The sequence below is a fragment of the Clostridium oryzae genome (assembly GCF_002029235.1).
GTDB lineage: Bacteria > Bacillota > Clostridia > Clostridiales > Clostridiaceae > Clostridium_AE > Clostridium_AE oryzae.
Genome location: NZ_MZGV01000001.1, coordinates 1 through 115,343 on the forward strand (window position 1 = coordinate 1; position 115,343 = coordinate 115,343).

The window sequence follows — 115,343 nt, forward strand, 5'->3', positions numbered from 1 at the left end:
AAGATACAACTTCATCAAATAACGTCTGTAAAATTAACGTGTAGAAATTTTAGAGATGGTACTTTAAAACTAGCAATCTATATAATTTACAGAGCCCGCAGGGAGCGTTGACCGAGCGGTCAACGCTCCTATTGCTGGTTCGCAATATATTTAATTTCTTAAGAAATCTTAAGAAATATGTAATGGTTTTATTCGAAGATTGTAGTAATTTTGTAACAATTTATTTAAGTTTCAAGGTTAAAATATTACTTGTAGCGAAAAGGGGATTGAGAATTTATTTTTATCAAATGTTGGGGAGGAACAGAAAGTGCAGTTATTGGAAGATAAAGAATTATTATTTGAGAAATTATACAACAAATACAATAGAAGTATTTATAATTATATTTATATGTCTATAAAGGACCAATGGCAAGTTGAAGACTTAACTTCTGAAGTCTTCATAAAGGTCTATAAGCATAGAGACAAGATAAATGATATAGATAAGAGTGGTATGTGGCTTAAGACTATAGCTAAAAATACGCTGATTGACTATTACAGAAAAGGGAATAGGGAGGAGCCATCAGATTTTATTGATATAGAAGGTTGTTTTGACTGGGAGTATGATAACATTCTGATAAGAGATGAGTTAAAATACATTAGGGTTATGGTTGAAGAGCTTCCTAAAGATGTGAAAAGAATGGTACTTATGAGATATTATTATGGAATGAAGTTTAAAGACATAGCGAAACAGATGAATTTGACTGAAAATGCAGTAAAATGTAAGGTATGCAGGACGTTAAAGAAGCTTAGAAACTCTATAAAATTAAAACAAGTATCCTAAAAGTGAGACTGCCGCATTAAGAAATTTGCACACAACATATTGTTTTACAATTTAATTGCTATTACAATATGTTGTGAAAATTATTCTTAGTGCGGCAGTTTGTTTTTTACTCTTTAGGAATTTATGTATTGTGCAAAAATTCTTTGTTTATATTCTTAATTAATTAACAAAAAAATATTAGTGCAATATGATAAAATGAAGTATAGTATTATTAGATATAATAATGTTTATTATCTAATGATAAGTCTTTATACTGCTACAAAGGAGAATTATAATGATTGAATTTAAAAACATCGAGCTTAACGATAGAGAACTATTTGAAAGATATTTGGGACAGTATTCATACAATACATATGAATATAGTTTTACTACACTTTATATGTGGAAGGAAATGTGCAATGTGTCCTATACATTTATAGATAACAGTCTTGTAATAAGAAAAAAGGAAGCGCATAAGGGAGAGTATTTTATGCCTCCTGTAGGAATCCACAACAGCAGCATAGAAAGTATAGTAGATAATTTGAATATGTATAAAAAACAAACCACCGATATGAACTATTTATTTGGAGACGTAGAGGAAGCTTTTCTTGAAAAGCTGAAATCCATTTATGGCAGCAGGCTTAAATATACAGAGGATATAAATAATTTCGATTATATATATTCTGTAGATGAGCTTATTAATCTATCAGGAAAGAAATATCATGGAAAAAAGAATCACTACAATAAATTTGTTAAGACATACGATTATGAAATTAAGGATATTTATCTTGATGAAGGAGCGGCATGTGATGCTATAGACTTTGATAAAAAGTGGAACTTTAATCAAGAGGATCTTACTCCAGAACTCAGATATGAACTAAAAGCTATTAAAGATCTTCTGATAAATAGAGAAAAATTGAATATAGAAGGTATGGCAGTGTACGTAAATGGCAATATGGTAGGATTCTCCATAGGGGAAAAAGTAAATAATAAAATGGGAATAATTCACGTGGAGAAAGGTGATGCCAATTATGATGGTATATATGCCTTTATAAATAGAGAGTTTTTAAAAAGATATTTTAGCAGTGTAACCTATGTAAATAGAGAAGAGGATTTAGGAATTGAAGGCTTGAGAAAAGCAAAAAGTTCATATAATCCAGTTAAATTAGAAAGAAAATATCTTGTAAACATAGAATAAACCATAAAATGGAGAGTTGAATAGTATGAGGGATATATTAGACGGGAAAGAACTTAAAATTTCACCTATAGATGAAACGGATGAAATAGTATTAAAGCAATGGTTTAATGATGGGGAATTTTTAAGATACTATGATTTTTTGCCGGCGATTGTAAGCAATAATTCAGCAGTTAAGGATGTATTAAACTATTATGAAAATACTAATGAAAGATATATTTTTGGAATAAGAGATAAGAAAGAAGATCAGCTTCTTGGGGTTATCGGCTTTGATAACATCGTATGGACTAGCGGGACTGCATTCATGTTTATCGGTATAGGAAATAAACATAATCAGGGAAAAGGCCTTGGAACGCAGGCAATAAATATGCTTCTTGATTACGGATTTAACGAATTCAACTTTCACAAGATACAGCTAAATGTCCTTCAATATAATGAAAGAGCAATAAAACTCTATGAGAAGGTAGGGTTTGTGAAAGAGGGAACCTATAGGGAATATGTTTATAGGGATGGAATAAGATATGATATGTACCTATATGGTATGCTTAAAAGTGAGTGGAAAAACCACATTAATTAATATTTGTATCAAATCTGAAAATCGGCATTAGCCGATTTTTTTTGATAAATACGGTTTGATATATATATAACACTTATATATATACATAAATATGCATAAATAAAATGAAAGCGTGAAAGATTTTATAAAAAAATTGCAAAATGGTGGGCACATGTCTAATTATTAGCGGCAATTTTTAAAATATGTGCAATATACTGAAGAAGGAAATTCAAAAACAAAAAAATTATTATTGAATTATACGCTTGATATGATAAAATAGACTATATATTATTTAGAAAGCTTTGATTGTTTATAAAATAATATATAAGCTATTGGGGTGATGAATATATTATTTATTTGGGGGGTAATTTTATGGCAGACTATAACTCAGGAAAGTTTGAAGAGCTGGCAGAGTTAGTTGAGAAAAACAGTTATATAGAACCAGAATATTACGAAGCGTATGATGTAAAAAGAGGACTCAGAAATAGAAATGGTACAGGTGTTTTAGTAGGATTAACCAAAATAGGAGAAGTTCATGGTTACCTGGTAGACGAAGGAGAAAGAATTCCTATTGAAGGAAGACTTCTTTATCGAGGAGTAGAAGTAAAGGATATAGTAAGAGGATTTCAAAATGAAAAAAGATTTGGATTTGAAGAAGTTTGCTATTTGCTCCTTTTAGGAAATTTACCTACTGCTGAACAATTGGAAAGATTTAAAACAGTCCTTGGAGAGAACAGAGAACTTCCATATGGCTTTGTGGAGGATATGATTTTAAAAGCACCCAGCAATGATATAATGAACAAACTTATGAGAAGTGTTCTTGTAAGTTACTCATATGATATAAATCCTGATGATACAAGCGTTAAAAATGTACTTAGACAAAGCATTCAGTTAATAAGTCAATTTCCAAGTATGATTGCTTATGGCTATCAAGCTAAATCACATTATTATGATCATAGAAGTCTGTTTATTCATTCTCCTCAGCCGCAATTATCAACAGCTGAGAATATTCTATATATGATAAGACCGGATAATAAGTACACTAAGACAGAGGCTGAAATACTGGACCTTGCTATGGTTATACATGCTGAACATGGTGGAGGAAACAATTCAGCGTTTGCTACACACGTAGTTTCTTCTACAGGAACGGACACCTACGCAGCTATAGCTGCTGCAGTAGGAGCTCTTAAAGGACCTAAGCACGGTGGGGCTAATATAAAGGTCATGAAAATGATGGACCATATAAAAGAAAATGTTAAAGATTGGAATGACGAAGAAGAAATAGAACAATTTCTATTAAAGATACTAAATAAGCAGGCTTTTGACAAGTCTGGTTTGATATATGGAATTGGTCATGCAGTATATACAATATCAGATCCTAGAGCACAGCTTTTAAAAGAGAAGGCTAAGGAACTAGCCATGGAGAAAAATAGAATAGATGAGTATAACCTTTATAGAAATATAGAAGATATATCAATAAAAATATTTAAAGAAAAATTCAATAAAATAATAACAGCAAACGTAGATTTTTATTCTGGCTTTGTTTATGACATGCTGAACATACCTAGAGAACTTTATACTCCGCTGTTTGCTGCAGCTAGAGTTCCAGGATGGTGTGCTCATAGGATAGAGCAATTAGTAAGTGAAACCAAAATAATAAGACCTGCTTATAAAGGTGTAAGTAAAAAAATAGAATATATACCTCTGGAGGATAGATAGTATAGCAGAGACGATATTGACAAAAGATAAATTTAAAATTGAAATTCAGCAGCATCAGAACAAGAATAAGAGGTGTTATCATTGAAAAAAATAATATCATTAATATTATGTTTAATTACTGTGCCTATGCTAATAGTTGGCTGCAGTAAGGGGGAAACAGGTTCTAAAAGCGCATTAGATAAGATAAAGGCAAGCAAGGTTATGACAATAGGTATGGAAGATACTTATGCTCCGATGGAATTTAAGGATAGTTCAAATAAGCTGGTTGGGTTTGATATCGATATGGCAAATGCGATTGCGAAAAAAATGGGAGTTAAAGTTAAATGGGTTTCTATATCCTGGGACGGTATCTTCGCTGCACTTGCTTCGAAAAGATTTGATGTAATACAGTCTACTGTAAGCATTACAGACGAGAGAAAAAAGACTATGATATTTTCGGATCCTTATATAACCGGAGGAAATGCTATATTCGTAAAAAAAGGGAGCACGGGAATACAGTCATCAGATGATTTAAAAGGAAAAGTTATAGGAGTTCAAGCTGGAACAACAGCTGAAGAAGTTATGACTAAACTTGGAACAGCGAAATCAATAAAGAAATATACAGGTATGACTGAAGCATTTTTAGATTTATATAATGGAAGGGTCAATGCAGTTGTAGCAGATCCTATGGTGGGAAGATATTATGCGGCTAAGCAGCCTAATAAATTTGAAGCAGTAAAATCTAATTTAAATGAAGAACCTATAGGAGTTGCATTTAGAAAGAGTGATAAGTCATTAAGAGATGCTTACAATAATGCTATAAAGGAACTTAAGAAGGATGGCACTCTTTCAAAAATATCAGAGAAATGGTTTGGAGAAGATATATATAAGTAATCATTATTTATATATAGTAAAAACAGGGGGAAAGTAAATGTTTAGTTCTGCTTCATTTGGAGCACTTGCGCCAATATTATTAAAAGGAAGCTTAGTAACACTGGAGCTTACCATATGTTCAGTGCTAATTGGTATGGTGATAGGAATATTCATAACACTAATGAGAATATCTCATTTTAAGACATTATCAACAATAGCCTATGTGTACACATGGATTTTTAGAGGTACGCCGCTGCTTTTACAAATATATATAATTTATTTTGGACTTCCATCTGTTGGAATAGTGCTTCCAAGCTTTTTATCAGCCTTAATTGGCTTAAGCTTGAATTCGGCAGCATATATGGCAGAAATTATACGAGGAGGAATACTAGCAGTAGATAAAGGCCAATTTGAAGCAGCTAAGGCCTTAGGCTTTTCATATGCAGTAACAATGAGAAAAATAATTCTTCCACAGACTATAAGAATAATAATCCCTTCAATAGGTAATGAACTTATAGCGATGCTAAAAGACACGTCTTTGGTATCTGTAATAGCAATGAGCGATCTTATGAGAAATGCCACACTTCAGGCATCTTCAACAGGAAACCCGTGGATGCCGCTTTTAGGTGCAGGTGTAATGTATCTTATAATGACTACAGTATTTACAGTTGTATTTGATAATTTAGAAAAGAAATTATCAGTATATTGATGGAGGAAAAATTTTATGCATATGATAGAAACTAGGAACCTGTGTAAAAGGTTTGGACAACTCACTGTATTTGAAAATCTTGATGTAAATGTGTCAAAAGGTGAAGTGTTGGTTGTCATAGGACCATCAGGTTCAGGAAAAAGTACATTTTTGAGATGCCTAAATCATCTTGAAGAACCTGATGATGGTGAGGTAATTGTTGAAGGAGAAAAGATGAATCCTAAAGATAAAAAGAAGATGAGGAGTATCATAGAGAAGATGGGTATGGTATTTCAGAATTTTAATCTTTTCCCTCATATGACAGTGCTTGAAAATGTAATGATTGCTCCTATTACGGTAAAAAAGCAGGATAGAGCAAAAGTTATGGAAAGAGCGAAGAGACTTATTGATAAGGTGGGGCTAAGCGATAAGTATGATGCTTATCCTTCGAAGCTATCGGGAGGTCAGAGGCAGAGAGTTGCTATAGCTAGAGCACTGGCTATGGAACCAGATATAATGTTGTTTGATGAACCTACTTCAGCTTTAGATCCTGAGCTTGTAGGGGAAGTTTTAAATGTTATGAAAGAACTTGCAAACGAAGGAATGACAATGGTAGTAGTAACTCATGAAATGGGATTTGCAAGAGATGTTGCAGATAGAGTTATCTTTATGGATGGTGGAAGGATAGTCGAGGAGAGTATTCCAGAAGAGATGTTTACCAACCCAAAAGAAGAGAGAACAAAGGCATTTCTGCAAAAAGTACTATAGAAACATATATTTTTATTAATTGTAAATATAGGTATGCGCATAAAAGAGTAAAGTGATTGAGAAGACATTTTTAGCAGATGGAGATCGCTGTACTCTTTTTTTAGTCTCTAGGAATTTATGCTTTTGTCAATTATTTATGCTTTTAATTAATATCATTATTACATCAAATATCATAAATAAAATTATAAATTGATAATTATATGTATTGTTTTTTACCAAAATACTAAAAATATTAACAGCTGACCTAATTTAATTTGAGGATTAGATTTCGCATGTAAAATTAATAATATATATAAGTTGCAATAAAGTTCTTACATTATGGCTTCTAAAATATCACTGCTGAATCGGTTCGACCATAAGATCTTTTAGAAGTCAGAATGTATTGAAACTTTCACAACTTATATAGTTTAAAAAGCATAAAAAGGGGTGTTAATATTGAAAAAAATAATGTCGGTAATATTATGTATAGTTTTGGGGGCTATCTTAATGGTAGGATGTACAAAAAAAGCATCAGGCAGTAGTAGTACATTAGATAAAATCAAATCTAAGAAAGTGATAACTATAGGTGTAGATGATACTTATCCGCCAATGGAATTTAAAGACAGTTCAAACAAATTAGTTGGCTACGATGTTGATATGGCGGAAGCTGTAGCTAAAAAAATGGGAGTTAAAATAAAGTGGGTTCCGACTGCATGGGATGGCATATTTGGAGCTTTGTCTTCAAAAAGATTTGACCTTATACATTCTAGTGTAAGTATCACAGATGAAAGAAAGAAGACAATGATATTTTCAGATCCATATATAACGGGAGGAAATTCTATATTTGTAAAGAAAGGAGATACTTCCATACAATCTTCAGATGATCTAAAAGGAAAGATCATAGGAGTTCAAGCTGGTACAACTGGAGAAGAGGTTGTAAGTAAAATGGGAACTGCCAAATCAGTAAAGAAATATCAAGGTATGACTGAAGCATTTATGGATTTATTAAATGGAAGAACAAGTGCAGTGGTATCTGACCCAATGGTCGGAAAATATTATGCAGCAAAACAACCTAATAAGTTTGAAACTGTAAAGTCAACTTTGAATGAGGAACCCATAGGGGTTGCGTTTAGAAAGAGCGATAAATCTCTAAGAGATGCTTACAACAAAGCTATAAACGATCTTAAAAAGGATGGAACTCTTTCAAAGATATCTGAAAAATGGTTTGGAGAAGATATATATAAATAGAAATATAGCTGTTAGTGTATAACCAGTATATAAGTAATTTGAATTTAATTATTATTTTTACAAAATGCTAATGGCGGTAGGGGGAAAATAAATGGATTCGATTGGGGTACTTATACCAATATTATTAAAAGGAAGTCTAGTAACGCTGGAACTTACGATATGTTCTGTATTAATCGGAATGATATTAGGAATATTCATAACGTTAATGAGAATATCTCATTTTAAGTCGTTATCAACAATAGCTTATGTGTATACATGGATTTTTAGAGGCACGCCACTACTTTTACAAATATATATAATCTATTTTGGACTTCCGTCCGTTGGAATAGTGCTTCCAAGTTTCCTATCAGCATTGATTGGATTAAGCTTAAATTCGGCAGCATATATGGCAGAAATCATACGAGGAGGAATACTAGCAGTAGATAAAGGCCAATTTGAAGCAGCTAAGGCCTTAAGCTTTTCTTATGCGGTAACAATGAGAAAAATAATTCTTCCACAGACTATAAGAATAATAATCCCTTCAATAGGTAATGAACTTATAGCGATGCTAAAGGATACGTCTTTGGTATCTGTAATAGCAATGAGCGATCTTATGAGAAACGCTACACTTCAGGCGTCTTCTACAGGAAACCCGTGGATGCCGCTTTTGGGTGCAGGTGTGATGTATCTTATAATGACTACAGTATTTACAGTAGTTTTTGATAACTTAGAAAAGAAATTATCTGTTTATTAAAGGATGTGAAGGATTATGTATATGATAGAAGCTAAAAATTTATGCAAAAAATTTGGACAACTTACGGTATTTGAAAACCTTGATGTAAATGTATCGAAAGGTGAGGTCCTAGTTGTTATAGGGCCATCTGGCTCAGGGAAAAGTACATTTTTAAGATGCCTTAATCATCTTGAAGAACCTGATGACGGTGAGGTAATTGTTGAAGGAGAAAAGATGGATTCTAAAAACAAGAAAAAAATGAGAAGTACTATAGAAAAGATGGGTATGGTATTCCAAAATTTTAATCTTTTCCCGCATATGACAGTGCTTGAAAATGTAATGATTGCCCCTATTACAGTAAAAAAGCAAAGTAGGGAAGAGGTTTTGGAGAGAGCAAAACGCCTTATTGATAAAGTCGGATTAAGTGATAAGTATGATGCATATCCTTCAAAGTTGTCAGGAGGTCAGAGGCAGAGGGTTGCTATAGCTAGAGCACTGGCTATGGAACCAGACATAATGCTGTTTGATGAACCTACTTCAGCATTGGATCCAGAGCTTGTAGGGGAAGTTTTAAATGTTATGAAGGATTTAGCTAATGAAGGAATGACTATGGTGGTAGTAACCCACGAAATGGGATTTGCAAGAGATGTTGCAGATAGAGTAATCTTTATGGATGGCGGTAGAATTGTTGAGGAAAGCATTCCACAAGATATGTTTAGCAATCCAAGAGAAGAAAGAACCAGAGCATTTTTGAAAAAAGTAATATAAATAGATTATGAAATGAAAACAGAGATTAAACGTATCTCTGTTTTTTTATGTTTTAAAAACCCAAAAAAAACACACCTTTTTGAAAAACATGCAATATTAAGACAAAACAACTCAGCGTATAATGAACTCGTAAAGCGGGGAACTGAGTAATGATGAAAACGTTAAAGTTCTGCTGCGCAAAGGATAAAGGCTAAATTATGGCCTGAATAATATTTTTTATGAATGGAGAGTTGAATATGGCTGAAGCTTCTATTACCCCTAAGATCGAAAAGATCAATAAGAAAACTAGAAGATGGAAAAAGTTTAAAAACCAAAAATACCTACAGATTATGGCTATAGTTGGCGTTGTATGGATGCTTATATTTCAATACATACCAATGGCAGGTATAATAATAGCCTTTAAGAGGTATAACATAGCGAGCACTATATTTAATGCTCAGTGGGTAGGATTAAAGTACTTTAAGCAATTCTTTGTAGATGACCAAATTCCTTTAGTAATCAAAAACACCTTGGGAATAAGTTTCTATAAGCTTATAATCGGTTTCCCGCTGCCTATATTATTTGCGCTTTTATTAAATGAATTAAAGAACGTAAAATACAAAAAGGTTGTACAAACAGTTACCTATCTTCCGCATTTTCTTTCTTGGGTTGTCCTCGGAGGAATAATGATGAATTGGATGGATATGACAGGGCTTTTAACAAAGTTATGTGTTGGAATGCACATAATTCCCAAAGCTACCAATATGATAGGAATACCTTCATATTTCTGGGCTATAGTTGTTAGTTCAGACATTTGGAAAGAGCTGGGGTGGAATGCCATCATATATTTGGCTGCTATAACGAGTATAGATCAAGAAATGTATGAGGCAGCTACTATAGATGGTGCTGGTAGATTTCAGAAGATGTTTAAAATCACGCTGCCGTGTATAAAACCGACAATAGCAATATTACTTATACTAGCTGTAAGTGGACTTCTTAACTCAAATTTTGACCAAATATTTGTGCTCAGAAATAATTTGAATATTGATGCCAGCAATGTTTTGGATATATATGTTTATAAAACAGGTATAGCAAATCTCCAATATTCTTATGCTACAGCTGTTGGTCTTTTAAAGTCTGTTGTAGCTCTTATTCTACTGTTATCTGCAAATTTTGTAACTAAGAAATTGAACGATAACACATCAGTACTATAGGGGGTAATAATGATGAAGATACTTAGTAGAGAAACCAAGGGTGAAGCAACCTTTGATATAATAAATGTTATTATTATGGCTATTTTATGTTTTATAACACTTTATCCAATATGGTTTGTAGTGGTGAATTCTTTTAATGATGGAATGGATGCTGCAAGGGGCGGGATATATTGGTGGCCAAGGATTTTTAGTTTAGCTGCCTATAAGACAGTTTTTGCAAACAACGATATAATAACTTCTTTTGCTGTAACAGTACTAAAGACCGTTATAGGCACAGTAATTCATGTATTTTTTACAGCTATGGTGGCTTATCCGTTGTCTAAAAGAGATCTTATTGGAAGAAAGTTTTACATGACGGTTGGTATCATAACTATGTTTTTCTCAGGAGGTCTGATACCAACCTACTTATGGTATAAGCAATTACATTTAATAGATAATTTTGCAGTGTATATACTGCCTGCTATGTTTAGTTTTTATGATTTAGTAATATTCATGGCTTTCTTCAGAGAGATCCCAGATTCTCTTGAGGAAGCTGCAAAAATAGACGGATCGGATGATTTTAAGATATTTTATTCTATTATTTTAAGATTATCATTACCAGTAATAGCTACTATAGCTTTATTCCATGGTGTGTATCAATGGAATGATTATTTTACAGGAGTAATATATATCATTAAAAAGAGCTATCTGCTTCCAATACAGACGTACCTTTACAAGGTTGTTTCAGAGAACTCTGCAAATCAGGCAATAAGTCTTCAGCCGGGAGTTGCAGTAAATAGGAGAGTAACATCTCAGACAGTAAAGTTTGCGACTATGGTAGTTACTACCTTCCCCATAGTCTGTGTATATCCATTTTTACAGAAATATTTTGTAAAGGGAATGATGGTAGGTGCAGTAAAAGGTTAATAAATAAGAGGGGCATAAAAGGGGGTGTGATTGTTTATGGCGACAATGAAGGATGTAGCGAAGGCTGCAAATGTTTCTATAATAACTGTTTCAAGAGTTATTAACAAACCAGATATGGTTAAATCAGCGACAAGACTTTTGGTTGAAGAGACTATGAAGAAGATGAATTTTTTACCTAATCATGCAGCAAAAGCTCTAGCTGAAAAAGCAACTAGAGCAATACACCTCTATGTACCTGAATATATGCCGATTTCGGATCCATTCATAATAAATTTAATTGCAGGTATCAGTGAGGAGTTGAGTAAAGCTTACTATTTATTTCTTATAATAAGAGAATTAAATTATAACCAGTTGTGCGATGGAATTATAGTTACAGGCCTAAGACTTAGAGAAGAGAGTAAAATACAAAAGCAAATCCATGTCCCATTCGTATTATTTGGAAAGTCTGAAATGGATATAGATTGTATTGATATCGATAATGTAGCTGGGGCTGAAATGCTTATGGATTATATAATATCAAAGGGTCATAACAAAATAGGATTTATAATGATAAATTCAGATCAGAGATTTGCACACGAGAGGTTTATAGGGTATAAGGCTGCACTTGCTAAACACAATATAAAATTAGATGAAGCACTTATAAGATATGCTGAACATTCAGAAAAAGATGGTTATGAAAAAACTATGGACTTGCTGTCAAAGGAAGAACCTTCTGCCATATTTTGCTGCAACGATTTAATTGCTCTTGGAAGTTTCAGGGCAGCGGCAGAGCTTGGACTTAGTATTCCTGAGGATATATCGATAGCAGGCTTCGACAGCCTCAGTTTTGATTTACTTACAAAGGTGCCACTTACCACTGTAAAACAACCAGTTTATGAGGCAGGCAGAAAATTGGCTGTGAGACTTCTAAACAGAATACAAAATAAAAATTTAAAACTTGAAAAGAGTCTCATAGCACCAGAGCTTATAATAAGGGAATCCATCAGCACAAAATAGTTTTTTGATATAAATGATAGCGGTAACATATTATGAATATTTTAAGGTGGTGTAATATGACTGTAAAATATAATTTTAATGAAAAAAAACAATTTATTGTAGAGGATTATGATGAAGCAAAGACCTTCGCAAGCTTCCTGCCAGGCATAGCAGGTATGGATGGAATACCTATGTGGTGTTTTTATGTTAATAGAGGACAATGCATGGGAAGCTTTGGGGTTAAAGATAAGGATAATTCTATTATGGAGTTTTTTCCTGCAAATACAATGTATAAAAATATAGAGATACAAGGGTTTAGAACTTTTATAAAGCATGAAGGCAGTGTACATGAGATATTTTCATCAGTGTCTAAGGATTCATATACAAGAAAGATGATTATAGAGAAGAATATTTTGACTATTGAAGAAATTAATAAAACATTGAAGATTAAAGTAACAGTGAAATACTTTATTATGCCTAGAGAAAATTATGCTGCTATGGTTAGAAGAGTTATTATAGATAATCTGGAAAACGTTCAAAAAGACATTGAAATTTTGGATGGAATGACCCAGCTATTACCTTTTGGCGTAAGTAATAGTGATTATCAAGCTATGTCCAATCTTAATAGGGCTTGGTTTGATGTATATAATATTGAAAACGATATTCCATATTACAAACTCAGATCTACAACACAGGATTCTGCAAAGGTAGGAAGTATAAATGGGGGCAATTTTTTTGCTGCTTTTTCCTCAGATTCTGATGATTTATTAAAACCCATATATGATATGAATGTGATATTTGGAGATAATACGTCCTTGTTATACCCAAAGGCTTGGAATTCTAGTGTGTCAGAGCTTCTAAACAGAAAGCAGACAGCTCAAAACAAGACTTCAGGTGGATTTGCAGCTGCTTCAACAAAGCTAAATAAAAGTTTTCAGCTTTGTGAGATAATAGGATATGCAGAAAGTCAGGACAGTGTAAATGTGCTAAAGAAAGAATTCAATATTTCTTACATTGAATCGAAAGAGAAAGAGGCCAGAGATCTTACTGAGAAGCTTGTAAAAAAGATAGAAACAAAAACTTCGAAGGAAATCTTTGATGAATATGCAGGTCAGTGTTTTTTGGATAATGTTCTTAGAGGAGGCTTTCCAATTTTACTTGGAGAAGGGGATAACAAGAAAGCGTATCATGTTTATTCGAGAAAACATGGTGATTTGGAAAGAGAATACAATTTCTTTTCAGTAGAACCAGCTTATTATTCACAGGGAAATGGAAATTTTAGAGACGTAAATCAGAATAGAAGAAACGATGTGTTTTTCGAACCCCAAATAAAAGATTTTAATGTTAAACAGTTTATGAGCCTTATACAAATGGACGGGTATAATCCACTATCTGTGAAAGGATGTACATTCATTTACAAAGGTGGAGAAGATGTATTTAAATTTGTTTTGAAGGGAAAAGAGAAAATACAAGAATTATTAAAGTATGGCTTCACGCCGGGAGGTATCATGATGGCATTAGAAAGAAATAAATGCCAGCTTAGTATCTCAAAACACGAGTTTTTAAATAAGATAATAGCAGCAAGTAAGCAGAATTATGAAGCAGAGTTTGGTGAAGGTTACTGGTGTGATCACTGGACTTATAATATGGATTTAATAGAAAGCTATTTAGATATATATCCCGAAAGATTATATGATTTCGCATTTGATGATTTTAGTTATAAAACCTTTGATAGTGTAATAAGGGTATTGCCGAGACAAAAGAGATATGTATTAGAGGAGGGCAAAGTAAGACAATATTGTGCTATAGAGCTGGACAAAGAAAAGAGTGATAAATTTAGTATTGATATAAAGACAACTAACTGGTTAAGAATAGATTATGGCAGCGGAGAAATATATAAAACTAATTTGTATTCAAAATTGATAATACTTGCATTAAACAAATTTGCCACTCTTGATCCATACGGTATGGGTATTGAAATGGAGGGCGGAAAGCCTGGCTGGAATGATGCTATGAACGGACTGCCAGCATTGTTTGGATCAAGCTTAGGTGAAACTGCTGAACTTAAGAGAGTAGTTAAATTTATACTTGAACTTTCTGAAAAGTTTGATGAGGCAGTATTTTTACCAGAGGAAGTATCAGAATTTCTCATTAGTGTTGACGAAATACTGAAGACTGAAAGCAGCATTACTGATTTTAAATACTGGGATTCAGCTAATGATGCAAAGGAAGCTTATAGAGACAAAATCCGTTTTGGCATAAGCGGGAAGGAAAATAAATTTACTACCCAAGACATATACGCTATATTCATAAAAATATTAAAAAGGATAGACAGAGGACTTAGCAAGGCATTGAAGTACGGTAATGGAATCTATCCGACATATTTCACATATGAAGCAGTAAAATATGAGCAGCTGCGGGTGAAAGAGGAAAATGGTGAAACTCAAGAAAGGGTGAAAGTACTGGAATTTGAATGTTCAAGTGTACCTTACTTTCTGGAGTCACCAGCTAGAATACTCAAGACCACGGAAGATAAAGAACAAGCAAGAAAATTATATAAGGCCGTAAAAAATAGTGATATATATGACAGAAAACTTAAAATGTATAAGACTTCTGTTTCCTTAGAAAACCTGCCTAATGAAATCGGAAGATTAAGAGCTTTTACGCCGGGGTGGCTTGAAAGAGAATCTATATTTCTTCACATGGAATATAAATACCTCTTAGCTATGCTTAAAGCAGGGCTGTATGATGAATTTTATAAGGACATAGAAACTGCTTTAGTACCATTTATGTCACCAGCTGTATATGGAAGAAGTATTTTAGAGAACAGTTCATTTATTGCGAGTTCTGTAAACCCTGACGAAGATGTGCATGGAAGAGGTTTCGTAGCTAGACTCAGTGGTTCTACAGCTGAATTTATAAGTATGTGGTACATGATATTTGCAGGAGAAAGGGTATTTTATTGTGAAAATGGAGAGCTAAAACTTCAGTTTAAGCCTAAAATAAAAGCTGATTTTTTTGATGAAAAAGATGAAGTGAGCTTTACCTTTCTTGGCCATACAGAAATTATATATCATAATCCGAAAAGACTTGATACCTTTGGAAGTAATGCAGCTAAAATAAAAAATATAAAAATTATAAATGATAAAGGTGAGGTAGTTCAGATTGATGACAGAGTTATAGGGGAACCTTATTCTCAAAATATAAGAAATGGAAAAGTAAAAAGTATAGAGATTTTAATTTCATAACATAAACTGCAAAAAAAGCACACCTTTTTAAAAAATAGAGTATTTTTACAGACTAAGATAGATGATACTATTTGTGTAAAGGTTTTAATAAGCGTTTTCACATAAATGACAGCGCTAACATATTGGACAAACAATTTGAAATTTTGCATTGATGCAGCAAAATAAACGAAATGATAGATCTTTTGAAGCATCTTTGCAGAAAGTAAAGTAGGTTATCTAAAGTAAAAAACCTTATAGTTTACAGTTATGCTAACTGCAGAGCTAAATAAAATTTTAGGGGGAAAATTATGAAAAAAAATTTATTCGCAAAATTGCTCAGTTTGGGTATGGCTGCCTTAGTTTCTAGCTCGGTACTGTACGGATGTAAAAAAGCGGATAACAGTACAAACACTTCAACTAAAACACGAACAAGCAACAAACCAGGATGGAAGAAAGATGCTAAGAAAAAGGTGACCTTAGATTGGTATGTTAACTTTTCATGGTTTGCTACAAAATGGGGAAAAGATGTTACCTCAAAATATGTAAGCGATAAGACTGGAGTTAACCTCAATATAATCGCTCCTTCTGGAAATGAATCAGAAAAGCTAAATACAATGATTGCATCAGATAGTCTTCCTGATATCATTACGCTGAATTGGAATGATGATGGTGTGAAGAAAATGATTGAGGCAGGACAAATAGAACCTTTGGATGAGCTGGCAAATAAATATGATCCATATTTTAACACTGTAGCCGATAAATCAAAACTTAACTGGTATAAGCAAGATGATGGACATGTATATGGGTATCCGAATTCGTCCACATCTCCGGCGGATTTTAAAAAGTATGGAAATAAGATAACATCTAACCAGACCTTTATGGTAAGAAAGGATATTTATGAAGCTATAGGAAAACCAGATATGTCTACTCCGGAAGGATTTTTAAATGCGCTAAAAGCTGCAAAAGAGAAATTCCCTACAGTAAATGGACAACCATTGATTCCTATAGGACTGCATGAGTTCGGAGATACAGGAAACTATTCTCTCCAGGATTACCTGGCTAATTTTCTTGCTGTGCCTAGAGAAAAGAATGGAAAACTATATGATAGAATTGATGATCCAGACTATATAAATTGGTTAAGAACCTTTAGAAAAGCAAATCAGATGGGACTTTTGTCACAGGATGTATTTGTTGATAAGAGAGCACAGATGGAAGAAAAAATGGGTCAAGGCAGATATTTTGCACTGCTGTATCAGAGATCTGATATGACTACTCAAGAGGGAAATCTATATAAAAAGGATCCAAAGTCAATATATATTGCTATAAATGGACCTGCAAATAGTGCTAAAGATGCACCAAAGCTTGCTGGAGTAGGTATTTCAGGATGGACACTGCAAATGATAACTAAAAACTGTAAGGATAAAAAGAGAGCTGTTGAATTCTTTTCATATTTAATAAGTGAAGAAGGACAGAAGGATCTTTATCTTGGTAAAAAGGGAGTTACCTATGATACTATCAATGGTAAAGATCAATTCAAACCGGATGTTTTAAAGCTTAGAGATAGTGATAGAACAGCATTTGATAAGAAATATGGTGCATCATTAACTTTCTGGATGATGCAGGACACTAATATGATCTTAAAATGGCAGCCTGAAACAGCGGAACCATTTAAGCAGCTTGAAGATTGGACCAAGGGTAAGGTTGTAGATTATTCAAAATATGATAATATAACACCGCCGGTTGATAGTGATGAAGGAGAAATTAATACAGCCATAAATGAAGAATGGGGAAAAACTCTTACGAAACTTTTGCTTGCAAAGTCAGATTCTCAGTTTGACTCTATATTAAAAGCATTTAATACTAAGAAAAAGGCTTTAGGGTATGATAAACTCATGAAATATGAAAATAAGGAAATGAGTGAAAACGGTAAGAAGTTAGGATACAAATAATAGTCTAATAGTTGCCAGGTATATGATAGCTGTATAGCAAATATAAAAGCTTAATTAGCTGAAGTTTGCTATATGCAAAAGAAGGATACTTAAGAGATTAATAGTCTTTTAGGTATTCTTCTGTTACAGAGGAACATTTTGAATATCTCATTTATCTAGTGTAGAATAATAACATCTAATGAGTTTTGTACATGAATACACAAATCGCTGAAGCTGTTTCTCTACAGTTCAGCAAAGGGGATGGCAGCCATTTTATTATTTGAAAAGGGAAAAAACACATTTAATAACATGTCTTTAAATAGAAAATTGATATTTTCATATATCCTTATAATAATGATACCTGTTTTAGGAGTTTCCTTTTTTGTTTTTAATAGTTTAAGACATAAATATATTGAGGATGCTATTAAAAAAAATGATTATATTCTGGGACTTGAAGAAACCAAGGTAGTTAATAATGTGAATACTATGCAGACAATGGTCCAGAAAATATTAGCTAGCAAGCAATTAGTAGACTATATACAGCGGAAAGGCAGAACACCAAGTCAGGAATTAATTGATATAAATATTAATGTGGTTCAGGATATCGAAAATCTGCAATATAGTAATCCTATTATTGAGGACATAAAAATCTACACAAGTAATCCTTACCCTAAGGAGATAAGTCCGCTTATTTTTAGGGAAGATAGAATAGACAAATTTCAGTGGTACAAAAATGTTAAAAATAGTAAAGGAAATGAATATTGGGATATCAATTTCAGAGTTAAACGAGATTTTAATAATCTTGTTACTAAATTTAAAAGTGGTGAGGATATAGTATCAATAAACAAAAAAATATATTCTTATTCAAAAAAGGACGTAGGTTTTCTTGAGATAGATATGCTCTCTAAGAATTTTTTCCCTACAATGTACAGCAGAACAGATGTACAGGGCTCTCAGATTGTTGCTGTAGATAAAGATTATAAGGTACACATTAATAGGAAAAGTACGCTTATTAATAAACTGCAGGTTACCCAAAAGATAATTAAAAACAAAATTAAAAATATAAACAATAAGAAGGATGGATATTTATACTTAGGGAATGATCGACATATTGTTATGATATATAAATATGTTCCAGGAATCGATTGCTATATTTTAAATATTGTATCTTTAGATTCAGTATATAAAAATATAGAAAGTACAAGGAATATAGTTGTTATGATAACATTGATCACTATACTAGCACTTATTGTTGTAACAAATTTTATAAATTCATTGATATTAAAAAAACTCCACATAATGATCGATACTGTTAGCAGTATTGAAAAAGGAAATTTTGATGTAAAACTTAATCTGTACAGTGACGATGAATTAGGACAGCTTGCTCATCAGTTCCGAAAACTTATACGCAAAATAAAGGAGCTTATTGAAGATGAGGTAAACAAAAAAGAATCAACAAAAGAAGTTGAACTTAGAGCTCTGCAGACTCAGATAGATTCACATTTTTTATATAACACACTGGAAAATATAAAAATGATAGCCGAAATAGAGGAGCAGTATCTGATATCTGATTCAATAACGGCTCTTGGTAATATGATGAAATATAATATGAAATGGAATAGTGAATATGTAGCGCTGAAAGAAGAAATAGCTCACATAAAAAATTATATTGAACTTATGAATTTAAGATATGAGAATAAAATAAAGCTCAGATTTGATATAAATGAAGATATTAATAATTGTGCAATATTAAAACTAAGTTTACAGCCAATAATAGAAAATTCGGTGAAGTACGCTATTAGCTATAGAATAGAGAATGGTATAGATATATTGATAAAAGCGAGGGAAAATGAAAAGAACATATATATAGATATACTTGATAACGGGATAGGTATCGATCAAATAAATCTGTTTGAAATAAATAATGAACTTCGTAATGGAAAAGGCGGAGAGGAACTTAAAACTAAAGAACCCACATATTCTAAAAAGGGTAATGGGTTAGGATTAAAGAATGTGAACGAAAGAATGAAACTTTTTTATGGACAGGCTTATGGAATATATATAGAGAGTGAACAGAACAATTTTACTAAAGTCACATTGAATCTTCCAAAAATATATGTCACAGGGGGGAGCAAAAATGTATAAAGCATTGGTAGTAGATGATGAGCATTTTATTAGACTTGGTATAAAGGCTATGCTAGAACGATATAAGGAAAGCTTTTACACCGTATATACTGCCAGAAATGGTGTGGAAGCACTAAAGCTAATGGAAAAAGAGCAGATTGATTTAGTAATAACTGATATTCGTATGCCTGATATGGATGGCATGGAGCTAATAAAAAACATCTATTCTTTCACAAACAAACCTGAAATGCTTATTCTAAGTGGGTACGATGAATTTGAATATGCGGCTAATGCACTTAGATACGGAGTAAGGGATTATATATTAAAGCCAATTGAGAGAACTAAGTTCTATGATGTATTGGGAAACGTAGAAAAAATATTAGAAAATAAACAAAACAGTAAGTCTAAAAACCTTAAATTAGAAGAATGCATAAAAGTATTTAAAAAATTTCAATTGGGCTATTTGCTTTTAAATAACAGGCTTACAGATGAAGAACGAGACATTATATTAAAATTTGTAGATATATCTTTGTTAAAAAGTAAATTTTATATTTCGCTTATTGTAAGAAGGGATGGAAAAGCTTCGGAGGACACGATATTTGTAGTTAATAGTATATTAGAAGGAAAGCAGTCAATAACCCCAGGAGACTACATAATATTTGAGGATACCTGCTCTAATGTAGTGCTGCTATCTAAAAGCGGAAATGCGATTATGGAATTGGATAGTTATTTTAGAAGTCATAATACATGTAAATATTTCACTGTAATATATGATTCTCTTATCGAAACAAGTAATGTAGAATGCACATATAAAATATTGCGGAAAATGATTTACTATAAACTCGTAATGCAGGATATAAATACACTAAAATATTCAGACATACAAAACAAGAGAAAAGAGGAATATAAAGTCCCTACAGAAAAGATAAATCATATATACACACTTTTAGGCAGCAATAGAAATGAGGAAATGCAGCGAATAGTTGATGAAGTTCTTGATTATAATGCGATTTGTAATAGTGATATAGGTTATCTGATTGATGTATTTAAGGAATTAAAGCATGTACTAATAGATAAGATAAAAGAAAAGTATTTTTATGAATCGGAACCTAAATTCAGTAAGTACGATAAAATAGGAAAACTCCAAAATTACTCTGATTTGTATGAATACTATCATGATATGAAAGAATATATAAATTATATGAATGCGTATATAGAGGCTATAAAGGGAGATTATAACGATAAAATATGTATATATAAGGCATTAGACTATATTAATCAAAATTATGAAAAACCTATTAATCTGACAATAGTATCAAATTATGTATCGATGAATTATTCTTACTTCAGCAAACTATTTAAAGAACATACTGGAGAAAGTTTTATAAACTATATAAGAAGAATAAGAATGGATAAAGCTAAAGAACTGCTTAGCCAATCTTCATATAAGATATATGAAGTAGGAGAAAGAGTCGGCTATGAGGATACAAAACAATTTACTAAAGCCTTCAGAAAGTTTACAAGCATATCACCAAGAGAATATAGGCAAAAATATATAAACGAATAGATTTTTGCCGCAAAAATGAATTAACAGCATATGAAAATTTTCAATAGTATGAAAAGCTGAATAATAGAAAGGGTATAACAGTTGGCAGCATTTTATTTGCAGCTGAACGTTATGCCCTTTTTAAAATTATAATTTTAAAAGAAAAATGTAGAAATAGTGAGCTATTTATTTAATAAATAGAGAAAAATAGAGAAAGCTTATCATAAGCTGCCTAAAGTACCATACAATTTTAGTCAAAATAATGTATAATATATAATGAAACGCTGCGATAGCTTATTTTATTTATGACAAAAAATTAAAGAAAGCGTTTTTTTACTCGAATAAATTGTTAATTTAGCTGCTTTATCTCAGTTTAGCGATTTTGCTAATGACTTAAGCGTGCCGAAAATTACTTAAGTAATGTGACTCTCGGTAGGCTTAAATCAGGTCGTGTAAAGTTGAAATATAGATTTACTTACAGGGTAGAAAAGGAGGTGGAATTTTGGAACTGGATAAATTACAGAAAAGAGTGGTTATGGGCAAACCATTTGGCTGTAGCGTAATAAAAGGTAGCGAGAAGACCGGAAAAACTACTATTGCAGCCCATAGGGCTTTATATCTTCAAAGCAGTTACTGTTTATATGAACATGAAAAAGTTATAGTTGTTTCGAAGAACACAGAGAGTAAAGAGACAATCAAAAACATTTATTATACAGAAAAAGCAAAAGGTTTATATGAATACATAACTTTATTTTCAATAAGTAATAGCTATGCGCCTGACTTTGTTACTGTAGATGAAATTACAGAAAAACTGTATCGTAAAAATACATATGATTATATTGAAGCAAGTGAGAGGCAGCGTCTTGAGATTATTAAAGAATGCATAAATGAATTAGATGCAGCTTATAGCAAGTTGAAATTTGTTAGGAATGGTGACGTGGACTTTATAAAAGACGAAATAGACTGGATGAAGGCTTGCAATATAAATGACACTGAAACATATCAGAATGTAAAACGTATTGGAAGAAAAACAAATAGAAATATGATTTGCAGAAAGAGACTAAATAGAAACTCTGCTGGAAGAGAAGCTATGTTCCAAATATTCACAGCTTATAATCAGAAAATGAGACAAGCTGGACTTATAGATAGAGAGGATAAAGAAGATTTGGCATTGGAAAGCTTAAAAATGCTAGATTTAGATAGATATACGCATATTATAGTAGATGATGCACAGGTTCTTTCTAAAAAAGAGTTGGATATGATTGTTGCACTTGGGAGTGAAAGGACATACTCTAGTATAATGCTATTGATCAATAATAATATTAAATGCTGTGTTAATGGATCATGGCTGGTAAAAACAAGGAAACAAAGAGAAATCAGTTTGAAATTTGATTTTAAAAATAGCTATCTAAAGAAATCATATAAAGAAATAAATAAAATTAAATACAATATAAATCAGAAAAAAAGTGATAGATATATTGAGAAGTATGCTTATTATGATTTGAATAAAAAAATAAAATTTGATTTTGAAATAGATGCATCGAATAGGAAAGAATTTATACTGAAACAAGATGATCAAGATATGATATGCCAGGAGGAAGAACTTAGAAATCTTCCTGTATATAGCTACATAGCTGCTGGAAATCCTATTATGATGAATGACGAACTACAGGGAACCTTTAGAATGCCTAATATTTGGCTTAAGGGTAAAAGGGATTGTTTCATACTTAAGGTTCGTGGAGATAGTATGATGGGTGCTGATATAGAAGATGGTGATAGTGTAGTAATAAAACAGCAAAACACAGCCGTCAGCGGTGATATCGTTGCTGTTGATATATCAGGCAGTACAACATTAAAGAGGCTTTATATTGGCAAGAAGGGAGTATTTCTTATGCCGGAAAATGAGAAATATTCACCGATACCTGTAAAGGATGATAACACAAGAATATTAGGAGTAGTTGCAGGCATTTTGAAGTCTGTGAATTAAGAGAATAAGACAACAGAAGCAATAAAATAAAAGCATTATATAAAGTTTAAGGATCAGGGCATAAAAAAGATTACATCTAAGTAGGCATTTGGAGTGAATTTAGCAATTACCCATGTCTTTTAGGCAAATTTCCGTTAAGATGGCGAATTGTTTGAGGCGTAGCCGAGTTTTGAGCCATTAGGAAATTTGCCTAAAGGATGTGGTATAATTGCTTAATGAGCGGAACTGGCCTACGTAGGATGTAATCTTTTTTAGTGACAATATCATTCCTTCAGTCATAGTATGAATCATACAAGTAACTGGAGGGATGAATTTTGCTTTATGCATTGGTCCTTGCAGGAGGTAAAGGAACCCGTCTCTATCCGCTGTCAAGGGCAGATAAACCTAAACAATTTTTAAAGTTCATAAACGACAAGAGTTTTTTAAGGAATACTGTGGATAGAATAAGGCCTCTTGTGGAAAAAGAAAAAATATGTATCGTAACTAACGAAGAATATTATGAAAAGGTAAAAGAAGAGCTGCCAGAAATTGATGAGGAAAATATATTCGTAGAACCAAAAAACAAAGAAACTGCTACCTGTATTGGTCTCTCTGCTATTAAGCTTCTTAAAAAAGATAAGGATGCAGTAATGATGGTTTTTCCATCAGATCACCATATAAGTGGAGAAAAGTCGTTTCTGGATACATTAAAACAAGCTGTTGATATAGCAGACAAGAGAAGAGGCATAGTTACTATAGGTATAGAACCAACTAGACCTGAAACTGGATACGGATATATACAGATGGGGCCTAGAGTAACTGCTGGTATAAGCACATATAGAATAGAGCGTTTCACTGAAAAACCTAACTTGGAGGTAGCTAAAGACTTTTTGACAGATGGGACATACTTATGGAACAGCGGAGTCTTTGTGTGGAGAGCTGATGTATTCTTACGGGAAATGGAAAAATACCTTCCTAAAATGTATAAAAACCTTATGGATATATATCAACATATAGATATGGACGATGAAAAAGAAATAATTAAGGAAAAGTACTCTTTAATTGATGGTATATCAGTGGACTTTGGAATAATGCAGAGAACAAGAAAAGCTTATGTGATAAAAGGTGAGTTTCAATGGGATGATATTGGTACCTTTGAGGCCTTGGGAAGATTTTTGAAAAAGGAAAATACTAATAATATATTTGGAAATACTTACTTAGAAGAAAGCGAAAATTGTACAGTATTCTCGGAAGATAGGTTAGTAATAGGTTTTGGTATAAAGGATTTAGTAATAGTAGAGTCCGAGGGAATCATCCTGATAATGGATAAACAAAAAGATCAGGAGATGAAACAGCTAATAAACAATATGAAAAATGAAGCTAGTCTTAATGAATACGTCTAGCATATCTTTTCTTTATTAAAAGATCATAAATTCAATTCTCTTCAGGGACAGATCACATCCCTAAAATTCTATTTTGCAGAGATCTGTCCCGTTTAAATTTTCTAAGATTATATCCTTTAATAAAATTCGTGTTACAAGTGTTTAATGAACGGATCAATCTTCGTAGTGGCACAACATTTTTTTTATGGGCAATTGACATTATCGAAAACTAGGAGTATCATGAACATATGAACAATAATTCATATGTTCATATAAGGAGGAGAATATGAGTAATTTGAAAAACGAAATAGAAAGCTGTGAAATAACCAAAACTCACAAGGATATTATTGATAAGGTGAAAGATTTATTACCTGAAGAAGAGAAATTATACGATCTTGCAGAATTATTTAAAGTGTTTGGGGATAGTACAAGAATAAAAATTATATGTGTACTTTTTGAATCAGAAATGTGTGTCTGTGATATATCTGCAATATTAGGTATGAGCCAGTCAGCTGTTTCACATCAGTTAAGAGTACTAAAACAGGCGAAGCTCGTTAAGTATAGAAAAGATGGAAAAGTAGTTTATTATTCATTAGATGATGAGCATATAAAGGCTATTTTTAATATGGGGCTTGAACATATTGAAGAAATGTAAAATTAGTATAAATTACAAATAGGGAATGAGGAATTATAGAAGAAATTCTGGTATGCAGAATTCTTATCGCCTTGTTAATTCCTAATTCTTAATTACTTTATTACATAAGGGGGGTATAGATATGAATGAAGCAAATTTGGGAAAAAGTATAAAAAGAAGAGAGTATTTGCTTGAAGGGTTATGCTGTGCAAATTGCGCAGCTAAGATTGAAAAAAATGTATCTAATATAAAAGATGTGACTACAACATCACTTAATTTTATGACGAAAAAATTAATCGTAGGGGCAGATAGTGATGCTGCACTAGAAGAAATTTTCCCCAAACTTGTTAAGATAGTGAATTCAATAGAGCCTGATGTAAAAGTAATCCCTAAATCTGAAAAGATAATTAAATCAAAGTATAAATCAAGTATAAAGTATGATGCTACAGAAACAAAAAAATCAAATTCAGAGTTATTAGAGGATATTAATGAACATCAGTATGAAGAGTGTGAACAATGTGAGGTGAAGATTTCAAGTAATAAATCTTCCAATGATGAAAATCAGGAAAATAGAAAAAAAATTATCAGATTGGCTATAGGCGTTATACCTTGTGTAATTGCAGCCATATTCAAATTTAATTGGTATATAGAATTTATACTATTTGCAATAAGCTTCCTTATTATTGGAGGACAGGTGCTTATAAAGGCTGGAAAGAATATATATAACGGGCAGATATTCGACGAGAATTTTCTTATGAGTATTGCTAGTATAGGTGCTTTTGGTGTAGGACAGTTCTCAGAGGCTGTCGCAGTTATGCTGTTCTATGAAGTGGGAGAATTTATGCAGGACTTAGCAGTGGATAAGTCCAGAAAATCTATTTCTTCTATGATGAATATAAGACCTGATTATGCCAATATTAAATCGGGAGATAAGTTAATTAAAGTTAATCCCGAGACCGTAGAAGTGGGAAGTATTATAGTAGTAAAACCAGGCGAAAAAGTACCTCTTGACGGTATAGTGAAAGAAGGAATTTCAACAGCAGACACTTCTGCATTGACTGGTGAAACACTTCCCAAAAATGTAGAGCCAGGGGATACTGTACTTGCTGGATATGTAAATACGAATGGTGTTATTGAAGTAGAGGTAACAAAAACTTTCGGAGAGTCAACGGTATCTAAAATACTTGACCTTGTAGAAAATGCCAGTGCAAAGAAAGCAGTGACAGAGAATTTTATTACTAAATTTGCAAGATATTATACACCTTTTGTAGTATTTTCAGCTATAGCGCTTACTGTTATACCGACTATATTCACAGGTGATTTTACTAAATGGATTTATAGAGCGTTAGTATTTCTTGTAATATCATGTCCATGTGCACTTGTCATTTCAGTTCCTCTAGGCTTTTTCGGAGGTATTGGCGGCGCATCCAAACTTGGAATACTAATAAAAGGCGGCAATTATCTTGAAGCATTAAATGATGTTAAAATGGTAGTGTTTGATAAGACTGGAACTCTTACAAAAGGAATTTTTAAAGTTACAAGCATAAAAAATGAAGCTGGTTTCAGTAAAGAAGAGGTATTGGAAGTTGCTGCTTTAGCTGAAGGTCTATCAAACCATCCAATAGCCGTTTCAATTAGAAATGCTTACAAGAAGGAAATTGATAATAAAAGAATTACAAACTACAGTGAAATTACTGGAAAAGGTATTAGCACTATCATAGATGGAAGAAAGGTGCTAACTGGAAATAGTAAGCTGATGGAATATAATAATATAAAATATAATAAAGCTGCTGAGACGGGTACTGTAGTATATGTAGCTATAGATGGTGCGTATGCTGGCTGTATAATAATATCGGATGAGGTAAAGAGTGATTCGAAAGTTGCTGTAGCTAATATGAAGAAAGCAGGAATTAGAAAAACAGTTATGCTTACAGGGGATATGAAAGCAGTAGCAGATGAAGTAGGCAGAGAAATTGGAGTAGATGAAGTTTATGCTGGGCTCTTACCACAGGATAAGGTTGAAAAAATAGAGGAACTTAGAAGAAATCTTTCACCAAAAGAAAAGTTGATTTTTGTAGGTGATGGAATAAATGATGCACCTGTTTTAGCCAGAGCAGATATAGGGATTGCTATGGGAGGGATAGGTTCTGATGCAGCAATAGAAGCAGCAGATATAGTTATAATGACTGATGAGCCATCAAGGATAGTGTCAGCAATAAACGCAGCTAAAAGAACAAGAAGAATTGTAATGCAAAATATAATTTTCGCATTAGGAGTAAAAGTGATTCTATTGATACTCGGTGCCTTTGGAATAGCTAACATGTGGGAAGCAGTTTTTGGAGATGTAGGAGTAGCGCTTTTAGCTATACTTAATTCAATGAGAGCGTTAAAAGTAGAGAAAAGAGTAGAGAGTAAAGAGTAAAGTGAAGGTAGGAATTCAGCTGTGCTGAATTCCTACTAATATATTTTGTTCCTTTTTATGAAATTTGCATTACAAGTGCTTAATGAATGGATCAATCTCCGTAGTGTCACAACATTTATTAAGGCGAGTCTTAATAAAATATAATGTTGAAAATGTATTAAAGTATGGTACAATATTAGTGGTAGAATGTATTTATAAACAGAATACATCATTCTACGATAAAACAGCTTAGTATCAAAAGTATAATAAGCTATGTTGGGGAGGTATTTATGAATAAGTTAGATAATTTAGCGGTTAATTCTATCAGAGTAATATCAGCCGAAGCAATACAAAGAGCAAATTCTGGTCATCCAGGATTACCTTTAGGGTGTGCACCTATGGCATATACACTTTGGAGTAAACATATGAAGCATAATCCTAAAAATTCTAAGTGGTTAGATAGAGATAGATTTGTACTTTCAGCAGGTCATGGTTCAATGCTTCTATATTCTCTTTTAAACCTTTTCGGTTATGGATTAGATATGGAAGAAATTAAGAATTTTAGACAGGTTGGTAGTAAAGCACCAGGCCATCCTGAATATGGTCATACTGTTGGAATAGAGACAACTACAGGACCACTTGGTCAAGGAGTATGTAATGCAGTTGGTATGGCTATTGCTGAAGCACATTTAGCAGAAAAATTTAATAAGCCTGGATATAATGTAATAGATCACTATACTTATTCAATAGTAGGTGATGGATGTCTTATGGAAGGAATTTCATCCGAGGCTTGTTCTTTAGCAGGAACTCTTGGACTTGGAAAACTAGTAGTTCTATATGATTCTAATAATATTTCAATAGAAGGAAATACAGACATAGCTTTCAGAGAAGATATTTCAAAGAGATTTGATGGATTTGGCTGGCAGGTACTTAGAGTAGAAGATGGTACTGATCTAGATAAGATAAGTGCAGCCATTGAAGAAGCAAAAAAAGAAACTAGCAAACCAAGTATTATAATTGTTAGAAATATAATTGGATTTGGGTGTCCTGATAAACAGGGTAAAGCATCAGCTCATGGTGAGCCACTTGGAGAAGAAAATCTTAAAGCACTTAAAGAAAATCTAGGATGGCACTATGCACCTTTTGAAGTACCAGTCGATTTAAGAGAGTATATGGGTAAGTTTGTAAGCGAGGCAGAGAAGAAGGAAAAAGCTTGGAATGAATTGTTTGCAGCTTACAGAAAAGAATATCCTGAACTAGCTGAGCAGTGGGATTATTGGTTTAGCGGAAAAGTAGATGAAGAGAAGCTTAACAGTGAAGACTTCTGGAAATTTGAAAAATCAATGGCTACAAGACAGTCTTCAGGTGACTTAATAAACAGGCTTACTGCTATAGTTCCTAATCTTATTGGAGGTTCCGCAGATCTTGCACCTTCAAACAAGACATATATGAAGGGTAAGGGTGATTTTTCAGCAGAAGATAGATCAGGAGCAAATCTTCATTTTGGTGTAAGAGAGCATGCCATGGCTGCTATTGGTAATGGAATAGTTCTTCATGGAGGCCTAAAGCTATTTGTTGCGACTTTCTTTGTATTCAGTGATTATATGAAGGGAGCAATGAGACTTTCAGCACTTATGAAAATACCAGTAACATATGTGTTAACACATGATTCAATTGGTGTTGGAGAAGACGGACCTACTCATCAGCCTATAGAACAGTTAGCAGCATTAAGAAGCATACCAAATATGACAGTGTTCAGACCAGCAGATTCAAAAGAGACAGCTGCAGCTTGGTATACTGCAATAACAAAACAAGACGGCCCTGTTGCTCTTGTGCTTACAAGACAGAACTTGCCTCTATATAATGAAAGCGGAAAAGAGGCATTAAAGGGAGCGTATATCATAAGAGATAGCAAGAAAGCTACTCCTGATGCTATACTTATGGCATCTGGTTCAGAGGTTGAACTTGTATATAAAGCTGCAGAGCAGTTAGAAAATAAGGGCATAGATGCAAGAGTAATAAGTATGCCTTCCTGGGAAGTATTTGAAAAGCAAAGTGATGAATATAAGGAAAAAATCCTTCCAAAATCAGTTAGAAAGAGGTTTGCAGTTGAAGCAGCAAGCTCTTTTGGCTGGTATAAATATGTTGGTCTCGACGGTGAGATATTGAGCATAGATCATTTTGGTGATTCCGGAAAAGCAGAAGTATTGTTTAAAAATTACGGCTTTACTGTTGATAATGTAGTAGAAAAGGTTGAAAAGATGTTTAAATAAAAAAAGGAGCTTAGGCTCCTTTTTTATTATAATAAGGTGGGTGTTTTTATGAGTAATGAAGAGTATAAAAAGGAATTCTTTTTTAAAGGAAATGACAAGGGATGCCTTTTAGTACATGGTTTTTCTTCTACACCAGCAGAACTTAGAGAACTTGCTGAGCGATTAAGCAGCGAAGGTTTTACGGTATTAGCAGTAAGATTAGCAGGGCATGGAACTGAAATTGAAGATATGGAGAAATGCACTTATAATGATTGGATAAAGTCTGTTGAGGAAGGATATATGAGGCTAAAAGACATTTGCAAAGAAATATATGTAATTGGACACTCAATGGGCTCACTATTAGCATTATATATAGCCGAGAATCATGTAGTTGATAAAATAGTGACTTTGGCCCCTGCAATTATTACAAAGGATAAAAATGCTAAGTTTGTACCTATAGTAAAACATTTTATAAGATATATTGAATGGAAAGCTAAAAACAGACCAGAGGAAGAAGCAAAATATTTGCTTGGATATAGAAAAATTCCCCTTGCAAGTGTACATGAATTAGGAAAGCTTCAGAGAATTGTAAGAAAACAATTACCACAAATTAATAAACCTATATTAATAATTCAGTCACATAAAGATCAAACAGTGGATGAAAAAGGTGTAGAGGTCATCGAGAAAAATGTGACGTCTCAAAATGTGAAAAAAATATATTTAAATAACTGCGGGCATAATATTACAGTGGAATGTGAAAAAGAAAATGTATTTACTGAAGTTACCAATTTTCTATTAGTCTAATTATCAATTTTAAATAGAATTTCTTTAAGGTTTCTGTTAAAATAATACTGAATAAAGCGTTGAAAAGGAGAGCAGTAGATAATGGATATAAAAACTCTTAAATGCCATGGTTCAGGTAATGACTTTATATTGATAGATGAGATAACAAATGATTATAATTTCAGTGAAGAAGATAGAGTAGAAATTACTAAAAATCTTTGTGATAGAAAAATGTCCGTAGGAGCCGATGGAGTACTATTTGTACTTAATAGCAGCAAAGGTCATGGAAGAATGAGAATTTTTAATGCAGATGGTTCAGAACCAGAGATGTGTGGGAATGGACTTAGATGCGTTGGAAGATATGTTATGGAATTAGTAAATAAAAAAGAAGTGCTTATAGAAACTATGAAGACAGTCTATACTGTAAAAAAAGTAGAGAATATCTTTAAGGGAGTTGCGACAATCGAGATTATTATTGACTCAGTATCGTTTGAAGCAGCTGATCTTCCAATGATATCTCATGAACATGAAGTATCGATGAAAAAAATTGAAAAGCTGTCAGATACACTTTTATTTAGCGCTATAAGTATAACTAATCCCCATTTGGTGGCTATTGTAGATGAAATAAGCGAAGGACAGCTTCAAGAAGTTGGATACAAAGCTAATAATACACCAGAAATTCTGCCTAAGGGTGTAAATGTAAATTTTGTAAAGGTAATTGATAGCCAGAATATATATGTAAAGACATATGAGCGGGGAGTTGGCTTAACTAAGGCTTGTGGTACAGGTATGACAGCTTCTGTTATTTCAGCTGTGATAAATGGTAAATGTGCAATGAATGAGGAAATAAATATATTTAATGACGGTGGAATGATAAAATGTACAGTTTGTAATAATGATAAAGGTTACTTTGTTAAGTTCGTAGGAAACGCTACTTATCAATTTACAGGTAACTTCAAATACACAAAGCCTCTGCCTAAACATCCTATTCATTATGATTATGACAGCTATAAAGCAGAGACTGAATGCTATGAAAAGATGTTCCTATATACTAGAGAAATAATAAAAAAAGTATTGTAAAGAAATTATTTGAGGATTATGAGAACTGCTATTTCTTTGTTGAGGAAAACTATATACTTTGCAGAACGGAATGTATAAAAGCAGCATGGAATGGATATACTCGTGAATTCCATGCTACTAAAACTCATGTATGCTGCGAAAGAGAAGAATAAACAAAATTAAAGCGCATCATCATGAGGTGTAAATGTATTACAATCAGTTTCTTCACTGGAATCAGCATGCTGTGGTGCGATCTCTATAGCTGAAGCACTGCAGCCATTAGCTCCTACATGGTAATAGCAATTAGATACTATGCATTTTACACCATTCAATTTTTCAGAAGATTTTTCAATTCTTGGCTCCATTTCTATTCCTCCTTATTTTTAAAATTACTATATTATTTTAACCACCAGCATTACATTTATGCTGTAAAAATGTGTTATAATAAATTGATTAATATCTTGAGTGAGGTGAAGTTATATTGAGCAGGGCTACTGATTACTATTTACAAAACAAAAAGAAAAATGAAAGTTTATATGAAGAACTAAAAAGGAATATTACATTTATAAGTTATATAAGGCTTATAGATTTTATAGTAGGATTGATAGTATCCGTATATACATATTATGTTAAGAATTATGTATTTTTTTCTATAGTTACTATAGTATGGATAGGCATATTTATTTATCTTGTGATTCAGCATGGTAAAGCTATTACAGAAAGGAAATATGTAGAAGCCCTCATTGAAATAAATCAGCGTGGAATTGATAGGACAGCTGGTGAGTGGAAAAGGTTTAAGGATACTGGCAGTGAATTTATTGATCAGGAACATCCATATAGTGGGGACTTAGATATATTTGGCGAAAGTTCACTTTTTCAGTGTTTTAGTTCTTGTGCTACATATATGGGAAGAAAGAGATTAGCAGAATATTTTCTGAAACCTCTTAAAAGTATGGAAGATATCATAACTAGACAGTCAACAGTTAAAGAACTTTGTGAAAATACAGATTTCAGGCAGAAAATAAATGCAGAAGCTATGCTGATTAAGGAAAAAAGCAGCAATCCAGAAGAACTTATTGAATGGTCTAAGGATAAAAATTTCAAAGAATATGGAAGCGTAGTAAAGCTTATTACATATATATTGCCTGTGCTTACTATAATCACAGTATTGCTTGTTATTTTTACTGAAAGATTTACTTATGGATATATCATTCTCGTAGCCTTTATTGATCTTATTGTTCTTAAAATTGGAGAGAAAGAACGAGTGGATGCATTAAGTACTGTGCAAAAATATAAAAATGAAATCAAAATTTATGAGAAGATTATTACTCATATTGAAAATGAAAACTTTGAATCCGAAAATATAAAAAATCTTAAAGCAAAATTGATAGTAAAAAATGAAAAGGCATCGGATATATTTAATAAACTTAAAAGTTTAGCTAATTTGGTGTCTGACAGATATAACTTATTTTATATAATAATAAATATTTTATTGATGTGGGATTACAGAAGTTATGAAAATCTTATTGCATGGAAAAAGAGATATGGAATGCATATAAGTGAATGGCTTGAAGTTATAGCTGAATTTGAAGCATTGGGAAGTCTTAGTAATATAAGTTTCGAAAATGCTGCATGGTGCTATCCTAAAGTTGGAGCAAATAATTTTAGGCTGAAAGCAGATAAATGCGGACATCCATTATTAGGAGAAAAAAGAGTTGCTAATGATTTTATTATGTCAGCTCCAGGGGAAGTTGTACTTATTACTGGCTCTAATATGTCTGGTAAAAGCACATTTCTTAGAACACTTGGCATTAACATGTTGCTTGCATATTGTGGAGCTCCGGTATGTGCTGAAAATTTTGAGACTGCAATTATGGATATATATACCTGTATGAGGATAAGCGATAATTTATCAAAAAATATATCTTCTTTTTATGCAGAGATATTAAGAATAAAGACTATAGTGAATGCCTCCAAACAGAAGAGAGATGTATTCTTTTTATTAGATGAGATATTTAAAGGAACTAATTCTATAGATAGGCATCAAGGAGCTAAATATCTTATTAAGCAGTTAAGTGCAAATGGAGCAACAGGACTTGTTTCAACTCATGATCTAGAGCTTGGAGAGCTTGAAAATGAAATGACTAAACTTAAAAACTACCATTTCCAAGAGCACTATGAAGATGATAAACTTTGTTTTGACTATAAGCTAAAAAAAGGTATATCTACTACAAGAAATGCTATGCACATAATAAAACTTGCAGGAATTGAAGTGGAGGAATGATATATGAGGAAAGTTTTGATTTATGGAAGCGGTGCAGTAGGCATAGGTATAGGTGCAGCGCTGTATGATGCTGGTTGGCAGGTTGATTTCAGCGGTTCTAAGCGTACTACTGAAGCTATAAGAAAAAACGGAGTAAAGAGAATAGGAATATTTAAAGAAGTAGAGGCTGCTGCAGGAACTGTTGGGGCCTATGAAAAATTAGAAAATATAGAAAGCGCTGCTTATGATTACATACTGGTGTGTAATAAAACTATAGTAAATAAACAAGCAGCAGAGAATTTATATGAAAACAGACATATATTGAAGGAAACAGGTGCTATAGTTATTTTTCAAAACGGCTGGGGAACGGACTCAGAATTTATTAAGCGTTTCGGAAATGCCAAAGTATTTTCAGCTAGAATTATAACGGGTTTTGCTAGACCTGAATTAAATATAAGTGAAGTAACTGTACATTCATCTCCTGTGCTTATAGGAAGTCTCTATGGTTTAGGACATGATAGCGTAAAAGCTTTATCAGAGGCTATAGATAAAGGAGGAATACCTTGTCAGGTGACAGATGAAGTCAATAAAGCTTTGTGGGCTAAGATGCTATATAACTGTACATTAAATCCATTAGGAGCAGTTCTTGGTGTAAGTTATGGAAAACTTACAGAAAGTGAAGATTCAATATTCATAATGGATAGGATAATTGAAGAAATATTTGCAGTAATTAGAGCATCAGGGCATGAGACATATTGGTCAAGTGCAGAGGATTATAAAAAAGAATTTTATGGAAGTCTTGTACCAAACACATATAACCACAGATCATCTACACTTCAGGACATAGAGAAGAAGATAAAGACAGAGATAGATACGCTTACTGGAAGTATTGTGAAATTAGGACAAGAGTTCAATGTTCCAGTTCCTTATAACACGATGATATATCACATGGTAAAAACGAAGGAAAGCTTTTTTTAAGAGAAAAGAGAAGAGAGAAAAGAGTAAAGTGAAGGAAGAAATTCTGCCAAGCAGAATTTCTGAGAATTAAATCTGATAATCAGCAGAAAATCTTTTAAAAACTATGGAAAGCTTTTTTAGAGCAAAGAGAAAAGAGAAGGTAAAAAATCGGCGGAAGCCGATTTTTTTAGGGAAATATTGTGGCACGAAGGAGATATAGAGTGAATTTAGCAATTGTTAGCAAATTTTCGTTAAGATTAGGGCAGTGTTTGAGGCGTAGCCGAGTTTGCGCTAATTAGGAGATTTACATAAAGTGTATGTGTTACTAAAAGAATGTAACTATATTATATATGAAGTAATATGAAAATAGCTCTTAAGAAAATACTAATAAACCAATAAACAAGAAAAATAATTTGGGAGAAGAAATATAGAAAATAATGCTTTGTAAATGCATAGAGCCGGCATAGGGAAGGAAGTGGTTGGAGGAGGCATTTTCCAGCCGACGGAAATCACTTCCTTCCCCTTTTTTACATATTAAACCACCCTTTTTTCTTGAATAGGATAAACATAGATACAATGATAGCAAGCATTATAAAAAGTACAATAAAATATCCATAACGATATGTAAGCTCAGGCATAAATGAAAAATTCATACCGTAAACTCCGGCGATGAAGGTTACTGGAACGAATATAGTAGTTATCGCAGTAAAAAACATCATAATTTTATTCATCTTATCAGAGGTCATAGACATATAGCTGTCTCTCAAATCTGATGTCATTAACAGACTGGATTCAATAATCTCGGATAGTCTAAGCAGATGATCATAAATATCAGCAAAATAAGCATGCCTGTTTTTGTGCTGGGATAGATGTTCAGAAGTTATTATTCTGTAAAGCAAATCCCGCATTTGATTTATTATTCTTCTAAGCTTTAGAAGATCGTTTCTGGTTGAAAAAATCTTATCGATAAAATATTTGCCGTCTCTGCTTACTTCTATCTCTTCAAGATCAGTTATACGGTCTTCAATCTCATAAACAGGTGGAAAATAGTTATCAACAAGCTCATCGAATATTTCATATTCTATGTAAATTATGCCTTCCTTAAGTAAATGAGGACTTTTTGTAATAACATTTTTTATATGTTCAAATTCCTCTAATGAATCCTTATGAAAAGATACTATAAAGTTGTTTCCTGCAAACATATCAACTTCTGTTGAGGTAAGGGTAGCATTATTTAATGCATGTATTACAAAAAAATTATAATTTTCATATTTATCTACTTTTGGACGTTGTAAATAATGAAGACAATCCTCTATGGCTAGTGGATGAAAATTAAAGAAGGTGCTAAGAAGTTCGCTTTCTTCATGAGTAGGACAATCAAAATCAACCCAGTACCATTTAATATTCTTTGAATTAATCTCATTAAGAGATATATTTTCCATTAATTTCATATCTATAGTTAAAGCTAATGTGTAAATCATATAATCTCTCCTCTAAAAGAATTATATCATAAAATAATTAACAAAAAATGATATATTTTTGTTTAAAAATGAATTATAGCCATTCAAATTTGTAAAAAAAATGATATACTATATTTAGGCTTTTATAATATGGGAGACTAAGCTTTGTAAAAGACAGTATGGAAGGGAAGAGGTGTCATCATGGAAAAGAATATGTTAGATAAGCTGGATATACAGGCTGTCAACACAGAGCTAACTGATGATGTATTGAGAGATTTAAAAACACCTATTAAAAATAGAAAAGGGTTTAAATATGATTCTTATGTGGTAACTATACCTAGATATTTTTATAGATTCATTGGAATAAGTTCTACTGAAGATGAGTATTATGATTTTTTATATAAATTAGATAGAGATTTGAAAATTTTCACTAGAAATTATTTGAGATTTGATAAGGGCCTAGACGGTAATATAAGTATAACTATACAAAATAAATTAAATGATATTTGGAATAAAATAAATATAGAGGAAATAAGCAATAGTTCATTAATTATTGAACAATTGGATAAATTGTCCTTATTCCCCAATATGCAAAATAAGTCCTTTGGACTGCAGGTAAAAAATTACTTAAAGTTTATGTTGGATTATTATATAAAGACTGTAGAAAATGTAAATAATGAAAAAGTTAAAATGGTAGTTAGCTATTGTATTTACTGGTTGAATATATATGCTAAAAACCTTTTTGAAGGTTTCAATTATGAGATGATAAATCCCAAAGTCCTGTATTATGGAGATATGACATCTGAAGAGGCATTTTTTGTAACATTACTTTCTTCATTGGGCTGCGATGTACTTTACTATAATCCTGAGAAAGCAGGAGCAATTGAACAGGTAGATAAATTTAAAGTTTTTTCTAAAGAGATAGAATATATATATAAAATGCCTCCAAAAGAATTTCCTAAGGAACTCAAAGGAAGAGTAAAGACTTCAGCCTTTACTGCTAAAGAGGAGTTGGATAAGACGCTTTACGAAGCAGGAGGAAGTTTTTATAGACCTTGGCAGTTTGCTGACTATAGCGTTGCGTCGGTAACTATGAAAACTACTTATGAAGAAATAAATATATGGGCAAAAGAAAAAGCTTATGTAAGAGACGGATGGAAAGCAGAAGCCAATACAGTTTACATTCCTAACTTGTTTGCCAAGGTAAGCGGAACTCATGAGGATGTAGAAAAATATTATAAAGAGCTTACGGATATTTTAAATTTGAAGAAAACCATACTTATCAAGGAGCTTCCATTTACAGACGTTACACCTTTAGAGTATGGAAAGCTTGAGTATGTTTATCCAGAGCGCGGCGGAGAGTTTGATATTAATAAGCTTATAAATGCCTCATGGTGGAAATATAAAGAGCTAAGGAAAGGCCTGCAAATAGCTATGGCTGAGAAGATAAGAGATTTATGTATAAATCCTGTTATCTATAATGTAGAGAATGAAGAAATTAGGGATTTTCAAGTAGACATATTCTCTGTGCTTATAAATTTAAAAACCAATCTGCTTCATCTGTTGCAGGATTTTGATTATCCGGATGATATTCCTAAAATAATCATCTATAATAATGAGCAGAATGGAAATATATCCTATGAGGATAGTATAACACTAGCATTCATGAATTCTATGGGTACCGATATAATAATTTACAATCCTTCGGGATATAATGATATTGAACAATATGTATATGCGGATTCTTATGATAGCCACAGACTTGAAAAAATGAGTTTTAATCTTCCGCTTAAAAAATATGAGGAGAAAAAAGGTTTTTTTAAAAGTTTATTTCACTTTTAGATAAATCAATTATATATAATGTAATGAGGAGTTGTGAGAATGGAAAATAATCAGATAACAGAAGTTAAAGAAGACGATTTTCAACAAAAAGCTGTAAGTATTACTGAACAGTTAAAAACGTCCCCAGAGGTACTGAAGATAGCAGGGTCCATAGATGTAAAAAATCCTAATATGATAATGGAATATGGTAATGGTCCTGCTCAGGAAATATCAAAATTCGCTGATCAAATTTTAAGAACAATAAAAAATAATAGTATGGAAAACTCAAGTATAATGATAAAACAACTTACAACTATAATGAAAAAATTTGATAGACAAGATTTTGAAGATCAGCCACAGGGCTTTTTTGGCAAGTTATTTAATAAACCTGCTAAAGCTATTGAAAAGATAATGGGTAAATATAAGACTATTGGTTCTGAGATAGATACAATATACACTCAGTTAGGTTCTTACAAGAAAGAGATAAGTGATTCTAATGTAATGCTTGATAATATGTATGATCAGAATGTTAAATACTATCAGGAGTTAGAAAAGTATGTTGTGGCAGGAAATATGGCAGCTGAAAAGCTTGAAAAGGAAACTATTCCTGCGCTGGAAGTTAAGGCACAGGAAACAAATGATCAGATGGATCTTATAAATGTTGAGAACGCGAAGACTGCTCTAGAGATGTTTAAGCAGAGACTTTACGATTTGGAAACAGCTAAGATGGTTTCGCTTCAAACTGCTCCGCAGATAAGGATGATACAGAGAGGAAACTATAAGCTTATAGCTAAGATACATTCAGCGTTTATTATTACAATACCAGTATTTAAAGGAGGCATTGTACAAGCAGTTGCACTTAAGAGACAACAGCTTGTAACAGATTCATTAACAGAATTAGATAGAACTACTAACGAGCTGCTGCTTAAAAATGCTGAAAACATTAAAAACCAGAGCATAGATATTGCAAAACTTACTAGCGGACCGAGTGTAAAGATAGAAACTCTTGAAAAAACCTGGAGTACTATTATGGAAGGTATAGAGGAAACTAGAAGAATTGAAGAGGAGAATAAGAGACTTAGAGAAGAAGGCTTACTTAAACTTGAAGATATGACCCAGAAGATAAAAAATAAATCCTTAAACCCTTCATCAAATAGCTAATAAAAAATGGTTACACCCTATGTCGGCTAGTTCCGCTCATTAAGCAATTTTACCGCATCTTTTAGTCAAATTTCCTAATGGCTCATAACTCGGCTGCGCCTCAAACAATTCGCCATCTTAACGGAAATTTGCCTAAAAGACACGGATAATTGCTAAACTCGCTCCAAATGCCTCCGTCGGGTGTAACCATTTTTAATGCCCTAACTCTTAATATTCACAAAATACTCTTATTATACTGTTTCTGTTGCCTTCTTATCTTAATTAACTAATTTCAATCTCTTTACTCTTCTAATTGTTTTCACCTATGTTATCGTAGATAACTCTGATGCTCAACCCCTGATTGTAATTACCAAAATTCTTACCGAATATAGTTAGTCCGCCAATATGTTCAGCATTATCTGGTACGCTGAGTCTGAAGTTCAAATCACTTTTATGATTTAAGTTTAACTCATCTAACGTTATATCTGAAATTTTAAGTCCGTCAATAAAGGTTCCGAACTTATTAATTGATAGAAGTTTTAAAAGTCCATATTGGTTCCAAGCTGGTATCCACCAAGCTGGAGTAAGCAAGCCTCTTGACTCGCCGTAATCGCCAGGACTGGTCCAACTTCCGAGATATGTTCCGTTTAGGCTGAAAAATATATCAGAAGGCCAGATACTGCAATTACCAGGTGCTTCTGAACTTATTTCCATAGAAATTTGTATCTCAGAGAACTCTTGACCAGGTTTTAGATAGTTTGGTATTTTATATTCAACAAAACCTTTTGTAAACCATAGAATATCACAGTCTATTCTTTCAGGAGCTGCAAAGTACGATGGATTATCAACTTCACCTATTAATGCGTCCTTCGTAGCAAGTCCGCAGGTAGGAGATATTTCATAGGATGTATAATGTCCTATGCCAAGTTCAACTTCATATGAATTAGGTATTTCCTGTTCGCCTATGTCGATAATAAATTTATCCTCATGAAGATAGCATATCTTTTGTATTCCATGTTTTGCTGTAAGAGTACTTATTTTTATAAGTCCACAGTCCTCTAATTTTTTAATGTGCATTGTTATAGCACCATTAGTTAATTTTAATTTTTCGGCTATGTCGTTCATATTTAACTGCTTATACTCAGCAAGAAGATTCAGTATTTCAAGCCGTATATCGGAACTAAGAGCTTTGAATAGCGGCAAGCCTTCCTGCAGATTTGAAATGTGTATCATTATTGTCACCTCTATTAAAAAAATGTTGAAAACGATTATAGCGTAAAACTTCCTATTACTACTATAACATAAAAATCGCTAAAATACATTATAATATACTTTATTAAAAAATAAAATATTTAATGGTAAGGTAAATTAATATATATAGTATGAAGTAAACAGTTGAAGTTGAATTGATAACAGATTAAGGAACAGAGATAATAGAGAAGTGAAGGTGAAATTCAGCATTAGTTGGCACAATCTCATCCTCCACTTTCTATTTATAATAATTTTCTGAGTTTACCAGGGTAATTAGTTATTATTCCATCTACATCATATGAAATAAACTTCTTCATAGTGGCTTCATCATTTACAGTAAACACATTTACGAAGAGATTAGCTTTATGACACTCCTTTATAATTTCTTCATTGACTGAATAGTGAGCAGGATGAATTCCATCAGCATGCACTGTTTTGCAGTAATCATATGGATGATATAAATAATCCATATAAAGGAGACCAATTTTAACGTCTCTGTTCATACCATCAAGGATTTGACGGCATTTAAGCATCGAATAGTGGTTAAAGCCTGAAAACATAACTCTGTCTAGTAATCCATATTCATCAATTAAGTTTATTAACTTCTCTTCAATGTTAGGATATGGAATTTTTCCATTCTTTATTTCAAAATTTATACGTACATCTGACGCTTTAGCAAGCATCAGCAGTTCATCTACTCTTGGAATACGTTCTTTTTTAAATTTTTTATCTTTCCACATACCTGCATCTAATTTTTTTAATTCTGAATAGGTATAATCTTTTAAAAATCCAGCAGCACCTGTTGTTCTTTTTAATTTTTCATCGTGCATTATCATAAGAACTCCATCAGCTGACATCTGTACATCAGTTTCTACATAATCTGTGCCTTGTTCAATAGCATTTTTAAAAGATATCATAGTATTTTCCGGGAAATCTCCGCTAGCTCCCCTATGGGCATGAATTTTTACCATATTTTATCTACCTCTTTACTTGTTAAAACTATTTAATTCAAAAGCTTCACTATCGAAATCAACGTAGTCACTGTAACCACTATTATAGCAGCTGTCACATATATCATACTTATAGTTCCATGGAAGAAGCATACCACAGCTTTTGCAGTGCCGTCTGAATTTTTGAATGCTTTCTTTTAAATGTCTATCAATCAAATTTGCAATTCTAGAACGTTCTCCTGTAAGCCAAGATTCATCCATTTCAAGATTAAAGCTTTTAGAAAAAGAATAATATAAATTTATTTTCCTGTAGTAAATTTCAAGTTTTAATAATTCTTCCGATGGGCAATCTGGTTTATAAACGCAGTTATTGCCTTCAGCTAGGAGTTTTAAATAATCTTTCCATAGATATAGAAGTTCTGATTCTGTTTCATCAAAAGGCATATTGATTGCTCTGAAAATATCTGCCTTTTCTAACTTTTTGTAAAGATTCATTTGCTTTATTATGGTGATAAGACTTATATATCTATCTATATTTATTTTTTCGTAGAAATCCTCAGGAGTATCTATTGAAGCCCATACCTTAAGCAGTGTTTCAAGCTCGCCATCGACTTTTAAGATATCTTCTGTAGGTGAAATAAACACTTTATTTATCGGATTCTCATAGCAGATAAGAGAATTTGTTATAAACTTTTTACTCTCAGAATATAAAGAATTAACAAAACCCTCTTCATATATACCTTTCCTTCCAGCTCTGCCGGCTATCTGTTTTATCTCGCTAGTAAGCAGAGGACGAACTTTTTCACCGTCAAATTTGTCCATTTCGAGAAAAACAATTCGTCTTATAGGAAGATTTACCCCCATGCCTATTGCATCAGTAGATACTAAGACACTACTTTCTTTATCAAGAAATTTTTTGAATTGAAGTCTTCGGGTTTCAGGAGGAAGACTACCATATATAAGGCTGCAGCTTATATTTTTCTCTTCAAGTGCAGCAGCAGCAGCTAAAACAGATTTTCTTGAAAAAACTATTAGAGCATCGCCTTCGCGTACGGACGAAGAAAATCTAAAATCATTGCTTTCAACTGTAAGCTCAGTATCTCTTTTATGTGTTACAATCTCAAAACTGTCTTCGCAGTTTTGAACTAACGTTTTTACTATGTCTGTAGCGTGCAGGGCACAGCATATATGAACCTCTTTAGCTCTTACACCGAGGATAGCACGAGTCCATGCAGCACCTCTGTCAGGATCTGAAAGCATTTGAGCCTCATCAATAACTGCAACCTCATAATCTCTGCTTAAATCAACTTTTTCTACAGTAGAAGCAATATGATTAGCACCTTCAACTATGATTTCTTCTTCACCTGTTTTTAAGCTGCAGGGAACATTTACAGAATTAAGCTTATCAAATATTTCAAGTGCCAAAAGTCTTAGTGGGGCAAGATATAATCCATTTTCTGCTTCCATAAGCCTCTTTATAGACAAATAAGTTTTACCAGAATTCGTACCGCCTTCATGAATGAAAAATTGACGCTTTAGAGCTCTAGCTTCAGTAAATTCGTCTTTAGGGTGTTCAGGAAAGGCTTTTCTTATATCTTCACTTAGTACTTTTGGCACAAAACGAAGCTTGTATGTGTCAAGTATTCCGTTTCGATAATAATATTTCAGATTCTTTTCATTATCAAGAATTTCATCAAAGGTATGGGATAACGACAGTCTTTTTGAATATTCCTCCCATATCAGCTTAGAAGACTCTAACATGATGTTCTTTACAAAATTAACATCCTGGTGAAGAAAGTCTAAATCATTTTCTACTAATTTAATTTGTAATTGGAGTGCATTTTTTTCTCTTAGCTCTTTAGCCTTGAGTTTTCTTTTACCGTTAAATTCACTAAAAAGTTTCTTATTGTACGTATACTCCGCTATAATAGAATCTATCCAGTTTAAGTGACGAATAAATATTTTTTCAGATTCAACAAGAAATTGTTTGTCGCCTTGTTCATATTTAATCTTAAATACTTTATTTTCTTCTTTGATGCTATCTATTAGTTTCATATCGTATAGTCACTCCTTTAAAGGAAAATAAATTAATTAGTCATGCCCGATGAAGAATAAGGCACTACTGATGAAATTCTGCTGTGCAGAACTTCCGACATAACTAATTAAGGATTCTTAATTCCTAATTTATTTAGAAAGCTGATATAATATGCTCCCAGTTTATATACTTGTTTAAAACTTCAACTGCTTTCTCAAGATAAATTTTTTCGGAGTTTGAAAATCTTCCTACTTTAAAGCTATCTAGATCCAAAACTCCAATTAAATTATCATCTTTGACTATTGGTACTACTAGCTCAGAATTTGAAGCTGAGTCACACGCAATATGTCCCTCAAAACTATGTACGTCTTCTACAACTATAGTTTCTTTTGTGGAAGCAGCTTTACCGCATACACCAGCTTCTACTTTTATTTTTGTACATGCAGGCATCCCTTGAAATGGGCCAAGCACTAATTCATTATTCGAATAAATATAAAAGCCGCACCAATTTAGATCTGATATAAGTGCATTGATAAGTGCAGCGGCATTGCAAAGCTTTGTAAGATCACTTTCATCGCCGCTTATAAGTCCTTCTAAACTTGTTAGCATCGTGTCATACCTATCGTTAAGGCTCATTTTATCGTATATGCTAATGTCAAACATGCTAAATTCCTCCTTTATTACGCTATAGTAAATAATAATAGCCTTGCAATAATATTATACACTAAATTAGTAGCAAATAATTGACAGGGGAATAAAATATGCTTTAGTATATAAATATATTGTGAAGTAAATGCTCTAGACGGAATAGTTTAGAGAAAGTGCATTAAATGGGTAAGGTATGAGAGTAAAGAGAAAAGAGAAAAGTGAAGGTTAAAATTCAGCCACTTTTATCTTTACTCTTTTCTCTTTCCAATATTTAAAGCATACACTAATTACTAAATATTATCTTAATTTAATTTACTTTTGGTGTACAATATATTTAGTACTAGATTAGTAGGATTTGAAGAGAGGTGTCAGATATGTATATACTAATTACTAACGACGATGGAATAGAAGCTCCAGGTATTTATGCGTTAGCCAGAGAACTGGAAAAATATCATGAGGTTATTGTTGTAGCTCCAGATTCTCAGAGAAGTGCTAGCAGTCATTCCATAACATTAACAAGACCTTTAATTGTAAAAAGTCATAAACTAGATGGAATAAAAGGTGAAGCTTATACGGTAAATGGTACTCCGGCGGATTGTGTAAGAATAGCTGTAAATAAGCTAATTGATAGAAAAGTTGATATGGTGGTTTCAGGTATCAATAACGGATATAACTTAGGTGTAGATATACTATATTCAGGAACTGTTTCTGCAGCTATAGAAGCAGCAGTAAACAATATACCAGCAGTGGCTATGTCACAGGACATGAGTGATAACGTAGAAGATTACGTCACATCATCTCAATATGCGGCACAGGTAGTTAATAAAGCTTTCCAGCAAAAGCTTGAAAGCAATATAGTTATCAATGTCAATGTTCCTTCCTCTTATGAAAAGACTATTAAAGGTATAAAAGTGTGCAGAGTGGGAGCGATGCTTTATACGAATTACTTTGTTGAAAAGGAAATAAATGAAATGGGAACAAGTTATGATGTTCTCGGCGACAAAGTTGAAATCACGGATACGGATACAGATACATTTTATATATCACAGGGTTACGTAACCCTTACGCCGCTGCATTATGATTTTACTAATGTAAGGCTTATGGAAGAGATGAAAAAAATATATAAAAAGAGTAGAGAGTAAAGAGAAAAGAGTAAAGATATGGTGGAAATTCAGCTAAGCTGAATTTCAATGAATTAATTTTTTTCGAAATTTCGTCCATCACTTTTCTTTCTTCTCTTTACTCTTTTCTCTTAATACTTTTCACAAATCCTTCTCTTCACGCATAGTTTTATAGTATAACATTCTGTTGGTGGTGAAGCATATGTCTTTTAATGAAAAAAAGCGAATAATGATATTCACATCTAAGATCAAAGGGGCTAGGTCTGGAGTCAATGAAGGAATTACGCTTAGAGCTGAAGAGATAGAGAAAAGAAGAGATGTAAATGAAGAACTGGCAGAAGATCTGGAGGACGGAGATATAATCCAGAAGGAAAGGATTACAGATGTAACGGGATATAAATCAAGCAGCTTAATTGAAGAACAAGGGGTAAAGATGCAAAACATACAAAATATATCAGAAAGCAATACGATAAACATGAACTGCTCTACAGGAGGATATGCAGAGATGTTTGAAACACTAAACGGAGCGAGTATTGATTGTGGGTATTTTGTAACTCTTGATGGCCGAAGAATAAGAAAGGTAATGACTAGAGATAAATTCATATTAGGTGTTACTACCATAACTCCAGGGGTAACTGGTAATGGTCAGGATATTAGATGGAAAAACAAATATTTAACTGATGAATGGGGAAGAATTAAATATGAAGATGTACTTATTCCGTCAGTAAAGGACCAATATGGCAATGAACTATGCAGTGAGAGAACTGAAAGAAGACCAATGATTAATCCTAAGTGGGATAAAGATAAGCAGTACATTCCTAGAGCATTAAGAAATGAGTGGGTATATGTCAGTCTTTTAGGACAGGTTCCGGTGAGGGATGATGGGAGCTGTAAAGTAAACGGATATTGTGTACCGAACAGTAATGCTGTGGCTACGACTTCAAGCAGGGGCTACAGGGTTATTGAAAGGCTGTCGTCAAATCAGGTAGTAATACTGCTTAGAGCCACAATAGTATCAAATAATAATAGAAATTGATATTAAATTTCTACGGAAAGGAAGATTGCTTTGGAACAGAACTATTATGTCCACGAATCCAGTTATATAGATCCAGGCTGCAGTATTGGTGCTGGGACTCATATCTGGCATTTTTCTCATTTGATGTCAGGTACGGTGATAGGTGAAAAATGTAATATAGGACAAAATGTATTTATAGCATCAGATGTTATTTTAGGAAATGGTGTTAAAGTTCAAAACAATGTTTCAATATATGCTGGTGTAGTCTGTGAGGATGATGTGTTTTTAGGGCCATCCTGTGTGTTTACAAACGTCATAAATCCTAGAAGCTTCATTGAAAAGAAAAATGAATTCAAGAAGACTATAATAAAAAAGGGTGCCTCTATAGGAGCAAACTCTACAATAATATGCGGTGTAACTATAGGAAGCTATGCACTGGTAGGGGCTGGGGCAGTAGTTACTAAGAATGTTCCTGATTACAGCATGGTTATTGGCAATCCAGCACGAGTAAGAGGATATGTATGTGTCTGCGGTGAAAAGTTACTTACTCAAACTGAACAAGATGCAGAATTGAAATGTAGAGTTTGCGGAAAAAAATATGCATTCAAGGATAATGTATTGATTGAAATTTAATTAATGCTCTTCAGGATATATGTCTTCAAAAATAAATTGATGAAGCTGTATTATTGTTTTGTCCATGTCAGGAACTATATATTCTACGCCATGTATCCTCTTTTCAATAAAATTATTATTTACAGGAAAGCGAGTTTGTTTAAAGCATTTTATATTTGAACGTAAAACTTGAGAGCCATATTTTATTATGTCTCTTTTTGTCATGCTTGTTTCGATCATAGGAAAAATCTGTGATACTATATATGCATATTCAGATGGATTCCTGCAAGTCATTTCAGTGAAAAGTTCTGTTAGTATTTTTCTTTGCCTTAATGTTCTTTCATAATCTCCGTTGCCAACATTTCTTATACGTGCATACGCTAGTGCCTGGTTTCCGTCAAGTCTCTGAATTCCTGAGTTCTCTATTCGGTTATAGCTTACTTTTTCAATACGAGCTAACTCGGCCATGTTTTTATTTAGTGAACAGATTTCGGATTCCTTTATATCAATATTGACCCCTCCAACAATATCTATAAGTTCCTTTAAATTAAAAAAATCCACTGAAATATAATCTCGTATATCAAGATTAAAATTTGCATTTATTGTATTAAGAGTCAGCTCAGGACCACCGTAAACATATGCATGAGTCAGTTTGTTAAAACCATGGTTATCAATTTTTACATATGAATCTCTCATAATCGAAGATAGTTTTAAGTCCTTATGTTTGAAATCAAGGGTAGCTATGATTATAGTATCTGAGCGGCCTAATTCGCTTTTTTTACGTCTGTCTGTACCTAACAGTGCTATATTTATTATTGAATTCTGTATTGGATTATTTTGTGTGGATGGTTCAATACCTAAGGCCTTGTCAGACTTACATATTGGTTTTACAGTTATCTTATTAAGCTGATTATATAAATATAAGGTATAAAACATAGGTATAAGCAGGATGATAATTAAAAAAGATACGGAGAATGTTTTTATGAAATTTCTAAATGATCTCTTTTTATTTACATTTTCAGAACATAAACATGTCTTTTCAGATAAGTTCAAAATAAACACTCCCTTAATTTAGTCTCTATAATGATATAGTAAAACTTTTATGCTTTATATTATCTACGTAGTGTTATAGTATTCCCATTTTAAAGTTCGGTATAAGGGTATAAAAAGAAAATAACTATACAAAGATTTAATAAAAATAGAAAAATAGTTAATACTATACGTATTGAAATAAAATAGGAACTAGGAGGCAAATATGGCTAAACACAATGAATTTGTTGTTACCGATATAGTATTAATTATTTTTGCATTGCTTTCATCATTATTATTAAGATTTGATTTTGGCATGGATGGAGCATTTAAGGATTATGCTCAGTTTATTATTATGTCAATGCCGCCTGTGATTATTTTTACACTTTCATTTAACAAGCTATTCAATTTATATAATAACTATTGGAACTATGCTTCTGTTGAAGAGTTATTATCAATAATTTATTCTGTATCCTTATCGAATGTAGCTTTTATTTTTTATAGTTATTTTATTAACTATAAACTTATAAGAATCAATTATTACAGGTTTCCGTTCTCAGTTCATATAATATTCTGGATATTGAGTGTAGTGCTTTTAGGCGGAGCCAGATTCATGCATAGAGTATATAGCAGCAGTGAAAGATGCTATAAAAAAGATCAGGGTAAGAGAAAGCTTTTAATAGTAGGTGCTGGCGAAGCAGGAGTTATGCTTATAAGGGAAATCAAAAGGCATAGAGAACTAAATTACTCAATAGTAGGACTTATCGATGATGATATTAAGAAATTAAATAAAACTATATGCGGAATTGAGGTTTTAGGAACACGCAAAGATATATTGAATATATGTAAAGAATGCGAAATAGAAGATATAATCGTTGCAATACCATCTGCAGGTTTAAGCGATAAACGGGAAATATACAATATATGTAAGCATACAAACTGCAGATTAAAAACGATACCTGGAATTTATGAAATACTTGATGGTAAACATTCATTGAAAAACGTAAGGGACGTGAGCATAGAGGATTTACTTGAGCGTGATGAGATTAAACTTAATGTAGATGGTATAAATGAGTATATTCACAACAAGGTTGTGCTGGTGACAGGCGGCGGAGGTTCCATAGGTTCAGAACTATGCAGGCAGCTAGCAAGGTTTTCTCCTGAGAAGATCATAATATTTGATGTATATGAAAACGGGGCATATGAACTGCAGCTTGAACTTAAACATAATTTTCCTGAAGTAGGGATAGAGGTAATTATAGGCTCCATAAGGGATTATGGAATATTAACTTCCATGTTCTACAGATATAAACCTGAAATAGTTTTTCATGCAGCAGCACATAAACATGTTCCACTGATGGAAGAAAATGCTGCAGAAGCTGTTAAAAATAACATATTAGGAACCTATAACCTGTTAAAGTGCTGCAATAGTTTTGGAGTTAAGAAGTTTGTTCAGATAAGTACTGATAAAGCTGTTAATCCAACGAATGTAATGGGAGCTACAAAACGATTCTGTGAGATAATGGTTCAGGCTTTCAACAAAGGGAGCAATACGGAATATGTGGCCGTTAGATTCGGAAATGTACTTGGAAGCAGTGGGAGTGTAGTACCGCTGTTTAAAGAGCAGATAGCTAGAGGAGGCCCTGTAACTGTTACTCATCCTGAAGTAAATAGATTTTTCATGACTATTCCTGAAGCTGCCCAGTTAGTTTTGGAGGCGGCAGCTATGGCAAAGGGCGGCGAGATATTTGTCCTTGATATGGGTAAACCTGTAAAGATAGTGGACCTTGCAAGGGACCTTATAAGACTTTCTGGTTTTACACCTGATGAGGATATAAAGATAGAATTTATTGGCCTTAGAAAGGGAGAAAAACTTTATGAAGAGCCGCTTATGAATGAGCTAGTACTAGATAACACAAAACATGAAAAGATATTTGTTGAAAAGCCAATGAAATACAGCATGAGTTATGTTAATGCTGCGATTAATGAATTTAAAAAAGTTTCTGAACTTAGCAGCGATGATATTTGTGAACTGCTTGAAAAAGAGGTTCCTACTTATAAAAGAGATAACTGTAAAAAAGAAGCAAAATCTCAGCTATTAATGGTGTGAAAACATAAACCACGTAAATATTTGTATATTTAATTATAAAAAATAAGGAGTGATACTTCGTGGAAGTACTTATGACAAGTGTTAAGGATGAACTTCTATATAAAATTCAAAATAAAACTGCAAAACTTGGGGTTGTTGGCTTAGGCTACGTTGGATTACCTTTGGCAGTGGAGAAGGCAAAAGCAGGTTTTACAGTTATGGGATTTGATATCCAGCCTCAAAAGGTGTCTATGGTGAACGAAGGAAAAAATTATATCGGAGACATTGTAGATGACGATTTAAAAAAACTTGTAAAAGAAAAAAAAATAAGTGCAACCAGTGATTTTAGCTTTGTAACAGATATGGATACGATAGCTATATGTGTGCCCACACCGCTGGATAAATATAAACAGCCAGATCTTTCCTATGTAAGAAATTCAGCCGAGGAAATATCAAAATATCTTCACACCGGTATGCTTGTAGTATTAGAGAGTACTACATACCCAGGCACTACGGAAGAGATAATAAAACCTATATTGGAAAGCAGCGGGCTTAAGTGCGGAGAAGATTTTTTCCTCGCTTTTTCGCCTGAACGAGTTGATCCTGGAAATGCGTACTACAAAACAAATAACACGCCTAAAGTAGTGGGCGGGTGTACGAAAGAATGCACTGAGATAGCTGCAGAACTATATAGAAGTGTACTTAATGGTGACGTTATAGAAGTTTCATCACCATCCGTAGCTGAAATGGAAAAAATACTTGAGAATACCTTCAGAAACGTAAACATAGCACTAGTTAATGAAATGTCGATATTATGCAGCAAAATGGGTATTAATATATGGGAAACTATAGATGCGGCTAAATCCAAGCCTTATGGGTATATGGCTTTTTATCCAGGCCCGGGCATAGGAGGACATTGTATTCCGTTAGACCCAATGTATCTTTCCTGGAAAGCTAAAGAATATGATTTTCATACTAAGCTTATTGAAACATCTTCAGAGATTAATGATTTTATGCCGGAATTTATTGTTGAGCGAATGATGAAGATTTTAAACGATCATAAAAAAACCTTGAATGGTGCAAAAGTGTTAATGCTAGGTGTAGCATATAAAAATGATATTGATGACTACAGAGAATCTCCAGCACTTAAGGTGATGGAAAACCTAATAAACAGCGGAGCAGATCTATTGATAAACGATCCTTATATAAAAAGATTTAGCCACAAGGGTAAAACTTATAACACTGTGAGCTGGGAAGATTATATCGATAAAGCTGATATAGTATTAATAACTACTGGGCATAAAGTCTATCCTATGGAGGAAATAGTAAACAGATCAAAGCTTGTATTTGATACTAGAAATGCAACTAAAGCTGTAAAGACAGGAAGAAAAAAAATATTCGTATTATAGAGAGGTCTATAGAAAAATACATAAATATTTATCTATGGAAAATAGGAAACTATGAAAATATGTATGTTAACAACTACTCATAATGCGTTGGACAGCAGGGTATTTTGTAAAGAGGCAATAACCTTAAAATCAAAGTATGAAGATGTAACTATAATAGCTCCCGATATAAATAATTATTATATGGTAGAAGGTATAAAAATAATTGGCATAACCAGAGCTGATAATTTAATGCAGAGATATAAACTGATAGATGAACTTTTGTTGAAAGCAAAACAAGTTAATGCCGATATTTATCACTTTCATGATTATGAGATACTGCTCAAAATAAAAAAATTAAAGAAAAGTAATCCTAAATGCAAATTAATCTACGATGTTCATGAAGATTTTCCAGACATGATGTGTATGAGTAACAATATTCCCCACTGCGCTGCTTTTATTATGAGCAAATTTGTTGCCGCTACTGAAAAACTTATAGCTTCAAGTATGGATTATGTAATAACTGCAGATGGAGCTGTAGAAAAAAGATTTTTAAAAATCAATAAAAATACCAAGGCTATATATAATTTTCCGTCCATCAAGATGGTAATGCTTTCGCAGCAAGATAAAAAAGACTTTGACATAATATATGAAGGGGCATTAACTCTAGAAAGGGGAATATTTGAACTGGTTAAAAGTATAAAAATAATTAAAGATACATATAAGCCTGATGTAAAACTCCTTCTTTTATATAGTTCTATGGATTCCTACGTACAGAATGTCGTAAAACAATATATAAAAGATAATAATTTGATAGAAAATATAGTGTTTATTGATAGAGTACCTCATGACGAAGTGTTTTCATATATATGCCGCAGTAAAATTGGAGCTGTGCTTTTAAAACCGTATAAAAAATATTTTAAAAATATACCAATAAAACAGTTTGAATATATGAGCTGCGGGATACCGGTAGTAGGAAGTGATCTTCCGCCTATAAGCATGTTTGTAAACAAATATAATTCGGGAATAGTTGTAAATCCTGAAGATATAAGTGAAATAGCTAAAAGTTTTATAAGACTTTTGAAGGATGATAGGATGAGAACCGAAATGGGTCTTAATGGGATATATGCTATAAGACAAGACTTCAATTGGGAGAATATGAGCGATAGTTTACTAAAAATATATAATACATTTCAGTAATTGCAGCTTGATTTGCAAGTTCAAATGGAGGAAGGCGTAATGAATAAAAGCAGGATTGCACGAAACAGTATTTTAATAAGTATCATATTAATACTAAGCAAAGCAGCCGGCTTTTTAAGAGAATTGGTTATTGCAGTTATTTACGGTGCAACAAGAGAGTCTGATATTTTTAAAATATCTACAACAATACCTACAGTGATTTTCAGCTGTATAGCATCCACCATAGTAACTACATTTATTCCAGTCTTTGCGACGATAAAGCAGGATAAGAAAATTGCAAATGAGTTTTTTAGCAATATACTGAATATAGTTTCGATTGCAGCTATACTGCTTTCAGTTATTTCAATTATAATTTCACCTTTGCTGGTGACACTGTTTGCCAGTGGTTTTACCGGTAAAGATTTTACGGTCACCGTTAGACTTACAAGAATAGCGTTACCTTCAATAATATTTTTGGCTATTGCCAGCCTATATACAGCCTATCTGCAATCCTACGAAATATTTCTTCAGCCATCTCTTACAGATATGGCCGCCAGCCTAGTTATCATTTTAGGGATACTTGCGTTCAGGAATGAAGGTGTAACAGCGGCTGTCATATCTGTACTTGCAGGAGCTATGATTCAAATAGTTGTACAACGGCCTTTTATAAAAAATTTTAAATACAAGCCGATTGTTAATTTTAAAGATAAATATATTCTCCAGATAATCACACTGGGTGTTCCTGTTTTTATGAGTAACATAGTGGGACAGTTCAGTGTGATTTTAAATAGGACAATGGTGTCAAGACTTGAAGCTGGAAGCATTTCAGTAATAGACTATGCAGCTAAGATAAGTACAATAATAAATCAAGTGTTTGTTGTATCTGTTGTAACTGTGCTGTATCCGATGCTCACAGAGAAATTTTTAAAAACTGATAAAACGGAGTTTAGCAATACTGTTATTAAACTTATAGATATGGTTTTCATAATATCGCTGCCGCTTATATCAATGCTTATAGTTTTCGGAGGGCCAGCAGTACAAATACTTCTTATGCATGGAAGGTTTGACAGCTCTGCAGCTGCTAAAACAATAAACTGCGTAAAGATCTTAGCTGTAGGCACGGTAGGCTATGGAATTCTAGATACGGTGAGCAAAGTGTTTTTTTCAGCAAGAAAGACAAAAATCCCTATGTACAATTCGTTTATTACTGCAGTAGTAAATATCAGTCTCATATTATATTTAGTTCCCATTTTTGGAGTTTATGGAGCTGCACTTGCTACAGCTGCCACAGGCATAATAATGGCAACTGTTATTCTTTTAGAGTTGAAATACGATATGAATTTCATTAGGTTTAGTCAATGTGCTTTTGTATTTGTAAAATGTGCTTTGGCAAGTGTGATGATTGGGGTAGCTGCAAATTATGTTTATTTTACTGTAATAAAATCACTTAAATATTCAGAAAATAATTATGTGATTGCGTTTGTTATATTAATATGCGTTGGACTCTCTGCAGTGATTTACATTGTTACATTAAGACTTATGAATGTAAAAGAGATTGATATTATTAATGATGTACTGCAAAAACTGGGTAAAATTATTGCATGTAGATAGCATCATATTTAGTGCTTGCATAGGCAGCTTATCTATATGTCTGCAAAAGGGGGGAAAACAGTGATTAAAATATTAAAGCTTATCGTACTATTTAGCCTTGCAGCGATAGAATACAGTTTAGAAATTCACGGTGTCAGTACATATATAACTGAATTTGCAGCGGCAGCATTAGCTTTATGCACGCTTTTCAGTTTGCTGCAAAATGGCTGGAAGCGGCAGCAAATTCCTGTACTTATATGTGCTGCATGGCTGATATATGGCATTGGCATGTTAATTGTACTGACTGTACATAATACAGAAAATCCTGCTGAAATAATAAAGTACATGATCATATTAGCTATAGCAGCAGCAATTTTCTTCAGCTTTTATGTAGATGACAATTTTAGACCAATGTGGAAAACATATTGTAATGTCCTTATTGCGCTGGGAGTAATCGTTGTACTTGTTGGGATTGGTGAAACTTATTTTAACACTGAATTTCCTAAGAGATTCAACTCAATAATTTGGGGGAAATCTAATAGGATGACTTCTAGGTTCCTGCTGCTAATCCCTCTTACTTATTTTAGGGCTAAATCAGAAAATGAATTTTACTATATCCCGTTTTATTTACTGATTACTGGTATTGTAATGACGGTATCAAGAGCAGGTATCATCGTATTATTTGTATTCTTTGCTTTTAACGCTCGAAGCCTGCTTTCAAAAAGAAATATTTTAAAAACGTTTATTGGATTTCTTTTTGTATTTACGGTGAATTATGCTGTTGGGATAATACCTTCAATTATTTACAGATGCCAAGTACTTATAGGTCAGGTTAATTTTCGTATAACTGAAAATTTAAACGGAATTGCCAGTGGAATAGCAGGGGATAACGTTCAAAGTTCTATTTCCAGATTAACTTTGTGGAAGACCGCCTTAAGGGATTTTACTAATAATATAGTATTTGGCATAGGTGTAGATAAATATAGAACCTATTATATGTCTTCAAGAGGAAGGGTACACGAGATTAACGCTCACAATTGGATACTTCAAGTACTTGCAGAAACTGGTGTTATTGGGTTTATAGCTACAGTATTCTTCATAGTATGTATATTTACAGCCTATAGAAAAGTTTATAAAGCATTAGTGAACAATGGAAATAAAGCAGCAGCTTGTGCAGTGCTTGGCGGAGCATGGTCTTTAATATTATTTCTTTTACATAACCTAATGGAGGCATCAGCTAACTCGCTTATGTTTGGTTTTGGCGGAGTTTCGGTATTTATAGTTATAATAATGGCTATAACGCTTGGAATAAAGCAGGACAGTGATTATTGAAAGGAAGAATCTAATGGAGCTATCTATAATAATTGTAAATTGGAATGGAAAAAAGCTTATGGGGCAGTGTATTCAATCAATAAAAAACAGTATTAGCAGCATTAATTATGAAATTATAGTGGTCGATAATGGTTCTTCGGATGGATCTGTAGAATATTTAGAGGTGAATTTTAAAGATGTGCTTATCATTAAGAATGATAAAAACTACGGATTTGCACATGCGAATAATCAGGGCATGGAAAGGGCGGAAGGGGAATATTTGCTGCTGTTAAACAGCGACACCATAGTACAGAAAAATGCAATTGAGAAGTGTATAGGCAGAATAAAAAGGGATAGCAGAATTGGAGTTTTAGGATGCAGACTTTTAAATCAAGATGGATCACTTCAGCCTTCTTGTTATAATTTTAACTCTCTGAAAAATTCGATTTTGTTTAAGACTAGGCTGATAAACTTTATTCCCAAAGAAGAAAGATATAAATATGAAGTAAGAATAAAAAGCTTTGATTATGTTTCTGAGCTGGAAGTGAATTATGTTTGCGGTGCTTTTATGATGATGCCTCGAAGTCTTGTAGAAAAAATAGGAAAGCTTGACGAGAGTTTTTTTATGTATGCTGAAGAAGCTGATTTTTGCAAGAGAGCAAAAAAGTGCGGTTATAAAATATTATTTTATCCTGAAGCAGAAATAATACATCTAGGTGGCGGAAGCAGTAAAACTATAAACGAAATCACAGAAAAGAGAAGGATTGTAAGCAGGCTTAAATTTATAAAGAAACATAATGGAAATACTTACTACAGTATATACAGAGTGATGTCACTGGCAGATGCTATGATGAAAGCAATATTTTCAACAGCTTGCAGGCGCGGAGTATATAAAGCTAAAATTAAAGCTATTTGCAGCATGAAATATGAATGAAGGTGATTAAATGGTTTTTGATAATGTTACTAAGGTGTCAGTCATCATTCCTTGCAGGAATGAAGAAAGGTATATAAAAAATTGCATTGAAGCATTTTTAAATCAGGACTATGAACAAGACTTATATGAAATACTTATTTGTGATGGCATGTCTGAAGACAATACAAGAAGTATAGTAAAAGAATATAGTAAAAAATATAAAAACGTAAGACTTGTAGATAATCCTAAGAAGATTACCTCCTGTGCACTTAATGAAGGAATAACAAGCAGTAATGGGGAACTTATCATAATTTTTGGTGCTCATGGGATACCAGGAGTAGATTTTATAAGTAAGAACGTTCAGAAGATCAACTCTAGTGATGCAGTATGCGTCGGCGGAAAAGCTAATACCATAAGCTTTGGAACTGAGGGTAAGGCTATAGCGGCTGCAATGGGCTCTGTTTTTGGAGTTGGCAATTCTGAATTTAGGTATGGAAATAAGGAGAATAGTGTAGACACAGTAGGTTTTGGCGGTTACAGAAGAGCTATTTTCAATGAAATAGGAGTTTTCGATGAGGAATTTATTAGAAATCAAGATGATGAATTAAATTTTAGAATAAAGGAAGCGGGCTATAAAATACTGTTTTCTCCTGATATAGGCTACATATATTTCAGCAGAAGCAGCTATAAAGCTTTGTGGAGACAATATTATCAATACGGCTTCTGGAAAGTTAGAGTTATGCAAAAACATGGTAAGCTAGCAGCGTTTAGACATGTTATTCCAGCAGCCTTTGTCACTGCGAATGTTATATTCTTTATTTTAAGTCTGCTTTCAAAATTCATAATGTATTTGTGGCTTGCAGAACTGGGTTCATATTTTTTAATTTCACTCTTTATCTCAGTTAAGCTTGGCAAAAAGAATAAAATTCCTTTTTACTATGTACTTTTATCATTTCCTATTTTGCATTTAAGTTATGGCACAGGATTTATAAGCGGTTTAATAAACTTTTATGTAGTTCACATCAGCGGAGCATTAAAGAGAAACGCCCGTACCTCAAGAAATTAGTAGACTTAAATAGTAGAACTTTTGGGTTATATAAAAGTTCTACTATTTTTGCTGCTGAATAAATATATATAAATTAAGAATGAGGAATGAGAAATTTTTGAAAGAATTTATTAAAAGGCATGAATTTTTACCATATTCTTCACCAATGCTTGATAGTGATGAGTTTGATGCAGTGCTCGATGTACTGAAATCTAGATGGCTTGCTAAGGGACCTAGAACAGTAGAATTTGAACAGAAATTTGCTGAATATATAGGGGCTAAGCATGCCGTAGCTGTAAATTCTTGTACTGCAGCACTGCACCTATCACTTTTAGCTGCAGCCATCAAGCAGGGAGATGAAGTTATTACTACTACGATGACTTTTGCGTCCACCGTGAACACTATTGTGCATGTAGGAGCAATTCCTGTATTAGTTGATGTTGATCCTGAAAATTTTCTTATAGATCCAGATAGAATAGAAGAAAAGATAACAGACAGAACCAGAGCCATTGTACCTGTGCATTATGCAGGGAAGGCATGCAATATGGACAAAATAAAAGAACTGGCAGAAAAGTATAAATTGTTTATATCAGAAGACGCGGCTCATGGACTATGTACAAGATATAAAGGACAACTAATAGGTTCTGAAAGTACAGCAGCTTCTTTCAGTTTTTATGCTACAAAGAATATATGTACAGGTGAAGGTGGAATGCTGCTAACTAATAGAGAAGATATATATCAGAAAGCAAAACTGCTCAGCTGTCATGGAATGAGTTCAGAGGCATGGAAAAGATACAATAGGGGTGGAAGCTGGGAGTACGATATAGAAGAACCCGGTTATAAATATAATATGTTTGACATACAAGCAGCCTTGGGAATAAAGCAGCTTGAGAAATTAGAAAGTATGCAGCAAAGAAGAAGACATATAGCTCAAAAATATACAGAAGCATTTAATGACGAAGAGGCAGTAGAGGTTCCTCGTGTACCAGTCAATACAGAGAATTCATGGCATTTATATATAGTGCAGATTAATAGCTCACTATTAAAAATAAAAAGAAATGAAGTAATAGCTGAACTAAACTCGTTAAACATTGGAACCAGCGTTCATTTTATACCTGTCCATCTTATGTCCTATTATAGGAGAACTTATGGCTATGGTATAGGTGATTTTCCTGTAGCTGAAAAATATTATAACAGTATAATATCCTTACCATTATATCCGTCAATGAGTGATGAAGATGTAGACTATGTCATTTCGGCAGTGAAGTATATTATTAAAAAGTACAGAAAATAGGGAGGACTAGTAGAAATTTCAAATAGCAGAATTCAACCACAATTCATCATTCTTAAATCTTCATTCCTAATTAATTTCGTAATAATATGTTCTTTTTTTATGCTTCAGCAGAATTTATGGTACATTAAGTAGCAAAAAGTAAAATGGTTATTGTGGACAACATTTACAAATTATAGTAATATTTATTAGTAAATTTATAACATATTTTACCAATTGGGTACGAAGGGAGAGAATAATATGAAGAACAAACCCTATTATGAAATTAAAGGTTACACACTTAATGAATTTATACACTAGTGTGTATAAGGAGTAACTATGAATAAATCAAAATATATCTGGTATTTAAAAAAGGTTAAGTCGATAAAGTTGGATGAGGTTTGCTGGAAATTTAAATTGTTTATACTTAGGCTTCAGGAAAAAAGAAGGTATGCAAAGAAAAGAAAATTCATTATTTCAAATGATATATATAAGCTGCAGCCTGCAAAGTTCTGGGGATTGTATGTAAGGAATTTTGATGTTAAAGAAACAGAAATATATACATTGGAATTATTTAATCATTATAGGATAAATTTAAACAAAAGAATGCCATGGCATAATGCTTTTAACAGCATGGAAAATACAGAGTGGCCGCAAGAGTTTTGCTATAAATTAAATTATAAACATAGAAACGGATTTGGATGTGCGAGAATTAATTGGGAGGTAAATAGATTTCAATTTATGCTGCCTATGGCAATGTATTATTTGAACACCAAAGACAACGAAGCACTTATTCATATCAAAAGAATTTTTTATGATTGGGTAAAAAAAAATCCGTTTCTTGTTGGAATAAGTTGGACAAGTGCTGCGGAAATAGCTGCTAGAAGCATATCGTGGCTTTTACTGGGCAGCATAATTAAAAATGATGTCAAAATGGAAAAACTTTGCCTAGATATTGCTGCAGCCGTGAGAAATCAGCTTAGATATCTAAGACTGCATTGCACAACGTACTCCACTGGTAACAGTGACTTGATAATCGTAATGACTGCACTGGCTCTTGGAGGTATAGCTTTTAGAGATAGAGATATGCTTAGGTACGCTATGGAAAAGTTAGAAGCTGAACTGAAAAAACTCATAAGCAGTGATGGTATAGATAAGGAGCAGTCAATTCACTGTCACGCGTTAATAGCAGAAGCTATAGCAGTACTTGTGATACAGCTGAAAAGGAATAAAATAAGCTATTCAAATTATATGGATAAGCTGTTAGAAAAGATGGCAGGTTTTCTAGCTAGTATAATGGATCAGAATGAAAATGTACCTGCCTTGGGAGACGATGATCGGGGAAAAATCATAAATCTATATAACAAGGAATTTAATTACTATGAATACGTGCTTCAGCTTATATCGCTGCAGCAGAACAAAAACTATATAAAAGCGGAAAATATAAATCGGAATATAAAGCTGTTCTTTGATAAAGAGCAGCTTGAGCAGCTAAGTGAACCTGAAAGCAATGACAAATCTATATGCTATAAGGAAGGCGGGATCACAGTACTGAAGTACAAAGCTGACAAGACAGAAAGAATTATGACTTTTAACCACAGCTCTTTGCATTACGGTGAAGTAGCTGCTCATCGTCATAATGATGCATTAAGTTTAACTTTAAGTATTGATGGTGAAAAATTTATTGTAGATCCAGGAACCTATGTATATCACAACAGTATTGTCTGGAGAAATTATTTTAGAAGCACAATAAACCATAATACTATAATTGTTGACGAGACGGAGCAATCGGATATGACAGGTACTTTTGCATTAGGTAAAGAGTTTGAAACAAAGCTTAAGGAATTTAGCAGCAGCGATAGCGAAGATTTCGTATCAGCAGAGCATTATGGATATAAACCAATTGTTCATTATAGAGAAATAACCTATAAAAAACCAGATTTGTTTATTATAAAGGATGATATACAAGGGGATTTTGTAAATTGCGTACAAACCTTTGCAGCAGCTCCGTCTGTAAAAGTAATATTGAATCACGATCTGGCAGAGCTTTATGGAGAGGCAAATGTTGTATATATGTATTCCAGCGAAAAAATAAATATGGAGAAGGAATATACGTCTGAAATGTATACAAAAAAGAAAGGTACCAATGTTATAAGATGCAGCGTTAATAATAGAGGTTCACATACAGAAATAACTACGGTTATAAGCATTAATAAGAAAATAAGTGATGAGGTATTAAGACGCTACTACAATAATAACAAGGAGGAGGTTAAATATTGAACGTAAGTGTTTTTGGATTAGGATATGTTGGATGTGTAAATGCTGGTTGCCTTGCTAGTTTAGGAAACAATGTGATAGGAGTGGATGTGGCTTTAGAAAAGGTCAAGCTTATAAATAATGGAAAGCCTACGGTAATTGAAAAATATTTAGATATGTATATAAAAGAGGCTAGAAGGAAAAGGAAGCTTGAAGCTACTATTGACGTGCAATATGCTATTTTAAACTCCGAAATATCTTTAATTGCAGTAGGAACTCCTAGCAATAACAGGAAACAGCTTGATATGAAATATGTCTACAGAGTAGCAGAACAAATTGGAAAGGTAATTTCGCTGAAGAAGGATTTTCATGTCATAGCTATAAAAAGTACTGTGACTCCAGGAACAAGCACTAAAGTAGCAGAGATAATAGAACAGCTTTCAGGTAAAAAATGCGGAGAAGATTTTGCCGTTATTTCAAATCCTGATTTCCTACGGGAGGGCAGTGCTGTGAATGATTTTCTTAACCCTGCTATAACTGTTATCGGCTATGACTGTAATAACGCAAAGAATATGCTTTTGGAATTGTATGATGGGCTTCCAGGAGAAAAAATATGTACAGATATAGATACTGCCGAAATGATTAAATTTGTTAATAACACCTATCATGCATTGAAAGTAGCTTTTGCAAATGAGGTGGGAAATATATGCCAGAAACTAGATATAGACGGTTCTAAGGTTATGGAGATATTCTGCAGAGACACTAATTTAAATATGTCTTCAGCTTATCTTAAACCTGGATTTGCCTATGGAGGTCCATGTCTTGTAAAAGATTCGGCAGCGTTAAAAGCTCTGGCAAAAGATTTTAATGTGGATACTCCTATTATTAACAATATAGGAAGGAGTAACTGGGTACAGCAGCAAAAAGCATTTGATATGATAGTAAGCAAGAAAAAAAGTAAGATAGGAGTCCTAGGCTTAAGCTTTAAACCAGATACGGATGATTTGAGATATAGTCCAGCCGTTACGTTAGTGGAAAGTCTTTTAGCGAAAGGCTTTAATGTTAAGATATACGATAAAAATGTTAAGGTATCAGATTTAATTGGTGAAAATAGAGAGTATATTGAGAAAAGAATACCGCACATTCAAGGACTAATAACAGACAGGCTTCAATATGTTATTGAAAATTCAGAGCTCATAGTGATAGTAAACAAAGAGAAGGAATTTGAGAATGTGCTGGAAAAATGCAAGCATAAAATAGTGATTGATCTTGTAAGAATGTGGGATGAAGTTCAATACGATGGAATATATGAAGGTATAAGCTGGAGTGGTATAAATAGATGCAATTTATCAGATAAAGCTTTGCTTGAGAAAAAAATAAACGAGTACAGCAGTGAGCATGATTTCAGTAATGAGAAAGCTTAAAGTTACAGGAATATTTGTATAATTTCATATCAGCACTTGATTTATACATGTGTCTGAATTTCAATTGACGGAAATATCGGCACATGTATAAATTATTCTGAAATATTTTTAGCAGATATGAAAAATCAATCGTAAAAAAGGTGTGTAAGTTATGGATAGAGTGCTGTTTAGTATTATAGTACCAGTATATAATACAGAAAAATATGTATATAAAACTATTAATAGCATTATAAATCAGAGCTTTAAAGACTTTGAGGCAATACTTATTAATGACGGTTCCTGTGATAATTCTATTGCCATTGCTGAAAGCCTTTTGCTGGATTCAAAGATAAATTACAAAATAGTTAATCAGAAGCATAAGGGAGTTAGTGCGGCTAGAAATGAAGGAATAGCTGTTTCGCAGGGGAAGTATTTGTACTTCCTAGATTCAGATGATTATGTAGATTACAACCTTCTAGAGATGGCAGCAAGTGAAATAGATAACAGGGAACCTGACATAGTATTTTGGAATTTCGATAAAGTGGATGAAAATTATAACGTTGTAAGAAGGTATAATCAAAACTTTATCACTCATCTTGAACAGCTTACAGGCGAGCAGCTTTTTATAAACGTACTAAAGGAAAAGGTAAATTTTCAGATATCTTCTGCTGTTTATAAAAAAAGGATTATTGAAGAAAACAATATAAGGTTTTATGAGAACTGTGGAAGCGGTGAAGATGAGGAATTTTATCTTAAGGTAATATACAAAGCTGAGAGAACCTTGTATATTGACGAAGATTTTTTTCATCATATAATAAGAAAAAATACTGTAAATAGCTGCATAGCTATAAGTAATGCTGCAGCATTTGAAACATTTAACAGGTTAGCTAAATACCTGGAGAACCTTCATGCAGATAAGAATTTTGTATGGATGGTGATATATAACAAATGTCCTAAAGAGATAATATTCAGCTGCAATAGAATTATTAATAGAATGGAAACAAACAGAAAGAACATAGATATACCAGTAGATGAAAATATGAAAAAGTGCCTTAAGCGATTTAAAATGTGGCAGTTCAGCTTAAAAGAATTAAAATGTTATATCGGTATTCGTATATTTCTGTTAAACAAAGATATTTATGTAGCTCTATATAAGCATGTTGGAAAGCTGAGAAGATTTCCGGCATTTTCTATTTTAATTGAAAGGAAGATGATGATATTATGGAGAAGAGAATAGAGGTAAATTCTACAGTAAAGCAGAATAAACATATAAATGTGACAGATTGCGATGGAGAAAAAGCAATGCTAAGTATGAAGAGCGAAAAATATTTCATTATGAATAAAATAGGCAGCAGGATATGGGACATGATTAGTGAGCCCATAACTGTAAATGATGTGATACTAAAGCTTATAAATGAATATCATCTTGACTATAATCATTGTGAAGAAATTGTACTTGAATTCTTAAACCTTTTGGATAAAGAAGACATAGTTGTAAAAGTTGATACAATAAGGCAATAAGTTTTCATTTACCATCAGTATATTTTGTAATATAATATAGTGAATAGCAAAATATACATAAAGAGGTTTTATTATGGTAAAAGCGATAATAGCAATAGCGGTTATATTTACTATTATATTGATGTTATCCTTGGCGAAAGCTGCAGGAAAAGACAAGTATAAGGACTAAAATTGTTGGTAAGTGAAAATTCGCGGCGGTGATAGAAATGGAAATCTACCGAATCGTTGAATTTCTTTTTTGTTCTAGACAATTAAACTGTAATTATGTATAATAAATGTTGTTGTAACTTTAAGGATGATTTAGATTGGCTTGTCTCTTTATTTTGACAGGCTTTTTATATAACTTTGATTAGGTATCATTGTTTTTTCACAACCTGTATTTTTAGTTTGGGAGTCCTTTTAACTATGTCCTCTATATGTTCATGTCCAAATTAGAAAATAAAATTATAAGGTGAGGAATTATGATAAGAAAAAATGAAAAGCTTATAAACAGAACGCAATTTGTGCTTGATATTGTTGTATTAATTTTTGCATTTTTAATAACATGGTATGCCATGTTTGGATTACACTTATTTTCGAATATTTTGGCTGGAAGACTAAGCTTTTATGTTTATTTTAAAGTGATACTTCTAATGTTGCCTATATACATAATAGCATTTAACTTTTTCAATTTATATGCACCCTTCAGATATAGTCAGAAGACAGAACAGATATACCGCATAATAGAGGCAAATTCAATAGCTACATTAATTTTTGTCGTTGTACTATATTTTTCGAAGATGATGCACTATTCTAGAGGTCTGCTTATTATCTTCTATTTAATTTCCAATATTTTATTAATCTCTGAAAGAATTATACTGATTAATGTAATGAAATCCATGAGAAAAAAGGGAATAAATCTTAAGCATATAGTAATTATAGGCTGTAATGATCTTACTCTTGAACTTTTGGAAAGACTTTCCAGGAACAAACAGTGGGGGTATTCTCTTCTTGCAATTTTTAAAGAAAATGGGGATAAACCGTTAAGTTCTGAGCTAAGTTCTAACGAATTAATTAGAAAATATAAAAAATATAATATAGACGAGCTTGAAAATTATCTAAAAAAGAATAAAATAGATGAAGTATTCATAACACTAAGATTAAAAGATTATGAAAAGCTGAACCAAATGATAGATAAGTGTGAAGCACATGGAGTACGAGCATCAATAATTCCTGATTATTTCAGGTATATACCAGCAAAGCCTTATGTAGATGAAATGGATGACCTACCAGTTATTAACATAAGATATATACCGTTAGATGAACCTATAAATAAGTTCTTAAAGAGAATGTTTGATATAGTTATCTCCTTATTATGTATATTAATTTTTTCACCTATTATGATTATCGTAGCTTTAAGCGTAAAGTTAACCTCTCCTGGACCAATTATTTTTAAACAGGAAAGGGTTGGACTTAATAAAAAGAAGTTCAATATGTATAAGTTTAGGTCAATGAAACAGATAGATGAAAAAGTCAACGAGAAGATGTGGACAAAATCAAATGATCCTAGGAAGACAAAGCTAGGTACATTCATAAGAAAAACCAGTATGGATGAACTTCCACAGCTTTTTAACGTATTAAAAGGTGATATGAGTCTTATAGGACCTAGACCAGAAAGACCATTCTTCGTTCAAGAATTTCAAAAGACCATTCCAAAATACATGGTTAAGCATCAGGTCAGGCCGGGTATGACAGGCTGGGCTCAGGTAAATGGCTGGAGGGGCGATACATCTATTGAAAAAAGGATAGAATGTGATATATACTATATTGAAAATTGGTCACTGCTTTTGGATATAAAAATTTTATTTCTAACAGTTGCCAGAGGCTTTGTGAATAAAAATGCATATTAGATATAGTCTTAATAAAATGAGGTGTTTTTTTGGAAGCTAATATTAAAAATTTTCTAAAATACAGAAATTTGCTATGGGAAATGGTAAAGAGAGATATAAAGAAAAAATACAAAAATTCTTTCTTGGGAATACTTTGGAGTGTTATAAACCCTCTGTTAATGATGCTAGTACTTACTTACGTGTTTACAGCAGTATTTCACAAAAATAAGATAACTCACTTTGCAGTCTACATTTTATCTGCAAGATTGTTGTATACATTTTTTGCTGATGCAACTAAATTTGCAATGAAATCAATTGTTCAGAATAGATCATTGATAAAAAAAGTATATATACCTAAATATATTTTCCCATTATCAAAGATATGCTCTACATTTATAATATTTTTGATATCCTTTATTCCGCTTATAGGAGTTATGCTGTATTATAGAGTGGAAATAAATGCAGATACCTTTAAAGGCTTAATTGCACTGGTATTTTTATTCTTTATAAGTACAGGTATAGGACTTATTTTAAGTACTGTAAATGTGTTTTTCAGAGATATGGAGCATCTTTATTCAGTACTGCTTACAATGATAATGTATATGTCAGCAATCTTTTATCCTGTTAAGAATGTGGAAAAACTCCTGAGAGTTTTAAAACTAAATCCGATATTTGATTGTATTTGGATATTCAGATATTATATATTACAGGATCCTAGCGCAGTATCAGTGCCAGATAGTCATGTGTTTTTGAGATGTATAATATATTCTGTAGTTTATGTTGGTTTGGGTGTATATCTATTTAAAAAGAATCAAGATAAATTTATATTCAATATATAATTTAAGGAACGAGGAAATGTTATGAGCAATAAAGTTGTGGTTAAAGTTGAGAATGTTTCAATGAAGTTCAGAATGACTACTGAAAAGATAAACTCACTGAAGCATTATTTTATAAAGAGACTAAAGAATCAGATTAAATATAACGAGTTTTGTGCTCTTCAGGATATAAATTTTGAGATTAAAAAAGGTGAAGTCTTTGGAATAATAGGACTCAATGGAGCAGGAAAAAGTACTTTGCTTAAAATAATAGCAGGAGTTCTGAAGCCTACTACTGGTACTGTTACACGTAAAGGAACGTTAGCTCCTTTGCTGGAGCTTGGTGCAGGCTTTGATGAAGAACTTACTGGAAGAGAGAACATAATATTAAATGGAATGATACTTGGCTTCAGCAAGGAGTTCCTTTTGGAACATACAGATGAAATAATCGATTTTGCTGAGCTTAGAAAGTTTATAGATAGTCCGCTTAAGAATTATTCCTCTGGTATGAAGGCAAGATTAGGTTTTGCTATCGCCACTGCCGTAAATTCAGATATACTTATAGTGGATGAAGCACTTTCTGTAGGAGATTATAAATTCAGAAAGAAAAGCGAGCAAAAGATTAAAGACATAATAGCATCAGGAGCTACAGTAATAGTTGTTTCTCACTCCTCAACTCAGATAAATACTCTTTGTAACAGAGTTTTGTGGCTGGAAGGCGGCAGGATGAAAATGATAGGAGAAACAGAAGAGGTTTCAGATATTTATATGGAGGTTGACAAGGAGGAAAAGGCTAAAATGAAAGCCGTAACTAAAGCAGTTACAGAGGCAATGGCTGAGGCTGAACAAACTCCTCAGAAAGGAAAGACTCCAAAGAAAAAAGGTAATAAAGAGGATAGCAATAAAAAATAGCAAAACCCCTAGTTAGCAATTAATGGGTTTAAATATATTAAAAATTATTAAATGAAAGAAGGAGAATGCATGGGTAAGTATAGCGTTGTTTTACTAGCTGGAGGAAAAGGTACTAGAATGAATATGGATGTTCCTAAGCAGTTTCTATTACTTTATGGAAAGCCAATTATAATGCATACTATTGAAAGGCTGGATACTCTCAAAGAAGTAGAAGATATCGTAATAGTAAGCCCAAAACAGTACTTTGATAAAATAGACAGCATGCTTAAAAAGTTTGGCATAAGCAAGAAGTACACATTAGCTGAAGCTGGAGCAACTAGACAGGAGTCAACTTATAATGGTCTTTTAAAGGTAGAAAACGATATAGTAATTATACATGAAGCTGCAAGACCTTTTGTTACTGCAAAAGAGTTTAAAGCAATTATTGAAGACAAAAGAGAAAATATTACTTATGGCAGTGATATTCCATTTACAGTTCTTAGAGGAACAGAATATATAGAAGGAGTACTTGAGAGAAAAGAACTTGTAAATATACAGCTTCCGCAAAAATTTAATACTGCTAAGATAGTTGAAGCACATAAGAGAGCAAGAGAAGAAGGACAACAATTTACTGAAGATGCTAGTATTTTTTATGAGTATATAGGTGAAAAAGTAGCTGTACTTAAGGGCACAGAATATAATATTAAAATAACTAAACCAATCGATTTAAAAATCGGAGAGATAATTTACAAAAATTATATTTTAGGAGAAGAGTGATTAATATGAGTACTTGTATAATAACTGGTGCCAGCAGAGGCATAGGAAGACAGATAGCTGTAAAACTTAGTGAGAGCAAAAATATAGATAATTTTGTAATTATTTCAAGAGGCAAGAAGGCACTTGAAGAAACTTATGAAATGATGAATAAAGAAAAGAAAATAAAAATCTATGCAGTAGATCTTGAAAATTTGGACGTAGCAAAAGAACTTATTGAAGAGGTAGCAAAGGAATACGGAACTATAGATTATCTTGTAAACTGTGCAGGATATGCAGATCCTCAGCCGCTGCTTGAGACTTCAGTTGAAAATTGGAATAAGACATTTGCAGTAAATGTAACCTCAATGTTTTTCATTATAAGAGAAGTAGTAAAGGTAATGAAAAAGACAGGCGGAAAGATACTTAATATAGCATCAACAGCAGGTTCAAGTGCAAGACCAGGCTGGCTTGCATACGCAGCATCAAAAGCAGCTGTAATAAGCATATCAAAGACACTTTCAGCAGAACTTCAGGAATATGGAATAAAAGTATATTGTATTTCTCCTGGAAGATGCGCAACTGAACTTAGAAAGATACTTGCACCAGATGAAGATCCTACAACAATAATGCAACCTGAAGATGTAGCTGTAGTAGTAAGAAATCTACTGTCAGATATGGGAGATTGCTTGGATGGCCAGGACATTACCATAAGACAGCAGGTTTAATGGCTTTATAGAATGGGGAACGGGTGAAATGAAAAAATCAGCGACTAAAAAATTTATTATAAGAGCCTTTAGAAGGATTAAGAAGACCATAGTTTTAATTATTTATGATCTATCTGCACTCTCTATAAGGGATAAGAATATGATAGTTTTTGGTTCACAGAATGGTACAGATATAGGTGATAATCCTAAGTTTTTATATAATGAAATAAAGAAAAGAGCTATATACAGACTAATTTGGATTTTAAAAGATAAAGAGAACGTAAGAAAAAATCAATCACTAGGCTATGAATGTTACTATCATAAGTCACTTAAAGGCATATACTATCAGCTTAAAGCCAAATATTTTATACATTCTCATTCGATAAACAATGATTTTGCTAATATGTTTTTAGGCGGAGCAACCTCCATATTAACATGGCATGGTGTTGGCCTTAAAAAGGCATGGGGTGCCAATAAAAGAACATATTCTTACAAGGCAGTTCATGAGAAGAATCCTATAAAAAGGTATGTTAAGCTTGGCTTTTGTAAAGTTAATCAGGCTAGACATAATTATGTTATTTCTACTAGCCCTAGGGTATCTTCGTATTACCCTGAAACTTTCCTAACTAAGGAAGAGAATGTTATTGAACTTGGCCAAGCAAGAAATGATATCTTCTTTAAAGAGGATGAAATCAGCAATGCATATTTGGATTTCATGAGAGATAATAGAGTAATCCTATATATGCCTACTCACAGAAATAAAGGCAAGAGTGACAGCGGTGTTGAAGAGGTATTAGATTTCGAAAGGCTTGAGGCTTTTTGTGAAAAATACAATTACAAATTTGTAATAAAAGCTCATATTTATAGTCATATATCGCTGGATGAAAATTATGACAATATAATCGATGCTAGCGAATGGAATATAGATGCACAGCTGCTTCTTAAATATGCAGATGTACTTATAACGGATTATTCCAGCTGCTATACAGACTATTTAATGTTAGATAGGCCGGTTATTTTCTATTGTTATGATTATAATAAGTATATAAGAAAAGACAGAGAAATGTATTTTGAATATGATGATGTAACTCCGGGTGAGAAGGTAAGAAGTTTTGAAAATCTCATGACTGTTCTTAATTTTACAGCAGTTGGCGGTGACTTTTTTAAAGCCGAGCGAAAGAGGGTACTTGATATATTTTATTCTCCTGAAAATCAAGGCAGAGTTACTGAAAAGCAGGTTGATTATATTTTAACTAATATAATAAAAAGATAAAACTTATAATGCAGAACTGTTCTAGGTTTTGCTTAATAAAAAGATTATTTTATTGCTCCATATCCTAAGATAAGGCAGATTATGCATTTGGGATATGGAGCATAAAGACATTTTGAGTGTCTATAGAACGGGGAAAAGTATTAATGGAAAAACACACACTAAAGACTTTCTTTATGAATATATTTAATACAATAAAAAGAATTCTGGTACTGTTAATATATGATATAAGCCAGCTTTCCGTAAGAGATCAAAACCTGATAGTTTTCGGTTCGCAAAACGGAAAAAGTATAGGGGATAATCCGAAATATTTATATGAAGCAATAAAAAAAAGAGGCAGGTACAGACTGATTTGGGTACTTAAGGATAAGGAAAGTGTAGTTAAAAGCAGAGCTTTGGGCTATGACTGCTACTATCACAGATCCTTAAAAGGAGTGTATTATCAGCTTAGAGCTAAATATTTTATACATTCACATTCTATAAACAATGATTTCAGCAGTATGTTCTTAGGCGGTGCTACATCCATAGATACCTGGCATGGAGCCGGCATTAAAAAGCTGTGGGCCGCAAATAGAAATACTTATTCATATAAGGCTTTGCACGAGCCCAATAGATTGAAGAGACATATAATGCTTCAATTTTGTAAATTTACTCAGGCTAAGGAAAACTATATAATGTCTACAGGGCCTGGAACAACATCCTATTATCCTGAGACGTTCATGTTAAAGCCTGAAGAGGTTTTAGAACTTGGTCAGGCGAGAAATGATGTATTTTTTGAAGATGAAAATATCAATAATAATTATATTGATTACATAAAAGGTCATAAGACAATTCTATATATGCCTACTCATAGAAATGATGGTAAGAGCGATATATACATGGATCAAATTATCGATTTTGATGTATTAGAAAAATTTTGTAATGAAAATAAATATAAATTCCTTATAAAGTCTCACATATATGGTAATATAGCAGTAGACAATAACTATGCTGATATTATAGATGTCAGTGAATGGGATATTGATGCCCAGCTTTTACTTAAATATGCAGACATTCTTGTTACTGATTATTCAAGCTGTTATGCAGACTTTTTGATGCTTGACAGACCCATAATATTCTATTGTTATGATTATCATGAATACATAGAAAGTGATAGGGAGATGTATTTTGAATATAATGATGTGACTCCTGGAGATAAGGTGACTACATTTCAGCAATTGATGATTTCACTTAAGTTAACAGTTGATGGGAAAGATGACTATGTGGCTGAGAGAAAAAGAGTGCTTAACATTTTTTATTCACCAGAAAACCAGCAGAAGGTTGCAGAAAAGCAGGTGGACTATATTATCAATAATATCATAAAGTAAGACTGGAGGATTCTGCACAGAGAAATGTGCAGAGCTAATTATTATATGAAGAAATTTTTCTATATACTTTTTTCTATACTGTTTAACATATTCAAAATGTGCCCTTTAAAAAGCGATAAGATAACATTTATAGCAACTCATGATACCAGCAGTCATGGTAACATCGGCATGATTTATAATCAGATAAAAGCTAAGAAATTACCTTACAGAACTTATTTCATAAAACGAGAGGATTACAAATTTAATAGGTCAGAAGGTTTTTCGAGTCTTATGAAACACTTTGTAAGATTTTTTATCATTAAAAACTTTCATCTGGCTACTTCAGGGTATGTTATATTAGACAATGTTTTTTTACCTGCTGCTTATTTTAGATATAAAAGAGAAGCTAAAGTAATACAATTATGGCATTCAGCAGGAGCATTTAAAAAATTCGGAATGGATATACCAGCAAATGGAGAGCTGAGAAAGTTAGAGGAAAGAGCAGACAGCACTTATACTCATTTGATAGTAAACAGTGAGAGCATCAAACCGATATTTGCAAAGGCTTTTAATATGAAGCATAATAGGGTGTACCCAAGCGGGCTCCCTCGTACGGATATATTTTTTAACGAAAAGGAAATTGCTTCGAGAAAGAAATTTTTTTACAGAGCTTTTCCTGAGCTTAAAGATAAGAAGATCATCCTTTATGCACCAACCTTTAGAGATGATGAAACTACCAATGTTAAACTTAAATTTGACTTTGAAAAGTTCTTTAAGCAGTTTGGAAGGGAATATGTAGTTTTACTCAGACTTCATCCTTTTGTTAAAAAGAATTTCATTTTAGAAAACCATTGGCATGGATTATTGTATGACTTTTCAGATTATGAAGAAATAAACGATCTTTTATTAATCAGTGATATGCTGATTACGGATTATTCTTCAATAATATTTGAATATTCCATATTGAAAAAACCAATAATCTTTTATGCCTATGATCTTGAAAAATATGAAAATCAGCTTAGGGGTTTCTACTATCCATATAAGGATTTTGTACCAGGTTCTGTTGTGAGCGATATGGATCAGCTCATAAGAGTAATAGCTGAACATGATTATAATATGGATAAACTTGAGAGCTTCGTAAAAAAGTATAACGATTATTTTGATGGCAGTTCAACAGAAAGATTTATTGAAATGTTTCTTTGAGGTATAGAAGCTCTGAAACAAACTAAAATTATAGGAAATTATTCATATAAGTAAATGGAGAGGTAAACAAATGGCAATTAGCGTATCTGTCGTGATTCCGAACTACAATGGGGAAGTCTATATTGAGGAGTGTCTAAAATCACTTACAAAGCAAAGCTGTAAGGATTTTGAAACTGTAGTTATAGATAATGCTTCTATAGATAAAAGTATGGACATAATAAGAAAATATCAGCAGGAACTATCTATGAATCTTATTATAAATGATAAAAACTTAGGGTTCAGCGGTGCTGTGAATCAGGGAATACAAGCGGCTAAAGGAAAATATATATTTCTTTTAAATAATGACACAATCTGTGAGGATAAGGTTATTGAAGAACTGATAACTACTGCACAAAGGCAGAAAAAGCTGTTTTCTGTGTCAAGCAAGATGATAAGGTACAAGGAACCGGAAAAGATTGATGATGCAGGTGACCTGTACACTATTGTCGGATGGGCGATAAAACGTGGAGACGGAAAGACAGTTAATAGTTTTACAGATGAAAGAAATATATTCAGTGCCTGCGGAGGAGCAAGCCTTTATGTTACAGAGGTGCTTAGAGAGATTGGCGGTTTTGACACTCAGTTCTTTGCATATCTAGAGGATATGGACCTGGGCTATAGGGCAAAAGTGCAGGGGTATAAGAATGTTTATTGCCCTAAGGCACTTGTGTATCATATAGGAAGTGCCACTAGCGGTAGCAGACACAATGCATTTAAGGTGGCCTTAGCAGCAAGAAACAATATCTATGTTATATATAAGAATATGCCGCTGCTCCAGATACTTATAAACCTGCCCTTTATAATTGCAGGAGCCTTAGTAAAAATTATCTATTTTTTACCTAAAGGACTTTCAAAGGAGTATTTGAAAGGATTGTTTCAGGCTTTTACGGGTCTAAGAAAGATTAAAAAGACAAAATTTAAGTTGAAAAATCTTATTAATTATGTAAGGATAGAATTAGAGTTAATAGGGAATACAGTGAAAATGTTTTTTGTATAACGTAGAAAAGGATATATAAATATGAACGAGAAGATATATGAAAAAAAACTTTCCATTATAATATTAAATTATAAGACAGAAAAACTTACAGCTCAAACAATAGATGCTGTATTGAATACTGTAAAAAACGAAGCCTATGAGATATTTTTGGTAGATAACAATTCCGGAGACGGAAGTTTAGAGCATCTAAAGGAAAGATACTCAAACGAAAAAAGAATAAAGTTTATCGCTAATAAAGATAATGTTGGCTTTGCTAAAGGCAATAATGCAGCCATAAAGGTATCCAATAGTGAGTATGTTCTGCTTTTGAATTCAGATACTATAGTATATGAAGGAACTATTGATAAATGTATTGAATATATGGATAAAAATGAACAGGTAGGGGCTATGGGACCTAAAGTGGTTTTAGAGGACGGAAGCTTGGATCATGCCTGCAAAAGAGGGTTTCCAACTCCTTCTGCATCTCTTTATTATATGCTTAAGCTGGATAAAATTTTTAAAAACAAAGAGAAGTATGGCAAGTATGATATGTCTTATCTGCCCATTGACGAAATAAATGAAGTTGATGCACTTACCGGAGCTTTCATGATGGTAAGACGTGAAGTCATAGATACTGTGGGAGCTTTGGATGAACGTTTCTTTATGTATGCTGAGGATATAGACTGGTGCTATAGAATTAAAAAGGCTGGCTGGAAGATTATTTATTATCCTGAGGTTAAGATGCTTCATCTTAAAGGCGAGAGCGGCAAGAAGAGAAAGTATAGAACCATTTATCAGTTTCATAAGACGATGCTGCAGTTCTATGAGAAGAATTACAGACAGCATTACAATATATTTGTAACTGCTGCAGTGTATGCAGGAGTTTGGCTTAAGTGCGGCCTGACTATGCTTGTTAATGTGTTTAAAAGATAAATTAATACGATAGGTAATATATAGAATCGTCAGATTGATGGCGGTTCTTTTTTTACAAAAAATATTTCCTATGAATCCAAAAAATCCAGAACTAACTAAAATTATCATCGTATATATTAATGAATAACGTAACTAAATTTGTTCGTTATATATGTAGTAGATATTGATGAGGGGGAAATGAAAAATGATAAGAAAAAAAGCAGCCTCTATAATTACTGCAGCTTTGGTTATGGCAACCTGCTTAGGTGTAAGCTATCCTAGCAAAGTTTATGCGAAGGGAAACACACCAAGGGTAATAGAAAAATTTAATTCATCTATGAAGGAACAAGCGCAAAAAGCAACTATAAGTGAAGAAAAAGCACTGCAAATTGTTGTAGCAGCCGTTAAGGATTATTTTAATTATACAGTAGACACTGATGAGTTCAGTGTGAGCTTTGACTTTTCAAAGTCTGGATATGATGGCGGCTATGCTTGGAACCTACAGCTTACTAAGAAAGAAAAAGGCAGTAGATTAAATATATCTGCTAATATCGATGCAAATACCGGAGAGGTTTTTGGAATTAGAAAATATGAATTTAAGGATGATGGAAACAATTCAACAGGAACTTATTCTAAAGAAAAGGCACAGCAAAAAGCACAGGATTTTTTAAATAAATTCTTTGCTGATAAGGCAAAAGACTGTCAGCTTTTAAATAACACATTAGATATATATAACTCAGATAATTATTATTATGACTTCCGCAGGGTTGAGAATGGTGTGCTTTGTAATGATAACTATATAAACATTGAAGTGGATGATCATACAGGCGATATTGTAGGCTTTGATATTAGCTGGGATAAGAATTTTAAGCTGCCGGATACATCAAAGGTAATATCCAGTGATGCGGCATTAGCTGCTTTTAAGAAAAATATGAACGCTGAACTTAGATATATGGCTTACAATGATAAATATAATTATAATGGAGATTCGAACGTTCAAGACACAAAACTCGTGTATGATATAGCTGATGTAAACGGGTATAGTGTAGATGCTAAAACAGGGAAGTTTATTAATGTTAATAATGGAACAAACACAATAACAGTGACTAAGGACCTTACAAAAGCTGAAAGAGAGGCTTGGATAAAAAAGGCCTCGACTCCTGTTTATCATGAGAAAGAAATAAGTGACGAAGCAGCTAAGAAGGTTATAAAAAAATATATAAATACACTATACGGTAAAGGATATACAATTTCTAATTTAAGTTACAGTAAGGGTGAAGACAACAGTTATTTTGGGACAGACAGCGGTATATGGAGAGCTGAATTCTATAAGAAGAGCGGCAAAAGTAAAGATTATAATTATTTCAGCATAAGTATAGATGCTAAAACTGAGACTATATTAAATCTATCTCATTATAATAATGAAGATAGTAAGGTCAAAGCTAAAGTAAGCTTAGATAAGGCTTATAAAGAGGCTATTAATCTGCTGGCAAAATATTATCCTGAAAAGATGAAGCTCATTGATACAAAACAGGTATATACCACTATAAAGGGTGACGATACAGGTAATTATTATTCTTTTAGCTTCACAAGACTCATTAATGGAATACCTTATGCTGATAATTCCATAGAAGTAAGTATTGATAAGAAGGATGGAAGTGTATCAGGTTTTAGCCAGAACTGGACTAAAAATTTGAGACATCTGCCTCCAGAAAATATAAAGACAAAGAACGATGCAATTGGTATAGCTTTTACAAAGTACACTCCAGTACTTACCTGCAGTAACGTTAAAGGAAAGTATACACTTAACTATACGCTTATAGATAAACAGAGCGGAAATTATTATCATTATATTGATGCTAATACAGGAAAGTTTTTAGACAACAACGGCTATGAATTACCAGAGATATCTCAGGACTTTTTGAATAAGGTGAAGAATTCTGAGTATGCAGATGCACTTACAGATCTTGCCTATATGGGAATAATCGATACATCTACCTTTGATATGACTAAGAGCATTACAAAGATTGATTTCTTTAAGATGCTTGTAAATGCAAAAGGCTATGATACCTATGCATTAAGCAATGCTGCTCCAACCCTTAAATACAAGGATGTAGAAAGCGGAAGCGCTTCTTATAAATATCTGCAGCTGGCAGTCTACTACGGATTTTTGGATAATTCAGATGGAAACTTTAATGAAAGTGCACCTATATCAAGAGAAGATATGGCAGTAGTATTTATGAAGGTACTCGGCTATACAGATATTTCAAATAACAATAATATATTTAAGCTGAATGCTTCTGATGCAGCCAGCGTAGATTCATCGAAACTAGGTGCTGTTACTATGGCCGATGCATTTGGAATATTAAAGGAAAGCAATAATACTATAAGACCAAAGGACAATGCTACAATGGTAGAGGCTGCAGTAGGGATTTACAGTATATTGAATAAAATACAAGGATAAGGAAGAGAAAAGAGTAAAGAGAAGAGTAAAGAGAAGAGTAGAGAGTTTAGTGGGAAGCGGAATTTCAGGTAGTATCTTTTTAAAGGTAGACATTAAGTTCAACTATTGTGTATAATGGTATTGGAAGTATGTGAAAATATTTCTATATGAACCAAGGGTAAATAAGGGTTTTATTGGTGGTGTTACCTAAATTGCCATCATTAAAACCCTGTTAGTTTTAAGGTAAACGGGTGAGGAAAGTTGAGAAAACATCATTTCATTGTGGTTGTATTTATGCTTATGCTTTTTATAGCGGCTGGAGTTAACACTAAAACCTATGCAGCTGAAAAGCATAAGATTAAAAAAATAAAATATTCGGTGCTAAAGGATATAAATAGGCTTGAGTCTCCTGAAAACGGGGCTGAGGTAACAGACAATGATGGTATAGCCTTGTCAGGCTATTTTCTCAGTAGAAAAAGAATAAAGAGCGCAACCGTTTACGTTGACGGTAAACTTAAAGGAAATGCTAAAACAGGTATTGCTAGATTAGATATAGCAAAAAAATATCATCAATATGGCAGTAAGATAAAGACCGGTTACAGTTATAAAATAGATACTTTAAATATGGACAAGGGTAAACATAGTATAAAGGTAAAGATTACTACTTCAGATAATAAAACAGTGACTACTGTCAGAAACTTTAAATATTCTGGACAAGCATCTAGGTTTGCCATTGAAAAACCTAAGAATCATTATAGTACAAATAGATATAATATGACGATCTCTGGATATGCCTTGAGTGCAGCTGGCACAAAAGAGATAGATGTATATGTGGACGGAATCTTTTGGGACTTTGCTCAGCTAAATATGGAAAGGCAGGATATAGCAGCTAAGTATCCTAAATATTCTAATGCTGCAAACAGCGGGTTTAAATATGTATTAGATATGAGTTCACAGAAAAGAGGCAGACATACAATTACAATAGAAGTTTGGGAAAATAATGGAAAGAAGTATTCTCAGGCTATACATACAGTTTATAATAAACCATCACCTAAGCTTAGGATAACAGGCCCTAAAGCAAGTAAAAGCATAAATACTGCTGAGCTTACTGTAAAAGGATGGTCCGTAGGAGCCAGCGGTATAGATAACGTGGCTGTATATCTTGACGGAAAAGCTAAGGGAAAAGCAGCGATAGGTATAGCAACTTCGGCTGCTAAGGATGTTTTAAAACTTTATAAAGGAGCAGCAAATGCAGGCTACAGGCTGAAGTTTGATATTACTACACTGCCTATAGGAAAGCATACACTGGAGGTACGTTCAACAGATTTGGATGACATAACAATTTCAAAAAAGTTTAAATTTAATATGAATGGTGCAGTGAAATACAAGAAATATTCAAATTCCTTTCATAGCTATGTAAATGGGCAGTATGAGAGAGAAAAAAACTTTGTGGGTAACTCAACAAAGGAGGCTGGCAAAGATGAGCTTTATGATGCTATGAGTCCGTCAAATTATGTTAAAGATCCTCAGGGCAGGTTTATGTTTCTCATGCTTAACTATGCATCGGGCATAAAAGCCGGTGATTTAAACGCAGCACTTAAGCATATGGGAATTTTGGAGGGTCACGGCAGTGCATTTTTAAAGGCTGCAAAAAAATACCATGTAAACCCTATATATTTAGCAGCTCATGCTATACATGAAACGGATAAAGGAACATCAGAGCTTGCTAATGGCGTAAAGGTAAGCTCTGCAGGCGGAAAGGCTGTAGAAGGTAAAATAGTTTATAATATGTACGGCATTGGAGCAAATGACGGAAAGGCAGTTAAGAACGGGTCAGAAAGGGCCTATAAGGAAGGCTGGTATTCTGTAGATAAAGCTATAGTCGGCGGAGCAGAATTTATTTCTACATATTATATTCAGAGCAGTACAAATAAACAATATACGCTGTACAAAATGAAATGGAATTTTGCTGAAAACAGCTGCAGGCCTGACCATGAATATGCTACAGATATATACTGGGCATATAATCAGACTAAATATATAAAGGATATTGTAGATAAAATGAAGAACCCAGTTCTTGTATTCGAGGTTCCGAAATTTACTAAATAGTATATATTCTTGTAAGATGGTCATAATTAAGAATACATGAGAAGAAGAGGAGTGATTATATGAAAGGCATAATACTTGCAGGAGGGTCCGGTACAAGACTATATCCTGTTACTAAAGCTATGTCAAAACAGATGGTTCCAATATACGATAAGCCAATGATTTATTATCCAATGTCTATTTTAATGCTGGCTGGTATAAAGGACATACTCATAATATCCACACCAAGGGATATAAAGGGATTTGAGGAACTGTTCAAGGATGGTTCTGAATTAGGAATATCTGTTAAGTATGCAGTGCAGGAGAAACCTAATGGCTTGGCTGAAGCATTTATAATAGGAGAGGATTTTATCGGCGAAGATAATGTAGCTATGATACTTGGAGATAATATCTTCTGGGGTCAGAGCTTTATTGATCATCTTAAAAGAGGAATGGCACTTGAGGAAGGAGCCATGATCTTCGGATACTATGTGAAAGATCCAACGGCTTATGGAGTTATAGAATTCGATAAGGAAGGTAATGCAATATCATTAGAAGAAAAACCAGAAAAACCTAAGAGCAAATATGCAGTTCCAGGACTATATTTCTATGATAATACAGTTGTAGAGAAAGCTAAGAACCTTAAACCATCTGCCAGAGGAGAATTAGAGATAACTGATATTAACAGAATCTATATGGAACAGAAAAAGCTGAAGGTAGATAAGCTTGGAAGAGGTATGGCATGGCTGGATACAGGTACTCACAGCTCTATGCTTAAGGCATCAAACTTCGTAGAAGCTATGCAGAGCAATCAGGGTATATATATTGCATGCTTAGAGGAGATTGCATATAGAAACGGCTGGATAGGCAAAGAAGAAGTAAGAAAACTGGCAGAGCCGCTGCTGAAAACCGGCTATGGCCAATATCTTATAGATATAACTGAGGAAAGGTGACAGAGAACAATGGGAAAATTCAAATTTAATGAAACCTCTATAGAGGGGGTTTATGTAATAGAGCCTACGATTATTGGAGATGAACGAGGCTATTTTATGGAAAGTTACAATAGAAAGGATTTCGTCCAGGCAGGACTAAAAATGGAATTTGTACAAGATAACGAATCAAGATCAAAAAAAGGTGTACTTAGAGGACTTCACTTTCAAAAGAAACATTCCCAGGGAAAATTGGTAAGAGTTACAGAGGGGGAAGTGTTTGATGTAGCAGTAGACCTGAGAAAATTTTCACCTACCTATGGAAAGTGGGAAGGTGTAGTGCTGTCTGCAGAAAATAAAAAACAATTTTATATACCAGAAGGTTTTGCACATGGCTTTTTAGTGTTGTCTGAAACAGCAGTCTTCAATTATAAATGTACAGATTATTACACTCCTGAATATGAGGGAGGAATATATTGGGCTGACGAGAGTATAAATGTAAAGTGGCCTCTTGAAGAAGACCAAGTACCGATCTTATCCGATAAAGACAGGAAAGCACAGAGGCTTTCGGAACAACAGTTAAATTTCTTCTAAAATTTATGAAAAAATGTGTATACTATGTGGAATATCGTCCATCTATTACCATAATATTATTAAGAAATTATTACATTAACCATAATTATGATAAAACAAATTGAATATCCAATTCAGTTATTGTATAATATGTTTTAGCAACTATTTCATATAAAAGAAATATATAAACTACAACCCAATGTAGTGATTTACAGGTAAAAAAAAGTAAAAAAATTGTGGACAAACTTTACAGCCTGTATTATAATTGTTATAGTAGTTTTAAAAGACCATAAAAGGTAAATAGGTTTCTAAATGTTTACATATGGTAATGTAAAACTACCTAAGGAAGTTGCAGCTTTGGCTGCCTAATTGTATTTATAAGCCTTAATCAGTTTTGGGCTTTATAATAAATTTATTTATTTTATCTAAATAGGAGGTATCTTTATAATGAACAAAAATGTTGAAAAGACTATGAGCAGAGCATTGTCAGCAACATTAGCATTAGGAGTTGTTTCAACTGCAGTGCCAGTTAGCGCTAAATCAGCTACTAGCTACTACAATGATGCTAAGAAGGCTGTTGCAAAGGCTAAAAGCTCAAAAACTCAGTCAAGTGTTGATGCCGCTACTAAGGCAATAAAAACACTTAAAGCAAAGACTAAATTAGACAATACTAAGAAGGTTAAAGCATTAGAGAAAACTTTGAAGGCAGCTCAAACAGCTGTTTATAGCAAAGTTAAATCTGCTGTTTCAAAGTTCAAGAAGAGTCAGAACAAGGCAGATTACAATTCCGCTAAGAAATTAGTAGATGCTTTAGCAAAATCAACTATAAAAACTGTAAAATCAAGTGCTAAAACATATCAGAAGTCACTTGATGCTGCAAGAGCTACAGTTAAATCAGTAGCTGCAGTTGCTGACAAGACAGTTGCTTTAGGAACAACAGCTGATAAGCTAGGACTTCCTACTACTGTAAATGTAACATTAAGCAATGGTACAACTACTACTGCTAACGTTGCATGGGATACTGCAAAGTTCGATGGAACTAAAGCAGGAGATACAGCAATAACAGGCAAATTAACAGTGCCAAGCACTAAATACTATAAAGCAACTACTTTAACTGCAAGCGTTAAAGTTACTGTTTCAGCTTTAGAAGTTACAACAGTTAAAGCTGATACTGCTAAATCATTACAAGTAACATTCAATGGACCAGTTGCTGACACAAGCAAGGTTTCATTTGATGTTCAGAAGGGTGATACTACAAAGACTGCAGTAACAGGACTTACAGTTACTTGGAATACAGAGAAGACTGTAGCTACATTAGCTCAGGAATCAAACCTTACAGCTACTACTTATACAGTAACAGCTAAAGGCGATAATGTTTCAGCAACAAAGAATTCTGGAACAGTTAAAGTTGAAGCTCAGAAGGTTGCTAAGATAGAGATTACTTCTAAGCAATTGGTTAAAGTAGCTCCAACTGGAAATCCAGCTACAAGTAACTCAGCAACATTTAGTTACAAAGTAACAGATCAGTATGGTACAGATATAACTGCAAAAACTGCTGCAAGTACATTTAGTACAAGTGCAGTTATTGGTTCAACTGAAGCAACGATAACATTACACCCAGATAAAGGAACAGCAACTGTCGCTAAGAAAGGAAGCACACCAGCAATTCTTGATACAGATAAGACTGCAGTAGTAACTTTAGTTAATACCGCAAGTGGTGCAAATGCTACTGCTACTCTTGATGTTGCTGCCGCTGCTTCAATTTCAGATTTAACTTTTGGAGATGATGTTCTTCCAACAGGTAAAACAAGAATTGAGACTAAACTTTCCACAGCAGTATCATTCCCAATAACTGCAAAAGATCAGTATGGAAATACTATTACTGATAAAGATGTTTTAAATAATTCAATAAAGATATTTAAAGCAGATAATATAGGAGCTACACTTGATTCAGATGCAAATGGTAAACCGATAGTAGTTATTGATACAAAAACATATAATACACCTGCTGGAACTTATGTTATAACTATAGATAATATAGCAACTGGTAAGACTTGGACAAAGAATTTTAACGTTGTAGATGCACCTAAAGCATATTCATTAACTTTTGGTGATTTCAATAAAACAACAATAGCTGATGGAGATACAGATGTTTCTGTTCCAATAACAGTTAAAGATCAGTTTGGAAATGAAATGAGTAAAGCAGATATTGCTGGTGATGCTAAAAATATAGAAGATCATCTTTCAGGTGATGAAAATTTAGGACAGTTAGTAGTAGATACTGATAAGAACAGTAAGACTTATGGAATGTTAGTTCAAAGTAAGTCAGGAAATACAACTAATAAAGCTACTAAGACTGCAGGCAATATGTTAGTTTCTGTTTTAGGTGGAGGGACTGCAACTAAAGCATATAAAGTAGAAGATCCTAGAAAAGTTGCTTCAGTATCAAAAGCAGATGCTGTAACATTAACTCAAGGAGCTACAGCTAAACTGAAATTTAAGTTTAAAGATCAGTATGATTCAGAAATAGATGTAAGCAAAGCCTCATATAATAATACAGATTATACTTATAAGGTTGATGTAACTACGGTATCTGGAGATAAAGATGGATTAACTTCATCAATTACAACAAAAACCGATGTAAAAGATATCTATGAAATACCAGTAACAGCTGGAAAGAGTGTTACAGGTACTTATAAAGTAACAGTTACAATTTTGAAGGGGGATTCAGAAGTAAGTGTTGCAAGTACAACTGTAACAGTTTCTAAGAACAATGTTTCTGGATTAACTTATAGTGTTGCTGATATACCTACAATATATGCAAATGCAACTGCAGGTGCAGCTTACACACAAAAAGTAAATGTAAGCGCTAAAGATGCAGCTGGTACTTCATATGTATTAAATGGAGAAGACGTAGTAGATGTAAAATCAGACAGTGCATATTTAACACCTTCTTATAATTCAACTGATAAGACTTGGTCATTAACTGGTTCTGATTGGTATGATGCTGGCGTTTCTAACCCAGATAAATCAACAACAAAGACAGCTAAAATAACTGTTCAAATTAATACACTTGATGGAATTAAGACTATTACTAAAGATGTAACTTTATCAAATGTTAAACCATCATATACTTCTTTGAGAGCTGTAACTGGTACAGATGCTCTTCCTAGAACAGATGTATCAAATTATTCAGATGCAAATTACTATAATTTTGCTACTTTTGGTGATAATAAAGCTATAAAACTTATAGGTAAGGATCAGTATGGTGTATGGAGTGCTCCTGCTACTACAGACGTTAATGTAGTTGTTAACAGTACTGATAATGCTGATAAAAATGCATTAAAATACAATGCTGATGGTACATTGTCATTCGATCCAGCTAAAGCTAGTACTGTGACTGCAAACACTGAATTGAAAGTTACACTTGTATCTAAGGGAGCTTCAGCTCAGATTACTGTTAAGACTCCAGCGACTGCAGCAGCAGCAGCTGTTACAGCAACACCTAAGCATAATGCAGCAACTGAAGCAACTACAGGAACTAAACAGGTATCAACATTGCAAATATCTGGAACACCAGCTGTTGGTGAAACAATCACAATTACTTATGGCACTAAAACAACAGCTAATATAAGCATAGCTACTACTGATACAGATTCAGCTATTGCTACCAATATTGGCAATGCATTGACTACTGCAGGTATTAATAACTTTACTACTAGTGGTACTGTAATAACATTTACTGAACCAACTGCAGCAACTAATAATGCTGACTTATTAAAAGTTACTGGATTAACTACTCCAGATGCTAACCTTGTAAAGGCTGCTGTTACTACTCCTGGAGTAGCTTCAACTCCAGCAACACCAGCTAATGATACACTTACAATTGCTGGAACAGCAATTGCAGATAGTACTGCTACAGTAGTTTATAATAATGGAACTACACAAACAACAAAAACAGTAGATATAAAAGCAGGAGATAATGCTAGTACTATAGCTACTAAAATAGAGACAGCATTTAGTAGTGCTAACGTAAAGGCTTCTGGTGATGTAGTTACATTTGCAAATGGAGCAACTAATTCATCAGTTACTTTTTCAGTAAAATAATTAGCAAACTCGAGCAAGCTCAACCTTCGGTCTCGCAAAGACCCCAGGGGTGTAAAAATTTCCAGTGACAAGCTGGTGAAAAGAGAGAATCGTCAGAGGTGGCGGTTCTCTTCTTGCATTTAGAAAAAATGAAAGCTCCATAGCCGTAAGCATCTCAGAGTCATACTCATCAAGTTAAAAGTATTGACATTAGTTAATTAAGAGAATAATGATAGGAGAAGAATTTAGCTGTACAGTAAAATAAGTTAGCAAACTCGAGCAAGCTCTCGTAAACACCTCGGAGGTGAAAAATTTACCAGAGACAAGCAGAGTAATATAGAAGAGAATCGTCAGAGATGGCGGTTCTTTTTTTGGTGGTATGATTAAAAAAATTAAAGAAAAGGGTCTTCTAAAGAAAGAAAAGAATATGGGAACTAGAATATAACGATTGAAACAATTAATTGGATATGATATTATCAAGTGACAAGATTAATTTTGGAGGATTAGCATATGGAAAAAAAAGAATTTCAAGATGCAATTTTAGAAGCGCTAAATCAATTAAATAAGAAAATAGATGACAACCATATTGAATTAATGGGAAGATTAGATAGATTGGAAAATAATCAAAATGCTATTAAAGAATTTATTATTAATACAGATAATACATTTAAGACAGCGGAAGAAGATCACAAGTTTATTGCTAATTTGAAAAAAGTGGTTAGCGAGTAGCAAACTCAAGCAAAGCTCTCGTAAACACCTCGGAGGTGCAAAATTTAATATAAAATTATTGAGGAAAAATTTAAGCTAGTATATAATATTAATACAAGGTGGTGATACTGTGGACAATGAGATTTTAAGCATATTAAAATCTATTCAAAGTGATATAAAGGATGTAAAAACAAGACAGGATGAAGTGTATCAGATAGTCAATGCTCTTGCGCATTCTGCTGAAGTAAATAGAGCAGAACATGATAAAATGATTAATGATATTGCACATATAAAAGGTAATATAGAGGCTATAAGGAAAGATTTATCTACAGTTGAGGTAGTTACGGCCAATAATTATGCGGATTTAGCTAAATTGAAAGCTGTAAAATAACTAGCAATCAAAGGTCGGTGGAATAAAAATGTAGCAAACTCGAGCAAGCTCTCGTAAACATCTCGGAGGTGCAAAATTTTACCAGAGGCAAGCAGAGTAATATAGAAGGGGCTGTGAAAAAACGCCCTAACCAAAAAGAGGACTTAAACTCAAATTAAATGAGTTTAAGTCCTCTTTTTGTGGTAAAATTTTTTTGCAATGAAAAATCAAACCACAAATTATTTTAAACCAAAACAAGGCATTTTGCCAATGTTTATTTCAGATTTTCTTGATATTTGTGATCCGGTTTTGACATTTGACGAATTCATGGAGGGAATTGATATAAGTAAGTATCTGAACGAAATACCAGATCATGAAACTGGTCGTATTAGATATAATCCCGTCAACATGCTGAAAACGGTACTTTTCGGCTTTATGACTAACGGCTACATGTCGCTTAGAGAACTTGAAGATAGCTGCAAAGTAAATATCAGATTTATGTATCTTATGGACAATGAAACACCATCTTATCGAACATTTGGATATTTTATTAATGAAGTGCTAACCAATTCAATTGAAGACATTTTCAATGATATAAATGAAAAAATATTTAATGAAGAGAATGTTGATCTAAATCATCTATATATTGATGGATCAAAATTTGAGGCGAATGCGAATAAATACAGTTGGGTGTGGAAAAAAGCAACCGAAAAGTCAAGATAACGTTTATATGAAAAAATCACACTTCTTCTCAATGAGATCAACGATGGTCTTGTATGGAGTGGATTAAAAATACAGACGAATGTCGAGTATGTTCCTGATGAATTAAAAGAGATCATCGCCAGATATGCTTCTATATGGAACGTTGATCAAACTAGTTTTGTTTATGGAAAAGGTCATCACAAAACATTGCAACAAAGACAGTATGAAAAACTTAAAGAATATACAACAAAGTTGGAAGAATATATAGAAAAAGTGAATATCTGTGGTCCTGAACGAAATAGTTATTCAAAGACAGATCAATCCGCTACATTTATGAGAATAAAAACAGATTACATGGGAAATGATCAGCTCCTCCCAGCGTACAATGTACAAGTAGGTGTAGTTGACGAATACATAGCAGTTGTGGATGTCAATCAATACCGTTCAGATATGGACTGTTTTGTCCCACTGATGGAGCAATTCAACAAAACATATGGATTTTATCCTAAATATCCAATAGCTGATGCTGGCTATGGTTCTTATAATAATTACATATACTGTGAGCAACATGGAATGAAAAAGTACATGAAATTTCCTATGTTCAAAAAGGAAACAGAAGATCAGAAATATCATAATAATCCCTATCGTGCTGTCAATTTCAAAATAGATAAAGAAGGTATTTTGAGATGTCCAAATGACAAGGCATTTCACCTTGCATACCGTCATCTTGTACGTGGAAATCAATATGGACGCCAGGAAGAAGTATATGTGTGTGAAGACTGTAGTGGCTGCTCTTATGCAACGCAGTGTAAAAAAACAGATAAAAATCGTACTATAAGAATCAATAGAGAATTAACCTCCATTCACGAAGAAGTTATTCAGAATCTAGAAAGCATTCAAGGAGCACTTCTAAGAATGAACAGATCAATTCAAGCAGAAGGTACCTTTGGAGTTATAAAAAATGATCGTTGGTATAAAAGAATAGTACGTAGAGGAATTAAATCTGTACGACTGGAAATACTTTTGGTCTCTATCGGTTATAACCTTTATAAATATCATAATAAACAGATGAAGCTTCGGAAGACAGCATAACTTAAATATACAGCAGTCTAACGGGGAGGGGGATTTTATGCCCTTTTGCAGATACCTAGATTTTTTGTTGCAAAAAAAGAAACCGTGAAAAAATGATTACTCATTTTTTCACAGCCCCTTTTTGCATTTTGAAAAGATGAAAGCTCCATAGTCTTAAGCATCTCAGACTCATACTCATCAAGTTAAAAGTATTGACATTAGTTAATTAAGAGAATAATGATAGGAGAAGAATTTAGCTGTACAGTAAGATAAGTTAATTTTTGAGAAGAAGCTAATAATGCTCACTAATGGGGATAATATAAATTTAAATTAGGAATTGCTGAGGATAAAATAAAAGTCTTATAGGTGTATCTTACTATAGTATAAAATGTAAACTAGTATTAAATTATGGCAAATGAGGTAGAAATAACATCATGAAATATTGTATAATAGAACCAGACGATATAAAAATTGTATTTAATGTAAGGGGTATATGGTATGTACAGGGTAAAAAAAATTATAATATATTTTGTTTCTATCATGCTAATATTTATGCAGCTGCCTGTAATAACTTATGCAGCAAGCAATAAGAAAATGAAATTAACTAGTAACAGAAATATACAAGCAAGAGGAATGGATTTTTCATCAAATAATCTAATGCTAACGGTAGGAGGAGAAAAAGGAAAGCTTTATGCGATAGTTTTGCCGGACAATGCTACAAACAAAAACGTAACTTGGACAAGCAGCAACACGGCAGTTGCAACAATAGACAGTGATGGTACGGTAACTCCTGTTTCTGAAGGTGTTGCGATAATATCGGCAACTACAGTTGTGGGAGGATATAAGGATTATTGTATAGTGAATGTTAACAAGGCACCTATAGTAGATGTTACAGGTATAAAACTTGATAAGAATACTGCTAGGCTTACAGTAGGAGAGAGCATAGCTTTAAAAGCTGCTATTGAACCTAAAAATGCAACTGTACAACAGGTAAGGTGGACAAGCGGTGATGAAAAGGTAGCTAAAGTAGATGACAATGGAAACGTAACTGGTGTTTCAGCAGGTATGACAACAATATTAGCAAGATCGGCTGATGGAAAGTATATAGATTTATGTTACATAGATGTGAGAGAAAAGATAGATAGTGTAAATTTATCCAAAAGCAGTTTAAGTATGAAGGTTGGAGATAAGCCAGTCATTATTGGTGCTACAGTGGCACCAAGCACTGTTAAAAATAAAAAGGTTATCTGGAAAAGCAGTAACCCTATGGCAGCCTGTGTTGATACTGATGGAAAAGTATATGCTGTATCTAAAGGAACTACTACTATAACTGCTACCAGCGATGAGGATGATAGTAAACAAGGTTCCTGCAGTGTTGAAGTAACGGATGCTACTAACTCAGGAAGTGATACCGGTGTAACTGGAATAACTGTAAGTCCAGATAGAAAAGAAATGTATGTTGGCGATAAGTTAACTCTCACAGCTTCTATAACTCCTGAAAATGCCTCTAACAAGACTGTAACTTGGCTTAGCAGTGATGCTTCCATTGCAAAGGTTGATGATGCTGGCAATGTAACTGCTGTAGCTAAAGGGTTGGCATATATAATAGCAAGAAGTGCAGATGGATATCATGCAGGTTTCTGTATAGTAAACATAAGTGAAAAACCTATAGTAAAAGTAACAGGTGTAAAGCTCAGCTCTAATCAAACTACGATAACAGTTGGTGATAAGACTTCACTAACTGCATCTGTTCAGCCTGAAAATGCTACGGATAAGTCGGTAAAATGGAGCAGCAGCGATAAGAAAATATTAAAAGTTAATAGTAAAGGTGAGATAACAGGTGTTTCTATTGGAAATGCCGCGGTGGTTGCTATAAGTAAAGATGGCAATTTTTTAGATTGCTGTTTTGTAAAAGTAATTGAGAAGATAGATAGCATAATATTAGATAAAAGCAGTTTAAGCTTTAAGGTTGGTGATGCTCCTGTTAAGCTTAACGCTGCGGTGAATCCAGCTAATGTTAAAATAAAAGATGTGGTTTGGAAAAGCAGTAATCCAATTGCAGCTTATGTAGAACCAAATGGAGTAGTTCATCCAGTATCAGCAGGTTCCACTGTCATAACGGCAACATCCGTTGAAGACAGCACTAAAGTGGCAAACTGCATTGTTAATGTTAGTGATGAACATGAGAAAAGCGTGGAGAGCGTGACATTAGATAAGAGTACAGCAAGCATGAATGTAGGAGACAAGCTTTCTTTAACGCCTACAATAAAACCTGCTGATGCAATAAATAAAAATGTCACCTGGAGCAGCAGCAATGATGCAATTGCTAAAGTGGATTCTAGTGGTAATGTTACTGCTATAGCTAAAGGAATTGCATATATTATTGTAAAAACTGTAGATAGCGAACGAGTAGCTTTTTGCATAATAAATGTAAATGAAGCACCTATAATAAAAGTTAATTCTGTTAACTTAGATTCAAATAATGTGACTTTACGTGAAGGTGAAACTAAAACCATAAAAGCTGAGGTAGTGCCGGAAAAATCCACAGTGAAGGATATAGTCTGGTCTAGTGGAGATGAAAGAATAGCAAAGGTTGATAATAAAGGTTTAATTACTGCTGTATCTACAGGAATTACTGCAATAGTAGCAAGGTCTGTAGATGGAAACCATATAGCTATATGTTACGTAAATGTAATTGAAAAGATAGATTCAGTTTCTGTTAATCCAGCAGCAGTTACAATGAAATTCGGCGATAAATCAGTAAAACTAGAAGCAGTGTTCAATCCTTCTACAATTAATAATAAAAGTGTATTATGGACAAGTAGTAATCCCTATGTAGTTTCAGTAGACTATGACGGAAGACTTAGAACTGAAGGCGTAGGAACATCAACAGTTACAGCTACCAGCAGAGAGGACAGCACTAAGGTTGGAAGCTGCACGGTAACGGTTATAGGAGATGGACAGATAACACCTGATAAACCAGATAACAGTGTAAAAGGAGTAACTATCAGTCAAAACAACGTTACATTAAATATCGGAGAAAAAGCAGCTCTTAGTGCTAATGTTGTTCCTAGTAATGCAGAAAATAAACAGCTTAAATGGAGCAGTACTAATGAGGCTGTAGCCAGCGTTGATAGTAATGGAAATGTCACGGCACTGTCAAAAGGATATACATATGTGTTAGTCAAAAGTGTTGATGGTGATCACGGTGCATTTTGTCTGGTAAATGTTAATCAAGTTGCAGCTACAGGAATAACTATTAGTAAGACAAGTACTAGAATAAAGGTTGGAGACAGTGATACAATTGCAGCTCAGGTTCAGCCAGTTACCGCATCTAATAAAAATATATCATGGCAAAGCGGGGATAACAGTATAGCTAAAATAGATGAAAAAGGTGTTATAACTGCTGTTTCTCCCGGAATGACGACTATTGTAGCAAGAGCTATTGATGGTAATTATATTGCGTTTTGCTATGTTACTGTATATGAAAATATAGACAGTATAACTTTGGATAAGTCAAATTTGCAATTAGATGTAAAAGATCCGTCAGTGAAACTTAATGCAACGGTAAATCCTTCTAGTGTAATAGATAAAAAAGTTAAATGGACAAGTAGTAATCCAATGGTGGCTTGTGTTGATAGCGATGGAGTTGTAACACCGGTATCTGGTGGAAGTGTAACCATAACTGCAGCCTCAGAGGAAGACCCTACTAAGACAGCAACATGCAGTGTTCAGGTAATAGTTTCTCCAACAGATGTCATCATAACACCTAGTAAACCGTAATTAAAAATAAAGAATGTAATTAACTATGTCATAATCCATTAAAACTAAAATGTATCGAATAATGGATTTTACAAAGTTATTATATAAATAATGAGAATAATGAGGGGGAAAAATATGAAAAAACTTTTAAAAAAGAAGCTTGGTTCTATTTTATCTGTGTTAATGCTTGTTTTTATAGCATTCCAAGGAAGTGGATACAGAGTTTTGGCAGATGATAACTCCATTGTAGCTGTAAAGTCTGTGACATTATCTGCAAATTCTTTAAATTTAACATCATCGGGTACAAAGTGTAAACTAAAGGCAACGGTAAAGCCGGATAACGCTTCAAATAAAGCCATAAGCTGGAGCAGCAGTAATGAAGATGTAGCACAAGTCAGCGGAACAGGAGAAATTACGCCATTATCTCAAGGAACAGCTGTAATATCTGCTAAAAGTTATGATGGAAACCATGTGGATTATTGTTTGGTTTCAGTTGATGGAACAAAGGTTGATAAGGTTTCAGGAGTATCAATGAATATTTCTCAAGAAACAATTGCGGTAGGAAGCTCTTTTACACTTAAAGCAGAAGTCGATCCGGAATATGCAGATATGACTAAAGTTAGTTGGTATAGCAGTAATGAAAATGTAGCAAAAGTAAGCAGTACTGGAAAGGTATCTGCAATTTCTACAGGTCAGGCTGTAATAAAAGCAAAAACTGTGGATGGAAATTATACTAGCAGCTGCATAATAAATGTAATAGAAAAGATAACTTCTATTAAACTGAGCAAAACAAAATTAAACTTAAATATAGGTAGTACATCTTTACTAACTGCTCAGGTGAAGCCAGCCACTGTTATAAATAACGCTATTAGCTGGAAAAGTAGTAAACCAGCGGTTGCGGCAGTAGACTCTAATGGAAATGTATATGCAATATCTAAAGGAACTGCTACTATTACAGCTATGTCAGCTCAAGATAACTCAAAAATTAGCAGTTGTACTGTAACAGTTAATAAAGTTACTGCTAAAGTTCCTGTTAGTTCAATAAAACTTAATAAAAGCAGTGCTAGTGTAAAGGTTGGAAAGACATATAAGCTAAAGCCGACTTTTTCTCCTAGCAGTGCAGATTTTAAAATTGCAGTATGGTCAAGCAGTAATAATGAAATAGCAACAGTAAGTCCTTCTGGAGTTGTTACTGGAATTTCAAGCGGAACTGCTACTATATATGCAAAAGATATATCAGGTAAAATTTCAGCTAAATGCAAGATAAAAGTAACGGGTAAATTAACTAGTACTATTCAGTCTATAGATATAGATAAAAGTTATGCAGAACTTATAGATGGACAAAATGTGGTATTAAGTTCTACAGTAAATCCATTAGATGCACCAAAAGCTAGTATATCTTGGACAAGTAGCGATGATACTGTAGCTAAAGTTGATAGTAATGGAAAAGTCACTGGAATTTCTGTTGGTACAGCAGTTATTTATGCAACTACAACGGATGGAAAATTTTCAAGTCTATGTGTTGTACGAGTAAAGGAAAATGTTGAGTCTGTATTGCTAAATCAAAGTACACTATCATTATCCATGGGAAGTGATCCGGTAACGCTAAAAGCGGTAGTAAAGCCAGACAATGTTTCAATGCAGAGTGTTACATGGTCAAGCAGTAACCCAGCTGTTGCTGCAGTAAATGCAGATGGAAAAGTAACTCCAGTATCTAAAGGAACAACAGAAATAATTGCTACATCTATGTTAGATTCTACAAAGAGTGCAAAATGCTTTGTTACCGTAGGGGAAGCAGTTAAGGTTCCTGTAACGAGTTTAAGTATTAACTGTAATAGTTTGAATTTAAATTTAGGATACAATATCAAATTAGAAACTACTGTACTCCCATCAAATGCTACAACGAAGGCTGTCGTTTGGACTAGCAGCGATACAAAAGTTGCTACAGTGAGCCAAGATGGTACGATTACTGGTGTTTCCAAGGGTGCAGCATATATTATAGCTAAGACAGTAGATGGAGGTTACACTGCAACTTGTTTGATAAATGTAGGAACTTCAGATACCCAAGTCATAAATGTAACAGGGGTAACGCTTAATATTAACAATACAACTCTTAACGTTGGAGGAACTGTTACTTTAACACCATCAATAATACCATCCAATGCAACGGTTAAAAATGTTACATGGGTTAGCAGCAATGATTCAGTAGCAAAAGTTGATCAACACGGTGTAGTTACAGCAGTATCTCCTGGAACAGCTGCTATTGTAGTAAAAACAGAAGATGGAAGTTTTACAGCTTATTGTTCAATTACTGTAGTAAAGTAAGCAATTTCTTTTTAAATATACATCTAAATAATTAAGATAATTGTAAGGTACTGAGACAGTTTGTTTCAGTACCTTATAGCTGTTATTAAAAAACATAGTGACATGAAAATAAAGATATATCGTATAATGTAGTGGTAAGTTATTATTAAGGAGGATTCAAATGAAAAAAACTAAGAACATTTTAGCATTACTACTAATCACATTTATGATTCCAGTTATAGCAATAGGATGTAAGGCAAAACCTAAAGTTGGACCAGATGAATCTGCAAAAGCTTTTTATAATTACATAATTAAAAGTGATAGCAAAGGTTTGACAAAAATATATGGTAATAAGAAAGATTATGATGGCATAAGAGATAGTATAAAGAAAGAATATATAAGCGGCTTGAAATCATCTAATAAGAGTTCAGGAATAGCAATGACAGATGGGCAGGCTGAAAGTATTTACAATTCATTGATGAGTGCATTAAGCAAAGCGTCAGTTACAACACAAGTAAAATCCAAAAATGATAAAACTGCGCAAGTTAAAGTAAAATCTCAGTATGTAAATGTGCCAAAGACTTTAGGAAAGGTTGTACAAGAAACAACTAAGAATTTTAGACCTGGTAAAACTGCAGATAAGAACAAGATAATGAAAAAGTTTGTAAATAGTTATGTTAAAAATTTAGTAAGTGAATTAAAGAAGGCTAAGCCATCTAGTGATATGAAAGAGAAAACCTTCAAATTTGTTTTGAAAGATAATGTTTGGCTTCCAGCAAATGAAAGCGGGTACGGATCAGATATAATGAAGATGGTTGTAGGACAGGAATAGAGTGTTAGAATCGCTACTAGATAAATGAATATTATATGATAGCTGGTTTTATCATATATATTCAGGTATCGTGATGAATTTATGAAACGCATAATAGCTAAATAGAAGTAAGAGAATGAAAAAGCATATGCAAGGAGGTAGAACTTCAGTATATGCTTTTTCTTTTTGGTAAACATCTCGGGGGGGCGAAAATTACTTGGCATAGTAGATATGGCATTGTTTTATTTCACTTCGTAATGGAGTTCAGCAAATTGATTTAATCTCCTTAGCCCCTTTAACTTTAGTTCTAACTCAAAATCATTTTTTTTAAATAAAGGTATTCCATTACCTATTAGTATAGGTGCTATAGTAATAATAAGTTCGTCAACTAACCTTTCTTTAATAAAAGAATTTAGAAGAACACCACCGCCAACAAGCCATATGTTTCCCCCATCCAGTCTTTTGATTTTATTTGTAAATTCTACTACATCTTGATTAATAAATTCGACATTTTCATTTTTACCTTTTTCTGATTTAGAAAATACATAACACTTTTTATTCTTATAAGGAAATTTACCTTTTTCTTTCTCAATAATCCAGTCATAAGTTCTTCTACCAATTAGAATAGTATCAACTGTGTTGTAGAATTCAGAATATCCATTATCTCCTTCACCTTCAGTTTTAAACAACCATTCCAAGGAATCATCTTCTGTCGCTATGTAACTATCTAAACTTGCTGCAATATATAAAACTAATTTTCTATTGTTCGACATCTATAAACCTCCATATTTATAAAATTCAATTTAATTAAAAAATATAATTAGCGAACAATATCTTACTATTGTTAATTAGATTATATTTTTTAATAGCACTTATTATAACATAATTTACAAAATATCACACATACAAATCGAAAAACTCAAGGAGTGCAAAAATTTCCAGAGACAAGCAGAGTAATATAGAAGAGAATTGCCAGAAATGGCGGTTCTTTTTGGGTAAAATGATTAAAAAAATCTTCTAAAGCACAAAATATAAATAAGTTTGCATTTTGGAAGGAGAAATACATGTATAGTGAAAATGAAGATTTTATAATGTCACCGAAGAATGATTTTGCGTTTAAATTATTGTTTGGAGAACCCAAAAATATAGATTTATTAAAGGCATTGTTATGTGCTATACTGAAGGTAGATAAAGATGAATTTTGGGATTTGAAGATAATTAATAATGAGCTTCAAAGGCAGTTCCTTGAAGATAAAAAAGGTATACTGGATGTACATGCAAAAACGAAAGATGGAAAAGAAATTGATATTGAGATTCAGATACTGCCAACGGAATATATGGCAGAAAGAACTCTATTTTACTGGTCAAAACTGTATAATTCTCAAATAAAATCTGGAGATTCATATGATAAGCTAAAAAAATGTATAACAATAAATATATTAGATTTTAAATGTACTCCTCTTAATATGATACATACAACCTACCATATAACAGAAGACAATACGAGTTACAGATTATCACAAGTACTTGAGATTCATTATCTTGAGCTGCCCAAACTTGAAGAAGAAAATATAGAGAAAAATGAAAATGAAACCATAGTGCAGTGGATGGAATTTATAAGCACAAAGAATAAAGAGGTGATGGAAATGTTAGCCGAGAGAAATAATGATATAAGAAAAGCATATAGTGAACTTCAGGTAATGAGCAAGGATGAAATCGCAAGAATGGCGTATGAGGCGAGAGAGGCAGAAATCCATGATCAAAAGACAAGAATGGAGACAGCCAGAAAAGAAGGGTTTGAAAAAGGAAGCATGAGAAGAGCAATAGAAAATGCTGAAAATCTTTTAAAACTAGGAGTAAATGAAGAAATTGTAGCTAAGGGAACAGGATTAACAATAGAGCAGATTTTGGAAATCAAGAAAAAGCTTTTGTAAACATCTGGGAGATGTAAGATTTATCAGAGAAAATCTAGGAAACACAGAAGAGAATCGTCAGAGATGGCGGTTCTTTTTTGATAAATAAAATAACTGATGTTGTATTAATAAAAAAAAATTGGCAATAATTAAAACAAATAAGGAAGAGGTGAAAGAGTTTGGCAACGCCAAGAATAAACTGGTATTCTGGAGCATGTTATCATATAACATCTAGAGGAAATCACAGAAATGATATATTCAAGGATGAAGAGGATTTCCAGGTTTATTTAACTTTGATATATGAATCGTTGGAATATTACATGTATGAGGAATATAAAGTAATTTGTTACTGTCTTATGGATAACCATGTACATATATTGATAAGCACAAATAACAGTCCACCAGGAAAATTTGTTAGAAGACTAAATTCAAAATATGCAAAGTATTTTAATAAAAAATATAACTACATAGGACATCTTTTTCAGGATAAATATCATCATGAATTAATAGAAAATGATGCTCAAATGCTTGATACAAGTAGATATATTCATTTGAATCCTGTAAAGGCAAAGATGGTAGTTAAACCAGAGGAATATAAATGGAGCAGTTATAATATGTACATAGGTATAAAAGCAGAAAAAAATATACATTCAGATATGATACTAAAATATTTCGCTAAAGAGAGAAACAGAGATTTATACAGAAGTTTTGTAGAAGCTAAAATAATAAGAGAGATAGGAGATGCTTAAATGGCTTCCGTTATTAATAGTTTTGGGATAAGCGGCATTAATGCATATTTAGTAAAGATAGAAACAGACACTATATATGGCCAGCCCTCTGTATCGATTGTTGGATTAGGTGACACGGCTGTTAAAGAATCTAAGGAAAGATTAGAGGCAGCTGTGGTACATACGAAATATGAATTTCCTAAAATGAAGATAGTAATTAATTTATCTCCTTGTGATATTAAAAAGTGTGGATCACATTTTGACTTAGGAATGGCAATTGGTCTTCTTATTCAATCAAAACAGATTGTGATAGAAGTTGAGTTAGACAATTTTGCGTTTATTGGTGAACTTTCACTGAATGCAGATTTAAGACCATGCAGTGGAATATTACCAATGGTTATTGAAGCTAAGAAGCTAGGAATAAAAAATGTTATTGTTCCAAAAGAAAATATGGAGGAGGCATCTCTTGTTACAGGTATAAATATATTTGGGTTTAGAACATTAAATGAAATAATAGACTTTTTAGAGGGAACTAGCAGCTATGGAAGTATAGATAATCTAAAGGAAGAACACATTGTAAATACAAAGTATTTGGTTGATTTTTCAGATGTACAGGGACAGAATGATACAATAGAATTAGTGATGATAGCAGCAGCTGGCGGCCATAATATATTGCTTTCGGGGGCTCCTGGATGTGGCAAATCTATGATTGCCAAGAGAATACCGACAATACTTCCGGCAATGACAGAAGAAGAGGCATTAGAAGTAACTAAAATATATAGTGTATCAGGAATGCTTAAAAATAGAGGAAAATTGATAACAGAAAGGCCGTTTAGAGCACCGCATCATAATGCTTCAACAAACTCTCTTATAGGAGGCGGCAATAACGCTATGCCTGGAGAGATTTCACTTGCACATAATGGAGTATTATTTCTTGATGAAATTGCTGAGTTTAATAAAAGAACTTTGGATGCTTTAAGGCAGCCGATGGAAGATAACATAGTAACAGTATCTAGAGTTAAATCCACAAACACTTATCCCGCAAAATTTATGTTAGTAGCGGCTATGAATCCATGTCCGTGCGGATATTATGGAGAAAAAAAGTGTAAATGCACAGACTATGAGGTACTGAAGTATAGGCAAAAGATATCAGGACCTATATTGGATAGAATTGATATACAGAAAAATGTGCAAGGTGTAAAGTTTATGAATCTGACAAGTAGTAAAAATGGTGTTTCATCAGAATATATAAGAAAGAAAGTTGAGACAGCAAGAAAAATTCAGATAAAGAGATATGAAAAATTTCACGGTATAAATTGCAATTCACAGATGACCCCTGATATGATTAAGAAATTTTGTGCTTTGGATCAGGAAAGTCTTCAGCTTTTACAGAAGGCGTATGAAAAATACAGATATAGCGTAAGAACCTTTCATAAATTTTTGAAGGTAGCAAGAACCTTTGCAGATATTGATCAGTCTGAAAAAATATTAAAAAAGCATATAGCGAAGTCAATTATGTGCAGGGAGTTGGAGAAGGAACAATGCAATATGATAGTGGTTTAAAAGATGACAATGAATTATTGTATTGGGTGGCAGTAAATGAGATTAAGGGTATAGGAAGCATAACTTTTAGAAAGCTTTTGCAGAAATTAAAAACACCAAAACATATATTATACGCACCTGCTAGTGCGCTAAAAGAAATAGAAGATATAGGAGAAAAAACTGCAAATTTAATAATAGATTCTAGAAGATCGTCATTAGAAAAAGCTAAAAGAATAATAGCAGATTGTCAAAAGAAAAATATTAATGTACTTACTATAAAAAGTAAACTTTATCCATATGAAGTTAAGCAACTTAAAGATGCACCTGTGATTTTATATTATTCTGGCAATATAAGAAAAAATATATTTGGAATAGGAATAGTTGGGTCAAGAAGGTGTTCAGATTATGGAAAGAGGGTTACAAAAGAGGCAGCGGAATTTTTAGCCGAAAGTGGAGTTGCAGTTATCAGTGGAATGGCTAAAGGAACAGATGGCTACGCACACTCAGCATGCATTAATGCTAACGGCTATACTGCTGCATTTTTAGGCTCAGGAATAGATATTTGTTATCCTATTGAGCATCTTAAACTTATGGAAAAAATAAAGGAGACAGGAGTTTTAATTTCAGAGTATGCTCCTGGGGTAAAACCTCAAGCTACTAATTTTCCCAAGAGAAATAGGCTTATTGCGGCGTTTAGTAAAAAACTTTTAGTAATTGAAGCTGGAGAAAATAGCGGAGCATTAATAACAGCAAGTTATGCGAAAAAATATGGAAGACAAATTTATGCTGTACCTAACAATATTTATGATAAACAGAGCATAGGAAGTAATAAATTGATATTAGATGGAGATGATATTGATTTATTGGAGAAGTTATCTATTATGGAACTTGATGGAGAGGTTAAAATTTGTGGAGGAATTGTTGTAAACACCTCGGAGGTGCAAAATTTACCAGAGACAAGCAGAGTAATATAGAAGAGAATCGTTAGAGATGGCGGTTCTTTTTGTGTTAATATTATTAAAAGAGACAATGTATGCTATAATGCTTAATGAGTAGTTTTAGTTACAATACATTTATAGATTGGAGAAATTGAAATATGAAAGTAACGTTCTGCGGTGGAGCTTATGAAGTAGGAGCAAGCTGTATACTGCTTAATATAGATAATAAAAATATATTACTAGATTGTGGAATAAGACAAAGCCAAAGCAAAGATATTCTTCCTGATTTCAGACTTATACAAGAGTATGGCGGAGTAGATGCTATAATAATAAGTCATGCTCATATGGATCATACTGGATCACTGCCTATAATAAGCAAAGAGTACCCTTATGCCAAAATATATATGAATATTATGACAAAGGATCTATTAAGGGTGTTGCTTTATGACAGTATAAAGATAATGAGCAGCAAAGAAGCTGAAATACCAATTTATAGTGAGAACGATATTGTTTATATGCTGGATAGAGTTCATACAATAAATTATGAAGTTGATTTAGAGATACTTGAAGGTATAAAACTTACTTTGTACAATTCTGGTCACATAGCCGGCGGAAGCTGTATTTATCTCATAGGCAAAGAAGGATCTTTTTTCTATTCAGGAGATTTTTCATTATTCCTTCAAAATACGGTAGGGGGAGCCAAAATTCCAAAGCTAAGACCAGATGCAGCTATTTTTGAGTCTACTTATGGAGATAAGCTTCACAGCAATAGGCAGATAGAGGAAGATAGGCTTCTGGAATTGGCCAGAACCTGCATTGAGAATAATGGAAAGATGCTGATACCAGCTTTTGCACTTGGAAGAGCACAGGAAATTCTGCTGATTTTGAAGAAAGCTATGAACAATAATAAATTAAAAAAGGTAAATGTATATGTAGATGGTATGATTAAAAATATTAATAGAGTATACAAGCAGAACCCGCTTTATTTAAAAAGCAGTCTTGGGAAAAAAATATTAAGAGGCATTGAACCTTTTTATAATGAAAATATAATAGCTGTAAGCAATAATGAGGACAGGGAGAAAATAATTGGAAGCAAGGAGAGCTGTATAGTAGTTTCTAGTTCTGGTATGCTTACAGGCGGACCCAGCCAGTATTACGCAGAAAAAATAGCTTCACTTGAAAACGGATATATTGTTATATCAGGCTATCAGGATGAGGAGTCTCCGGGAAGCAAACTGTTAAGCCTTGTAGACAGTGAGGAGAAGCTTCTTGAAATCAATAATAAAATAATACCTTTGAAATGTTATATAGATAAAATCGGACTGTCAGCTCATGGAGATAAAAATGAAATAAAAGCGCTAATAGATAGGCTTACTCCCAAGAATATATTTCTTGTGCATGGCGAAGGCACAGTTATTGAAAGTCTTGGACGAGAGGTTCAGCAAAACAGCATAGGAAGGGTGTACATTCCAAAATGCGGAGAAACTATTGAAATTACGATAAAAAATCCTAGAAAGCAATTAAGTAAAAATCTTCCTTTCAAATTGATGCTAAAGGAAGATTTGAATACTGAAAATATTTCAGTATTGTGGGAATATGTTAGAAAATACTATCCAGATAGGATTTTTACTGTTGAGGAGCTTTTATTTATATGGTATGGAGATTATCAAGCCGAAGATATTAAGATTGAAAAATTACAGCTATTGCTGTTAAATAGCGTATATTTTGAAAATGATAATAGACGTTTTTTTATGTTCAAGGCAAAAAATGCTGAAGAGGTTGAAGCTGCTCTTAAACCTAAAGAATTTAAACAAAATGAAATAATGGAAATAATACAGAAGGAATTTAATGATTATAACTATAAAAAAATAAGTTATATACTGGAGTCTAAGACAGTTATACTTAATTTTGATTTTCCTAAGGCAGTTCCTGAAGCTATATATCAGCAGTTTAGTCAATTTTCACATGAGACAGACTGGAATATTGAGATCAATACTCAAACAAATATGAATGCATTAAATGATAAGCTTAAAATGCTTATAGGTGAAGGTAACATAAAACGAATTTCTCACTACGTGGATAAGAACCAGGTCGTAGTTGAAAGTGTAGATTTAAATAGGGATTATAGTAAAGAAAAAAATGAATTTAAAGAGCTAACGGGGTTTGAATTTATAATTAAGGGAAGTGAAGCTAAAAAAGATATTGAGGAAAACAGCTTAGTTTTCTCATCAAAGAATACTTCTTTTGCTATGGAACAAAACCAGGCTATCAGTATTATTGATGAAGCTTTTAAATATGAAGAATTTATGCCGTACAAGAAAAGTATTAAAGCAAAAGCATATATGGAGCTTTACTTTATTTCTCCAATGGTTGGCAGAAGATATAGTGAGAAAATTTCTCTTTTAGCTGATGAAACAGGGTGGAGTATAGCGATTTCTAATGTAGTAAATCAGAATAAGGTGCTTTCATTAGCGGAAGCTTTTTGCAGAGAAGAAGAAGTAGAACTTAAAAAAAATCCGTCTTTTCATCCAGCTACTCAGGAGGTTACAATTAAGCCAATGCTTTATGAAGAGGATAAATTTAAAAGGATCAAAAGGGCTTTTGAGCATAACACTGGGTGTGAGCTGAAAATAGATGCTTCGTGAGATAATTATCCTAGATGCTAAGATACAACTTATGATGGAAATTATTGATAAAAAGAAATATAAGGACAGGAACAAAAGGCTGCGTTCAGATGATCGCGGTTTTTTGTTCTTATATATAAAAATATGCTGAAACCACATAAAGTAATGAAATACAAATAATGTATAGTACGTATGAATAAGTGGCGGATTAATATATATATTAGAGGGTTAAAAGATATTGATACCATAATGGAATTATAATTGTTATATTAAATGGGAGGTACTTCTATGAAAAAAAATGCTAATAATATGATAGGCAGAGCAATTTCGGCAGCACTTGCATTGGGGGTTGCATCTACTGCGGTTCCTGTAAATGCTAAATCGGCATCCAGTTACTATAATGCTGCACAAAAAGCTGTAGCAAAAGCACAGAAATCAAGAACTCAGAAAAATATTGATAAGGCTAGTAGGGCAATAAAAATTCTTAAAGCTAGAACATCACTAGATAGGACACAAAAGGTTAAAAAACTGGTTAGAAACTTACAGAAAGTCCAAAATGCAGTTTACAATAAAGTTTCTTCATCAATAACAAAATTCGGAAACAGTCAAGATAGATCGGATTACACTTATTCAAAAAAATTAATTAATACATTAATAAGTTCATCCTCTAGTAAAGTTAATTCAAGAGGAGTGGGCTTTCAGAAATCTCTAGATGCTGCAAGGGCAACAGTTTTATCCGTAGCTGCTCAAAATGCTAAAACTGTTGATTATGGAACTCCAGCAGCAAAACTGGCTCTTCCAACTACAGTTGTAGTCACATTAAGCAATGGTGATACAGCTGCTGCTATGGTTAAATGGAATACAGCTAACTATAATGGAAACCTGGCAAATAAATATACACTTACAGGTACTCTAAGCTTACCTAACGATAAATACTATAAACCAACAACATTAACTGCAAGTATTGATGTAGTAGTGAAAGACGGTGCATTTAACATTACATCTGTAAATGCTGTTGGAGCAAGGAAGATTCAGGTTAAATTCAATAAGCAGATAGATACTGGAGCAGCGAGGATCGATATTAGACGGAATGGAATCTCAATAAATATATTAAGAACAACCTATTCTGCAGATAGAACTTCTGCTGTAATAGAGCTTCCATCTAAAATATCAAAAGCAGATTATGCCGTTACCATATGGGGATTGAATTCACCGTCTGTAACTAGGAACTTCACTGGCGAAGATGAAAGAGTATCGGCAATAAATATATTGTCTGATTCAGCGCCTGTAGATAATGCGTCAAATATTAAATATGCAACTGTCGGGTATAAAGTAACTAACCAATATGGTGAGGATATTACATCAACAACATACCTAAGAACAGGAAATTCCAGCGTAGCTGCTTCAAATGGTGTCGTTACAATCTATAGAAACGCTTTAGGAACAAATCCTGCTATAGGAAATAAAGTAGTTATTACATTGATAAATGCTGAAAGCGGAGTGGCTGCAAGTAAGATGGTAACATTAACCGCGCCAGCAGCTCCATCCGTTGTATCAGTAGACGGGCTATATAATAAAGATGGTAAACAGCTTAGTGAAAGCACTAATTTGTCTGCAGACAAGTTTTACCTTTTACTTGATCTTAAAGACCAATACGGAAACCCAATAACATCTGCTTCAGCAGGTAAATCACTTGTAATGACTCAAACTAATACATCAGTAGTGCAGGCACAGACAGATTCTTCGTCAATACAGCCTTTATTAACTACAATTAATGTAAATGGTAACAATAAACTTGCTGTACAACTAAAGCCTGGAACGTTAACAGCAGGAGAAAGTACAATAACTTTTATTTGTCCAACAAGCGGCTATAAAGCATCTTATACGGTAAGAGTTGCGGAAGGCACCAAGGCAGATACAATTATATTATCTCAGCCGTCACAGGCAATCGCAGGGGAAGATTTGTATATACCAGTATCTGTTATTGACAGATCAGGCTATTCAGTCACTGATGTTAATGTTTTAAATTCAATTTCAAAAGGAGTCAATATCACATTTGGCGGAACAAGAATAAATTCTCCGTTTATATTAAAGGATAACAAACTATATATATACATTAGAAACAGCAATTCAACTCCGGTAAAAGAAGGATATTCGGTTGTAGTAGCTCAGTCCTCCACATCGAAAGTCAGCACACTGCCAATTAAGATTGAGGCTGCAGCTAAACCTTCAATGGTTAAAGGACTAAAGTCAACTGTAAGCACAACAATTTTAGCTAATAGAACTAAAGGCATATCTATAGATGATTTGATAATATGTGATCAATATGGAAGAGTTATGACGACTAATCAAGTAAGAAATTCATTGAATTCGGGAGATATCAGCTCAATTAAGATTGTAGAAACAGATATAAATAATAGATATGTAAACTTAGATTCGAATCAGATAACTAAGAATAGCAATATTCAGTTAAGGGCAGCAGGCAGTAATGGAACTGAAGGTTTTTATCTATCCTTGATGGACAGAAACGGCAGAGAAATTTCCAGCAGTACGGCATATGTTTCCTTTAGAGTAACTGACGGTCATGAATACAGATCCTACTCTGTTGATCCAATCGGTACAGTATATGATGAAACAGCAGCAGGACATAGAGATAGTGATGCCTATGATAAGCCGATAAATGTATATGGTATTCTTAATGATGGTACAAAAGTTCAGTTAGCAGCCGGTTTAGACTATACTGTTACTTCTGCAAACCCGATAATTGCTGCGGATGTTTCGAAAGACAGCAGATTGGATGCAGATCACAGAATGACCTATGATACAGGAAAAACAACTACTAATGCACCTGTTACGGTAACAATAAATTCAACGGGTCAGCAGCTTACACAGAATGTAGTGTTTTCTAATGCTGCACCTCAAGTTACTAGAGTAAGTGTAGTTAATGACCATGCTGTTAATGCATCACCCATCAATAGTCTTACTGTTACACCAGGATCAACTTTTGGTATTTGGAATATAGCTACGGGAGCTTCAGGAAGAAGTAATATTGTAGTGACAGACCAATATGGTGTATCTGAATTAGCATCAAGCAACGGAATAACTCCTTATCCTGACGGAACAAATGTTGCAGCTCCATCGGTTGTAATAGTTCCAACGAAGGGCACAATTAAGATAGTTAACAATGGACTTTCAACAGCTTCTGCAAGCGAAATAGATGCAGATGATCAGTTTAATGTAACAATCATATATTCAAGCGGACAATCTGACACGGTACTGGTTACAGCTAGATAGCAGTGGAGTTATGGACTTAGATAAGTTTGCAAATGAACTACTAATATAAAGTTAAATTAAAATATACTCTTATGGTAAGTTATTCATACTTAGGTAACACATTCATAGTAAAGAAATAGGCACCACATGTTCCAATAAAACAACATTGATGCAAAAAAAATCAGATGATATAATTAATTCAAGATGTAACAATCAAATAGAAGTAAGAGTGTGAAAAAGCATATGCAAGGCTAAACCCTTCGACATATGCTTTTTTATTTTTTGCTAATAAATGAGTTTTTGCTTTAATTATGCCTAAATAGACTATTGAAATATTTAAATATTGATGTTAATATCAAATAAAGGTCAAATATGAAATTATTGGATAGTAAAACTGCTCATATATTATATTACACAGCGTCAGTTTGGAGGTTATAAAATAAAATAATTAAGGAGGAATTTAAATGAATCTATTAAAAAAAGTAAGTTCTGTTGCAGTATTCTCTATGTTTTTATTTACAACTTTAGTTCCTCAGACAGTGTATGCAGCAAATGCGTCAGCAGCCAATACAAATGACAGTATTCAAAATGCTACAAACGTAACTATTGGCAGTGAAGTTACAGGAACTGCAGCTACGGAGGATGAAGAAGAAAAGGATGAATATTTCCGATTTACTGTTCCTAGCAATGGAAATTTAACAGTTAATTTTAAACATGATGCTCTAAAGGGGTATGATTCTGAGGATGGACTATTTGAATTAGAAATTATGGATGCTCAAGAAAATGTGTACAAGACTATTGATTCTTCAGAAAGTGACACAGCTGTTACTGGCAGTGTCGGGTTAAAAGCTGGAACATATTATGTTCATGTAAATTCTGAGTATGATGATGAATACACTAACCTTAAATACAGTTTCTCACTTAATTTGAATGTCAGTGATCTATATGAAAAAGAATATAATGACGATATAGATACTGCAAATCAGATTAATATTAACAATGAATATCATGGACAAATAAGTGACGAGGATGATGGTGACTATTATAAATTTACTACAACTGCACCAGGGAAGGTTCAGCTGTATTTTAATCATGATAAAGTTACTAACAATAATTCATATTTATGGCGTATAGATATAATGGATAAGGACAGTAATATTTATCAAACTCTTTATTCTGCAGGAGATAACAAGGAGGATTCAGTAGTTGTGGGTCTGCCTCAGGGAGAATATTATATCTATGTATCAAGCTGTGATGATGGAAGTTACGACGACGATGATTATGACGATGACGATAGTTACAGCGATGGTTTTGCTGGAAGTGCAGATTATGCATTGAAAGTTGGTTTCACGGCTGATGCTAATTATGAACAGGAATTTAATGATAGCGATGCTTCTGCTAATCCTATTGATTTGCAAAAAACGTACAGTGCAGCTATAAATTATAGAGGTTATGCAGATTATGATAATGATGAAGATGACGAAGATGATGAATCCAGTGATGTAGATTATTTCACCTTTAATCTTTCTAACTCTAAGAAAGTGAATATTAAATTTGGACATGAGAAGGTAAGAGGCGAATCTGATAATTTATGGGAAGTTCAGGTTAAAAATCATAATGGTAATACGGTTAAAGAGTATAATGTAGCAGGTAACAGCGGTACAAAAAATTATAAGATCAAGTTGAACAAAGGTAAATATTATATAACAGTTACTCAGGCAGATGGTGATTACTACGATGATGATGATACAAGCTGTACAGATTTAAAATATACTGTTAGGGTTAACTAGATATTAGGAAGGGCCAGATGCGGTGTGCATCTGGCCCCTTAACATTTGTTTTAGAAGAATGTTGGTAGTTTTATATGTGGACAAGCACCTAGTCTACCAACATTCTTTTAAAACATAGCTGAAGCCTGCTGCAGCTGATATACAAATTTGAACTGCCTATACAACAACATCCTTTTGTAACAGACATCTAGGCTTCATAAACTTCATAACTAGCAGCACCTGCCAACACTTTTGTTAAACAAAAGCTTTTATCGCTTTTTCCATACGACTTAATGCCTCAGCTAAAGTGCTTCTTGGGCAGGCTATATTTATTCTGATAAATTCTTTACCAGCAGCACCAAACATTATTCCTTCATTAAACCACAGCTTGGCTTTTTCTAGAAAGAAATCCTTTAATTGGTCGCCTTTATAAGGAAGAGCGCTGCAATCAACCCAGGTCAGATATGTACCCTCTAGATGAGCAACTTTTAACTCAGGGAGTTTTTCTTCTAGAAATTCCTTTAAAAATTCATAATTTCCATAGAGATATTTTATAAGTTCATCAAGCCACTGCTCTCCTTGGTTGTAGGCTGCTATGGCAGCAGTGATAGCAAAGGAAGTAGGTTCACCAATAGTATTTCTTGCAAATGCTGCTTCTACCTTAGTTCTTAGTTTTTCATTAGGAACTATTATGTTAGAGATCTGAAGTCCTGCAAGATTAAAAGTCTTGCTTGGTGCAGTACAGGTTATTGAATTATTTAAAAATTCCTCTGAGATTGAAGCGAAGGGGATATGTACATTTGGAGAATAAACAAGATCGCAATGAATCTCATCGGAAATAACAATAACATTATGCTTCAAACATATATCGCCGATTTTTCTTAATTCATCTTCTGTCCAGACTCTTCCTACAGGGTTATGAGGACTGCATAGAATCATAACCTTAACATTATTAGCTGCTATTTTTTGTTCTAAATCTTCAAAATCCATGCAATATTTTCCGTTAATAACCTTAAGTGGATTTTCAATTAAATCACATTTATTATTCTTTATAACTTTATAAAAAGGATGATAAACAGGAGTTTGAAGTAGCACTTTATCACCAGGCTTAGTGATACCTTCTAAGATTATATTAAGTGCTGTAACTATTCCGGGACTGAAAACTATCCAATCCTTTTTAATTGACCAATTATGTCTTCTTTTCCACCAATTACATATAGCATCATAGTACTCTTGTGGAAGAATATTATATCCGAAAATTCCTTCTTCTGCTTTTTTAACTAAAGCATCAGTAACTGCTGGTGGAACTTTAAAATCCATATCGGCTACCCATAAAGGCAGAACATCAGAATCTTCGGAGCTCCACTTTACAGAGTTTGTTTTCCTACGTTCATATATTTCATCAAAATTGTAGTGCATAAAATTACCCCCTCCATAAGCTTATGAATACAATTATATCTTATTTTACATAAATATAATTGTATATTTTTTGTTACAAAACAATGGAAACGTTGCAATGAATGTTAATTTAGTGTAAAATTTTTAAGTAAATAAAATGGGAGAGGTGCATAAATGAAAAAATTATTTTTAGTTTCCATGTGCTTTGTACTGATTTTGAGTTTATTCGGGTGCCAAAAAAAGGATAACATACAGACTATAAACTATGACAATGGTGCCAAATATGTTGGACAAGTTAAAAATGGACAACCTAATGGCAAGGGAAAAATGACTTATGCTTCAGGCGATTCTTTAAAAGGCACATTTGTAAACGGGGTAATTCAAGGCAAAGGTGTTGCTAAAGATGCTAAAGGCGGAGTGTACGAAGGAAATTTCGTTGATGGCAAGATGAGTGGCAAAGGTGTACTTACCTCCAAAGAAAAAGGCTATACATACACCGGAAATTTTAGTGAAGGTAAATTTAATGGAGAAGGCGTTTTGAAATTTAAAGATGGAAGGACAATGAAGGGATCCTTTAAAGATGGACAACTAAACACTGAAACTTATGGAGATAGCGATAGTTCTGATAGCTCCAGCTCCTATAGTACAGCGACTACTAGTGGAAATTAGAAAAAGCAATAATTTATTTGTAAACTTTGATTATTAATGGTAAAATAAATATATAAAAATAAGGCTAGGTTATAACCTAAGCCTTTTTTAAAATGGAGGATGGACATGGCTGAAAGAGAAATAAAGCTCTTCTTGCCTGAACAGGTAAAGGCAGATACGTCGTCATTTAGAATGGGACTTATGGAAGAGGAAGTTAAAGAAATAAATGAAAAATTCCCTTTAGAAGAGAACAGCGTTAACATACAGCTTGCATATGCAAATGAAACAGATGAGGGACTTGAAGTTTCGTTTTACATAAGAAGTACAATGAAAAATAATATTAATTTTGAAATAATACCATTAGAGCTTATAAAAGATGGACAAGTAGTTGGAAGTCAGGTTTTTAATTTATCTGCCATTGGAAATGTTCCGGCTTATTCAGCAGTTCCTTATACAGTTGAGTTTGATAAAAAAAGTTTAAAGACAGATGATTTTAGCGATTTGAAGGTTGTGTTTTCACAGGCCAATGCTCTAAAGGCACTTAAAACGTTAGATTTAGATATATCAAATATACCTGAGCAGCTTCAATATAAGTATAAGAAGCAGCTTGAGGAATATTCAAAATCACTTCCGAGAGTTAGAAAAGATTCTATAGATTTGCATGTATACACTGTAAGTTTTGATGAAGATAAGAATCTTGATGTAGTAATGCTTATACGAAATGGATATGACAAGGAAATAAAGATTGAAAAATTTCCTATAACCATATATGATAAAAATAATACGGTTATATATACTGGCGAATATTATTCAGAGGAAGGAATCGTTATTTCTGCTTCAACCTCAAAACTTATAACAATTACCTTTGATGAAGTGTTTTTATTGAACAACGAAGGAGATTTAAGTGAGTTTAGAGTAGAGTTTAAATAACCTTTAAGAATGCTGAAATAAAAAAAATTAGTAATATTGCATAAAAAACTCTTCAGTTTTTTGTGCGTTTGTAGTATAATAAAAAAAGGAAGATATTTTATACATTTGCGAAATAAGAGCAAACACTCTTGCTTCTATTTAGATAATAGTAAAAGCCGACTGCAGAAGTCGGCTTTTGCTATTGTCTAAACTTTTTAAGGCAGACTAAAGTATTAAGCTGCCTAATTGAATTACTATGCTAATTACTTTATTTATGAGGTGTCTTTGTTTTACAGTCGTAATTGTTACAGTTTTATTAAAAAACTGTACTTTTTTCTTATTAAACGGTAAAATGGTAAATGAATAATTGAGACGAGGTGTAGTTATGAGTGGCGCATTTAGTATATTTGGAAGCTATAGTGAAAGAGAAATAAAAAGGTTAAAACCAATAATAAATAAAATAGACAGCTTTGGGAATGCTATGGAGGGACTTACGGATGATGAACTAAAAGCTAAAACTGATGAATTTAGGAAGAGGATTGAAGACGGTGAAGGTATTGACAGAATACTTCCAGAAGCTTTTGCAGTGGTAAGAGAGGCTGCCTATAGAGTGCTGAAAATGAAGCATTATGAAGTACAGCTTATGGGCGGAATAATACTTCATCAAGGAAGAATTGCAGAAATGAAGACAGGAGAAGGTAAAACTCTTGTGGCTACGCTTCCTGCTTATTTAAATGCTCTTGAAGGAAAAGGTGTACATATTATTACAACTAATGATTACCTTGCAGAAAGAGATAGAAATGAAATGGGACAGATTTTTGAATTTCTTGGTCTTACCGTAGGGGTTATCCTTCACGATATGGAACCAGAACAGAGAAGAGCAGCCTATAATGCAGATATAACATATGGTACAAACAATGAGCTGGGCTTTGATTATCTTAGAGATAACATGGCGGTTAACAAGGAAGAGAGAGTTCAGCGAGGCTTATATTATGCTATTGTAGATGAAATAGATTCTATATTGATTGATGAGGCGAGAACCCCGCTAATTATAGCAGGTGAAGGTGATGAGCCTTCAGATATATATTATACCTGTGATAAGCTTGTTAAGACATTCAAAAAAGGAGAACATTTCAGTGTAGATGAGAAGAGGAAGGCAGTTACACTTGATGATGCTGGAATAGAGATAGTAGAAAATACTTTTGGTCTTAAGAATTATGCTGATATAGAGAATAGGCTTATACAGCATCATATAATTCAGGCATTGAAAGCTAATTATACAATGTTAAGGGACAGAGATTATATAGTTAAAGATGATGAAGTTATCATTGTTGATGAATTCACAGGAAGAGTTATGGAAGGAAGAAGATTCAGTGAGGGTCTTCATGAAGCTATTGAAGCAAAGGAAGGCATGAAAATAAATAATGAATCTAAAACTTTAGCTACTATAACCCTTCAGAATTACTTTAAAATTTATGAAAAACTATCTGGAATGACAGGTACTGCCGCAACAGAAGAAATGGAATTTAGAGAGATATATAACCTGGATGTTGTAGTTATTCCTACTAATAAGCCAATTCAGAGAATTGACTATGATGATGTTGTATATAGGACAACAAGAGCAAAGTATAATGCAATTATAAATGAAATTGAAGAGAGTTATAAAAAAGGTCAGCCTGTACTAGTTGGAACATCTTCTGTAGCTAAATCTGAAGATATATCCTTCCTTCTTAAAAGAAAAGGAATTAAACATAATGTACTTAATGCTAAGAATCATGCTAAAGAAGCAAAGATTGTAGAGAAAGCAGGGCAACTTGGTGCTGTTACTATAGCTACTAATATGGCAGGTAGAGGAACAGACATAAAGCTTGGTGAAGGTGTAGCAGAAGTAGGCGGACTTAAGGTTATCGGTACAGATAAGCATGAATCAAGAAGAATAGATAACCAGCTCAGAGGACGTTCAGGACGTCAGGGCGATCCTGGATGCTCGAGGTTTATTATATCGCTTGAAGATGAACTTATGGAGAGGTTTGTACCTGAAAGATTTAAGGAGCTTTACGATAAAATAGCAGAAAATGATAGTATGCCGCTACAGAGTAAATGGGTCACCAGAGCAGTAGAAACAGCTCAGAAATCTGTAGAAGGGGATAATTTTTACACTAGAAAGAATCTTGTTTCATATGATGACGTTGTAAATGTACAACGACAGATAATATACGATGAAAGAAACAAGGTGCTTGATGGTGAAGATGTAGAAGAAGATATTCTTGACATGGCGAAGACCGTTATTAATAAAACAGTAACGGATTACGTAGGAACACAAGAAGAGGAAGAAGAAGCAGATGAATTCAAGCAGCAGCTTGATAAAATCATATCAGCAACAGAGGATATATGTATTGATAAAGGTTCGATTTCCGCAGATGAAATGAAGAAAATGTCCAATGCAGAGATTGAAAACTTAATTTATGAAAAAGCGATGGATATATACGAAAAAGCCAAGCAGAAGCTAGGCGAAGAGGAAATTAAATCCTTAGGAAGGGTTATTTTGCTGAAGGTAGTTGACGAAAAATGGGTAGATCATATAGATGATATGGAATTTTTGAAGCAGGGTATTGGACTTAGATCTTACAAACAGGTAGATCCAGTTCAGTGTTTCCAAATGGAGGCTTCAGAGATGTTTGACAGCATGGTGTACAGCATCAAATTCAATACTGTCAGAAACTTATTCCTTAATTTATTAGCAAGGTTAAATGGAAATGGGCAGCCTGAAGAGCTAGAAGATGATGAGCTTGATGATGAAATAGAAGATTTTGAAGATATTGATGAAGAAGAAATGATAGATGAATCAGCGGCTGCTGAAGAAACTGAAGAACAACAAGAGTTTCAGCGTTTGCTTAATGAAATGGAAGCTATTGAGCAGGAAGAAACTGAGAAGGAAAAAGAAGCAGAAACTGAACAAGAAGCAGACAATCAATAAAACTAATAGGAGGTATTCTAATGAAGACATATCTGGTTACCGGAGGAGCTGGTTTTATAGGCTCAAATTTTGTGAAATATATGCTTGAAAAGTATGACGACATTAGCATCATCAATCTTGATAAGCTGACTTATGCAGGAAATCTAGAAAATCTTGATTCGGTGAAAGATGATAAAAATTACACTTTTGTTCATGGTGATATATGTGACAGCACACTAGTAGAAAAAATATTTGCAGATCACGATATAGATTATGTAGTTAATTTTGCAGCAGAATCACACGTTGACAGAAGCATAAGAGAACCAGAGGTGTTTGTAAAAACAAATATTCTCGGAACAGTAACACTGCTTAATGCAGCTAAAAATGCTTGGGCTGATGGTGATAGCTTCAAGTCAGGAAAGAAGTTTTTACAGGTAGCTACAGACGAAGTGTATGGAGCACTTGGAAGTACAGGCTTTTTTACTGAAACTACGCCACTTAATCCTCATAGTCCTTATTCTGCAAGTAAGGCTTCTGCAGACCTAGTGGTAAAGTCATATTATGATACTTATAAGATGCCCATAAATATAACAAGATGTTCCAATAATTATGGCCCATATCAATTTCCGGAAAAGCTTATTCCGCTTATGATAAATAATTGCCTAAATCATAAAAAACTTCCAATATACGGCGATGGACTAAATGTAAGAGACTGGCTCTATGTTGAAGACCATTGCAAGGCAATAGATATAGTAATTAATAAAGGTGTATTGGGTGAAGTCTATAATGTTGGCGGACACAATGAAAGAACCAACATTCAGATCATTGAAACAGTAATAGATTATATAAACAAAAATGTTGATTCATCTGTTGATAGATCTCTTATGGAGTTTGTTGAAGACAGAAAAGGTCATGACAGAAGATATGCCATCGACCCAGCTAAAATAAAAGCAGAGTTAGGCTGGGAACCGGAGACATGTTTTGAGGATGGAATCGTATTAACTATTGAGTGGTATGTAAAAAATAAAAAATGGATGGAAAATGTAACTAGTGGCGCATATCAGAATTATTATAATGAGTATTACAAAGGCATTTAAGTTTTAGAATTAAGTAACATAAATACCTTAAATACCCTAAATTGATGTCGATTCTGTTACAGAATTTATTTAACATAAACTTTAGGGGGAGAAGTATTGAGAAATTTAGGAAGAGTTTTATTAGTGTTGTTTACGTTGTTTACAACACTTGGATTTAAAAGTGTAGAGGCTAAGGGTATTAAGTGTGGTACTTATTTACCAACAATAAAAGTTATGCTTGTGGATTCAGCAAACGGAACTACTAATAGAATTGGCAGATCACCGAGATATAAAATAAAGTTTGCTATAGACATTGGACATAATACTCCTCATGATACAGGTGCAAGGGGAATTAGATCAGAGGATGAACTAACTAGAGAAGTCGGAAAAAGAGTGATAAGGAAACTAAGGGCGTTAGGTTATGCTGTTGTATCAACGTTACCATCGACCTCTAAAAGTCAGATAGATTCATTTAAGCAGAGAGTGGATATAGCAAACAAAAATAAGGTAGATTATTTTGTTTCTATTCATTTTAATTGTGGAGGGGGACAAGGCTCTGAGGTTTTCTATTACTCTTCAGCAGGCAAGAGGTTGGCGAAAAATGTGGTTAATCAGTTAGCAGCTTTAGGATATAGAAACAGAGGAGTTAGGTGTGACAAGCAACACTATGTATTGAAACATACCAAAGCAAAGGCTATACTTATTGAATGTGCTTTTGTAGATTCAGAGAGTGATATGGCAAGGTACAATGCCGATAGGATGGCACAAGCTATCGTGAATGGATTAATCCAAGCATAAATAAAGTTTAAAAGAGTGAAGGCTCTATTCTTGTGATGTGGCGAGAATAGAGCCTTGCTCAATGTTACAGAAAACTGTTGTTACAGAAGAATGTTGTTTTTATGTACAAGCCCTCCAATAACAACACTTTTGTGAAACAACAATTTTCTGTAACAGAGCTCCATGCAGAAAAAGCAATAATAACAGCACCTTTTCATTAACATAAAAAAATTTGTAGCTAGAA

General features: G+C 33.2%; 85 protein-coding genes and 1 pseudogene. 77 read left to right on the forward strand and 9 right to left on the reverse strand.

The window, feature by feature from the left end; translation table 11 throughout:
• The first annotated feature begins 307 nt into the window (after positions 1–307).
• The 24 genes from CLORY_RS00005 (at position 308) to dapF (ending at position 31,681) form a co-directional block, all read left to right on the forward strand.
• Positions 308–820 (forward strand): RNA polymerase sigma factor, encoded by a 513-nt coding sequence (locus CLORY_RS00005; RefSeq protein ID WP_169911474.1) that lies wholly within the window; start codon positions 308–310, stop codon positions 818–820.
• A gap of 274 nt (positions 821–1,094) precedes the next feature.
• Positions 1,095–1,997, forward strand: coding sequence for a DUF2156 domain-containing protein (locus tag CLORY_RS00010; RefSeq protein ID WP_079421529.1), 903 nt, complete (start codon positions 1,095–1,097; stop codon positions 1,995–1,997).
• Between the two features lie 25 nt (positions 1,998–2,022).
• A complete protein-coding gene (locus CLORY_RS00015; protein ID WP_079421530.1) occupies positions 2,023–2,571 on the forward strand; it encodes a GNAT family N-acetyltransferase in 549 nt (182 codons plus the stop codon).
• 351 nt (positions 2,572–2,922) lie between these two features.
• On the forward strand, positions 2,923–4,269 hold the full coding sequence (locus CLORY_RS00020; RefSeq protein WP_079421531.1) for a citrate/2-methylcitrate synthase: 1,347 nt from the start codon (positions 2,923–2,925) through the stop codon (positions 4,267–4,269).
• Between the two features lie 72 nt (positions 4,270–4,341).
• Positions 4,342–5,142: a substrate-binding periplasmic protein gene (locus CLORY_RS00025; RefSeq protein ID WP_242954266.1), complete on the forward strand. Its 801-nt coding sequence runs from the start codon at positions 4,342–4,344 to the stop codon at positions 5,140–5,142.
• A gap of 37 nt (positions 5,143–5,179) precedes the next feature.
• Entirely contained in the window at positions 5,180–5,830 is a 651-nt protein-coding gene (locus tag CLORY_RS00030; protein ID WP_079421533.1) for an amino acid ABC transporter permease, read from the forward strand.
• A 15-nt stretch (positions 5,831–5,845) separates the two neighbouring features.
• Positions 5,846–6,577: an amino acid ABC transporter ATP-binding protein gene (locus CLORY_RS00035; RefSeq protein ID WP_079421534.1), complete on the forward strand. Its 732-nt coding sequence runs from the start codon at positions 5,846–5,848 to the stop codon at positions 6,575–6,577.
• Between the two features lie 426 nt (positions 6,578–7,003).
• Positions 7,004–7,804 carry a substrate-binding periplasmic protein gene (locus tag CLORY_RS00040; protein ID WP_242954267.1) on the forward strand — a complete coding sequence of 267 codons (801 nt, stop codon included), beginning with the start codon at positions 7,004–7,006 and terminating at the stop codon, positions 7,802–7,804.
• A 91-nt stretch (positions 7,805–7,895) separates the two neighbouring features.
• The gene (locus CLORY_RS00045) at positions 7,896–8,537 is read left to right on the forward strand and encodes an amino acid ABC transporter permease (RefSeq protein WP_079421536.1); all 642 of its coding nucleotides are present in this window, start codon (positions 7,896–7,898) and stop codon (positions 8,535–8,537) included.
• Positions 8,538–8,552: 15 nt separating this feature from the next.
• On the forward strand, positions 8,553–9,284 hold the full coding sequence (locus tag CLORY_RS00050; RefSeq protein ID WP_079421537.1) for an amino acid ABC transporter ATP-binding protein: 732 nt from the start codon (positions 8,553–8,555) through the stop codon (positions 9,282–9,284).
• Positions 9,285–9,520: 236 nt separating this feature from the next.
• Positions 9,521–10,477 carry an ABC transporter permease gene (locus CLORY_RS00055; RefSeq protein WP_139375934.1) on the forward strand — a complete coding sequence of 319 codons (957 nt, stop codon included), beginning with the start codon at positions 9,521–9,523 and terminating at the stop codon, positions 10,475–10,477.
• Positions 10,478–10,489: 12 nt separating this feature from the next.
• On the forward strand, positions 10,490–11,383 hold the full coding sequence (locus CLORY_RS00060; RefSeq protein WP_079421539.1) for a carbohydrate ABC transporter permease: 894 nt from the start codon (positions 10,490–10,492) through the stop codon (positions 11,381–11,383).
• 36 nt (positions 11,384–11,419) lie between these two features.
• Positions 11,420–12,379, forward strand: coding sequence for a LacI family DNA-binding transcriptional regulator (locus tag CLORY_RS00065; protein ID WP_079421540.1), 960 nt, complete (start codon positions 11,420–11,422; stop codon positions 12,377–12,379).
• Positions 12,380–12,435: 56 nt separating this feature from the next.
• On the forward strand, positions 12,436–15,606 hold the full coding sequence (locus CLORY_RS00070) for a cellobiose phosphorylase (RefSeq protein WP_079421541.1): 3,171 nt from the start codon (positions 12,436–12,438) through the stop codon (positions 15,604–15,606).
• 287 nt (positions 15,607–15,893) lie between these two features.
• Positions 15,894–17,534 (forward strand): extracellular solute-binding protein, encoded by a 1,641-nt coding sequence (locus CLORY_RS00075; protein ID WP_079421542.1) that lies wholly within the window; start codon positions 15,894–15,896, stop codon positions 17,532–17,534.
• Positions 17,535–17,774: 240 nt separating this feature from the next.
• Complete coding sequence (locus CLORY_RS00080) at positions 17,775–19,658, forward strand: sensor histidine kinase (RefSeq protein ID WP_079421543.1); 1,884 nt, start codon at positions 17,775–17,777, stop codon at positions 19,656–19,658.
• Positions 19,651–21,204 carry a response regulator transcription factor gene (locus tag CLORY_RS00085; protein WP_169911475.1) on the forward strand — a complete coding sequence of 518 codons (1,554 nt, stop codon included), beginning with the start codon at positions 19,651–19,653 and terminating at the stop codon, positions 21,202–21,204. The genes CLORY_RS00080 and CLORY_RS00085 overlap by 8 nt, the downstream gene beginning before the upstream one ends.
• A gap of 481 nt (positions 21,205–21,685) precedes the next feature.
• Positions 21,686–23,170, forward strand: coding sequence for a LexA family protein (locus CLORY_RS00090; RefSeq protein ID WP_079421545.1), 1,485 nt, complete (start codon positions 21,686–21,688; stop codon positions 23,168–23,170).
• Positions 23,171–23,484: 314 nt separating this feature from the next.
• A complete protein-coding gene (locus CLORY_RS00095; RefSeq protein ID WP_079421546.1) occupies positions 23,485–24,552 on the forward strand; it encodes a mannose-1-phosphate guanylyltransferase in 1,068 nt (355 codons plus the stop codon).
• A gap of 265 nt (positions 24,553–24,817) precedes the next feature.
• Complete coding sequence (locus CLORY_RS00100; protein ID WP_079421547.1) at positions 24,818–25,186, forward strand: ArsR/SmtB family transcription factor; 369 nt, start codon at positions 24,818–24,820, stop codon at positions 25,184–25,186.
• 121 nt (positions 25,187–25,307) lie between these two features.
• Positions 25,308–27,587, forward strand: a complete 2,280-nt coding sequence (locus CLORY_RS00105; RefSeq protein ID WP_079421548.1) for a heavy metal translocating P-type ATPase — start codon at positions 25,308–25,310, stop codon at positions 27,585–27,587.
• A gap of 269 nt (positions 27,588–27,856) precedes the next feature.
• Complete coding sequence (tkt, locus tag CLORY_RS00110; protein ID WP_079421549.1) at positions 27,857–29,839, forward strand: transketolase; 1,983 nt, start codon at positions 27,857–27,859, stop codon at positions 29,837–29,839.
• 48 nt (positions 29,840–29,887) lie between these two features.
• Positions 29,888–30,622, forward strand: a complete 735-nt coding sequence (locus tag CLORY_RS00115) for an alpha/beta hydrolase (RefSeq protein WP_079421550.1) — start codon at positions 29,888–29,890, stop codon at positions 30,620–30,622.
• 81 nt (positions 30,623–30,703) lie between these two features.
• Positions 30,704–31,681: a diaminopimelate epimerase gene (gene dapF / locus CLORY_RS00120; protein ID WP_079421551.1), complete on the forward strand. Its 978-nt coding sequence runs from the start codon at positions 30,704–30,706 to the stop codon at positions 31,679–31,681.
• 158 nt (positions 31,682–31,839) lie between these two features.
• Here the strand turns inward: dapF and CLORY_RS00125 are convergent, their stop codons facing one another.
• The gene (locus CLORY_RS00125) at positions 31,840–32,025 is read right to left on the reverse strand and encodes a DUF1540 domain-containing protein (RefSeq protein WP_242954268.1); all 186 of its coding nucleotides are present in this window, start codon (positions 32,023–32,025) and stop codon (positions 31,840–31,842) included.
• Positions 32,026–32,141: 116 nt separating this feature from the next.
• Between CLORY_RS00125 and CLORY_RS00130 the strand changes: the two genes are divergently transcribed.
• Together CLORY_RS00130 and CLORY_RS00135 are read left to right on the forward strand one after the other, a co-directional pair.
• Positions 32,142–33,944, forward strand: coding sequence for a MutS family DNA mismatch repair protein (locus CLORY_RS00130; RefSeq protein ID WP_079421552.1), 1,803 nt, complete (start codon positions 32,142–32,144; stop codon positions 33,942–33,944).
• A 3-nt stretch (positions 33,945–33,947) separates the two neighbouring features.
• Positions 33,948–34,901: a ketopantoate reductase family protein gene (locus CLORY_RS00135; RefSeq protein ID WP_079421553.1), complete on the forward strand. Its 954-nt coding sequence runs from the start codon at positions 33,948–33,950 to the stop codon at positions 34,899–34,901.
• Between the two features lie 506 nt (positions 34,902–35,407).
• Here CLORY_RS00135 and corA read toward each other — a convergent pair.
• A complete protein-coding gene (gene corA / locus CLORY_RS00140) occupies positions 35,408–36,361 on the reverse strand; it encodes a magnesium/cobalt transporter CorA (RefSeq protein WP_079421554.1) in 954 nt (317 codons plus the stop codon).
• A gap of 180 nt (positions 36,362–36,541) precedes the next feature.
• Here corA and CLORY_RS00145 point away from each other — a divergent pair, with 180 nt between their 5' ends.
• Positions 36,542–38,182 carry a YceG family protein gene (locus tag CLORY_RS00145; RefSeq protein ID WP_079421555.1) on the forward strand — a complete coding sequence of 547 codons (1,641 nt, stop codon included), beginning with the start codon at positions 36,542–36,544 and terminating at the stop codon, positions 38,180–38,182.
• 39 nt (positions 38,183–38,221) lie between these two features.
• The gene (locus tag CLORY_RS00150) at positions 38,222–39,322 is read left to right on the forward strand and encodes a toxic anion resistance protein (protein ID WP_079421556.1); all 1,101 of its coding nucleotides are present in this window, start codon (positions 38,222–38,224) and stop codon (positions 39,320–39,322) included.
• 288 nt (positions 39,323–39,610) lie between these two features.
• On the opposite strand, the gene CLORY_RS00155 is transcribed toward CLORY_RS00150, so the two are convergent.
• From CLORY_RS00155 to CLORY_RS00170, 4 genes are all read right to left on the reverse strand, one after another.
• Positions 39,611–40,534: an ArsR/SmtB family transcription factor gene (locus CLORY_RS00155; protein WP_079421557.1), complete on the reverse strand. Its 924-nt coding sequence runs from the start codon at positions 40,532–40,534 to the stop codon at positions 39,611–39,613.
• A 260-nt stretch (positions 40,535–40,794) separates the two neighbouring features.
• Positions 40,795–41,523 (reverse strand): glycerophosphodiester phosphodiesterase, encoded by a 729-nt coding sequence (locus CLORY_RS00160; protein ID WP_079421558.1) that lies wholly within the window; start codon positions 41,521–41,523, stop codon positions 40,795–40,797.
• A gap of 15 nt (positions 41,524–41,538) precedes the next feature.
• On the reverse strand, positions 41,539–43,557 hold the full coding sequence (locus CLORY_RS00165) for a helicase-related protein (protein WP_079421559.1): 2,019 nt from the start codon (positions 43,555–43,557) through the stop codon (positions 41,539–41,541).
• Between the two features lie 133 nt (positions 43,558–43,690).
• Positions 43,691–44,200, reverse strand: coding sequence for a GAF domain-containing protein (locus CLORY_RS00170; RefSeq protein WP_079421560.1), 510 nt, complete (start codon positions 44,198–44,200; stop codon positions 43,691–43,693).
• A 359-nt stretch (positions 44,201–44,559) separates the two neighbouring features.
• Here CLORY_RS00170 and surE point away from each other — a divergent pair, with 359 nt between their 5' ends.
• The 3 genes from surE to CLORY_RS00185 all read left to right on the forward strand — a co-directional run bounded on the left by surE (position 44,560) and on the right by CLORY_RS00185 (position 46,954).
• Complete coding sequence (gene surE / locus CLORY_RS00175; RefSeq protein ID WP_079421561.1) at positions 44,560–45,327, forward strand: 5'/3'-nucleotidase SurE; 768 nt, start codon at positions 44,560–44,562, stop codon at positions 45,325–45,327.
• A 181-nt stretch (positions 45,328–45,508) separates the two neighbouring features.
• Complete coding sequence (locus CLORY_RS00180; RefSeq protein WP_079421562.1) at positions 45,509–46,342, forward strand: peptidase G2 autoproteolytic cleavage domain-containing protein; 834 nt, start codon at positions 45,509–45,511, stop codon at positions 46,340–46,342.
• A gap of 30 nt (positions 46,343–46,372) precedes the next feature.
• On the forward strand, positions 46,373–46,954 hold the full coding sequence (locus CLORY_RS00185) for an acyltransferase (protein WP_079421563.1): 582 nt from the start codon (positions 46,373–46,375) through the stop codon (positions 46,952–46,954).
• Here the strand turns inward: CLORY_RS00185 and CLORY_RS00190 are convergent, their stop codons facing one another.
• Positions 46,955–47,986, reverse strand: a complete 1,032-nt coding sequence (locus CLORY_RS00190) for an LCP family protein (protein ID WP_079421564.1) — start codon at positions 47,984–47,986, stop codon at positions 46,955–46,957.
• 202 nt (positions 47,987–48,188) lie between these two features.
• Here CLORY_RS00190 and CLORY_RS00195 point away from each other — a divergent pair, with 202 nt between their 5' ends.
• From CLORY_RS00195 to CLORY_RS00360, 34 genes are all read left to right on the forward strand, one after another.
• The gene (locus CLORY_RS00195) at positions 48,189–50,072 is read left to right on the forward strand and encodes a polysaccharide biosynthesis protein (RefSeq protein WP_079421565.1); all 1,884 of its coding nucleotides are present in this window, start codon (positions 48,189–48,191) and stop codon (positions 50,070–50,072) included.
• A 71-nt stretch (positions 50,073–50,143) separates the two neighbouring features.
• Complete coding sequence (locus CLORY_RS00200; RefSeq protein ID WP_079421773.1) at positions 50,144–51,460, forward strand: nucleotide sugar dehydrogenase; 1,317 nt, start codon at positions 50,144–50,146, stop codon at positions 51,458–51,460.
• A 51-nt stretch (positions 51,461–51,511) separates the two neighbouring features.
• Positions 51,512–52,636 (forward strand): glycosyltransferase, encoded by a 1,125-nt coding sequence (locus CLORY_RS00205; protein ID WP_079421566.1) that lies wholly within the window; start codon positions 51,512–51,514, stop codon positions 52,634–52,636.
• A gap of 39 nt (positions 52,637–52,675) precedes the next feature.
• On the forward strand, positions 52,676–54,226 hold the full coding sequence (gene murJ / locus CLORY_RS00210; RefSeq protein WP_169911476.1) for a murein biosynthesis integral membrane protein MurJ: 1,551 nt from the start codon (positions 52,676–52,678) through the stop codon (positions 54,224–54,226).
• Positions 54,227–54,286: 60 nt separating this feature from the next.
• Complete coding sequence (locus CLORY_RS00215; RefSeq protein WP_169911477.1) at positions 54,287–55,537, forward strand: O-antigen ligase family protein; 1,251 nt, start codon at positions 54,287–54,289, stop codon at positions 55,535–55,537.
• Between the two features lie 13 nt (positions 55,538–55,550).
• Positions 55,551–56,450 (forward strand): glycosyltransferase family 2 protein, encoded by a 900-nt coding sequence (locus CLORY_RS00220; RefSeq protein WP_079421569.1) that lies wholly within the window; start codon positions 55,551–55,553, stop codon positions 56,448–56,450.
• A gap of 10 nt (positions 56,451–56,460) precedes the next feature.
• Positions 56,461–57,495, forward strand: a complete 1,035-nt coding sequence (locus CLORY_RS00225) for a glycosyltransferase family 2 protein (RefSeq protein WP_079421570.1) — start codon at positions 56,461–56,463, stop codon at positions 57,493–57,495.
• A 97-nt stretch (positions 57,496–57,592) separates the two neighbouring features.
• Positions 57,593–58,768, forward strand: coding sequence for a DegT/DnrJ/EryC1/StrS family aminotransferase (locus CLORY_RS00230; RefSeq protein ID WP_242954269.1), 1,176 nt, complete (start codon positions 57,593–57,595; stop codon positions 58,766–58,768).
• Between the two features lie 315 nt (positions 58,769–59,083).
• On the forward strand, positions 59,084–61,024 hold the full coding sequence (locus CLORY_RS00235; protein WP_079421572.1) for a heparinase II/III family protein: 1,941 nt from the start codon (positions 59,084–59,086) through the stop codon (positions 61,022–61,024).
• On the forward strand, positions 61,021–62,424 hold the full coding sequence (locus CLORY_RS00240; protein WP_079421573.1) for a nucleotide sugar dehydrogenase: 1,404 nt from the start codon (positions 61,021–61,023) through the stop codon (positions 62,422–62,424). The genes CLORY_RS00235 and CLORY_RS00240 overlap by 4 nt, the downstream gene beginning before the upstream one ends.
• Positions 62,425–62,575: 151 nt before the next feature.
• Positions 62,576–63,640: a glycosyltransferase family 2 protein gene (locus CLORY_RS00245; RefSeq protein ID WP_079421574.1), complete on the forward strand. Its 1,065-nt coding sequence runs from the start codon at positions 62,576–62,578 to the stop codon at positions 63,638–63,640.
• On the forward strand, positions 63,625–63,924 hold the full coding sequence (locus CLORY_RS00250) for a lasso peptide biosynthesis PqqD family chaperone (protein WP_079421575.1): 300 nt from the start codon (positions 63,625–63,627) through the stop codon (positions 63,922–63,924). Before CLORY_RS00245 ends, CLORY_RS00250 begins: the two co-directional genes overlap by 16 nt.
• Positions 63,925–64,385: 461 nt before the next feature.
• Positions 64,386–65,813, forward strand: a complete 1,428-nt coding sequence (locus CLORY_RS00255; protein ID WP_079421576.1) for an undecaprenyl-phosphate glucose phosphotransferase — start codon at positions 64,386–64,388, stop codon at positions 65,811–65,813.
• Between the two features lie 29 nt (positions 65,814–65,842).
• Positions 65,843–66,631 carry an ABC transporter permease gene (locus CLORY_RS00260; protein WP_242954270.1) on the forward strand — a complete coding sequence of 263 codons (789 nt, stop codon included), beginning with the start codon at positions 65,843–65,845 and terminating at the stop codon, positions 66,629–66,631.
• A 21-nt stretch (positions 66,632–66,652) separates the two neighbouring features.
• Positions 66,653–67,519 (forward strand): ABC transporter ATP-binding protein, encoded by an 867-nt coding sequence (locus CLORY_RS00265; RefSeq protein ID WP_079421577.1) that lies wholly within the window; start codon positions 66,653–66,655, stop codon positions 67,517–67,519.
• 69 nt (positions 67,520–67,588) lie between these two features.
• Positions 67,589–68,275 (forward strand): IspD/TarI family cytidylyltransferase, encoded by a 687-nt coding sequence (locus CLORY_RS00270; protein ID WP_242954271.1) that lies wholly within the window; start codon positions 67,589–67,591, stop codon positions 68,273–68,275.
• Positions 68,276–68,280: 5 nt separating this feature from the next.
• Entirely contained in the window at positions 68,281–68,979 is a 699-nt protein-coding gene (locus tag CLORY_RS00275; protein ID WP_079421579.1) for an SDR family oxidoreductase, read from the forward strand.
• Positions 68,980–69,007: 28 nt separating this feature from the next.
• Positions 69,008–70,231 (forward strand): CDP-glycerol glycerophosphotransferase family protein, encoded by a 1,224-nt coding sequence (locus tag CLORY_RS00280; RefSeq protein WP_079421580.1) that lies wholly within the window; start codon positions 69,008–69,010, stop codon positions 70,229–70,231.
• A 143-nt stretch (positions 70,232–70,374) separates the two neighbouring features.
• Positions 70,375–71,595, forward strand: coding sequence for a CDP-glycerol glycerophosphotransferase family protein (locus tag CLORY_RS00285; RefSeq protein ID WP_079421581.1), 1,221 nt, complete (start codon positions 70,375–70,377; stop codon positions 71,593–71,595).
• Between the two features lie 45 nt (positions 71,596–71,640).
• Entirely contained in the window at positions 71,641–72,777 is a 1,137-nt protein-coding gene (locus CLORY_RS00290; protein WP_169911478.1) for a CDP-glycerol glycerophosphotransferase family protein, read from the forward strand.
• Positions 72,778–72,847: 70 nt separating this feature from the next.
• Positions 72,848–73,813, forward strand: a complete 966-nt coding sequence (locus tag CLORY_RS00295) for a glycosyltransferase family 2 protein (protein WP_242954272.1) — start codon at positions 72,848–72,850, stop codon at positions 73,811–73,813.
• Between the two features lie 21 nt (positions 73,814–73,834).
• A complete protein-coding gene (locus CLORY_RS00300; protein WP_079421583.1) occupies positions 73,835–74,725 on the forward strand; it encodes a glycosyltransferase family 2 protein in 891 nt (296 codons plus the stop codon).
• Between the two features lie 184 nt (positions 74,726–74,909).
• Positions 74,910–77,168: an S-layer homology domain-containing protein gene (locus tag CLORY_RS00305; protein WP_079421584.1), complete on the forward strand. Its 2,259-nt coding sequence runs from the start codon at positions 74,910–74,912 to the stop codon at positions 77,166–77,168.
• A 240-nt stretch (positions 77,169–77,408) separates the two neighbouring features.
• Complete coding sequence (locus tag CLORY_RS00310; protein ID WP_079421585.1) at positions 77,409–79,256, forward strand: N-acetylglucosaminidase; 1,848 nt, start codon at positions 77,409–77,411, stop codon at positions 79,254–79,256.
• 59 nt (positions 79,257–79,315) lie between these two features.
• Positions 79,316–80,185 (forward strand): glucose-1-phosphate thymidylyltransferase RfbA, encoded by an 870-nt coding sequence (gene rfbA / locus CLORY_RS00315; protein ID WP_079421586.1) that lies wholly within the window; start codon positions 79,316–79,318, stop codon positions 80,183–80,185.
• A 9-nt stretch (positions 80,186–80,194) separates the two neighbouring features.
• Entirely contained in the window at positions 80,195–80,755 is a 561-nt protein-coding gene (gene rfbC, locus CLORY_RS00320) for a dTDP-4-dehydrorhamnose 3,5-epimerase (RefSeq protein ID WP_079421587.1), read from the forward strand.
• Positions 80,756–81,181: 426 nt separating this feature from the next.
• Positions 81,182–84,841, forward strand: coding sequence for a beta strand repeat-containing protein (locus CLORY_RS00325; RefSeq protein WP_079421588.1), 3,660 nt, complete (start codon positions 81,182–81,184; stop codon positions 84,839–84,841).
• Positions 84,842–85,330: 489 nt separating this feature from the next.
• Complete coding sequence (locus CLORY_RS00330; RefSeq protein ID WP_079421589.1) at positions 85,331–85,549, forward strand: hypothetical protein; 219 nt, start codon at positions 85,331–85,333, stop codon at positions 85,547–85,549.
• Between the two features lie 109 nt (positions 85,550–85,658).
• Positions 85,659–85,919 (forward strand): hypothetical protein, encoded by a 261-nt coding sequence (locus tag CLORY_RS00335; RefSeq protein ID WP_079421590.1) that lies wholly within the window; start codon positions 85,659–85,661, stop codon positions 85,917–85,919.
• Positions 85,920–86,168: 249 nt separating this feature from the next.
• The gene (locus tag CLORY_RS00340) at positions 86,169–86,621 is read left to right on the forward strand and encodes a transposase (protein WP_242954273.1); all 453 of its coding nucleotides are present in this window, start codon (positions 86,169–86,171) and stop codon (positions 86,619–86,621) included.
• Between the two features lie 186 nt (positions 86,622–86,807).
• Complete coding sequence (locus tag CLORY_RS00345; protein ID WP_242954274.1) at positions 86,808–87,692, forward strand: transposase; 885 nt, start codon at positions 86,808–86,810, stop codon at positions 87,690–87,692.
• A 477-nt stretch (positions 87,693–88,169) separates the two neighbouring features.
• Positions 88,170–91,454 carry an Ig-like domain-containing protein gene (locus CLORY_RS00350; RefSeq protein ID WP_079421593.1) on the forward strand — a complete coding sequence of 1,095 codons (3,285 nt, stop codon included), beginning with the start codon at positions 88,170–88,172 and terminating at the stop codon, positions 91,452–91,454.
• Between the two features lie 114 nt (positions 91,455–91,568).
• A complete protein-coding gene (locus CLORY_RS00355; RefSeq protein WP_169911479.1) occupies positions 91,569–93,758 on the forward strand; it encodes an Ig-like domain-containing protein in 2,190 nt (729 codons plus the stop codon).
• Between the two features lie 160 nt (positions 93,759–93,918).
• The gene (locus tag CLORY_RS00360) at positions 93,919–94,569 is read left to right on the forward strand and encodes a DUF5105 domain-containing protein (RefSeq protein ID WP_079421595.1); all 651 of its coding nucleotides are present in this window, start codon (positions 93,919–93,921) and stop codon (positions 94,567–94,569) included.
• Positions 94,570–94,790: 221 nt separating this feature from the next.
• On the opposite strand, the gene CLORY_RS00365 is transcribed toward CLORY_RS00360, so the two are convergent.
• Positions 94,791–95,321, reverse strand: coding sequence for a dihydrofolate reductase family protein (locus CLORY_RS00365; protein ID WP_079421596.1), 531 nt, complete (start codon positions 95,319–95,321; stop codon positions 94,791–94,793).
• Between the two features lie 291 nt (positions 95,322–95,612).
• Here CLORY_RS00365 and CLORY_RS00370 point away from each other — a divergent pair, with 291 nt between their 5' ends.
• The 7 genes from CLORY_RS00370 to CLORY_RS00400 all read left to right on the forward strand — a co-directional run bounded on the left by CLORY_RS00370 (position 95,613) and on the right by CLORY_RS00400 (position 107,356).
• Positions 95,613–96,482 carry an Rpn family recombination-promoting nuclease/putative transposase gene (locus CLORY_RS00370; RefSeq protein ID WP_079421597.1) on the forward strand — a complete coding sequence of 290 codons (870 nt, stop codon included), beginning with the start codon at positions 95,613–95,615 and terminating at the stop codon, positions 96,480–96,482.
• Positions 96,483–96,640: 158 nt separating this feature from the next.
• Complete coding sequence (locus tag CLORY_RS00375) at positions 96,641–97,210, forward strand: transposase (protein ID WP_079421598.1); 570 nt, start codon at positions 96,641–96,643, stop codon at positions 97,208–97,210.
• On the forward strand, positions 97,211–98,752 hold the full coding sequence (locus tag CLORY_RS00380) for a YifB family Mg chelatase-like AAA ATPase (protein ID WP_079421599.1): 1,542 nt from the start codon (positions 97,211–97,213) through the stop codon (positions 98,750–98,752).
• Positions 98,731–99,705, forward strand: a complete 975-nt coding sequence (dprA, locus tag CLORY_RS00385; protein ID WP_079421600.1) for a DNA-processing protein DprA — start codon at positions 98,731–98,733, stop codon at positions 99,703–99,705. Before CLORY_RS00380 ends, dprA begins: the two co-directional genes overlap by 22 nt.
• A gap of 122 nt (positions 99,706–99,827) precedes the next feature.
• Entirely contained in the window at positions 99,828–102,314 is a 2,487-nt protein-coding gene (locus tag CLORY_RS00390; protein ID WP_079421601.1) for an MBL fold metallo-hydrolase, read from the forward strand.
• A 267-nt stretch (positions 102,315–102,581) separates the two neighbouring features.
• Positions 102,582–105,587 (forward strand): Ig-like domain-containing protein, encoded by a 3,006-nt coding sequence (locus CLORY_RS00395; protein ID WP_169911480.1) that lies wholly within the window; start codon positions 102,582–102,584, stop codon positions 105,585–105,587.
• Between the two features lie 443 nt (positions 105,588–106,030).
• Positions 106,031–107,356, forward strand: a complete 1,326-nt coding sequence (locus CLORY_RS00400) for a pre-peptidase C-terminal domain-containing protein (RefSeq protein WP_079421603.1) — start codon at positions 106,031–106,033, stop codon at positions 107,354–107,356.
• A gap of 234 nt (positions 107,357–107,590) precedes the next feature.
• Here CLORY_RS00400 and CLORY_RS00405 read toward each other — a convergent pair whose 3' ends face one another.
• Complete coding sequence (locus tag CLORY_RS00405; RefSeq protein WP_079421604.1) at positions 107,591–108,754, reverse strand: MalY/PatB family protein; 1,164 nt, start codon at positions 108,752–108,754, stop codon at positions 107,591–107,593.
• A 153-nt stretch (positions 108,755–108,907) separates the two neighbouring features.
• Here CLORY_RS00405 and CLORY_RS00410 point away from each other — a divergent pair, with 153 nt between their 5' ends.
• The 5 genes and pseudogenes from CLORY_RS00410 to CLORY_RS00430 all read left to right on the forward strand — a co-directional run bounded on the left by CLORY_RS00410 (position 108,908) and on the right by CLORY_RS00430 (position 115,120).
• Positions 108,908–109,402 (forward strand): MORN repeat-containing protein, encoded by a 495-nt coding sequence (locus tag CLORY_RS00410; protein WP_079421605.1) that lies wholly within the window; start codon positions 108,908–108,910, stop codon positions 109,400–109,402.
• Positions 109,403–109,507: 105 nt separating this feature from the next.
• On the forward strand, positions 109,508–110,311 hold the full coding sequence (locus CLORY_RS00415; protein ID WP_169911481.1) for an SLAP domain-containing protein: 804 nt from the start codon (positions 109,508–109,510) through the stop codon (positions 110,309–110,311).
• A gap of 364 nt (positions 110,312–110,675) precedes the next feature.
• Positions 110,676–113,021: pseudogene (gene secA / locus CLORY_RS00420) on the forward strand (preprotein translocase subunit SecA); the annotation flags it as partial.
• A 266-nt stretch (positions 113,022–113,287) separates the two neighbouring features.
• Entirely contained in the window at positions 113,288–114,343 is a 1,056-nt protein-coding gene (rfbB, locus tag CLORY_RS00425) for a dTDP-glucose 4,6-dehydratase (RefSeq protein WP_079421608.1), read from the forward strand.
• Between the two features lie 96 nt (positions 114,344–114,439).
• Positions 114,440–115,120, forward strand: coding sequence for an N-acetylmuramoyl-L-alanine amidase (locus tag CLORY_RS00430; protein WP_079421609.1), 681 nt, complete (start codon positions 114,440–114,442; stop codon positions 115,118–115,120).
• The last annotated feature ends 223 nt before the right edge of the window (positions 115,121–115,343 follow it).

Excerpts from the sequence above, each read along its gene's own strand:
- CLORY_RS00010 (WP_079421529.1), top strand. The coding sequence starts at position 1,095 with ATGATTGAATTTAAAAACATCGAGCTTAACGATAGAGAACTATTTGAA.
- CLORY_RS00015 (WP_079421530.1), top strand. The coding sequence starts at position 2,023 with ATGAGGGATATATTAGACGGGAAAGAACTTAAAATTTCACCTATAGAT.
- CLORY_RS00020 (WP_079421531.1), top strand. The coding sequence starts at position 2,923 with ATGGCAGACTATAACTCAGGAAAGTTTGAAGAGCTGGCAGAGTTAGTT.
- CLORY_RS00030 (WP_079421533.1), top strand. The coding sequence starts at position 5,180 with ATGTTTAGTTCTGCTTCATTTGGAGCACTTGCGCCAATATTATTAAAA.
- CLORY_RS00035 (WP_079421534.1), top strand. The coding sequence starts at position 5,846 with ATGCATATGATAGAAACTAGGAACCTGTGTAAAAGGTTTGGACAACTC.
- CLORY_RS00045 (WP_079421536.1), top strand. The coding sequence starts at position 7,896 with ATGGATTCGATTGGGGTACTTATACCAATATTATTAAAAGGAAGTCTA.
- CLORY_RS00050 (WP_079421537.1), top strand. The coding sequence starts at position 8,553 with ATGTATATGATAGAAGCTAAAAATTTATGCAAAAAATTTGGACAACTT.
- CLORY_RS00055 (WP_139375934.1), top strand. The coding sequence starts at position 9,521 with ATGGCTGAAGCTTCTATTACCCCTAAGATCGAAAAGATCAATAAGAAA.
- CLORY_RS00060 (WP_079421539.1), top strand. The coding sequence starts at position 10,490 with ATGAAGATACTTAGTAGAGAAACCAAGGGTGAAGCAACCTTTGATATA.
- CLORY_RS00065 (WP_079421540.1), top strand. The coding sequence starts at position 11,420 with ATGGCGACAATGAAGGATGTAGCGAAGGCTGCAAATGTTTCTATAATA.
- CLORY_RS00070 (WP_079421541.1), top strand. The coding sequence starts at position 12,436 with ATGACTGTAAAATATAATTTTAATGAAAAAAAACAATTTATTGTAGAG.
- CLORY_RS00075 (WP_079421542.1), top strand. The coding sequence starts at position 15,894 with ATGAAAAAAAATTTATTCGCAAAATTGCTCAGTTTGGGTATGGCTGCC.
- CLORY_RS00080 (WP_079421543.1), top strand. The coding sequence starts at position 17,775 with ATGGCAGCCATTTTATTATTTGAAAAGGGAAAAAACACATTTAATAAC.
- CLORY_RS00085 (WP_169911475.1), top strand. The coding sequence starts at position 19,651 with ATGTATAAAGCATTGGTAGTAGATGATGAGCATTTTATTAGACTTGGT.
- CLORY_RS00100 (WP_079421547.1), top strand. The coding sequence starts at position 24,818 with ATGAGTAATTTGAAAAACGAAATAGAAAGCTGTGAAATAACCAAAACT.
- CLORY_RS00105 (WP_079421548.1), top strand. The coding sequence starts at position 25,308 with ATGAATGAAGCAAATTTGGGAAAAAGTATAAAAAGAAGAGAGTATTTG.
- tkt (WP_079421549.1), top strand. The coding sequence starts at position 27,857 with ATGAATAAGTTAGATAATTTAGCGGTTAATTCTATCAGAGTAATATCA.
- CLORY_RS00115 (WP_079421550.1), top strand. The coding sequence starts at position 29,888 with ATGAGTAATGAAGAGTATAAAAAGGAATTCTTTTTTAAAGGAAATGAC.
- dapF (WP_079421551.1), top strand. The coding sequence starts at position 30,704 with ATGGATATAAAAACTCTTAAATGCCATGGTTCAGGTAATGACTTTATA.
- CLORY_RS00125 (WP_242954268.1), bottom strand. The coding sequence starts at position 32,025 with ATGGAGCCAAGAATTGAAAAATCTTCTGAAAAATTGAATGGTGTAAAA.
- CLORY_RS00135 (WP_079421553.1), top strand. The coding sequence starts at position 33,948 with ATGAGGAAAGTTTTGATTTATGGAAGCGGTGCAGTAGGCATAGGTATA.
- corA (WP_079421554.1), bottom strand. The coding sequence starts at position 36,361 with ATGATTTACACATTAGCTTTAACTATAGATATGAAATTAATGGAAAAT.
- CLORY_RS00145 (WP_079421555.1), top strand. The coding sequence starts at position 36,542 with ATGGAAAAGAATATGTTAGATAAGCTGGATATACAGGCTGTCAACACA.
- CLORY_RS00150 (WP_079421556.1), top strand. The coding sequence starts at position 38,222 with ATGGAAAATAATCAGATAACAGAAGTTAAAGAAGACGATTTTCAACAA.
- CLORY_RS00155 (WP_079421557.1), bottom strand. The coding sequence starts at position 40,534 with ATGATACACATTTCAAATCTGCAGGAAGGCTTGCCGCTATTCAAAGCT.
- CLORY_RS00160 (WP_079421558.1), bottom strand. The coding sequence starts at position 41,523 with ATGGTAAAAATTCATGCCCATAGGGGAGCTAGCGGAGATTTCCCGGAA.
- CLORY_RS00165 (WP_079421559.1), bottom strand. The coding sequence starts at position 43,557 with ATGAAACTAATAGATAGCATCAAAGAAGAAAATAAAGTATTTAAGATT.
- CLORY_RS00170 (WP_079421560.1), bottom strand. The coding sequence starts at position 44,200 with ATGTTTGACATTAGCATATACGATAAAATGAGCCTTAACGATAGGTAT.
- surE (WP_079421561.1), top strand. The coding sequence starts at position 44,560 with ATGTATATACTAATTACTAACGACGATGGAATAGAAGCTCCAGGTATT.
- CLORY_RS00180 (WP_079421562.1), top strand. The coding sequence starts at position 45,509 with ATGTCTTTTAATGAAAAAAAGCGAATAATGATATTCACATCTAAGATC.
- CLORY_RS00195 (WP_079421565.1), top strand. The coding sequence starts at position 48,189 with ATGGCTAAACACAATGAATTTGTTGTTACCGATATAGTATTAATTATT.
- CLORY_RS00200 (WP_079421773.1), top strand. The coding sequence starts at position 50,144 with ATGACAAGTGTTAAGGATGAACTTCTATATAAAATTCAAAATAAAACT.
- CLORY_RS00205 (WP_079421566.1), top strand. The coding sequence starts at position 51,512 with ATGAAAATATGTATGTTAACAACTACTCATAATGCGTTGGACAGCAGG.
- murJ (WP_169911476.1), top strand. The coding sequence starts at position 52,676 with ATGAATAAAAGCAGGATTGCACGAAACAGTATTTTAATAAGTATCATA.
- CLORY_RS00220 (WP_079421569.1), top strand. The coding sequence starts at position 55,551 with ATGGAGCTATCTATAATAATTGTAAATTGGAATGGAAAAAAGCTTATG.
- CLORY_RS00225 (WP_079421570.1), top strand. The coding sequence starts at position 56,461 with ATGGTTTTTGATAATGTTACTAAGGTGTCAGTCATCATTCCTTGCAGG.
- CLORY_RS00235 (WP_079421572.1), top strand. The coding sequence starts at position 59,084 with ATGAATAAATCAAAATATATCTGGTATTTAAAAAAGGTTAAGTCGATA.
- CLORY_RS00245 (WP_079421574.1), top strand. The coding sequence starts at position 62,576 with ATGGATAGAGTGCTGTTTAGTATTATAGTACCAGTATATAATACAGAA.
- CLORY_RS00250 (WP_079421575.1), top strand. The coding sequence starts at position 63,625 with ATGGAGAAGAGAATAGAGGTAAATTCTACAGTAAAGCAGAATAAACAT.
- CLORY_RS00255 (WP_079421576.1), top strand. The coding sequence starts at position 64,386 with ATGATAAGAAAAAATGAAAAGCTTATAAACAGAACGCAATTTGTGCTT.
- CLORY_RS00265 (WP_079421577.1), top strand. The coding sequence starts at position 66,653 with ATGAGCAATAAAGTTGTGGTTAAAGTTGAGAATGTTTCAATGAAGTTC.
- CLORY_RS00270 (WP_242954271.1), top strand. The coding sequence starts at position 67,589 with ATGGGTAAGTATAGCGTTGTTTTACTAGCTGGAGGAAAAGGTACTAGA.
- CLORY_RS00275 (WP_079421579.1), top strand. The coding sequence starts at position 68,281 with ATGAGTACTTGTATAATAACTGGTGCCAGCAGAGGCATAGGAAGACAG.
- CLORY_RS00280 (WP_079421580.1), top strand. The coding sequence starts at position 69,008 with ATGAAAAAATCAGCGACTAAAAAATTTATTATAAGAGCCTTTAGAAGG.
- CLORY_RS00285 (WP_079421581.1), top strand. The coding sequence starts at position 70,375 with ATGGAAAAACACACACTAAAGACTTTCTTTATGAATATATTTAATACA.
- CLORY_RS00290 (WP_169911478.1), top strand. The coding sequence starts at position 71,641 with ATGAAGAAATTTTTCTATATACTTTTTTCTATACTGTTTAACATATTC.
- CLORY_RS00295 (WP_242954272.1), top strand. The coding sequence starts at position 72,848 with ATGGCAATTAGCGTATCTGTCGTGATTCCGAACTACAATGGGGAAGTC.
- CLORY_RS00300 (WP_079421583.1), top strand. The coding sequence starts at position 73,835 with ATGAACGAGAAGATATATGAAAAAAAACTTTCCATTATAATATTAAAT.
- CLORY_RS00305 (WP_079421584.1), top strand. The coding sequence starts at position 74,910 with ATGATAAGAAAAAAAGCAGCCTCTATAATTACTGCAGCTTTGGTTATG.
- rfbA (WP_079421586.1), top strand. The coding sequence starts at position 79,316 with ATGAAAGGCATAATACTTGCAGGAGGGTCCGGTACAAGACTATATCCT.
- rfbC (WP_079421587.1), top strand. The coding sequence starts at position 80,195 with ATGGGAAAATTCAAATTTAATGAAACCTCTATAGAGGGGGTTTATGTA.
- CLORY_RS00325 (WP_079421588.1), top strand. The coding sequence starts at position 81,182 with ATGAACAAAAATGTTGAAAAGACTATGAGCAGAGCATTGTCAGCAACA.
- CLORY_RS00330 (WP_079421589.1), top strand. The coding sequence starts at position 85,331 with ATGGAAAAAAAAGAATTTCAAGATGCAATTTTAGAAGCGCTAAATCAA.
- CLORY_RS00340 (WP_242954273.1), top strand. The coding sequence starts at position 86,169 with ATGTTTATTTCAGATTTTCTTGATATTTGTGATCCGGTTTTGACATTT.
- CLORY_RS00350 (WP_079421593.1), top strand. The coding sequence starts at position 88,170 with ATGTACAGGGTAAAAAAAATTATAATATATTTTGTTTCTATCATGCTA.
- CLORY_RS00355 (WP_169911479.1), top strand. The coding sequence starts at position 91,569 with ATGAAAAAACTTTTAAAAAAGAAGCTTGGTTCTATTTTATCTGTGTTA.
- CLORY_RS00360 (WP_079421595.1), top strand. The coding sequence starts at position 93,919 with ATGAAAAAAACTAAGAACATTTTAGCATTACTACTAATCACATTTATG.
- CLORY_RS00365 (WP_079421596.1), bottom strand. The coding sequence starts at position 95,321 with ATGTCGAACAATAGAAAATTAGTTTTATATATTGCAGCAAGTTTAGAT.
- CLORY_RS00370 (WP_079421597.1), top strand. The coding sequence starts at position 95,613 with ATGTATAGTGAAAATGAAGATTTTATAATGTCACCGAAGAATGATTTT.
- CLORY_RS00380 (WP_079421599.1), top strand. The coding sequence starts at position 97,211 with ATGGCTTCCGTTATTAATAGTTTTGGGATAAGCGGCATTAATGCATAT.
- dprA (WP_079421600.1), top strand. The coding sequence starts at position 98,731 with ATGCAATATGATAGTGGTTTAAAAGATGACAATGAATTATTGTATTGG.
- CLORY_RS00390 (WP_079421601.1), top strand. The coding sequence starts at position 99,828 with ATGAAAGTAACGTTCTGCGGTGGAGCTTATGAAGTAGGAGCAAGCTGT.
- CLORY_RS00395 (WP_169911480.1), top strand. The coding sequence starts at position 102,582 with ATGAAAAAAAATGCTAATAATATGATAGGCAGAGCAATTTCGGCAGCA.
- CLORY_RS00400 (WP_079421603.1), top strand. The coding sequence starts at position 106,031 with ATGAATCTATTAAAAAAAGTAAGTTCTGTTGCAGTATTCTCTATGTTT.
- CLORY_RS00405 (WP_079421604.1), bottom strand. The coding sequence starts at position 108,754 with ATGCACTACAATTTTGATGAAATATATGAACGTAGGAAAACAAACTCT.
- CLORY_RS00410 (WP_079421605.1), top strand. The coding sequence starts at position 108,908 with ATGAAAAAATTATTTTTAGTTTCCATGTGCTTTGTACTGATTTTGAGT.
- CLORY_RS00415 (WP_169911481.1), top strand. The coding sequence starts at position 109,508 with ATGGCTGAAAGAGAAATAAAGCTCTTCTTGCCTGAACAGGTAAAGGCA.
- rfbB (WP_079421608.1), top strand. The coding sequence starts at position 113,288 with ATGAAGACATATCTGGTTACCGGAGGAGCTGGTTTTATAGGCTCAAAT.